General features: G+C 48.3%; 94 protein-coding genes (2 of these 94 cut by a window edge). 38 read left to right on the forward strand and 56 right to left on the reverse strand.

The window, feature by feature from the left end:
* Positions 1–1,885 carry the 5' portion of a TIM-barrel domain-containing protein gene (locus ACJJI6_RS19325; protein ID WP_475711771.1) on the reverse strand. It extends 557 nt beyond the left edge of the window, so only the first 1,885 of its 2,442 coding nucleotides appear in the window; it begins with the start codon at positions 1,883–1,885; the stop codon falls past the left edge of the window.
* Between the two features lie 186 nt (positions 1,886–2,071).
* Between ACJJI6_RS19325 and ACJJI6_RS19330 the strand changes: the two genes are divergently transcribed.
* Both ACJJI6_RS19330 and ACJJI6_RS19335 read left to right on the forward strand, forming a co-directional pair.
* Positions 2,072–3,589: an MFS transporter gene (locus ACJJI6_RS19330; RefSeq protein WP_475711772.1), complete on the forward strand. Its 1,518-nt coding sequence runs from the start codon at positions 2,072–2,074 to the stop codon at positions 3,587–3,589.
* Between the two features lie 177 nt (positions 3,590–3,766).
* Entirely contained in the window at positions 3,767–5,170 is a 1,404-nt protein-coding gene (locus tag ACJJI6_RS19335; protein ID WP_444907135.1) for an alanine/glycine:cation symporter family protein, read from the forward strand.
* A gap of 67 nt (positions 5,171–5,237) precedes the next feature.
* Here ACJJI6_RS19335 and ACJJI6_RS19340 read toward each other — a convergent pair whose 3' ends face one another.
* Both ACJJI6_RS19340 and ACJJI6_RS19345 read right to left on the reverse strand, forming a co-directional pair.
* Positions 5,238–5,684 carry a L,D-transpeptidase family protein gene (locus ACJJI6_RS19340; RefSeq protein ID WP_238152069.1) on the reverse strand — a complete coding sequence of 149 codons (447 nt, stop codon included), beginning with the start codon at positions 5,682–5,684 and terminating at the stop codon, positions 5,238–5,240.
* A gap of 877 nt (positions 5,685–6,561) precedes the next feature.
* Positions 6,562–6,801, reverse strand: coding sequence for a hypothetical protein (locus ACJJI6_RS19345; RefSeq protein WP_444895949.1), 240 nt, complete (start codon positions 6,799–6,801; stop codon positions 6,562–6,564).
* A gap of 43 nt (positions 6,802–6,844) precedes the next feature.
* Between ACJJI6_RS19345 and ACJJI6_RS19350 the strand changes: the two genes are divergently transcribed.
* Positions 6,845–8,245 (forward strand): aryl-sulfate sulfotransferase, encoded by a 1,401-nt coding sequence (locus tag ACJJI6_RS19350; protein ID WP_475711774.1) that lies wholly within the window; start codon positions 6,845–6,847, stop codon positions 8,243–8,245.
* Between the two features lie 80 nt (positions 8,246–8,325).
* Here the strand turns inward: ACJJI6_RS19350 and ACJJI6_RS19355 are convergent, their stop codons facing one another.
* Positions 8,326–9,384, reverse strand: coding sequence for a hypothetical protein (locus tag ACJJI6_RS19355; RefSeq protein ID WP_444895951.1), 1,059 nt, complete (start codon positions 9,382–9,384; stop codon positions 8,326–8,328).
* A gap of 294 nt (positions 9,385–9,678) precedes the next feature.
* On the opposite strand from ACJJI6_RS19355, the gene ACJJI6_RS19360 reads away from it, so the two are divergent.
* Positions 9,679–9,993, forward strand: a complete 315-nt coding sequence (locus ACJJI6_RS19360) for a cupin domain-containing protein (RefSeq protein ID WP_444895952.1) — start codon at positions 9,679–9,681, stop codon at positions 9,991–9,993.
* A 901-nt stretch (positions 9,994–10,894) separates the two neighbouring features.
* A complete protein-coding gene (locus ACJJI6_RS19365) occupies positions 10,895–12,700 on the forward strand; it encodes an Ig-like domain-containing protein (protein WP_475711776.1) in 1,806 nt (601 codons plus the stop codon).
* 91 nt (positions 12,701–12,791) lie between these two features.
* Here the strand turns inward: ACJJI6_RS19365 and ACJJI6_RS19370 are convergent, their stop codons facing one another.
* From ACJJI6_RS19370 to malT, 22 genes are all read right to left on the reverse strand, one after another.
* Positions 12,792–13,625 carry a polyphosphate kinase 2 family protein gene (locus ACJJI6_RS19370; protein ID WP_444895954.1) on the reverse strand — a complete coding sequence of 278 codons (834 nt, stop codon included), beginning with the start codon at positions 13,623–13,625 and terminating at the stop codon, positions 12,792–12,794.
* 39 nt (positions 13,626–13,664) lie between these two features.
* Positions 13,665–16,190, reverse strand: a complete 2,526-nt coding sequence (locus ACJJI6_RS19375) for a plasma-membrane proton-efflux P-type ATPase (RefSeq protein WP_444895955.1) — start codon at positions 16,188–16,190, stop codon at positions 13,665–13,667.
* Between the two features lie 1,325 nt (positions 16,191–17,515).
* Complete coding sequence (locus ACJJI6_RS19380) at positions 17,516–18,163, reverse strand: outer membrane beta-barrel protein (RefSeq protein WP_475711778.1); 648 nt, start codon at positions 18,161–18,163, stop codon at positions 17,516–17,518.
* A gap of 1,380 nt (positions 18,164–19,543) precedes the next feature.
* Positions 19,544–19,807: a hypothetical protein gene (locus ACJJI6_RS19385; protein WP_475711780.1), complete on the reverse strand. Its 264-nt coding sequence runs from the start codon at positions 19,805–19,807 to the stop codon at positions 19,544–19,546.
* 109 nt (positions 19,808–19,916) lie between these two features.
* Complete coding sequence (locus ACJJI6_RS19390; protein ID WP_475711782.1) at positions 19,917–20,234, reverse strand: hypothetical protein; 318 nt, start codon at positions 20,232–20,234, stop codon at positions 19,917–19,919.
* Positions 20,235–20,324: 90 nt separating this feature from the next.
* On the reverse strand, positions 20,325–20,693 hold the full coding sequence (locus ACJJI6_RS19395) for a hypothetical protein (RefSeq protein WP_475711784.1): 369 nt from the start codon (positions 20,691–20,693) through the stop codon (positions 20,325–20,327).
* Between the two features lie 46 nt (positions 20,694–20,739).
* Entirely contained in the window at positions 20,740–21,027 is a 288-nt protein-coding gene (locus tag ACJJI6_RS19400) for a hypothetical protein (RefSeq protein ID WP_444895960.1), read from the reverse strand.
* Between the two features lie 87 nt (positions 21,028–21,114).
* Positions 21,115–21,480 carry a hypothetical protein gene (locus ACJJI6_RS19405; RefSeq protein ID WP_444895961.1) on the reverse strand — a complete coding sequence of 122 codons (366 nt, stop codon included), beginning with the start codon at positions 21,478–21,480 and terminating at the stop codon, positions 21,115–21,117.
* 49 nt (positions 21,481–21,529) lie between these two features.
* A complete protein-coding gene (locus ACJJI6_RS19410; protein ID WP_444895962.1) occupies positions 21,530–21,901 on the reverse strand; it encodes a TonB family protein in 372 nt (123 codons plus the stop codon).
* A gap of 858 nt (positions 21,902–22,759) precedes the next feature.
* Complete coding sequence (locus tag ACJJI6_RS19415) at positions 22,760–23,113, reverse strand: hypothetical protein (protein WP_475711786.1); 354 nt, start codon at positions 23,111–23,113, stop codon at positions 22,760–22,762.
* Between the two features lie 93 nt (positions 23,114–23,206).
* Complete coding sequence (locus tag ACJJI6_RS19420) at positions 23,207–23,752, reverse strand: hypothetical protein (RefSeq protein ID WP_475711788.1); 546 nt, start codon at positions 23,750–23,752, stop codon at positions 23,207–23,209.
* 33 nt (positions 23,753–23,785) lie between these two features.
* On the reverse strand, positions 23,786–24,118 hold the full coding sequence (locus ACJJI6_RS19425) for a hypothetical protein (protein ID WP_475711789.1): 333 nt from the start codon (positions 24,116–24,118) through the stop codon (positions 23,786–23,788).
* A 146-nt stretch (positions 24,119–24,264) separates the two neighbouring features.
* Positions 24,265–24,693: a hypothetical protein gene (locus tag ACJJI6_RS19430; protein ID WP_475711791.1), complete on the reverse strand. Its 429-nt coding sequence runs from the start codon at positions 24,691–24,693 to the stop codon at positions 24,265–24,267.
* Positions 24,694–24,798: 105 nt separating this feature from the next.
* Positions 24,799–25,284, reverse strand: coding sequence for a hypothetical protein (locus ACJJI6_RS19435; protein ID WP_475711792.1), 486 nt, complete (start codon positions 25,282–25,284; stop codon positions 24,799–24,801).
* Positions 25,285–25,365: 81 nt separating this feature from the next.
* Complete coding sequence (locus ACJJI6_RS19440; protein ID WP_475711793.1) at positions 25,366–25,833, reverse strand: DUF6985 domain-containing protein; 468 nt, start codon at positions 25,831–25,833, stop codon at positions 25,366–25,368.
* 95 nt (positions 25,834–25,928) lie between these two features.
* Positions 25,929–26,351: a DUF6392 family protein gene (locus ACJJI6_RS19445; RefSeq protein WP_475711795.1), complete on the reverse strand. Its 423-nt coding sequence runs from the start codon at positions 26,349–26,351 to the stop codon at positions 25,929–25,931.
* Between the two features lie 103 nt (positions 26,352–26,454).
* Positions 26,455–26,847 (reverse strand): contact-dependent growth inhibition system immunity protein, encoded by a 393-nt coding sequence (locus ACJJI6_RS19450; protein ID WP_475711796.1) that lies wholly within the window; start codon positions 26,845–26,847, stop codon positions 26,455–26,457.
* A 452-nt stretch (positions 26,848–27,299) separates the two neighbouring features.
* Positions 27,300–27,554: a hypothetical protein gene (locus ACJJI6_RS19455; protein ID WP_444907568.1), complete on the reverse strand. Its 255-nt coding sequence runs from the start codon at positions 27,552–27,554 to the stop codon at positions 27,300–27,302.
* Between the two features lie 862 nt (positions 27,555–28,416).
* Positions 28,417–28,779: a hypothetical protein gene (locus ACJJI6_RS19460; RefSeq protein WP_475711798.1), complete on the reverse strand. Its 363-nt coding sequence runs from the start codon at positions 28,777–28,779 to the stop codon at positions 28,417–28,419.
* An 88-nt stretch (positions 28,780–28,867) separates the two neighbouring features.
* On the reverse strand, positions 28,868–29,263 hold the full coding sequence (locus ACJJI6_RS19465) for a toxin-antitoxin system YwqK family antitoxin (protein WP_475711799.1): 396 nt from the start codon (positions 29,261–29,263) through the stop codon (positions 28,868–28,870).
* A 1,294-nt stretch (positions 29,264–30,557) separates the two neighbouring features.
* Positions 30,558–32,201, reverse strand: coding sequence for an alpha-amylase family glycosyl hydrolase (locus tag ACJJI6_RS19470; RefSeq protein WP_475711801.1), 1,644 nt, complete (start codon positions 32,199–32,201; stop codon positions 30,558–30,560).
* 210 nt (positions 32,202–32,411) lie between these two features.
* Positions 32,412–35,126, reverse strand: coding sequence for an HTH-type transcriptional regulator MalT (malT, locus tag ACJJI6_RS19475; RefSeq protein ID WP_444915422.1), 2,715 nt, complete (start codon positions 35,124–35,126; stop codon positions 32,412–32,414).
* Between the two features lie 434 nt (positions 35,127–35,560).
* Here malT and ACJJI6_RS19480 point away from each other — a divergent pair, with 434 nt between their 5' ends.
* The 9 genes from ACJJI6_RS19480 to ACJJI6_RS19520 all read left to right on the forward strand — a co-directional run bounded on the left by ACJJI6_RS19480 (position 35,561) and on the right by ACJJI6_RS19520 (position 42,295).
* Positions 35,561–36,454 carry a hypothetical protein gene (locus ACJJI6_RS19480; protein ID WP_444926024.1) on the forward strand — a complete coding sequence of 298 codons (894 nt, stop codon included), beginning with the start codon at positions 35,561–35,563 and terminating at the stop codon, positions 36,452–36,454.
* 50 nt (positions 36,455–36,504) lie between these two features.
* Positions 36,505–37,155: an MBL fold metallo-hydrolase gene (locus ACJJI6_RS19485; protein WP_475711803.1), complete on the forward strand. Its 651-nt coding sequence runs from the start codon at positions 36,505–36,507 to the stop codon at positions 37,153–37,155.
* Between the two features lie 55 nt (positions 37,156–37,210).
* On the forward strand, positions 37,211–37,825 hold the full coding sequence (locus tag ACJJI6_RS19490) for a DUF2799 domain-containing protein (RefSeq protein ID WP_108734663.1): 615 nt from the start codon (positions 37,211–37,213) through the stop codon (positions 37,823–37,825).
* 82 nt (positions 37,826–37,907) lie between these two features.
* Positions 37,908–38,336 (forward strand): hotdog fold thioesterase, encoded by a 429-nt coding sequence (locus tag ACJJI6_RS19495; RefSeq protein ID WP_444892114.1) that lies wholly within the window; start codon positions 37,908–37,910, stop codon positions 38,334–38,336.
* Positions 38,337–38,369: 33 nt separating this feature from the next.
* Complete coding sequence (locus tag ACJJI6_RS19500; protein ID WP_445355579.1) at positions 38,370–39,077, forward strand: M48 family metallopeptidase; 708 nt, start codon at positions 38,370–38,372, stop codon at positions 39,075–39,077.
* A 43-nt stretch (positions 39,078–39,120) separates the two neighbouring features.
* A complete protein-coding gene (gene rlmD, locus ACJJI6_RS19505; RefSeq protein ID WP_444926021.1) occupies positions 39,121–40,482 on the forward strand; it encodes a 23S rRNA (uracil(1939)-C(5))-methyltransferase RlmD in 1,362 nt (453 codons plus the stop codon).
* 61 nt (positions 40,483–40,543) lie between these two features.
* Entirely contained in the window at positions 40,544–40,912 is a 369-nt protein-coding gene (locus tag ACJJI6_RS19510; protein ID WP_108734659.1) for a DUF2750 domain-containing protein, read from the forward strand.
* A gap of 55 nt (positions 40,913–40,967) precedes the next feature.
* Positions 40,968–41,342, forward strand: coding sequence for a VOC family protein (locus ACJJI6_RS19515; protein WP_108734658.1), 375 nt, complete (start codon positions 40,968–40,970; stop codon positions 41,340–41,342).
* Positions 41,343–41,365: 23 nt separating this feature from the next.
* Entirely contained in the window at positions 41,366–42,295 is a 930-nt protein-coding gene (locus ACJJI6_RS19520) for an SDR family oxidoreductase (protein WP_413663457.1), read from the forward strand.
* Between the two features lie 6 nt (positions 42,296–42,301).
* Here ACJJI6_RS19520 and mnmH read toward each other — a convergent pair whose 3' ends face one another.
* Positions 42,302–43,405, reverse strand: a complete 1,104-nt coding sequence (gene mnmH, locus ACJJI6_RS19525; RefSeq protein ID WP_444926020.1) for a tRNA 2-selenouridine(34) synthase MnmH — start codon at positions 43,403–43,405, stop codon at positions 42,302–42,304.
* Positions 43,406–43,756: 351 nt separating this feature from the next.
* Between mnmH and ACJJI6_RS19530 the strand changes: the two genes are divergently transcribed.
* Positions 43,757–44,347, forward strand: coding sequence for a hypothetical protein (locus tag ACJJI6_RS19530; protein ID WP_413663455.1), 591 nt, complete (start codon positions 43,757–43,759; stop codon positions 44,345–44,347).
* Between the two features lie 128 nt (positions 44,348–44,475).
* On the forward strand, positions 44,476–46,317 hold the full coding sequence (locus ACJJI6_RS19535) for an SLC13 family permease (RefSeq protein WP_445355580.1): 1,842 nt from the start codon (positions 44,476–44,478) through the stop codon (positions 46,315–46,317).
* A gap of 11 nt (positions 46,318–46,328) precedes the next feature.
* On the opposite strand, the gene ACJJI6_RS19540 is transcribed toward ACJJI6_RS19535, so the two are convergent.
* Positions 46,329–46,775 carry a CBS domain-containing protein gene (locus tag ACJJI6_RS19540; RefSeq protein WP_413663453.1) on the reverse strand — a complete coding sequence of 149 codons (447 nt, stop codon included), beginning with the start codon at positions 46,773–46,775 and terminating at the stop codon, positions 46,329–46,331.
* A 550-nt stretch (positions 46,776–47,325) separates the two neighbouring features.
* On the opposite strand from ACJJI6_RS19540, the gene ACJJI6_RS19545 reads away from it, so the two are divergent.
* The gene (locus ACJJI6_RS19545) at positions 47,326–47,802 is read left to right on the forward strand and encodes a DNA binding protein (RefSeq protein ID WP_282931121.1); all 477 of its coding nucleotides are present in this window, start codon (positions 47,326–47,328) and stop codon (positions 47,800–47,802) included.
* Positions 47,803–47,971: 169 nt separating this feature from the next.
* On the forward strand, positions 47,972–48,535 hold the full coding sequence (locus ACJJI6_RS19550) for a SixA phosphatase family protein (protein WP_475711805.1): 564 nt from the start codon (positions 47,972–47,974) through the stop codon (positions 48,533–48,535).
* Here the strand turns inward: ACJJI6_RS19550 and cobB are convergent.
* The 3 genes from cobB to ACJJI6_RS19565 all read right to left on the reverse strand — a co-directional run bounded on the left by cobB (position 48,532) and on the right by ACJJI6_RS19565 (position 53,235).
* Positions 48,532–49,242, reverse strand: a complete 711-nt coding sequence (gene cobB / locus ACJJI6_RS19555) for a Sir2 family NAD+-dependent deacetylase (protein WP_413663451.1) — start codon at positions 49,240–49,242, stop codon at positions 48,532–48,534. The two genes, ACJJI6_RS19550 and cobB, sit on opposite strands and share 4 nt — an antisense overlap.
* A 195-nt stretch (positions 49,243–49,437) precedes the next feature.
* The gene (locus tag ACJJI6_RS19560) at positions 49,438–50,745 is read right to left on the reverse strand and encodes an NAD(P)/FAD-dependent oxidoreductase (RefSeq protein ID WP_475711807.1); all 1,308 of its coding nucleotides are present in this window, start codon (positions 50,743–50,745) and stop codon (positions 49,438–49,440) included.
* Positions 50,746–50,952: 207 nt separating this feature from the next.
* The gene (locus tag ACJJI6_RS19565) at positions 50,953–53,235 is read right to left on the reverse strand and encodes a slr1591 family oxidoreductase (protein ID WP_475711809.1); all 2,283 of its coding nucleotides are present in this window, start codon (positions 53,233–53,235) and stop codon (positions 50,953–50,955) included.
* A gap of 258 nt (positions 53,236–53,493) precedes the next feature.
* Between ACJJI6_RS19565 and ACJJI6_RS19570 the strand changes: the two genes are divergently transcribed.
* From ACJJI6_RS19570 to ACJJI6_RS19580, 3 genes are all read left to right on the forward strand, one after another.
* Positions 53,494–58,692 carry a DUF748 domain-containing protein gene (locus tag ACJJI6_RS19570; protein WP_475711811.1) on the forward strand — a complete coding sequence of 1,733 codons (5,199 nt, stop codon included), beginning with the start codon at positions 53,494–53,496 and terminating at the stop codon, positions 58,690–58,692.
* Between the two features lie 391 nt (positions 58,693–59,083).
* Entirely contained in the window at positions 59,084–59,491 is a 408-nt protein-coding gene (locus ACJJI6_RS19575; RefSeq protein ID WP_413663447.1) for a GFA family protein, read from the forward strand.
* Between the two features lie 292 nt (positions 59,492–59,783).
* The gene (locus ACJJI6_RS19580; RefSeq protein WP_282931129.1) at positions 59,784–60,089 is read left to right on the forward strand and encodes a hypothetical protein; all 306 of its coding nucleotides are present in this window, start codon (positions 59,784–59,786) and stop codon (positions 60,087–60,089) included.
* A 72-nt stretch (positions 60,090–60,161) separates the two neighbouring features.
* On the opposite strand, the gene ACJJI6_RS19585 is transcribed toward ACJJI6_RS19580, so the two are convergent.
* Positions 60,162–60,962 carry an ABC transporter permease gene (locus ACJJI6_RS19585; protein ID WP_445361057.1) on the reverse strand — a complete coding sequence of 267 codons (801 nt, stop codon included), beginning with the start codon at positions 60,960–60,962 and terminating at the stop codon, positions 60,162–60,164.
* Positions 60,959–61,564: an ABC transporter ATP-binding protein gene (locus tag ACJJI6_RS19590; protein ID WP_445361058.1), complete on the reverse strand. Its 606-nt coding sequence runs from the start codon at positions 61,562–61,564 to the stop codon at positions 60,959–60,961. The genes ACJJI6_RS19585 and ACJJI6_RS19590 overlap by 4 nt, the downstream gene beginning before the upstream one ends.
* A gap of 632 nt (positions 61,565–62,196) precedes the next feature.
* Here ACJJI6_RS19590 and ACJJI6_RS19595 point away from each other — a divergent pair.
* The 4 genes from ACJJI6_RS19595 to ACJJI6_RS19610 all read left to right on the forward strand — a co-directional run bounded on the left by ACJJI6_RS19595 (position 62,197) and on the right by ACJJI6_RS19610 (position 69,472).
* Positions 62,197–65,259, forward strand: a complete 3,063-nt coding sequence (locus ACJJI6_RS19595) for a hypothetical protein (RefSeq protein ID WP_445361059.1) — start codon at positions 62,197–62,199, stop codon at positions 65,257–65,259.
* Between the two features lie 304 nt (positions 65,260–65,563).
* Positions 65,564–67,813 (forward strand): DNA topoisomerase IV subunit A, encoded by a 2,250-nt coding sequence (gene parC, locus ACJJI6_RS19600; protein WP_445361060.1) that lies wholly within the window; start codon positions 65,564–65,566, stop codon positions 67,811–67,813.
* 137 nt (positions 67,814–67,950) lie between these two features.
* Positions 67,951–68,400: a MarR family winged helix-turn-helix transcriptional regulator gene (locus ACJJI6_RS19605; protein ID WP_282931135.1), complete on the forward strand. Its 450-nt coding sequence runs from the start codon at positions 67,951–67,953 to the stop codon at positions 68,398–68,400.
* Positions 68,393–69,472 (forward strand): HlyD family secretion protein, encoded by a 1,080-nt coding sequence (locus tag ACJJI6_RS19610; RefSeq protein ID WP_282931136.1) that lies wholly within the window; start codon positions 68,393–68,395, stop codon positions 69,470–69,472. The genes ACJJI6_RS19605 and ACJJI6_RS19610 overlap by 8 nt, the downstream gene beginning before the upstream one ends.
* 64 nt (positions 69,473–69,536) lie before the next feature.
* On the opposite strand, the gene ACJJI6_RS19615 is transcribed toward ACJJI6_RS19610, so the two are convergent.
* From ACJJI6_RS19615 to ACJJI6_RS19625, 3 genes are all read right to left on the reverse strand, one after another.
* On the reverse strand, positions 69,537–69,956 hold the full coding sequence (locus tag ACJJI6_RS19615) for a DUF2147 domain-containing protein (RefSeq protein ID WP_445361061.1): 420 nt from the start codon (positions 69,954–69,956) through the stop codon (positions 69,537–69,539).
* 183 nt (positions 69,957–70,139) lie between these two features.
* The gene (locus ACJJI6_RS19620; protein WP_475711814.1) at positions 70,140–71,663 is read right to left on the reverse strand and encodes a protein adenylyltransferase SelO; all 1,524 of its coding nucleotides are present in this window, start codon (positions 71,661–71,663) and stop codon (positions 70,140–70,142) included.
* Between the two features lie 15 nt (positions 71,664–71,678).
* A complete protein-coding gene (locus tag ACJJI6_RS19625; protein ID WP_475711816.1) occupies positions 71,679–73,151 on the reverse strand; it encodes a Ppx/GppA phosphatase family protein in 1,473 nt (490 codons plus the stop codon).
* 385 nt (positions 73,152–73,536) lie between these two features.
* Between ACJJI6_RS19625 and ppk1 (ACJJI6_RS19630) the strand changes: the two genes are divergently transcribed.
* Positions 73,537–75,585, forward strand: coding sequence for a polyphosphate kinase 1 (gene ppk1 / locus ACJJI6_RS19630; protein ID WP_444911591.1), 2,049 nt, complete (start codon positions 73,537–73,539; stop codon positions 75,583–75,585).
* A 359-nt stretch (positions 75,586–75,944) separates the two neighbouring features.
* The gene (ppk1, locus tag ACJJI6_RS19635) at positions 75,945–77,996 is read left to right on the forward strand and encodes a polyphosphate kinase 1 (protein ID WP_475711818.1); all 2,052 of its coding nucleotides are present in this window, start codon (positions 75,945–75,947) and stop codon (positions 77,994–77,996) included.
* 123 nt (positions 77,997–78,119) lie between these two features.
* On the opposite strand, the gene ACJJI6_RS19640 is transcribed toward ppk1 (ACJJI6_RS19635), so the two are convergent.
* A complete protein-coding gene (locus ACJJI6_RS19640; RefSeq protein WP_475711819.1) occupies positions 78,120–78,629 on the reverse strand; it encodes a hypothetical protein in 510 nt (169 codons plus the stop codon).
* A gap of 56 nt (positions 78,630–78,685) precedes the next feature.
* Complete coding sequence (aceK, locus tag ACJJI6_RS19645) at positions 78,686–80,440, reverse strand: bifunctional isocitrate dehydrogenase kinase/phosphatase (protein WP_445361065.1); 1,755 nt, start codon at positions 80,438–80,440, stop codon at positions 78,686–78,688.
* Positions 80,441–80,596: 156 nt separating this feature from the next.
* Here aceK and ACJJI6_RS19650 point away from each other — a divergent pair, with 156 nt between their 5' ends.
* Together ACJJI6_RS19650 and ACJJI6_RS19655 are read left to right on the forward strand one after the other, a co-directional pair.
* A complete protein-coding gene (locus tag ACJJI6_RS19650) occupies positions 80,597–81,205 on the forward strand; it encodes a MarC family protein (RefSeq protein WP_475711821.1) in 609 nt (202 codons plus the stop codon).
* Between the two features lie 149 nt (positions 81,206–81,354).
* Positions 81,355–82,089: a sulfite exporter TauE/SafE family protein gene (locus ACJJI6_RS19655; RefSeq protein ID WP_445355592.1), complete on the forward strand. Its 735-nt coding sequence runs from the start codon at positions 81,355–81,357 to the stop codon at positions 82,087–82,089.
* A 127-nt stretch (positions 82,090–82,216) separates the two neighbouring features.
* On the opposite strand, the gene ACJJI6_RS19660 is transcribed toward ACJJI6_RS19655, so the two are convergent.
* A complete protein-coding gene (locus tag ACJJI6_RS19660; RefSeq protein ID WP_475711823.1) occupies positions 82,217–82,576 on the reverse strand; it encodes a putative quinol monooxygenase in 360 nt (119 codons plus the stop codon).
* 929 nt (positions 82,577–83,505) lie between these two features.
* Between ACJJI6_RS19660 and ACJJI6_RS19665 the strand changes: the two genes are divergently transcribed.
* Positions 83,506–85,368, forward strand: a complete 1,863-nt coding sequence (locus tag ACJJI6_RS19665) for a sensor domain-containing diguanylate cyclase (protein WP_475711824.1) — start codon at positions 83,506–83,508, stop codon at positions 85,366–85,368.
* Between the two features lies 1 nt (position 85,369).
* Here the strand turns inward: ACJJI6_RS19665 and pstS are convergent, their stop codons facing one another.
* Together pstS and ACJJI6_RS19675 are read right to left on the reverse strand one after the other, a co-directional pair.
* On the reverse strand, positions 85,370–86,452 hold the full coding sequence (gene pstS, locus ACJJI6_RS19670) for a phosphate ABC transporter substrate-binding protein PstS (RefSeq protein WP_475711825.1): 1,083 nt from the start codon (positions 86,450–86,452) through the stop codon (positions 85,370–85,372).
* Between the two features lie 111 nt (positions 86,453–86,563).
* On the reverse strand, positions 86,564–88,486 hold the full coding sequence (locus tag ACJJI6_RS19675; RefSeq protein ID WP_475711826.1) for a PhoX family protein: 1,923 nt from the start codon (positions 88,484–88,486) through the stop codon (positions 86,564–86,566).
* Positions 88,487–88,715: 229 nt separating this feature from the next.
* Between ACJJI6_RS19675 and ACJJI6_RS19680 the strand changes: the two genes are divergently transcribed.
* Both ACJJI6_RS19680 and ACJJI6_RS19685 read left to right on the forward strand, forming a co-directional pair.
* The gene (locus ACJJI6_RS19680; RefSeq protein WP_475711827.1) at positions 88,716–91,319 is read left to right on the forward strand and encodes a TonB-dependent receptor; all 2,604 of its coding nucleotides are present in this window, start codon (positions 88,716–88,718) and stop codon (positions 91,317–91,319) included.
* A gap of 131 nt (positions 91,320–91,450) precedes the next feature.
* The gene (locus tag ACJJI6_RS19685; RefSeq protein WP_475711828.1) at positions 91,451–93,331 is read left to right on the forward strand and encodes a phytase; all 1,881 of its coding nucleotides are present in this window, start codon (positions 91,451–91,453) and stop codon (positions 93,329–93,331) included.
* Here the strand turns inward: ACJJI6_RS19685 and ACJJI6_RS19690 are convergent.
* The 5 genes from ACJJI6_RS19690 to ACJJI6_RS19710 form a co-directional block, all read right to left on the reverse strand.
* A complete protein-coding gene (locus ACJJI6_RS19690) occupies positions 93,309–93,746 on the reverse strand; it encodes a VanZ family protein (RefSeq protein ID WP_475711829.1) in 438 nt (145 codons plus the stop codon). The two genes, ACJJI6_RS19685 and ACJJI6_RS19690, sit on opposite strands and share 23 nt — an antisense overlap.
* A 591-nt stretch (positions 93,747–94,337) precedes the next feature.
* A complete protein-coding gene (locus ACJJI6_RS19695) occupies positions 94,338–95,048 on the reverse strand; it encodes an outer membrane beta-barrel protein (protein WP_475711830.1) in 711 nt (236 codons plus the stop codon).
* 217 nt (positions 95,049–95,265) lie between these two features.
* Positions 95,266–95,976, reverse strand: a complete 711-nt coding sequence (locus tag ACJJI6_RS19700) for an outer membrane beta-barrel protein (RefSeq protein WP_475711831.1) — start codon at positions 95,974–95,976, stop codon at positions 95,266–95,268.
* A gap of 142 nt (positions 95,977–96,118) precedes the next feature.
* Entirely contained in the window at positions 96,119–96,784 is a 666-nt protein-coding gene (locus ACJJI6_RS19705) for a replication protein P (RefSeq protein WP_108734620.1), read from the reverse strand.
* Positions 96,696–98,003, reverse strand: coding sequence for a DnaT-like ssDNA-binding domain-containing protein (locus tag ACJJI6_RS19710; RefSeq protein ID WP_108734619.1), 1,308 nt, complete (start codon positions 98,001–98,003; stop codon positions 96,696–96,698). The genes ACJJI6_RS19705 and ACJJI6_RS19710 overlap by 89 nt, the downstream gene beginning before the upstream one ends.
* A gap of 200 nt (positions 98,004–98,203) precedes the next feature.
* Between ACJJI6_RS19710 and ACJJI6_RS19715 the strand changes: the two genes are divergently transcribed.
* The 4 genes from ACJJI6_RS19715 (at position 98,204) to gbpA (ending at position 104,237) form a co-directional block, all read left to right on the forward strand.
* Positions 98,204–100,447: a heavy metal translocating P-type ATPase gene (locus ACJJI6_RS19715; protein WP_475711832.1), complete on the forward strand. Its 2,244-nt coding sequence runs from the start codon at positions 98,204–98,206 to the stop codon at positions 100,445–100,447.
* Positions 100,448–100,816 (forward strand): cupredoxin domain-containing protein, encoded by a 369-nt coding sequence (locus ACJJI6_RS19720; protein ID WP_475711833.1) that lies wholly within the window; start codon positions 100,448–100,450, stop codon positions 100,814–100,816. It begins immediately after the preceding gene.
* Positions 100,817–100,971: 155 nt separating this feature from the next.
* A complete protein-coding gene (locus tag ACJJI6_RS19725; RefSeq protein ID WP_475711834.1) occupies positions 100,972–101,799 on the forward strand; it encodes a DUF417 family protein in 828 nt (275 codons plus the stop codon).
* A 785-nt stretch (positions 101,800–102,584) separates the two neighbouring features.
* On the forward strand, positions 102,585–104,237 hold the full coding sequence (gbpA, locus tag ACJJI6_RS19730; protein WP_475711835.1) for an N-acetylglucosamine-binding protein GbpA: 1,653 nt from the start codon (positions 102,585–102,587) through the stop codon (positions 104,235–104,237).
* A 245-nt stretch (positions 104,238–104,482) separates the two neighbouring features.
* Here gbpA and ACJJI6_RS19735 read toward each other — a convergent pair whose 3' ends face one another.
* Together ACJJI6_RS19735 and ACJJI6_RS19740 are read right to left on the reverse strand one after the other, a co-directional pair.
* Positions 104,483–105,208, reverse strand: a complete 726-nt coding sequence (locus ACJJI6_RS19735; protein WP_475711836.1) for a L,D-transpeptidase family protein — start codon at positions 105,206–105,208, stop codon at positions 104,483–104,485.
* 306 nt (positions 105,209–105,514) lie between these two features.
* Complete coding sequence (locus tag ACJJI6_RS19740; protein WP_475711837.1) at positions 105,515–106,126, reverse strand: TetR/AcrR family transcriptional regulator; 612 nt, start codon at positions 106,124–106,126, stop codon at positions 105,515–105,517.
* A gap of 134 nt (positions 106,127–106,260) precedes the next feature.
* Here ACJJI6_RS19740 and ACJJI6_RS19745 point away from each other — a divergent pair, with 134 nt between their 5' ends.
* On the forward strand, positions 106,261–107,331 hold the full coding sequence (locus tag ACJJI6_RS19745) for an MBL fold metallo-hydrolase (RefSeq protein WP_475711838.1): 1,071 nt from the start codon (positions 106,261–106,263) through the stop codon (positions 107,329–107,331).
* A gap of 130 nt (positions 107,332–107,461) precedes the next feature.
* Here the strand turns inward: ACJJI6_RS19745 and ACJJI6_RS19750 are convergent, their stop codons facing one another.
* From ACJJI6_RS19750 to ACJJI6_RS19785, 8 genes are all read right to left on the reverse strand, one after another.
* Entirely contained in the window at positions 107,462–107,899 is a 438-nt protein-coding gene (locus ACJJI6_RS19750) for a hypothetical protein (RefSeq protein ID WP_475711839.1), read from the reverse strand.
* Positions 107,900–107,927: 28 nt separating this feature from the next.
* The gene (locus tag ACJJI6_RS19755; RefSeq protein ID WP_475711840.1) at positions 107,928–109,199 is read right to left on the reverse strand and encodes an alpha/beta hydrolase; all 1,272 of its coding nucleotides are present in this window, start codon (positions 109,197–109,199) and stop codon (positions 107,928–107,930) included.
* A 145-nt stretch (positions 109,200–109,344) separates the two neighbouring features.
* On the reverse strand, positions 109,345–110,091 hold the full coding sequence (locus ACJJI6_RS19760; RefSeq protein WP_475711841.1) for a copper resistance protein B: 747 nt from the start codon (positions 110,089–110,091) through the stop codon (positions 109,345–109,347).
* Entirely contained in the window at positions 110,084–111,874 is a 1,791-nt protein-coding gene (locus ACJJI6_RS19765; protein WP_475711842.1) for a copper resistance system multicopper oxidase, read from the reverse strand. The genes ACJJI6_RS19760 and ACJJI6_RS19765 overlap by 8 nt, the downstream gene beginning before the upstream one ends.
* 11 nt (positions 111,875–111,885) lie before the next feature.
* On the reverse strand, positions 111,886–112,374 hold the full coding sequence (locus tag ACJJI6_RS19770; protein ID WP_445362551.1) for a DUF411 domain-containing protein: 489 nt from the start codon (positions 112,372–112,374) through the stop codon (positions 111,886–111,888).
* 108 nt (positions 112,375–112,482) lie between these two features.
* Positions 112,483–112,830 (reverse strand): hypothetical protein, encoded by a 348-nt coding sequence (locus ACJJI6_RS19775; RefSeq protein WP_475711843.1) that lies wholly within the window; start codon positions 112,828–112,830, stop codon positions 112,483–112,485.
* Between the two features lie 82 nt (positions 112,831–112,912).
* On the reverse strand, positions 112,913–113,710 hold the full coding sequence (locus ACJJI6_RS19780; RefSeq protein ID WP_108734605.1) for an oxygen-binding di-iron domain-containing protein: 798 nt from the start codon (positions 113,708–113,710) through the stop codon (positions 112,913–112,915).
* A 13-nt stretch (positions 113,711–113,723) separates the two neighbouring features.
* Positions 113,724–114,167, reverse strand: coding sequence for a pseudoazurin (locus ACJJI6_RS19785; RefSeq protein ID WP_413663411.1), 444 nt, complete (start codon positions 114,165–114,167; stop codon positions 113,724–113,726).
* Between the two features lie 261 nt (positions 114,168–114,428).
* On the opposite strand from ACJJI6_RS19785, the gene radA reads away from it, so the two are divergent.
* Positions 114,429–115,343, forward strand: partial view of a DNA repair protein RadA gene (gene radA, locus ACJJI6_RS19790; RefSeq protein ID WP_444896030.1) — the 5' portion only. 480 nt of this gene lie beyond the right edge of the window; the window shows 915 of its 1,395 coding nt (coding positions 1–915); it begins with the start codon at positions 114,429–114,431; the stop codon falls past the right edge of the window.

A 115,343-nucleotide genomic window follows, 5' to 3' on the forward strand; every position in this document is an offset into this window, starting at 1 on the left:
CGGGCAGTTTTACCGCGACCTCATCCACATCTTCTTCCACGACTGGGGCAACGAGGAAATCCTGACCCCACAGGTAGGCATCCTTGTAGTCCAGTAGGGACAGATCACTTTCGTTTTCGAAAAACAGTGGGCGCATCAGTGGCATACCGGTCTGGCTGTTTTCGAAGGCGAGGGTGTAGTTGTAGGGCAGCAGGCGATAGCGCAGTTTTACATACTCGCGCAGGATATCGCGGGTGCGGCGATCGTGGAAAACCGGTTCAGAAGCAATATGCTCCTGGGCGTGCGGGCGATAAACTGGTTGGAATACGCCGTACTGTAACCAGCGGATGTAGAGTTCGCGGTCAAATTTCTCACCGCCGGCAAAGCCACCCAGGTCTGAATGGGTGTAGCCAAAGCCCAGTAAGCCCATACTCAAAGCCAATTCCACCTGGGGCTGTAAGCCACCCCATTCCCGAGCGACGTCGCCGGTCCAGGGGATCATGCCGTAGCGTTGAGAGCCGGCAAAACCGGCGCGCATCATAATAAAGGGGCGGCGTTCAGGGTGCTTTGCCGTTTGGCGTTCGTGCAGTAATTGCGCCCAGGCGTGGCCGAAGGCGTTGTGGATTTCATCGGCCATACCGATTGCGTGAACGGTATCGGAGGGGTGAACTTCCGGTTCACCCAAGTCGCCCCACCAGCCGGCTACGCCCTGTTCCAATAATCCGTCGTAAATATTCCAGAACCAGTCGCGGCCATCTTCGGAGAAGACGTCGATCAGGCCGGTATTGCCGAAGTAGAAATCAAAACGTTTGGGTTCTCCGGCCAGGTTTTTGGCCAGGGCATTATTTGCCACGGCTTCCTGCCAGCGTTCGGAGGTGGAGAGGACAAAAGGCTCGGTCACCAGGATGGTATTGATGCCGCGTTTTTTAAGGTCGGCCATCATCTTTTCTGGTTCGGGAAAGGCTTCCTTGTCCCAGGCAAGATTGCCCATATGACCTTTGATATCTGGGCCAAACCAGTAGAGGTCTAACACCAGGGCGTCCAGGGGGAAATCTTCTTCGGCAAACTTATCCACGGTTGCGCGGACTTCAGCTTCGCTGTGATAGCCAAAGCGGGAGGCGAAGTTACCCAGGGCCCAACGGGGTGGCAGGGGCTGTTTGCCAGTGGTAGATACATAATTTTCCAGCAAGTGTGGATAAGTCTCACCGGCTACCACGATGTAAGCGGTGCGCCCGGCGACGGCTTCAAATTGCAGGATATCTTCTTCGTTTGCGCCCAGATCCAGGGTGCCGGTGGCAGAGTTGTCGAACAGCAGAATGTATTTGTTGCTGGACAGTACTGCTGGCAGGGAAAAATACATCTGGTTGGATTCGGTGGTGTATCCGTAATGGGCACGGTTATACAGAGGCAGGCGTTGACCGCGACGGTCCATCCCCATAACCCGCTCTCCGCCGCCCAGCAGTTTTTCCTCTGGCGACAGTGCGAAACGGAATCCGCGTATCGTCTCGGTGGCAAAGAAACCACTCTCTTCACTCAGGATTTGTTCGCTACCGCGCAAGTACTCGATTCGGAAGGGAGACTTGTGGATGACTGCAGTAAGCGAGCCAGTGCGGTAAACGAGCTTGTCCCCTTGTTGCTCCAGCATCGCCTCGGATCGGCCAGCAGAATTGGTGGCCAACGCAAATGAGGGCAACTGCTTCAGGCCTTCGCGGCGATAGTGCACCGATAGCGCTGACGGACCAACCGGGGTGAGGGTGACCTCGCCCTCACTCGTCTGTACAGTTAGTGAGTCTTCGCTCATGGTGTGATCGCGGTAGTTGCGCTGTTCAGCGGCCAGGGATTGAGCGCTCAGGCAGAGTGTAGCTGCGAGGCACACCAGGCGCAGGAGTGGGAGTTTTAGGATCATCGCGCGGGACTTCAGTTGCTTGATTAGGATTCACAGTTTCGTGTTGGCCCGGCGTATACGCATGGGCCTGAGTTTATCCTAAAGCGAAGGATCTGGCCCGCATCCTCCCCTATGGGGGAGGATGGATGCTCCGGGAGTGCGTGTGAGAATGGCAGAATAAGCATAACTAGTGATGCGGTGACCTCTATGACCCAATCAGCAAGCAGCGCCGTTGCGCCGCAAGCCCAGCAACCGCGCTTGCCCTTTTGGCAGGTGTGGAATGTCAGTCTCGGTTTTCTCGGGGTGCAATTTGGCTTTTCTCTGCAAAATGCCAATGCCAGTAGAATCTTGTCTGATCTGGGGGCGGACCTTCATTCTCTATCCCTGTTCTGGATAGTAGCGCCGCTCATGGGACTTATCGTACAGCCGATCGTGGGTTCGGCCTCGGATCGAACCTGGAGTCGCTTCGGTCGCCGCAACCCCTTTATCCTTTTTGGTGCCATCGCCGCAGCCCTGGGGATGGCGTTTATGCCCAATGCCGGGATTGTGGTGGCGATAGTGGCCCCAATTATTTTCGGCGGCGTTATGTTGGCCCTGATGGACGCGGCCTTTAACGTGACCATGCAGCCTTTCCGCGCCCTGGTGTCCGACATGGTGCCATCAGAGCAGCGCACCCTGGGGTACTCGATACAGTCTTTGCTGATTAACATTGGCGCCATCTTCGGCTCCATGTTGCCATTCATCCTGACTAATGTGATCGGTCTGGAAAATACTGCCCGTGCGGGAGAGGTGGCGCCCTCCGTTATATGGGCTTTCTATATCGGCGCCACAGTGCTTCTGGGTAGTGTGTTATGGACTGTGCTGCGTACCAAGGAGTATCCGCCAGAGCAGTACAATGCCTATAAAGGTCTCGACTCCGCGCAACTGGAGCGGGAACGACAGCAAAAAGCCCCACTGGCAAAGCGCTTGATCGGTTTTTTCCAACTGCTAATTAAAATGCCGCGCACTATGCGCCAGCTGGCCCTGGTGCAATTCTTCTCCTGGTTTGCCCTGTTTATTATGTGGGTTTACACCACGCCAGCAATCACTCAACACGTTTGGGGAGTGGAAGCCAAGTGGTTTGATCCCGCCTATCTGGAAAGTGTCAAAGAAATTCCCGCACATATCGCTGCTGCCAAGGGTGCTGCCGGTGACTGGGTAGGAATTATTTTTGCTGCTTACTCTCTGTTCGCGGCGATCTTCTCTATTGTCCTGGCCCGTTTGTCTCAGGTGTTGGGTCGTAAGCTCACTTATTCCCTATCGTTGGCACTGGGCGGTTTTGGATACATCAGCTTCCTGTTCTTCCAGGGGGGCGATCCCACACAGGTGAATCTGTTGATTACAGAAGTTTCCGTACCCAGTGGCGCCCTGGGATTATTGCTACCGATGATGGGTGTGGGCATTGCCTGGGCCGCTATTCTGGCGATGCCCTATGCGATCCTCTCCGACTCGCTGCCGGCGGATAAGACCGGTGTTTATATGGGGATTTTTAATTTCACTATCGCCGCACCGCAGATTGTTTCCGCCCTGGTAGCTGGCTTGATATTGAAAACAGTTTTCGAAAACCAGGCAATTTACATCATTGTTTTGGCGGGGGTGTGTATGTTGCTTGGCGCTATGTCGGTGGCGCTGGTGAGGGAGAGTTCAGAACCCGAGCCCGCATTAAAGGCAACTACTACAGCTTGATAAAAAGTTGTAAAAGATTGTTAGAAAAGCCCCTGTTAGGGGCTTTTTTATTGCCGGGATTTCAGGTTTTCCCAAATTTTTCGCATTTATGGGGCTGCGGAGTTTTATGGCAGCATTTTGACAGTCTGGTGTGAGCGTACCTAGACTGGGCGGATCTCACCGGAAATGAATTAAATTATGTCGATATTCCCTGCTATTGATCAGGCATTAGAGGCTTTTGCCAGTTTTGTCTGGGGTCCCCCCTTATTGGTGCTACTCGTTGGTGGCGGCCTCGCGCTATTAATCTATTCTCGTGGCCGTCCCTACCGCCATCTTGGGCACAGTATTGGGCTTTTAAGTGGCCGATATGATGATCCCAATGACCCTGGCCAAGTGAATCACAGTCAAGCGCTATCCACAGCGCTTTCGGGAACCCTGGGACTTGGCAATATTTCTGGGGTTGCCATCGCAATTACGATTGGTGGGCCTGGGGCGATTTTCTGGATGTGGGTAACCGCCCTGGTGGGGGTGGCTACCAAGTTTTATACAGCGACGCTGGCGGTGATGTTTCGCGGTCGCGATGCCTCCGGGGAACTGCAAGGTGGCCCCATGTATGTTATTCGCGAGGGGTTGGGCCGACGCTGGATGCCGCTCGCGGTACTATTTGCCGTGGCGGGACTCTGCGGTATGTTGCCGGTGTTTCAGTCCAATCAAACCACGCAGCTATTGCGCGAGTCTTTTGCTGAGCCCTTGGGTTGGGTAGCACCCGGAGGTTCACTCACTTTTGATTTTGTTATTGGCTTATTAATTGCTGTTGCATCGGCCTACGTTATTGCCGGTCGTATCCAGCGTATCGGTAAATTCTCCGCAAGAGTAGTGCCGGGCATGGTACTGTTTTATCTGGGTATGACCCTTGTGGTGATTGCCAGCTTCTGGGAGCAGGTACCGGCAGCATTTGCGCTGATCTTCTCGGATGCTTTCAGCGGTCAAGCTATTGCTGGAGGTACTCTGGGTTCGGTCATCACAGTAGGGGTAAGCCGGGGCGCATTTTCTAATGAAGCGGGTATAGGCACAGAGTCTTTGGCCCATGGTGCAGCTAAAACCCGTGAGCCCGTTCGAGAAGGCGTGGTTGCCATGCTGGGCCCCATTGTAGACACACTGGTTATCTGCACTTGTACTGCCCTGGTGATACTACTGACTGGCGCTTGGCAGCAGGAAGGGGATATTGCCGGCGTTACCCTGACTGCACAGGCATTTTCTCAGGTGTTTGGGCAGTTCGGCCCAATTTTGCTACTGCTAATGGTCCTTCCGCTGGCTTTCAGCACTATCGTTACCTGCTGGTATTACGGCATGAAATGCTATGTTTTTCTTTTCGGTGGCCGCTGGCAGGGTCTTTATACCGGACTCTACATGGTCCTGATTATATTGGGTGCGGTGGCTTCTTTAAGTGCCGTAAACAGCATCATCATCGGGATGTATGCAGTAATGGCGATTCCAACAATGGTGTCTACTTTATTACTGGCGAGGCATGTTAATCGAGCGGCTCACGATTATTTTACCCGTATGGATTTAACAAAGAGAAAAGAGGCCGAGGCTTCCTAATTAAAAAAGGCGGACTAAATAGTCCGCCTTTTTTATGGTTGGTAAAAATTTACCTGTTACTTCCAATTCAAGGCACCACGGACACTTTGGTACCAACCTTGGCGTGGGCATAAAAAATCTTAGCCATATGCCAGGGGATACGAATACAGCCATGAGAGGCGGGATATCCCGGGACGTGACCAGCATGCATGGTAACGGGGCCATTGATACGCATCATGTAATCCATAGATGCCCCGCGGAATCGAGAACCTGCAGGTTTGCGGTGGCGGCGCACATCCACATTGCTGCGCATTACATAGCCCCGTGGGCTGATGTAGTGACCGTACAGATTTGATCGATGGCTGTATTTCTTCTGTGAAATACGGAAGTTACCGGTAGGTGTGCGGTGTCCGGGTTTGCCGGTAGATACCGGGGACATACCGGCCAGGCGCCCGCCCTTATAGAAGTATGCCATTTGATCACTGAGGTCGATCACAATACGCGGTGTTCCCTGAATATTGGATTTAAACCACATATGGCGGCTATGCCGTGGATTCGCCGCGTATCTGGAATGTGTTCCGTATCTGGAGTGAGCCCGATAATTCCTATTGTAACGGGAATGCGCCCTGTAATTTCTGTTGTATCGGGGGTGTGCTCTGTAGTCCCGGTTGTGCCTTGAGTGCGATCTGTAATTCCTGCTATGCCGTGAATTTGCTCGGTAGTCCCTGCTATACCTGGAGTGTGCTCCGTAGTTTCCATGTCCATGTTGAGCGCTGTATCGTGAGTTATAGCGGGAATTGGAATAATCCACGGCATAGGTTAGTGGGGCAAGAATTGCTGATCCCACAATCACTACGGCAGCGGCGAATGATGATTTTTTGCGTAGAGATCCCTTCTGTTTCGTGGAAATGGATTGATGATTTTGCAGCGAAGATCGGCTATGCATTACACACCTCTCTACTACCAGTGGGCCGTGTAAACAACCGTGGATTTTGAATCCAGCTACAGTTTGTCTTAGGGCAAGTATTTCTGCCCTTCTACAGGGACAAGTCCATAGCTGGTGATTTCCCCAAAGCAGATAACCGTATACTCGGCCTCGGCTGCGGGTTGGTACTGCGGCGGTATGAACCACTACAAGTCCAAGGGATGGTAAGGTGGGTCTTAAGGGCTGGTGACAACAAAAAGGAATATACTGAGGTTCTCTTAGAGGATGCTCTTCTAGTTGTTAGTGATTTTGAGGAATTTTGTCTTAGTTGCTAAGGTTTTATGAGTTATCTACCGTAACTTGCAAGTCAATTTCCAGCGTTCTTGAATCACACCAGAATAATAGAAATAGCTTTCAAAAGTTATTGTTATTTATTTCATCTTAGTAAGTGTCGCAACTATACCGTTATCCACATTTATCCCATTTCTCATATTTGTTGTGCAGGCCTTTGCGCATTAGAAAATTTAATAAAGAAATTTTCTTTTCGGGATCGCTCAAAATATTTCTTTCTGGTTTGAAAACCAAGTAAACGAATCCACTCTTTTTGCGTTATGTGATAGCTGATTATTGGAAGCTCCCCTGAAAATGAAATACCAGGGTAGAGATGATTATTTTTATTATTTATTAAATAGGATTTGGCTATGACTGGAAGATCGACGTTACCCATATCTTTTCTAGTATTTTTTGTAATGCTTTACAGCAATCCGGGCGTGAGTGTTGAGGTAGAGCAAGCGAATGAAGCTCTGCTTGCTTTGGATGACGAAGTAGAATTAACCCTTTCGATGCATCCACTAAATAGTTTAATGGTTAATGCACAAGTATCGACTAGCAGTGAATCGCGAGTGGCGATCAGGATCAATTCGGCAGTAACTGACCGTCGGCGAACAAATTATACCGATTGGGGCACAGAGCATGATATGACCCTAGTAGGTTTAAGGTCCGATACCACTTACCGTTTTACTGCACTGGCAATGCTGGAAAGTGGAGACGTTGTGCAGAGCTCGACTATTTCTTTCAAGACTGGTTCGTTACCTGAAGGCGCTCCCCCAGTTGAGGTAACTACATTTACAGAGCAAAGCGAAGGAGGTGTAACTATTTTTGCACCTTCAGGTGACAGGGATAATACCTTTTGGGGATTCGATGAAGAGGGTGAGGTTGTTTGGTACCTCCACGGAGACATTCCTCTCACCGGAGCACCGGTAGTGCGCAATTTACAGGATGGTAATTTAATGTTGCTGTTGGATCAGGAAGCAAGGATTATCTCCTTTGCTGGTGAAACGCTGCAATCATTTGAGCTGCCAGCCTATCACCACGATGCAATTCTTCTTGAAAATGGAAACCTACTGGTATTAACAAACGCCTATGAAACAATTGATGGTCAATTGATAAAAGGAGATGCGATTCTTGAAGTGGATGGGCAGGGCAATACTGTATGGGAATGGTCTGCATTCGATCATCTCGATACTCAGCGTTTCCCCGGTGAGTTAGCCAGTCGAGAAGCGAGCAATGGTGCGCTGGATTGGACTCACTCTAACTCATTACACTATATTTCTTATGATAATTCGATTTTACTGTCAAGTCGCTCTCAAAGCTGGGTGGTCAATATTGATCATAATAGTGGCGAAGTAAACTGGATTATGGGTAGGGATTTGGATGCTTCCGAGGGATTTCTTGAGAAATTATTTTCATTGCAAGCTGGCACCTGGATGGCTTCTCAGCATGCAGCTATGCTTGCGTCAGACGGAGACATTCTGATTTACGATAATAGGAATGAGTCCGAATACAGTGGTGAGATCTATAATAGCCGCGCAGTGAAATTCTCTTTGAACACAGAGGAAATGGTGGCAGTGCAAACTTGGGAGTACGTTGCACCAAAGTACACCAATTCTTTAGGGGATGTAGATGAACTTCCTGGTGGGAATATTCTACTTTGCGCGGGCGGTCCATCCAGTGCTAGTACCGGCAACAATAGAGATGCATATATTGTTGAAGTCGTCGGCGATCAGACTGCAGAGACGGTTTGGGAGATGAAAGTCAATGATACGAGTGTATATCGTGCTGAGCGTTTTTCTTGGAATGACATATCAGTGGTAAGTGATTCATCACTTTAGATCCTCTAAATAGTTAGGCGCCAGTAGCATACTTTGTTGCTGGCGATTTTCATTAAAGGGCTTCTAAGCAGATTTGGCAATCAGTGCTCTATAGCATTGATTATTTTTCTAAAGCGGTATTCCCCCAGTAACTGTTGAATATCACTAGAAAGGGCTTGAAGTGTTTTAATTAAATATGGTTTTAGCGTGATAATGTTAGGCTTTTTTGGGGGAAGTGTATGATTTGATGGAAAAAGTTCTTCACCTCCTTCGAGGAACTCATCATTTATTTTTTTATTTTCCTGTGAATATCGATCTAAAAAATTAGCTCTATCTTCATCAGAGTTCCATAGGTGTGGTGATCTTGGTAGTGTTCGCTTGATTATGTTTTGTGTATTGCTAGATTTTATCCATTTTAATAGTTTTGCGTTTTCAGATTTTGAGTGTATTTGCTGGTTTAATATCTGCTTTAAAGCGGCCTCTTCATTTGAAAGGCTCTCCCTTATAATTTTGTTTGAGTTTGGTAGGCCAGAGATTCCTAAAGTGCGAAAAAAATTAACTGGTAGATCTCCATTACATAACTGTTCGTAAATAATTATTTTGATATCGGGAAAAAAATTTTTGAATGCTGCTATATTTTTATAAAAATTCAGGTTTCTACCCTCTATCTTTGATAGGAACTCTTTGAATGACAGTTTCGCTAGTGGAGATACTCCTTTCATAATATGTTCTTTGTAGAGAGACTGGGCAAAATTATCTTGTCTGCGCAAGGTTAAGATGATTTTGGTTTGCTCTGGGGGTATTGTATTGGAGAGTAGTTCTAAATAATGGTGCCGAGCCTCAATCCAGGAGCAATCTTTTGTTTTGTAAGTATGTCGACAAATAGGCTCTGCGCTAATTAATAGATCAAGGTTATTTTTCTTCGACTTTGACTTCCAATCATATGCTAGCAATTTTCCTCTTGATATAGGCGGGCTCTCAGGGTGATCGGAAAATGAGTGTGCAAAAAGATGGTGACCCTTATCTATGCTAATTAAATTTCGATGAATAATGGGATATAAAATACCTTTACTTCTTAATAGCTTTCTATATTTATAGGCGTAACATTGTATTGCTGTAGTGCCGGTTTTATGTAGCCCTGAATGTAAATATATAGTCATTATATGTTCTTTGTATTTTATAGATCGTGATCTGGTATCTATTATTGTTTAATAGGTGCTCATATTTGTTTCGAATGATTTATTTTGTATTTCATGTGAGATTTGTGTTTTTGGGGCGTCAAAGAGCCAATGTTGATGGTTTAGCAAAAAATATTCTATTTTCTGGTCTCGGGCTCATTTTGATTTCATTTGGCGTATTTTTTCTATATTAATCCCAATTGTGGAGCCCGTTAGTCCTAGTATAGTTGTATTTTTATGAATTTCTTCATACCGATTTAATGTTAGGGGAGACTTATGGGTAATTTTTTCACTCAACTACCAGGTGATCACTCTAGGGAGCATTTTGAGAGTTTGCTGGAGGGGAAAAGCTGCAGGGTTGAGCGGATTATATCTTACGGGCAGTCCTCGCCTGAAACAGGGTGGTATGATCAAGATGAGCATGAGTGGGTGTTAGTACTTTCCGGTTATGGTGTTATAGAAATGGAAAATGGTGAGAGGCACCACCTGGGGAAGGGGGATAACTTGTTGATTAGGGCAAATCAGAGGCATCGGGTGGTGGAGACAGCTAAAGATGAAGCCACTATATGGTTGGCAGTTTTCTTTCTGTGAGGCAGTTATCTTTTAAGATATAAATCTTTAAACATTGAGTTGTGAACTCCTATCGAGGGTTCTTTATCTATAAATGTAAGTCGGATCTAAAGTCCACAGACTACTTAGTGGATTTAATTATAAGGGTAGATAGTTTTCTGACTGACAGGTCAGCCTGTGCTTATCTCCATATACCGTAGAGGCCTGTTAAAATTTTCGATGCTTTGCTTAAATTGCACAGCTTTAATTTGGTCTGATCGTTTGATACCAAGTCAAATCCTTCTCTGCCAGGTAGTGTATGCTGCCTGGTTTTTTCTTTTAGTATTATCTCAATTAACACTGACCGAAAAAATCATATAGAACTTCCAGATTTCTATAGCCAGATCAGCGACTAGGTTATTAAGTGGTTATCCCCCATATACTTCTATTCTACAGATCTTTCTTTTATAGCTCAGGTTTCGGGAAAAGTCAGTGTGTAAGAGACACGTTGTGTATGAAAAATAGCTTCCTTTCTTGCTTGGCAGTGATAAATGTAATTTAAAATATCTTCTCTGTCGGTAAGGCAAACTCTAGATCTGTTATTTGAAGTGATAGATCTGTAGTAGATAATGCTGCTCTCATTTTAATAGTGGCGAAATCAAGCGCTAACAATTGTCTTGAGTTGATCACGCTTAGATTGACATCAGTGAGCTGAAATTAATTCCTTTTCACTCTGGGAGAAATCCTTTCACCAAAAGCCAAATATGGTTGTGAGGCACTGGTACTAATTAGAAATATTTACTTAAGGTTTTGCGCCAATTTCCGCCATAAAACGCGTTACTTCTGACAATCGATATAAATTGCTTGTTCACGTGTCATTTCTTCGTGAGAAATAAATTAGCATGTTCCTGTGTTGATAAGTAAATATTTTCTTGGGGAAGAAATGAAAGTTCAGTTTTTAAAAGCAACTCTCTGCCTTGCTATTGTCTCATCACTATACGGTTGTAACGGAGGATCAAGTGGAGGCAAATCTCCTGAAGAGACAGGTGATATTACTGCACCAACTTTAACCCTTATTCCTGCAGGTGGCAGTACTATCGAAGAAGGTGACAGGGTGTTACTGAATTTTGATGAACCTGTAGAGCTAGGTGATATCTCACTGTCTGGTTCTATGCAGGAATTTGGGGAACTATACCAAGTTAGTGAAGATTCACTTGAATTGAGGCCGAACGATGTTTGGGGGGAAGGGGAAGAGCTATCCCTAGTAATCAATGCCCAGGACGGCGCTGGTAATCAAATGACGGAGATTGCTGTCAAGTATCAAGTTGAGAGCATTGCCCCTACTGTAAATAGTATACTTCCGCAGAATATTCGCTTGGAAAAGAATGATTCTTTCGAAGTGCAATTTTCTGAGACTATGGATATAGATAGTCTTCAATTAGGTGGGATATTACTTGAAGATGACTATAAGGTTGTTTGGTCGGCTACCGCCGTTGAAAATGATACGCTAACTATTACTCCAAAAGAATACTGGATCGCCGGGCAGAAACGCACAATCAATGTAGATGTAATGGATTTAGTAGGAAATCCCATTCCTACAGTAAATAGTAGTTTTACTGTGCCGATGTATTTCGAGAACTTTGCTCCGGCGTCAGTGGTGATTGGCCAGGATAATTTTTCAGATATAGACGCAGGGCTAAGTGCTAAAGATATTGGAGACTTTCCTATTGGTAGTCCTGCCGTTAGTTCTGATGGAAAACTATTTATAACGGATCGAGAAAACAATCGTGTCTTGGTCTTTAATGAAATACCTTCCTCGAACGGGGCTTCTGCTGATTTTGCTCTAGGTGTCGATAGCCTGGATAGCTCCGATTCATCTAATGATAGAAAGACGCTTCAATGGCCAGTTCAAGCTAGTATTAATGACGGTAAGTTAGTTGTTTCTCAGATAAAGGGGGAAAGACGGATTTCGCTTTATAATCAAATCCCTATGGAGGGGGCGGCAGCCCCTGAAGTGGTTTTAGGACCATGGGGCGAGGGAGACGATGGGTGTAATAGCTTTAATACACCAGTATCTGCCATTTTAGTTGACGGGAAAATTATAGCGGTAGATGAAGTTAACTCTCGCGCGTTGGTTTGGAATAGTATTCCTACAGAAGATAATACAATTGCAAGCTTAGTTATTGGTCAGCCTACAATGGAGAGCTGCTCTGCTAATACCAGTTTGGATGGTAATAGTGGGGGGCCAACAGCTCAAACTCTTGCTTACCCTAGTGCAGTTTGGAGTGATGGAGATAAGCTTGCAATTTTAGACTCTGAAAACAATCGAATTTTGCTCTGGAATGAATTCCCCACAGAAAACTATGTTGCGGCAGATGTTGTACTCGGGCAGGAAAATTTTGGTGCTGAGGAATGGCCGGATGATGCAACGGAGAAAGATTTACGTTATCCATGGTTTGGAATTTGGTCAAATGGAATTCAGCTATTCGTAACTGATACGGAGAATAACCGAGTGTTAATTTGGAATCAGTGGCCTGAAGAAAATTATGCTGCTGCGGATTCTGTCTTGGGGCAAAGTGATTTTGTGAAATCTGCTTATAATGATTCTAACCAAAATGGAGTTAATGATACCGATGAACTACCCAGTGCGTCTACTTTAGGTTCTCCAACAGGAATCTTTGGTTATAAAGATAATCTGTTTATTACTGACTCAAGGAACAATAGGGTGTTGGTATTTAAGTCGCACTAGTGCTTTCTAGATTGACTTGACTAGATTGAAACTATAGCTAAGGGAGATGGTAAATAAATTTATCATCTCCCTTGCTTTTTAGGGTTTTAGTTTATTGCGAATTCTTAAGTTGATGATACTTGGTTTTTATCTCTTCCAGGTTAACAGTGGGGGCAGGAAACTGGGGGTTTAATTTCTTTAATGCTTCAGAAATAATTGAAGCTACAGCCAAGTCCCGGAACCATTTGTGGTTTGCGGGGATAACAAACCAGGGTGCGGATTTGGTGCTGCATTGATTTAGCATATCTTCAAAAGCACAGATATACTCATCCCAATATTTTGCCTCAGTATAATCACTTTCGCTGATTTTCCACTGTTTGGCGGGATCGTCAATACGCTGCTTGAATCTCTCTAACTGCTCATCCTGGCTGATATAAAGGAAAAATTTCAGTATTATTGTGTTGCTTTCAGAGAGTAATTTTTCAAAGTTGTTAATTTGTTCATAGCGTTCACTCCAAATCTCCATTGGAACCAGGCTATGCACTCGTTCAATCAGTACGCCCTCATACTGAGAGCGGTTAAAGATTGATATATGCCCTCGCGCAGGGGTTACTTTGTGATATCGCCATAAGAAATCATGCTCGCTCTCTTCTTTTGAAGGTTCCTTAAAGGAAATCGCTCTACACATTTGTGGATTTGTTGCGCCTAATACATGCTTGATGGTGCCATCTTTCCCCGAGGCATCTATTCCCTGCAAGCAGATAAGTAGAGATGTTTTACGCTCAGCGTAAAGCTTGTAAGTGAATGAACGTATCTGCTCATCTATACGCTGGGTATCTGGGAGTGCCTCTTCACGACTTTCGTAACAATGTTTGAAGCCCGGATCTATTTCGGAGAGCTTTATCTTGCTGTCAGGCTTTACCCTGAAATCTTCGAAACAATTCATAGTTCGACTGCCTACCTTTTTTAGGCTTTTGTAGATGGCTCAGATATCACTTAATCTTCGATAAAGAAGTTTCTTGACCAGGTCCAGGAAAAACATCCAGATAATCATGTATAGCCATACCAGACCGATTATGGTCCAGGGTATTGCCGGTACCAGCCAGCCGAATCCGCACATCAGTACGGTAAATGCTTGGGTACCAACAATTGCGATAAACAGAGGGAATGCGGGTAGTGGTTTGGAAAAGAAAGCTGTACGAGAGCGCACAACGAATAACAGTAGATGTCCACCCGCTACGATCTGTAAAAATACGATAGTTTGAATTTGCTCTTTATTTAATGCGATCCAGGATTGCCAGTTGGTGTTATTGAGCCATTCCATTCCAATAAAGAGAATACCCATTGTTTGAGCAATAGAAAAAAGGCCGATAATGCTGGAGCCCAGTAATAGGTCTCGCATTTGCCAATGCACAGGTTCCTTGGGAAGCAGAGTATTATCGTAGGCAATGGTCATAATGGGGATGTCATCAAGAAGAGCCACTAGTACGATCATAACCGGGGTTAGGGGCGAGAAGCCGAACATTATGGTAGCAAAGACAACCACCACCATAATATCTAGAGTCATGGATACCCGGAAAAGTACGTAGTTAATAATGCGTTCAAATATTTTTCGGGCTTCATCGATGGCATCGACGATGGTAGATAGTCCGGGAGAGGTCAGGATAATGGCTGCAGCCGCGCGTGCGGCGTCGGTAGCTCCGCTAACGGCGATACCACAGTCAGCTTGCTTAAGGGCCGGCGCATCGTTCACACCATCACCAGTCATGGCAACCTGGTGACCCCTGCCCTGCAATGCTTTCACAATGGCATATTTATGTTCGGGAAACACTCGCCCAAATCCATCTGCACGCTCAACGGTATCGACGATAGTAGATGGCAGGTGGTCCATATCCTGGGACTTTGTAAACACACTACTGGCAGCGAAAATATTTGTTCCAATACCGACTTGAGTGGCGATTTCCTTGCCGATAGCCACATCGTCGCCCGTAATCATTTTTACTTGAAGCCCGTGTTCCCGTGCGCGCTGAATAGTGTCTTTGGAGTCATCCCGAGGTGGGTCTTCAAGAGACAGAATACCCAGGAATTGCCACGGTGAGCCGTTTGCCTTCTGCGCAACACCCAGGGAGCGTAGCCCCCTGGAGGCCTGTTGTTGCACACAAGCAGTGGCTTTGTCGGCCTCGGCACCACTCAAGCTACATAAGTCGACAATAGCCTGGGGGGCCCCTTTGCTGAAATATAGGGTTTGCCCATCCTGATTCTGTACCTTGACTTCAGTGCGTTTGCTCACCGGATCAAAGGGAGTGAATTCATCAACCTTATATTTCTTCAGTTCTTCCTTATTTTTCAGGCCGGTAAAAATTGCTTGATCAATTGGATCACTGGCGCCTGCTTCAGATGCGATAGCGGCGGCAAGGATCAACTGGCCGTTGTTTTCCGCACTGAATAAGGTAGGTTCTTCGAGGCACAATTGGTTCTTGGTGAGGGTGCCAGTTTTATCTGAGCAGAGGATATCAACACCAGCCAACTCTTCGATGGACTCCAGCCGCGAGACGATCGCTTTTTTACGGGATAGCGCCAGGGCACCGAGAGCATTGGTCACAGTGATGACCGAAGGCATGGCAACGGGAATCGATGCGATCAGCAACACCAGTACAGTGCGAAGAATATTGATGATATCTGACCAGTGCCATGTTTCGGCGACCACGATATCGCGGTATAGCTCTGTGCCTACCAGAATAACGGCCAACACCAAACACAGCACGATGAGGAAGTCACCGATATGGGTGACGGCTTTCTGCGAATGTGAGGCATTTTGCCCTGCGCCGGCAACAAGTTGGGCGGTGCGCCCAAAGAATGTATTGTGCCCGGTACCGATGACAACAGCGGTCATCTCCCCCCGTTTGGCGATACTGCTGGAATAGCCAATATCACCGATGCTCTTACTGACGGGTAGAGATTCTCCGGTAAGGGCGGCTTGATCAATACTGATGGACTTCCCTTCAGTAAAGCGCACGTCAGCGGGCACGACTTGCCCTAGCTTGATTCGCACTATATCCCCTGGGACCACCATCGCGGCATCGATGGATTGATACTCCCCATCCCTTAACACATTGGCTTTGGGCGCCATACTGGCCTTCAGTGCTGCCAGCGCATTGGCAGCTTTGTGTTCCTGCCAAAACCCGGCAATCGCGTTGTACAACAGCAGGGCCATAATGATGGCGAAATCGGGCCAGTGGCCAATTAATGCAGAGAGCAATGCGGCCGCTTCAATCATCCAGGGAATGGGGCCCCAGAAAAATCGCAAAAACTTAGTGAGTGCGCTTTGCTCCTTCTCCTGAATGGCATTGGGACCATATTTTTGCAGGCGGGCGCTGGCTTCATTTTTGGTGAGGCCGGCGGGTGATGTGTTTAGTTCAGTGTAAACTGCATCAATATCAGCGTTCTGCAAATCCAGCGATTGCTGGTCGCTGTTGTTTTGATTATTTGGCGATGATTCTTGACCTTGCACTTTGGGTTTCCCAATGACAAAGGTTTACCTGTGGAGTCTGTTCCAGCACTAGATAACTCAATCTAGCAGTTTGCGCCATTCGCTATGTGGACATTGGTGACGGTGGTAAGAGAAATTTGAAGGTGTAGAGTTAAAGGTAAAATAGCCGGCATTAAGCTGGCGTGAAAAACCATTATTCCTGCGGGCTATTGAAAGGGATATATCCGTGACAACTGATTAAGCTGCAGGGGCAGCCTATATTGATAACGTCGCGATTTTTCTACGGGGTTTCGAATAGCAATCCGTGCTGTAGCCCTTGGCCAACAGGCCTAAGGTATAGACTACATGAGGGTGCTTTCCGGATATTCCTTAGTTCTCGTTAGCTTATAGTGGATTTTATAACTATATAGGGTACCTACTAAACGTGAATAGGTCTTGGGTATAACGCCCGCGGTATGGACTAAATTGAAGCGCAACGGACATTTAGTCCTGCGTACCTGCGTTTGTTAAAAAGATCCATCGAGATATGACTGAAACCAGAAATGGGACAACAAGTATAGCTATCATGGTAGATATTTGATTTAGCGCAAGAATCCAAACCGTCACGATAGGTAGATAATAAAAAGTTACTACGAAGACAATAGCGAGCGAATAAATAAGAGATAGACACCAGTTCCTCATATTCATTTTGCAGTTAAGTGTATATGTCAACAATGAAGCAATTAAAACGCAACTTAAAAAGGCAGTTAAGTCAAGAATCTTGCTCCATTCTGAGAAATTTAAACCCATAGGGAATTGATGATTCATTAAGATCTCTAGGTGCCTGGGAACACGTGGATCATACAACTTTCCATCGATTATTAACGAATTAAATAAGTCGATGTAGGAAGAGAGTCCAAGAAGTAATGAAAGAACCGCTGGGTAAATAAATCCGACCCCTATAGAGAATATAAGTTGGGAATGAAAGTCTTTGAATTTACCGATTTTCATGATTAATAATATTTTTTATGACCGGATCTGCGAAGTAGTGACGGCCCGATGAAACCCTAGTGCTGAGATGAATAGCATTAATTTGCTAAATACCTACCTCTTAAGAGAAACATTAAACCAATGATACCACGCACCAATCTCTGCTGCTTGAGCTACTGGCCGTTAAGTGAGGACTCATAGCGATGACGGTGAACACTTAGATTGTCACGTAGCGCCTAATTTTTCTAGAGTTGTTATCATACCACTTGGTCTATCCGTGAGAATTGATCTAGATAGAGATGTATCAAGGGTCTGATACTATTTTAATAACGGCGCGGCCCTCCATGAGGCCGCCTTTGAATCTGCAAACCGATGATTCAGAAATTGTAGCTAAGGGCTAATGCAGCGAAAGAAGGGGTTTCGTTATCCATCTTATAGATTGTGTGTTCCAGGCTTATTGCCCAACTCTGATAATTCCAACCTGCTGATATCCCATAGTACCAATCGTAACCATCGTTACGCCATTTACTTGATTCTGAGTATTCAACAGGTCCCCCACTACCTGGAGCACCAATAACAGTTGGGGCCGCAAGGTACTCCAAATACTCCCCTTTGAATTTATATTTAACATCCCAGCGCTGATATCCAAATCGAAGCCCTGTATATAATGCCTTTTTCGTATCAGTAGAAATAGATAAGCCTAGTGTTTTTAACTTAATCTCTGAGCTGAGGTTTTCTGTAATGCTAAAGTTAGTATCTGTGCTTGGAAAGTGGTACATTCCACTAGATTCCCCTAAATCGCTAAATCCACCTTCCAAAGCGAGGTATCTATTGATCCGGTAACCGGCAGAAAAGCTCCAGCCTTCTGAATCTGATAGTGAAAAATTATAACTATCTATAACTTCTTGGGCTTCAATATCAGTGTCAACGCTGCCATAAGATATTCTTAAGTAATAATCGTCTTCCTGGGCGATGGTATTGCTTGTGACAAATATAATGAATAAAAATAAGATTGTTTTTTTCAAGAGTTCCTCCGTAAGTAACGCCAAGATAACGGGCAGCTTGCTGGCGTTCGTTGACCGCTTTGTTATCTATTTGGTTGATGGCACATACTTTATGGCTAATGTGTACGATAACATAACATGTTGCGACTCAGTGACACCAAAGCCTGATGGTTTATATGTATGAAGACCATTAGCTGAAGATAGGTGAAAATATGTTTCACCATTGATTCTAATGTTCTGCGGAGGTTTGACTTTCTCTCGCTTTACAAGCTCGTTACAAAGGGGAAGTGGAATTTCAACCTTGCCCAATTTCGAGTCTTGAACCTGAATAGTATGCTCCTGGTATTGGCTATCCCTTCCTACCTCTCTCCAAGTTCTATAATTTCCCCTTGTACTACACTGCGCATCAAAGTATGACTCGCATTGAATATTTCTTTCAATTTTGGGCTGATCGGAGTATTTAAATTCGATTGAATGAACCCCTTCATCCTGATAGATCGGACGTGGAATCTTTGAGTCAATACACATTGCAGTGTGTATTCCGGGAATACAGCCTGCAACAAGCAATGTAGATGTAGATAGGGTTATAAATAGTCTCATAGTTTCGTACAGCTAACGCCAAAACAATGTATGCCGTAGGTGTCATATTGATTTACTTGTTATATTTACAAGCTAGTCTATAACGATTTGATTAAGTTGGCGAGCCAGTCAAAGGTGAAAATGGTTGTATAAAATTTTAAGCAAATTATGCCAATAAATATTACGATTAAACCGGCTTTAAATCTACGGCTTTTTATATTATTCCAGAATAAAATTTTTGAACTGATCTCACTTTTAATTTTTTCAACTCCTTCTTTCATGAACAATTTCCCTTTGTTGATAAAAAATAAAGACTGAATAAAAAATATAACGCTCCACTTAGCGGGAGCAGACTGCCCGGCTAAAATTGCGAGGCACGAGCAGAGCCGGGCTGGCTGAAATCCGCCTACAGTGCCTTGTTATCTTTCTCCTGCGCTGGGTAAGAAGAACTCAACTTTGCCGCAGGATTCACAAGCAAACATATCGAGCACTTGTTTATCTACAAACAACTCCCCGAGATTTCCAATTGCGCCCCATCGAGTGCCCTCGTGAAACTCTTTGGAACCTAGCTCTAGCATCGCCGAATCACAGCGAAGGCATTTAAGGGCCTGGGTCTTCGATTTAGGTGGCTTTGCTTGCCCTCTCTCACAGCCGCAGTTCCAGCAAACTTCAAAGCTGGATTCTTCGATCTCTGTACTACAGTTTTGGCATTTCTAAGCCACAGAACCTCCTAGAAAGATAACGCCCGTAGCATAAGCAAAATTGAGGCGCAGCGCCAATTTTGTCGGTGTACCAACACTTGTTAAGTATTTAGCGCATTGTTTAGTCACTACCGCCATCGCCGCCACAATCGTCTGATGAACACTCACTGGACTCTTTGCCTGCATAAGCATCATTTTCGGTACTAAACATTTCAGGAAACGAGAATAGAACGAGTGGTATACCGGCACCAAATCCTAAGAAAATTATAGGTACTCGCCACCTGACTTCTTCTCCTGCTTTGATTTGCTCTGCAACGTCTATTACTCCAAAGATAAAGAGAATAAATGCCAATATGAAAAATATTCCTCTAGTTACAGATTGCATGTTCATCTCCTTTGAACGCCCACATAAGGCGCCCATTAGACGCTTGCTAGTCTTTTTCGGCCTTGTGCCGCCTCAGCAAGCGTGTAATGGGTCGGCTTTAATGCGTTTATTATGCACTTTGTCCTGTAAAATAGATGTAAATAATGACAACTAAAACGCCAAAAATGACCGGGTAAACCTTAGTGAATACCGATTTAGGTTGAGGTCTTAGGTATTCAAATTCTGGCATCCCCTTAACTGCTAGATCGTCAAAGGTATACCTAAGCTCTGATAGCTTCCGCTCATCGGCCTTTGTGAAAGGCTTTTTATCTGCGAGATTTCTCATTTCTGCTAGAGATGATTGCAGGGTCTTAATCTCTTCCTCGGATAGTAAGCCGCTATTTATGGTTTTACTTGCGGCCTCATCGAAACTCATTTCAGGGTTCATTCTAATCGCCTGACTGTGCATAACGCCCCGTACAGGGGCAGACAAATAAGCGTAGTCCCAGCAACCAACGGGAGCGATTGTTGAGGCTTGTTACATACTGACACTGACTGCAATTTTGGGATCACAGATTCCTTCCCCATAATAAGCAACAATTTCAACACTTTCCCAGTTTCCAGAGATATCAAACTCCCCTTCAGCCTTGCCTCCTTGAACAGTGAATTTCATCGGGATCGAAGCACCAGGATTTTTATTGCCTGCATCAAGGAAAATAATCACTTCCTTTATTTTAAAGCCCTTGTATTGGCTTACGGCATAGAACTTATGGCCAAGGCCTCCATATAACTTCCATGAATGTAGAGTTTCTTTACTTCCATGAATGGGATCTGGACACCTTACAGAACCAAGCGCTATCTGCGTAAAAGTTAGAAAAATAATAAATAGCAATAACTTCATAGACATGTAAAACCAGTCCAGTAACATGCGCTTGTTAGGCATTTGGTACAAGCTAGTGAACAAGGTGTGCCCCAGCTATTTCTAGCATCTCAATATCGATAGCCAGACCAGATTCCGAACCAACTACAACGCCTGTCATTCCGCAGCGCGGACAACAGGCAGTAGCTCCATCATCCCACCATCTGGTAATTTCAGATGGTGGATATATTTCACCACAGCCAATACAACCTAAAATATCACTTCCTACTATCTGCTCTCTATTATTGTCAGTAGCACCCTGATAAGAAAATGGATCAACACTAGGATCCCAATAACGGCCACTTTTTAAACGTATACTCATTATGTGCCTAACGTCAAGGTAATGGGCCGACTGGAGCGTAGCGTAAGGAGGTCCAGCCGCAGGCGCCATTGACCGCCTTGTTAGGCATTACTGAGCGAGTGGATTTGGACCCGCTGCTATGCATTGCCTTGACCTTTTTATTGTGTATTGTTTATTTAGATAAATACAGTGCTCGCCATCCATCGCCACACTATGCCCACCACTTTTTTCACGATAAAGCATGATGATTGAAACTACATAGCCACCATCTGTTTCATAAGCATGAAACTCATAATCGATAGGTTGGCTGACGCTAGTTACATTTTCTACAAAATACTCCTGAGCGATATCGAAGGCCTTGATGACTTTATCCGATGCATAATAGTTCTTATGCGGATACCATTTGGGGTGCTCCAAGTCAGTACCCACTGCTAATGGCGAAAATAAAACCATAAAAAGTACGATTGTTCTCATTGGGCGTCCCGTGGAGGCCCTAAGGGCCGTAGCATCTTGCTTGCGTTTGTTATGCATTGCGGTGGCACGTTTGTTTTGGCTTGAACTCAAGGATCTTATTGTAAGTGCTACCTACCACGAAAGTACCCTCTTTGAACCTATATTTCATTAATGTTTTTATGGCAGCACGATTGAATATTTCCGTTTCTGCCTCTATCACATTTATTTTATGAGGTACTCCATGCTCATCAATTTCAAAGGCTACTTTCACAACCCCTGAAAGATCTCTACAAACTGGCGACATAGGATAGATAGGCTCTATTTCTTCGGCCGGCTCTTGAGCAGCAGCTGTCGCCGAGCATAAAACTAAAATAAACCAGAGTAGAAATTTACTTATTACTGATGCATAACGCCCGCAATAGGGGCGACCAATGCTATGCACGCTTTGTGCGAAACTGCGAGCGCAGCGACCTGCGCAAAACGTGCATGGCGTTGGGCGTCCCGCGGAGGCCCGAAGGTCTGTAGCAAACTGCTTGTGCTTGTTATGTATTTTTATTTCTGTGGTTCTATAAGCCACTGTGAAAAACTACCTTCTTCGCTTGTACGGCACGAATAGACAAAACCAAATTCATATGATTTTGGCATGTTTTTCAGGTATGCCCCCGATTTTGACATATGGCGATGAAATGGTTCTACGCTATTTTCTTTTTCAAAGAAGACAGAATAATTAGAGTTCTCAGTTATACAACAACCATTACCCTCGCAAGCAACTCCCTTAGAGATAGAAGCCTCGACTGCTACTTCAGAAGTACTAATTACGGTCGCATCGCCTTTACAAACACATGCGCCAGATGCCATGACGTTACTAGAAATTATAAATAGAAGTAGAACTATCGATCTCATAACGGCCTACACATAACGCCTTGCTTAGCGGCAGCCGAAACACAGTGCAGGCTGCCCGATGGAGGCCACGTCTTTTGTGGCCGAAACGTACTACAGCAACTGGTTATGTGTACCCGCCGAACCGTCTAATTCAAGCTTTAAATCCATAGTACACCTCCATTTTTGAGGTCCTTTAACTTCTCTAATATTTCTTCAGCATGACTACGATCTCTGCATGGAATCATAACCTTTCCTTTACCTTTTTTCCGATTCCATATCATTGGATTACCAGATTTAGATTCAAGAATCTCAAATTCTCCGGCTGACCTTGGGATTTGATATTTTGACAAAGCTCAGTCCCTTCTTAAAACACATAGCGCCTTGCACACGGGCTTAAGCTGCGTTGTGCTGCAACTGGTTATGTGTGTACAGCATAAGCGCTTTGCTTAGTTTTAAGCCAGATGTAAATAGGCAGTGATAAGCAGAAAACGCCTAACTGAATTGCAATGAGGAAGAATAAAAGAAAACCTTCATGCGGTGCATAAAATATAAGTGTTGCAATAGCCATGATTAAAAAAATAGCAGCCTGAAAGTATGGTTCAATGCTATGTGACCTAATCCATAGAATATAAAAGATGAAATAAGGCGCTATGGCTAGTAAAGCAAACCCATAGGTAAGCAAATCTTCAGAGGTGTAAGCCAAACTGCGAAACGGATAAAGCCAAATGAATATTGGCAGCAATATGGCTATATGATTTTTAGTTTTACGCATTCATCCTCCTATACACATAACGCCGTGATATGCAGCGGACCGCGCGTAGCGTGGGCCGTCCGGTGGAGGCCCAAGGGGCCGGAACGAACATCATCACCTTGTCTGCCATAAGACTAAGTCTAACTTTTTGATATCGGTAATATCCGCTGTAGGATACATATCATCAAATGCACCTACCAAATACTTTCCTTCTTGAGTGTCTAGTATCTTATTTAACATCTCATCCAATGCGTTAAAAACCCCAACTATTCGTTTTCTTCGATTCTTAGCAGGTGAGTAGGGTAGCTTTAGCCCCAAATTTTTTAGAACAATTGAATCTAGTACTGCTTTATCAGGATTAGAGGTCGCTAGTAGCTTTGATGAAAAAGACGCTTCTAGCCTACCTGTAGAATTACTTAATTTTTCCAGTATTTCAGAAAACGAATAATCATATTCTTTTGCATCCTCAAGTAATTCATAGAACGGTTCCTGCCAGGCAAAGCCTCTCCGCACCTTATAGAAATGATTAAACTTTCGCTGAAAGTTTCTATCTTCGGTCACCATCGTAGTTCTGTATAAACTTTGAATATCTAAATATTTGTCTAAACCAACATCTATTTTAGGTAGGGCTAGATCTATACTTTCTATCGATAACTCCATGTTTTGAAATACTCTCTCAGGGGCTTAACGCCGTCAGCAGGGGCTGGAGCACGCAGTGCGGAAGTCCCTCTTGCTGGCCTTGTATGGTTGTTCTTGTGCCATTGCCTGTCTTAGTTTCTCTATAGTAGGAACTACATCTGGATGTTTTTCAACCCATTCGAATCCAAGATACTCTTGAAGAGATAACCCATTTAGAATTTTTTCCATTCCTTTAGATGTTCTTGCTTGCAAGAGGTTGTGCGCTAGGTCCATAACATCTTCGCTTGCGCCAGATCCAGGCTCACCAATCTCAGCGCCCCACTCTTTTTGAATGGCAGAGATTAACTTTCCTGCTGCCTTCTCGGATTCTGATTTTATCCTTGTCATTTTCTATTGCTTAACGCCCACAGCAGGGGCGGCTTACTTTATACACGTTCTGCGCGAAACAGGGAGCGAAGCGACCCCACAAAATGTGTATAAAGTAAGACGTCCCGCGCAGGCCCGAAAGGCCGGAGCTTCGCTGCCTGTGATTGTTAAATACATTGAACCACCCCACTTTCCGTAAGCCACTTGAACTTCCTCAGATTGAACGAGGCGGCATAAGTGTGAGTGGACTTTGGTGCTTCGGTAAGCTCTTTAAGATCTTCTAACTCTGTTTTCTCCCATGTGACATCACCCGAACGAAGGTAAATTCTTAGCGAGGCCACTTGCTTTAGACATTTATTGTATTTTTCAAAACCTATGCCCGGAACCCTTCTACCGCCATCATCAAAGCCATAAGCCTCAGCCAGAAAATCAAACTGTCCTAATTCCATCTCTCTTTGAGCATCCATTTCAGCAGAAGCAGATACTTCCATTAGAAGCTGATCAAGATTTCTGCCGCCTTGCTGAATGTTGACGACACTGAATGCCAAAACTAGAAATACCATCACGGCACTAAGTATTACTATGGATTTACTCATATCTCTATAGGTACTTAACGTTATCATTTGCGGCAGACAAAAGTGGAGCGAAGCGTAGCTTTTGGCTGTCCGGCCCAGCTTCGCTGGGCGTACAACATGGCCTTATTAAGCATTTTTTAGCTCCAGCCTTGAATAAAACTCTTCATTGACTTCGCGGATGTAGTTAACAACACCCTCAATAGGCGCTAATTCAAATTCTTTACTTAATGCAAGCAAAGCCTTTGATTCTGCTTCCCTACTGCTCGCCTCCTCAATACCTTGTGCAGTTGATTCAAAATTATAAGACAGCTGCTCTAGCTCGAAGAATCCGTAGCGGCTACCTAATCTCAGAAAATCTTGCATACTGCGAGCAACAACCAAATTTTCTTCTCCGAAGTTTATTGGAACAGTCATGACAATCGGGGATTCTTCTAGCGCTAGCTCTTTAAAGACACTAAAATGCACACCGTCACCACCCGTTGTAGCAAATACTACACAATTAACTGGTGAACATTCATACCACCCTTCCACTAGCCCATCAGTCAATTGAAGACCTTCTTTTTTGATATCTTCACGTGATGAAAATTTTTTCAATTTCTCGATGATGTCCATAGGTATGCTTAACGCCCAAAGCACAGGAAACCCAACCAACGGTTGGGGTTTTCTGTGCCTTTGCTGGTTATGCGATTTTTATTAGAGTACGATATCTTGTACATCAATTTCACGAACTCTATTTTTGATAAGTTTTACACCGACACCTAATTCAATATCCCAATCGCAATCTATGATAAGGCCAATATAACTGCTCCAATCTTCTTCATAGTAACAAACGCCAATGGAGCGGAACCTTAGATATTGCTCTAACTCTTTAGGTGAATTTACCTCTGGAAAGCACTCTTCAAAATAATCCTCTCCTTCATTTTCTTCTCTTTGCTCTTTGTAGTATGAGAAGAGTTGATCTTCTAATTTAGAAAATATCTTTGACGCTTGTTCTAGCAATTCTTTGAAGGCATGAAGTTGTTTTGGGGTTGGGTCAGCCTCTTTGTCATCATTATCAAAACGAACATAAACATCTCTATTTTTTCCATACCATGGAATAGATACGATGCCATGATAGAAATCATCGTCGGATTCTTTTACTCCAAGATCTTTAAGATTCAAGATACTCTCCGTTCGCATAACGCCGCCAACAAAGGCCGAGCGGTAGCGAGGTCCAGGCAGCACGCCTTCTGCGCTGCCGATCTTGCTTGGCTTTGTTATGCAACTTTCTCTACCATGATGGTAATTTGTTTAATATTTCGATCTTTACTCTCATGCTCTACATGCACGTAAACATTATCATGCATATATTTCTCCCACGCACCATACTCGCCTAGCATTGAGTCAACATGAGGTTCTCCTGTGGAAATAGGTTCCCCCAGCAACTCCAATACATTTGATTTACTCATGGAGTAATCCAAACCCAAAACTCCATCACAACCTTTATTTAGATAGAGAAATATCGTTTTGATAATATTATTTTGATCAAGAGATGCTTCCCACTTTCCAGTTTGTGATACTACCGAGTATTCTTGCTGCTCACCTTCTTCAAGCGAATCATAGACCGGTTCAACAGAAGCAACTCCAAGTATGTTCTGAACCGAACTTAATGGCTTTCCAATTGCTGAGAATGGATCCATTTCTCTATCCTGCATAACGCCAAGCGAATGGGCTGGCGCTGCGTAGCAGTGACAGTCCAGGCCAACTGGTTGGCAGAGCATTGCGCGCCTTGTTATGGCTCATTTATTGGCAAGCCCGAGAGCTCAAAGGTGGAATAAGCTCTTCTGTGATTGTACCCATTATTATTTCTAATTCGCTTTTGATTTCTACGAGTTGGTTGTTGAACTCTGGATACTGCTGCCAAAAGTTATCAGGAACTGCAGCAATATTTGCCAGTAAATCTCCTTTGTACATGTCACCTTCGGCCAATGGGTTTAAAGCAAGAATATAAAGAGCAACGGGAACCAGAAACCTTAAACCAATTTTTTGACCAATTAGTATGCGTAGGTTTTCGACCGAAAGTTCCGCTAAAGGAACTGACCATAAACGGCGACATTCAGCGGCTAGACTTGAGCCAAAGTCAGGTCTGCCCCATTTTTCTTTGTGTAGTTCTTCGAGAGATTTTGATAGATCCACGATAATCCTATAAGGGCCATAACGCCTTGCTTAGCGGCAGCCGAAACACAGTGCAGGCTGTCCGGTGGAGACCACGTCTTTTGTGGCCGGAACGTACTACAGCAACTGGTTATGTGTACCCGCCGAACCGTCTAATTCAAGCTTTAAATCCATAGTTCACCTCTATTTTTGAGATCCTTTAACTTCCCTAATATTTCTTCAGCATGATTACGATCTCTGCATGGAATCATAACCTTTCCTTTACCTTTTTTCCGATTCCATATCATTGGATTACCAGATTTAGATTCAAGAATCTCAAATTCTCCGGCTGACCTGGGGATTTGATATTTTGGCAAAGCTCAGTCCCTTCTTAAAACACATAACGCCCTGCACACGGGCGGCCGAAACAGAGCGAAACGGCGTGTAGGACGTCCAGCCCGGCCTTTTTTGCCGGGCGTTCGTGCTGCTGCTTGTTATGTGTTTGATTTAGCGGCAATAACCTTACCTAAAACAACTAAGCCAGCCCCTAAAATTAATGTAGCCAATACATAGTTTTGGCCACCCTCTGTAGCTACAACTTTATAGTAAGTGTGACTATCCTCGCCGGTAAAGAAATTACTTATTGTTATCCAAAAATCTACCGGCAAGAAATTGCTCATAAAAGCCAACCCTGAATATGCAATAAATATCCAACCAAACCTTACAAACCACTTAGAGATCTTTTTCATGGATCACACATAACGCCGCTAGCAAGGGCAGCCGAAGCAACGCGTAGGCTGTCCAGCCCAGCCCCGAAGGGGTTGGGCGAGCTTGACTAGCCTGGTTATGGCTGGCGCGCACTGAACCACCTATTTGCTCTCTACCAGCCAACTTTGGCTGGCCACTGCCCGATAAATTTAAAGGGAAAAATACCATACTTTCCCAACCGGTTAACTATCTGATTGGCACTCCATGATGGCGTAGCTGGCTTGCAGGGCTTGCTGACTTAAAACGATGGCACTGGAGCGAAACTGCGGTACCAAATTTCAGGAAAAATCTCAGAAAAAAGTGCTCAGATAGAGATTGATGCTTGCAGCAGCTACAGAACATCTAAAAATCGACCGCCACAATAACGCCCCGCTAAACGGCGAGCGAAACGCAGTGTAGCGAGTCCAGTGGAGGCCGTGTTTTTCGCGGCCGGAACGATGTTTGAGCGGCTTGTTATGAGCATTATTCTTTGACAGTGCACTTTGTGAATTTTTCACACCAATAGAGATTATTCTCTACTCTCCAGCGGACCATTGGATTTTTCATTGCCTCATCACCTCTAGCCCATCCATTTACCCGATAATCATAGTATCCAATAGTCCAATCAACATAGTACGGTGCTAACCGATACTCTATTGAAGCCATCTTTATTGCTGGGCCCCACATAAATATAAAACCATGCAGACTTAGCATAAGAATGGAGATTCTAATGGCTAGTTTCATGTGAACTCATAACGCCCAGCGCAGGAGCAGCCAGCGCGGAGCGCCTTTTGTGTTAATGTTTGAGCGCCAGCGAGTAACACAAAAGGTGCGTAGCGTTGGCTGTCGCTCTGCCGCTGCTTGTTAGCAGTTGGTCGTTACCTCATGAAAGAGCTGCTGCTCAAGAGTTAGGGGGGCCATGAAATCACGAACAAAGCTTTCCCTTAGCTCTATATTTGAGCTGACCCACCAATTTGAATCTGCAATGTGCTTCTTTAGCAATTGAGTTTCAATGCGGCTTTCATCTGCTAATTGCCACTCCAACCATTCTTTACGTTGTTTCTCATTGCAGTTTGCAAGCAATAAATCAAAAATTCTGAAAGCCAATCTACCCGTATAAGGACTACCCTGAGCTTCTTTCAAGCATGAATTTTTATCAAATTTTACGGCCATCATGCTTTTATGGAGAGCTAGAAGCTCCCAATAGTTATCAATTTCTAGTTTCATGACTAAGACTGCTAACGCCCGCATTTGCGGCTGGTTTGGAGCGCAGCGGAAAACCAGTCCGACAACATGCGCTTGTTATAGCTTTCTCTCAATTTCGATTACTTCTTCTTAGCTGCAGGAGCTCATATCCAGGATCAGTTTCAAGAAGCACATACTTCTTTATCAGATCTCCAGTACTGTTCCAGTCGTTCTTTTGTACTACTATCCCATGTTCGTACTTGGCTTCAGATTTGATTTTTCCATTCTCAAACCATTCTTTCTTTATTCCATGAAGCCCGCCATTTTCATAGTACTCTTCAGATAATGGAGAACCACACGGATACCAGGATTTCGACGCTCCATGAAGAACTCCTTCTTTATAGGAAATCTCACTAACTAGCACGTCATTATCTAACTCATAGCTGATGCCAGTAAACGGTTTACTCTCATATAGGTAAACCATTTCATCAGTTACATCGACCTGATCTTCTTCAACTCTAATCATTGGACTAAACTCGAATTCCTAGAGGCTATAACGCCGCGCTCAGGGACGGCTTGGTTTGTGTGACTTTTGCGCGAACATGGAGCGCAGCGACTGCGCAAAAGATACACAAACTAAGACGTCCCCTGCAGTGCCTTGTTAGGGTTGACCCTCAGACAAACGATTTATGCCAAAAACTACTGAAGGAATGCCAATTAATGCACAAAGAAATGACATTCCGAGATAAGGCAGAACCTCAATAGTAAACTCCATGTCTTCATAGTCGAAACCCCTTACGAATTCATGGAGCAGGAATACAAATGCAACTGTAAAAATATGCCTACAGTAAACGGTAAGCACTTAAGGAAAAACTTGCTCATGATCTGGGAGCTCCTCTATAAAAACGCCCTGACAAACCCCAATGCTTCGACTCAATATCTCTACAGACACCGCGAAGCATATAATTGACGAAAACAAGATATATAATTGCTTTCTTGGCATAAATTCTACTTAAACCCTAACAGTTAATTCAAAAGAAGCGTCTTTATATCACCCTTCTATATATTTCTGCTGCAGTCATCCAAGATTAACCAAAAAATATAACAATATCAGTAGGTTAGAGGCTTTGGCGCAATCCTCAACAGGTAGATATATAGCAGCGGCTATATATCTATCTGCTTTTCTTGCTCGCGACAATAGTGTCACCCCATTTAAAGTCAATGACTTAGCTAGCTCTCTCCAGAAATAGGAGAAGCTTCTCTTGAATTCTGATATTGAAAGTAGGACAAGATATGAAATGCTGTATATAAGACAGTTTGATTAGCAATGTTATGGAAGATATTCGCGGTTAAGTACCAAGTAAGACTGAATGCTTCACGGGAGTCTCCTGTTAGCATATTTGAAATTAAGTACGGTTGTATTAGGAAGGAGAGGTAAACTTATACTCACTGGGAGAAGTAGTTCATGTATTTTGTTAAGGAAAATAGTCTCATTGATAGGGTGGGGAGGTTGCGAGAGGCCTCTCTCACCTTGTACTTCAAGGAAGGACTGTCCCATTTCGAAATAGCTAAAATACAAGTCCTATTATCGGTTTTATATAAACGTTCTGCATTTTTCAATTTGTTATTTGAAAAATTATCTGGTTTTTTATATTGCAGGCTATAGATGATGAAGTGCTGGAGTTAAGCAGAAAAAAGCCGGCATTGTGCCGGCGGGAAAGCAGACGTCGAAAGGAAGAGACGTTGCAGAGAGACTGTAATTCTTACTCGATGCCCAGGCTCGAATATGAGCTGGGCATCTTTTAAATATTGCTAATCAATCAGGCTTTTTTACGCAGTAGCACACAGGCATCTGCGGCAGCTAGCTCTAAGCTATTTCCTTCTGCATTGCCAGCAAACAGTGCAGGGGTAATATTGTGTGCACCGGAGAACTCGGCAGGTAATTTCAGGGTGCCACTGCTTTGCCCAAGGTTGAGAACAACCAGCATTTCTTCGCTGTCGCTGCGCCTTACAAAAGTAAACAAATCATTGCCGGTGTCGATCACTTCCTGCTCTGCTGTCGCCAACGATTGGGGTAGCTCCCGGTGCCATTCGATCAGTGCGCGGAAGCGGTTGAGCATGGAGCGTTGGGCGTCCTGCTGAACCTCTACCGCCCGTTGCTGGTGTTCCCCAGAGACGGGTAGCCAAGGTTTTGCTGTGGAAAAGCCCGCGTTGTCTTCGCTGGTATTGGTCCAGGGCATCGGTGTGCGGCAGCCATCGCGGCCTTTGAATTCCGGCCACAGATTAATGCCGTAGGGGTCTACCAGGTCTTCATAGGCAATTTCAGCTTCCGGCAGGCCCAGTTCTTCCCCTTGGTAGAGGCAGACACTGCCGCGAAGTGCCAATTGCATGAGCAGGAATAATGGGGCCCTGGCATCGGCTTGGTCATCGCTAAAGCCTTTGTTCCAACGGGTTATTGAGCGGGGTACATCGTGATTGCTGATCGACCAGCAGGGCCAGCCCTTCTCGATTACGTCGCGGTTTTTTTCCAGGGTTTCGCGCAGGAAGTCGGCACTGCAATCCTCGGTCAACAGGTCGAAGGAATAGGCCATGTGCAGGCGTTTTTCCGTGGTGTACTCGGCCATGATTTTATGGGTATTGTCGTCGCCAACTTCGCCCACGGTCACAGTGCCTGGATATTGATCCATTAACTGTCTTACCCGCTGGAGAAACACCAGGTTTTCAGGCTGGGATTTATCATTCTGGTGCCACTGGTAGTCGTAGTGATTGACTGGTGGCAGGCCTTTCTCGTCGAGCTTGAGCGGGCGCGCCGGGTTATTACCCAGGGCCTGCTGGTGGAAAATAAAGTTGACCGCATCCAGTCGGAAACCATCTACACCCCGATCGAGCCAGAACTTCATATCGGCGAGCAACTGCTCCTGGACTTCAGGGTTGTGCACATTCAGGTCCGGCTGCTCTTTGAGGAAGTTGGCCAAATAGTACTGGCGGCGGCGGGTACACCAGCGCCAGGAGCCTCCTCCGAATACGGAGACCCAATTGTTGGGAGGGGTGCCATCTTCTTGGGGATCAACCCATACATACCAGTCCGCTTTGGGGTTGTCGCGGTTGGCGCGGCTCTCCTGGAACCAGGGGTGCTGGTCTGAGGTGTGGCTGAGGATTTGGTCGATAATCACTTTCAGGCCGCGTTCATGGGCCGCTTTGATCATCTGGTCGAAATCTTCCAGGTTGCCAAAAATAGGGTCTACATCGCGGTAGTCGGCAACGTCATAGCCAAAATCCACCATCGGCGATTTAAAAAAGGGTGAGATCCAGATGGCGTCTACGCCGAGGGATTTTACATAATCCAGTTTTTGCGTAATTCCGGGAATATCACCGATGCCATCTCCGTTGGCGTCGCAGAAGCTGCGTGGGTAAATCTGATAAATAACGCTATTGCGCCACCACTCATAGCTGTTGCCGCTCATGGATTACTGCCTTGTTTCATTATTTGAAATGTGGAGATAGTCCACCTTTAAAGGATAGGGCGAGTATGGAGCAGTCATTGGCGGGCTTCCTCCTCCCCGGCGAGGGGGGAGAGGGGGATAAAGGGCGACTGGCCTGGGGTGGTTTGGTATCGGCGGGCGGGGGATGAGGAGCATAGTGGGCACGTCCTTGTGCCGCTGGAGCAGGACGGTTTAGGGCTTGTCCTGGACCGAGCGAAGCATTTGCTCGGCCAGGGCGATGGCCTCCTGGCGATCCTTGACGTCCAGCTTTTGATAGAGGCTGCGGATATGGGTCTTGATGGTGCTCGGTGCCACCTTAAAGTGACGGGCGATTTTCTCGTTCGACAGCCCCGAGTGAATCGCATTGAGTACCTGCCATTCCCTCGGGGTGAGCGGGGAGTGGCGCAGGAAGTCCGGCACGGCATCGCTGGCCAGTATCTCGCGGATAATGGTGTCATCCAGTTCGATGCGAATACCACCGTCCAGCTCTGGCTGCTGTTGTGCCGCTTTGATCAGTAGTTGAGCTTTGCTGGACTCCGCATCTCCCAGGCCATTTTCCAGGGCGGCTTTCAGGATAACGATTAAAGGTTTGCCGATCTGCAGGAAGCTGGCGCGAAAATCCCGTTCGTGGGAGAGAAGCAGGGCTTCACTAATAGCCTCCACAGATTGGGGGTATTGCTCCCGCAGCCACAGCAGGTGGGATTCCAGCACCCGGTTGCGCAGGCGATCTGTTTCCAGGCCGCACTCGTTGGCGACTTGCTTCAGGCGGCTCAACAGGCGATTGGCATCGGACCAGTGGTGCAGTTCAATCATCGCGCGCACATGGTTGCGCCCGTGGCACTGTTCAAAGTGATTGCTGGGCCTGTCGGCGACGGGAGTAGCCTGTTCCAACCAGCTGGCGATGGCCTGCTGATTGCCCAGGGCGCGCCAGGTGCGGATGCGGGTGGCATCGGCGTTGGCGATCCAGTCCCGGTGGTAGCGCCCGTCTGTGAGCAGCCGCTCGATACGCTCCAGCCACTCCAGGGACTCCTCTTTCTCCCCCCTAGCCTGGGCGATTTTTAACAGCAGGGTGTACTCCGGCAGCAACCAGTGCTCGCCGACCCGGCGGTTGATTTGCATACCTCGGCGAGCGGATTGCTCGGCACCTTCCAGATCGCCGGACTCCCATTGCAGCTGGCCGCGCAGCCGGCACACAAATTCCGAGATGGGCAGTGTGGACAGGTGATTTTTCTGCACCAGGGTCTGCACCTTTTCCTGCAGCGTGGACGCTTTCTTCAGCAGGCCCTGGGCAAAGGCGATCTCAGTCTGTTGGCAAATGGCCCAGGCGGCGCTGGGGATATCCCGTTCGGCGATCGCCAGGGCTTCAACTTCCTGCATATAGCGGTTGGCCTCTTGCAGGGCACCCAGGCAGAAGCTGGTCTCACCGGTGACTAGCAGAGCGGAGATTCTTTCGCCCAGCTGGTCTGCGCGGAGTAGGGCCAGGGCTTCTTCAGCATACTCCTTGGCTTGCAGTGTCTGTCCTCGGGCAATGGCCACCTGGGCGCGCATGGTGGCAAAGGCGCCTTCAAAGTCGCGCCACTGTGCCGGGTCTTCCCGCTGCAGCCAGCTTTCCGAGGCCGCCAGGTTTTTCTCGCACAGGTCGTATTCAAAATTCTCCCGTGCCATTTTGGCGGACAGGAGAGTAAAGCGGGCGCTGTGTTGCAGGGCTTCGTCACCGAGCCAGTCGAGGCAGTCCCGCAGCAGGCGTGACTGCCCTGCGCGCAGAAGCTGTTCCCCTCGATCGTTGAGCAGTTGTTTTAACCGCTCGCGGTCGCCGCCGGCCAGGGCGTGGCGCAGGGCCTCCACTGGCTGGTCTAATTCTTGCCAGGTATCACAGGCAGTGCTGTGCAGTTGCAGTAAGTGTTCGCGGTCATTAATTTGCCGCTGCAGGAAGCGGGCGAAGACCGGGTGGAAGCGGAACCACTGGCGACTTGAATCCTGCGCCTGCAGGAATAACCCGCGGCGCGCGGCCTCTTCCAGCAACTGCTGACCATCTTGCCGACCGGTAAGGCGCTCCGCCAGTTGGGCATTCACCCGGGTGAGGATGGATGTGCAGGAGAGGAGCTGACGCAGTTGGGGCTCCAGCCGTTCCAGCACTTCCTCAGCCAGGTAATCGAGAATATGACTGTGGCCCTGCTCCAGCTCTGCCAGATAGCGATCCACTTCGTTGCTGTCGCGCACCGATAAAGTGAATAGCTGTACGGCGGGGGGCCAGCCCTCACTGAGATGATGCAGTTGGGCTGCGCGGTCGCCGTCGAGATTAAACGGCAGGCGCTGCTTGAGCAGGGTGGCGATTTCCTCAATGTTGAGGGCCAGCTCATTACTGCCCAATTCCAGTAATCGCCCTTGAACCCGCAGGGTGGCCAGGCCCAAAGGCGGTTGGCTGCGACTGGTGAGAACAATACCGACACCGGCGGGGGCGTGGCGCAACAAAAAGCGGGTAGTGTCGTGCACCTGCTGGTTGTCGATCTGGTGGTAGTCGTCCAGTACGATGCGCAGTTCGCTGGGCAGGCCTCGCAGTTCCGACAGCAGGTGGCTTACCAGGGTTGAGGGGTCCGGGCGCTGGGGCGCGGACAATAACTGGTGAGTCTGGGGGACACCATTGCCGGTCGCCCTGTGCACGCTTTCCACCAGGTAGCGGCAGAACTGGCTCGGTTCATTATCACTGGCATCCAGCGTATACCAGGCGACCGGGTTGTCCTGCTGTGAGGCCCAGGAGGTAACCAGCGTGGTCTTGCCGTATCCCGCAGGAGCCGTCACCAACAGCAGTTGATCGCTGTGGCATTGGTTCAGAACCGACAGCAGGCGCGGGCGCGATAGGGCGTGCTCGGGGCAATCCGGCAGGCTGTATTTGGAAGTTAAAAGCATCGCTGCGGGAGGGATTGTTATAAATGTTTGATTTTTGTACAGCCACTATTATGCACCAGGACCCGGGTATTGTTACAGCACTGTAATAGGCCAGCTTTCTGGTGATTCCGCCTCTTGGGTGGCAAATTGGAGTGGCGCCGGTTTAGCTTTGGGCAGTATATTACTATTCGGGTTAAATCGGTCATCTCAACCCGTCGCAATGCAGTTTCTGCGGCTCACTAGTGGGTACGTTAGTTCATATTTACTGTGATGTATCCACACCGGCTCGTAAAGGGATGCATGACTGTGCAGCTTCCCCTCGCGCCATTTTCAGTATTTTTTCGATTTTTCTTTGGCAGTGAGAATGCCCCTTGTGCGGGTTTTCATCAATGTTCATTCATTTAAAAAAGCCGAGCGCTGCGAAGGCGCCGATAGAATAATAAGAAGAGGAAGCCATGGCGGATATCGTAATCCTTGCTGCTGCGGGTATGGGGGCTGTGGATAACACGTTTGCAAAGCCACTGTTTTCGGCATTGGAAACCGAGCTTGGGGAGGAGTGGTCGCGTCTCTACTGCGCTGAATTACCCGGCCTGGAGCACTTCCAGAGCAATATCGAACGCACCTTTGAGAGTATGCAGAAGCGCGAGCTGGACTTCCTGCGTGCACGAAAATATTTACTCCTGGGAATGTCGCAGACGGCGGCGCAGTCCGGCAATGTGGATCGCCGGGATAGCAACTACGAAAAGACCCAGCGCGAGATCTATGCGGCGCTGGCCAAGGCCGCTGATCAAGTTGATGAGCGGGCCCCGGTGATATTGATCAGCCATTCGGTGGGTTGTATCAACCTATCTAATTACCTCTGGGATGCCCAACGCCCCAATGTCAGTTGCGGTGTTTGGCGTGATGGTGGTCCGGCAGGGGTACACAAAGGGTCGGCGCGTGAGAGGTTTTTGCGCCTCAAGACCCTGAGCCATTGGTACACCCTGGGGCCGACAATGCCCCTGTGGTGTTCCGATCGACCCCGGGAGCAAATTCAGGCGGTCACCTCCAATACCCGGGGATACAATTTTCGCTGGAAGAATTTTTATCACCCCAATGACCTGTTTGGCTGGCCCCTCAAACCCCTGAGCCCCTCCTATAACCAGGCGGTGTGCCGTGATTATGAGACTTGTTCGCTGAGTGATCACGGCGCTTTGAGTTCAGTGGCTTTTCCCTCGCCCCCTGAGGATTACTGGCGGAACCCGATAGTTGTTGAGCAGCTGATAGAGGATGTGCGCTCCCTGCTCAAGACGGTGAATAAGCCCGCTCATCGGCACCCACAACCCTCTCAGCAGGCTCTCGCGGTATAATCCCCAATTACCTCAACAGTCTCCTGTAAAAGATGAAGGGCCGCTTTCTTATGTCGCTGCAATATCACCTGGTTCCGGTTACTCCTTTCCAGCAAAACTGCTCGCTGCTGTGGTGTGAAGACAGTAAGTGCGCGGCTGTTGTCGACCCCGGTGGCGATCTCGATAAGATTCTGGCGGCGGTGGAGGAGCGCGGTCTCAAGCTGGAGAAAATCTTGCTGACCCACGGCCACCTGGACCATGTAGGCGGCACTGCGGCGTTGTCCAAGCAGCTCCAGCTGCCGATAGAAGGGCCGCATAAAGGCGATGATTTCTGGATTCAGCAGTTGCCCATGCAGGCGCAGATGTTTGGTTTCCCCGCTGTCGAAGTATTTACTCCAGACCGCTGGTTGGAGCAGGGAGATACGGTTACTGTAGGGGATCAGGAACTGGAGGTGCACCACTGCCCGGGCCATACCCCCGGCCATGTGATTTTCTTCCACCGCCCCAGCCAGTTGGCTCTGGTGGGAGATGTTTTGTTTGCCGGTTCGATCGGACGTACGGACTTCCCCCAGGGAGATCACGATACCCTAATTCGCTCTATCAAAGAGCGCCTATGGCCGCTGGGTGATGATGTTCAATTTGTACCGGGGCATGGCCCCATGTCCACTTTTGGCCAGGAGCGCCAAACCAATCCTTTTGTCGCCGACAAGCGCTTTGGTTAAGTGATACCTGGATTCCAATAACAGGCGGGAAGTACAGCGCCGGGAGTCCCATTTTATGTTTGCAGGAAAAATACGTCTTTTTCTCGTTTTGCTGGTGCTGGGGTTAAGCGGCTGCGCAGTAATTTCCGAAGAGGAGTGCCGCGCGGGGCTCTGGTATGAGCGGGGCCTGCAAGACGGCGCTCGCGGTCGCTCACAGTCGCTGGTGTACGATATTGCCCAAGAGTGTGACAGCTACGACATGCATGTGGATAGCGATGCATGGCTGCAGGGCCATGAAGAGGGTATAGAGACTTACTGCACTGCGGAAAATGGCTATCACCAGGGGCGTAGGGGACGTAATTACCAAGGAGTTTGCACTGGCCCTACTGCTGATTTGTTTTTACAGAATTACGAGCGCGGTCTCGCCGAATACCGCATAGAGCAGCATTACCAGCGCCTTTTGTGGCGCCGGGATAATTTAGAGCGCGAGTTGCTCTCCCTGCATTACGCCTATCGGAACACTGATAGTGAAGCCCAGGCCCAGGCATTGTACTTGCAGCGCAGCCGCCTTCGCTGGGAGCTGCGGATGTTGGATATGGAGTTGTTTCGTTATGGCTTGTTTGGCCCCACTCATTTAACGCCCGGCTATTATCCCCCCGGATTTTTTTCTGCCAGATTATTTTATTGGTAAGTAAAAAATTTATTGGTCCTAGATTGAAGTAAAGAAGTCCGGGTTAATGCCCCGGTATCACACGCACAAGAGATTTATTGTAATGGCAATTTGGCATTTAGATCCTTCACTGGAAGAACTGAACCAGGGAATATCCCAATGCATGCCCGGCTACCTGGGAATGGAAATTACGGAAATTGGCGATGATTACCTGGAAGGGACCTTGCCCGTAGACCATCGCACTCGCCAGCCCTTCGGTATTTTGCATGGTGGTGCCAATGTCGTATTGTCGGAGACGCTGGGTTCCATAGGTGCCAACCTATTAGTGGATACCGATAAATTTTATTGTGTCGGTCAGGAGGTTAACGCCAATCACCTGCGCCCTGTCCCTGAGGGAGAGGTTCGCGGTCGTGCGAAACCCGTGCATATTGGGCGCAGCAGCCAGGTGTGGGAAATTCTGATCTATGCGCCCAATGGTAAACTCAGTTGTATTTCTCGCATTACCATGGCTGTTGTAGCTCATGGTGCCTAGTATTAGCTCCTGGGTTGCGAGTGGAGATCCCGCTTGAAACAGGCCCAGGATTTTATTTTTGAAGATATTCCCTATCGCTTGGTGCGTTCGAACCGGCGCAAGCGTCTGGGACTGGTACTGTCTTCCGGTGGTGTGGAAGTGCGAATTCCACAGCGTTGTGCAGCCCGTTATGGGCATGAATTCCTGCAGGAAAATATCCAGTGGGTGAGAGCGCAGTTACTCGCAGCCGACCGGCGCGCTGCGCAGGTGCCGCAATATCAGTACGCTTTTGGTGAGAGTTTTCCCTGGCTGGGACAGCAGCTTCCCTTACAGCGTGCGACAAGCAGTAAAAGTGCCGGTATTGGCGATGGTGCTATCGGGCTTTATACCCGCTATCTCCAGCCCGATGACACGCAGCTGCAAACTGCTTTACAACGCCTTTACCAGCGGGAAGCATTGGCATTGTTAACGCAAAAATCCCATGTGTTGGCCGAGCAGCTGGGGTTAAGTATTTCATCAGTAAAAGTTCGTCGTACCAAAAGCAAGTGGGGTCACTGTAGTATTCGCGGTGAGCTGCAGTTTAACTGGCTTGTTTGTCTCGCTCCTGAGCCGGTGGTGGATTACCTGGTGGCCCATGAGGTCTGCCATTTGCAACACCATAACCACAGCCGCGCTTTTTGGGATTTAGTCCAAAGTGTGTGCCCCAGATTTAAAGAATTGCGCCGCTGGTTGCGTGATAACGGTCACCGCCTGACCCTGTAACTTTTTTCTATTCTTTAGTTGTACTGAATTCTCCCAATTAATTATGAGTAAGAAGCCCCGTTTTATTACTGGCCGCAAGCCGGTTAAAAAAAACTTGCCGAGCCGCGCTGAAGCGACAATAGAAAAATTTAGTCACGATATGCGCGGTATTGCCCGGGTAGGTGGCAAGACGGTGTTTATTGATAGTGCCTTACCGGGAGAGCAGGTTAAATTCCTCTATACCGCACGGCGCGGCCGCTTTGATGAGGGAATTGTTGAGGACGTCATATCGCCTTCAACGGATCGGTGCGCACCGCAGTGCGCCTATGTGGATTCATGCGGAGGCTGTTCGGTACAGCACCTGGAGCCATCGGCACAAATTATTGAAAAGCAAAAAATTCTTTTGGATCAGTTGTCGCGCTTCGGTGGAATTGAACCCGAAGAAATACTGCCGCCGTTAACCGCTGATCCCTATGGTTATCGGCGCAAGGCCCGTATCGGCATTCGCAAATTAAAAAAGTCCCAGGGTGGTGAGCTGCTTTTTGGTTTTCGAAAAAAGCACAGCAATGATTTGGTAGATATTGATGAGTGCCCGGTACTGCATACAAAAATTGCCGAACATTTAGGGTCGCTTAAAAAACTTGTTGGTGAAAGTGAAGGCCGGGCAAACTTTTCTCATCTGGAAGTGGCGGTTGGAGATGATGTGACAGCTCTGGTGCTCCGCCATTTAAAGCCCCTGTCAGATAAGGACTTGGCGCTCTGGTTAGCATTTGCTAAAAGCACTGGTATACACCTGTATATACAAGGTGGCAGTGATGCTTCACTGGAGAGAATCTGGCCGATAGAAGGGGCCGCTTATCTAAGTTATCAGTTGCCGGAATTTGACCTGACGCTGAGATTTAAACCGCAGGATTTTGTGCAGGTTAATTTTGCGATAAATCGGCAGATGGTGAGTCGAGCCGTTGAGTTGCTCGATCCGCAACCCTCTGAGCGCGTATTGGATTTATTTTGTGGGCTGGGGAATTTTACCCTGCCATTGGCGCGTCGTGCAGCGGAAGTGATCGGAGTCGAAGGTGTCGGTGCTTTAACTCAACGGGGCGAAGATAATGCCGCTTTGAACCAATTACACAATGTGCACTTTTATTCTGCCGACCTAAACGAAAAAATGGCAGGTGCGCCTTGGGCTGAAGCAGGTTTCGATAAAATCCTGTTGGACCCACCGAGGGACGGCGCTCTGGAGGCTGTGCGCGGATTGGCGCGATTTTCTGCCAGCAGGATCGTCTACGTCTCCTGTAACCCGGCCACCCTGGCCCGGGATGCCGGTGAATTGGTGAAGTTGGGGTACCGCTTGAGTAAGGCGGGTGTCATGGATATGTTTCCCCATACCGATCATGTTGAGTCGATGGCAGTATTCGACAGAATTTAGGGCCTATTGAGACCGGGAAAACTAACGTAAACTGCGGTAAAACCGTTTAAGCGAAGTTGTTATGCAAAGCGAAACCCTAACCGATAATTTTGAAGATAATTGCGCGCGCTTTTTGCCTGAAGCTGTAGGCCAGGGCTGCGTCTGGGCCCTGCAGGGTGAGGAGGGCTTTGCACTTTGTGAGTCTGAAAAGCGGGCCGATACCGAGGTTATGCCCTTTTGGTCGCAAAGAGAATTTGCACAAGACCACTGCGAAGGAGACTGGGCTGACTATGAGGCAGTGGCAATTGACCTGGAAGAATTTATGGATGACTGGCTCACCGGCATGCATGAAGATGTCTTATTGGTGGGGATAAACTGGAACGCCGAACTGGAAGGGGTTGAGGTGGAGCCCCTGGACCTACTGGAGCAGTTGGAGCAAGAGCTGCAATAAACTGCGCCATAGTGCCCCACCCAGTGGATAAAAATTACTCAACGGGGTGTCTCAAATGGGGCAGATTCTTGGCTTGCGCAAAACAGTCTACGGAGTTGCCAACATTACCGAGGCTGTGGCTTGGTATACGCAGGTACTCGAACAGAAACCCAGCTATGAAAGCGATAGCTATGCGGCATTTAGTATTGGTGATTGCGAGCTCGGATTAAATGCCGATGCGCGCAGTGCGATCAGCCGGGCCGATGGTGTAGTTGCTTACTGGCAGGTTTTGGATTTGGCCGCGCAGATTGAGCGACTCGGTACTATGGGGGTGCGGCAGCACACGGATATAGAGGAAGTTTCTGGACGTGTGCTGATGGCGAGCTTTCTCGACCCCTATGGCAATGTTTTCGGATTGATTGAGTACCTGCAAACGCCCATTGAGAGATAGGACCATTAAACGGAGCAGTTCCTGTGGATAAGCCGCCCATTTCCAGATTTCGTTCCCCCAATCGAAGTTTTGCTGCGGAAAGCCTTGCGCAAATTGGGCGGGGTTATGTGGTTCCGGATCGAGTGGCTTTAATTACCGGCTGCTCAAGCGGTATTGGGCGGGAGCTGGCTTTGGCGCTACATCGCCGGGGAACCATAGTGATTGCCACGGCGCGCCGCCCGGAAAGTTTACAAGAGCTGGCGGACCTGGGAATTGCCACAGAGGCCTTGGATGTGAATTCCCAGGCGGATATCAATCGAGTGGTTCACGCAGTAAAAGCGGCATACGGGCGGCTCGATATTTTGGTCAATAACGCCGGTTACGGTCAGATGGGGCCGCTGCTGGAACTGGACACGCGAGCACTGGAAAAGCAGTTCCGAACCAATGTATTTGCCCCTCTCGCTTTGATTAGAGCCTGTGTACCTTTAATGCGTTCGGAGCAGGGCGGAATTGTGTGTAATATCGGCTCGGTTTCCGGGGTAATGCCTACACCTTTCTCCGGTGCCTATTGTGCTTCTAAAGCGGCCCTACACTCCATTTCTGATGTTTTGCGACTTGAACTAAAACCCTTTGGCATTCGGGTAATGACGGTGCAACCCGGTGCGATCGCATCGGAATTTGGTCGCCACGCTGAGACATCCCTGCGCGGTCTTTTGCCGCCGGACTCCCTGTATAAACGTCAGGAAGAGGCGGTTAGGGCCCGAGCCCAGGAGTCCCAACAGAATGCTACATTGGCAAGCACGCTGGCTAAAAAATTGGTGCGTGAGCTGCTGCGAAAACGCGCTCGTCCTTTGGTGCGTATTGGCAACCGCAGCAGCCTGTTGCCCTGGATGGCCCGCTGGCTGCCGCGCAGTTTTAGGGACTGGTTTTTAATGCGGAGATTTAAATTAAATCGCCTCGCTCACAAAAGCTGAGAATTGTTATTCTGGTTTTTGCAGTGAGTGGTTGGACTCCTTCAACCACTGTTGTACTTCGTTGTAGTTGCCTCGATACAGAACTTTCTGTTCCGATTTCTTCATAAGATGGTCGTAGCTGCCGTCATAGTATTCCCGCAACAGTGACACCACGATAGGGATGTACACATCACTATTATTCGTTCTCAGTAATTCTTGGTTAGCTGAAGCTAAGGCTTCGTTGAGCTGCTTGTAGCGCAGCCCTCCCAGGCGTTTACTGATTTTATTGAGATTGAGATGTAATTCTTCCCCCAAAGATTCAGCTGCTGATTTTTCTCTGCTTTTAAAGCGCTCTAAGCCCTCGTGAACATAATTTTGCACAATGCGCTGTGCCCGTGTTTCCAATGGCTCCTCGACAAGAACCCGGGGAGCGGCCTTCATGGCGGTTTGCAATACTGGAGGAAGTGCGCATCGTCCAATTAGACGGCTTTCATCTTCAATAGCAATAGCACCTGTCTGCTGGGAAAGCTTCAGCAGGTCGATACTGATCTGATTTTCAAAATCGACTTGTGAAGGTTGGCTACTACTGGTGCGGCCAAAGCTAGAACCTCGATGTTTTGCGATCCCCTCAAGGTCGATATACCGCCGCGCAGCCTGGATTAATTCCGTTTTGCCACTGCCGGTGTGACCAGCAACAACGATAAAAGGCAGTTGGGTACAATGCTTTTCCAGCTCGTTTAACAGGAACTGCCGCATGGCTTTATAGCCACCCTCTACTATCGGGTATTCAATATTATTCGAGCGCAGCAGTTTTTGTGTCATTCGGGAGCGTAAACCGCCTCGGAAACAGTAGAGGTAACCTTGGGGTTGTTTACGTATAAATGCGCTCCATTGTGAAAGACATAAGCTTCGCACTTCATCTGTTGCTAAACGCCAGCCAAGGTCAATTGCTGCTTGCTGGCCTTTGTTCTTGTACTCAGTCCCGATCAGTTCACGTTGGTGATTGTCAAGCAGGGGGTGATTTCTTGCGGAAGGGAAAGCGCCGCGAACAAACTCAACTGGGGCGCGTACGTCCATCAGCGGAATATCATTCAGGAAGATGTCCGTGTAATTTGCAGTATCGGTCCGCAAGGTAGCACTCCTGCTTATTTAGGAAATAGGTGGTATTTGATTGTATCTCCATTTTCTTTCCAGGCCTATGGCAACTGAAGAAGCTACTTGTATATGCAATATATGATGTGCTTAGCGTTAGATGACAGTTTGATATTTACACCGGAAATTAATGCTCAGTATGAGAGAATACATTTTTAATTTATTGCTCGATAGCTCAGTGTTTACATTTACTTTTTGAACCTAATGCGATTCCAGGTCACAGAAGGTAAATCTTAGCTTCCCTGAATTATTGCAGCTGATTTAAAAATCCTGGAAGCATTTGGATTACATAATGGGCGGGTTGCTCCTGCATGTATAGAGGATAAAAACGTGGCTAAAAAATATATCTATATCCCGATAAATAGTGATGAAATGCAGGAATATGCGGAGGGGTTGGCGAAAGCCTGGGGCATACCGGTGAATCAAATCCTGGCCAATAAAGTAACCTCCGGTTTTGGAAAAGCCATGTATCGGTGGGTGAACCAGTGTTTGAGTAAGCTGAACCCTGCCGATACCCTTTACATCGTAACCCATGGCACGGGTGCCGGGGATGGACAATTTATTGGTGCTGAGCGCTCCACGAGTAACAACAAGCAGAAAAAAGTATATGTAAACGGCATGCCTAACTGGCAAGGAGGAGAGTGGAAAACCTACACGCCTCGACAGCTAGCAGATACCTTGGTTAAAGAGGGGCTTCCTGCTAATTTCGTTAATTTACATGTTTGTGCCTGTGGTTCCGGCTACGATGGAGAAAAGTTAAGACCTTGGGCTCAACGCTTGCGCCAGGCGATGGTTGGCACCTATAGAAATATTCAGGTCACTGGATATAGAGGTTGGTTCTCCTGCAGTACTGCCAGAGTTTGTATTAAAGTAGGTACTCAGTTTTATCCATTGGAAGAGCGGGCAGTTACTTTCTCCTGAATTTTGTACCCCTAATGTAGCTGGGGTTATGGCGTAGAAGTGCGCTCCATGTAGTTTCCCGGGTATACCCTGAATAGATAGCTGAACAGAAATCTGAGCAGCTTTTATATTCAGGGATATCTTTCTCCATGACTGTTGACCAGTTACTAATCCTGATTATTTTAAGTGTCACTATAACCCTGTTTATATGGGGGCGGTGGCGCCACGATATGGTTGCTATAGCAGCCTTATTGACTTGTGTCTTTACCGGTCTGATTCCCCCGGAAAATGCTTTTATTGGTTTTGGCCATCCAGCGGTCGTGACTGTAGCTTGTGTGTTAATCCTGAGTCGCGGCTTACAAAATACCGGCGCAATGGATGCACTTGCACAACGAGTTGTCCGCAAAAGCGGGAGTATCTCAGTATCCATATTGTTACTCATTGGGCTCGGCGCGTTTTTATCGAGCTTTATGAATAATGTCGGCGCGTTGGCTTTATTAATGCCCGTGGCTGTGGATATGGCCGAGAAACAGAAAGTGGCACTGGGGAGGGTTTTAATGCCCCTGTCTTTTGCAACGATTCTGGGGGGAATGACCACACTGATAGGTACACCGCCAAACTTGGTCGTTTCCGGTTTTCGGGCGGATTCTGGCGCCGGTAGCTACGGTATGTTTGATTTCACCCCGGTGGGTCTGGCAGTTGCGATAGCCGGAGTTTTGTTTATTGCATTTGTTGGGTGGCGCTTGGTGCCTACACGCAACCGAACGGGGGCCTCCTCCTTTGAAACTGGCACATATTTAACAGAAGCACTTGTTGAGGAAAAAAGTGTAGCTGCCGGTAAGAATCTACGTGAAATTTCCAAGATGCTGGGAACAGAAGATGCCCAAGTTGTGGGTGTCGTACACAATGACGCCAGGGTCTCTCCCGCGACTCCCTGGCATAAAGTAAATAGCGGTGACATTTTGGTCATTGAGGCGGAGCCAGAGAGCCTTGCTACCTGCTTGTCCAATCTCAGTTTGAAAACAGTGGGAGCCCTTGGGGCAGATTCATCGGGTAAGGCTCGACAATCGGGTAGCAATAACACCGAGAGTGATTCTCAGAATAAGACCCCAATAAAAGCACTGGCGGATCGTACCGAAATGCAGCTGCGGGAGTTGGTTGTCATGCCTGATTCCCCCTTAGTGGGACGCCCTATGAGGTTTTCACGCCTCGCAGCGAGATACCAGATTCACTTGCTAGCACTCTCGCGCCAGGGGCGCCGCTCGGTGCGCCGGTTGCGTTCAACACCATTACTGGCCGGTGATGCTCTGTTAATGATGGGGGCCGATGAAAACCTAAACAGCTTTGCTAGGGAAAAGGGCTGTGTGCCTTTGGCCTCAAGGGATATTAGCATCCCCAACAAGGAAAAGGCGGCTATTGCCCTATTGGCTATGGTGCTTGGTGTCGCCGGTGCAGCGTTCGGCCTATTGCCGGCAGCAATCTCGTTCGCCACTTGTGTATTGGCTTTTATGGCGTTGAAGATAGTGCCGTTGCGAAATGTTTATGACTCTATCGACGGGTCCGTAGTCGTGCTATTGGGGACTTTGATTGCTGTTGCTGATGTGATGGAGTCAACGGGAGCTGCAGACTTGGTCGCTCAGGTTCTGTTGGATGTCCTGGCTCAGGGCAGCGCTGTTTTGGCCCTGGGGCTGATCCTGGTAGTTACCATGACGCTGTCTGATTTCATGAATAATGTCGCCACTGCGGCTGTGATGTGTTCAATTGCCATGAGCACTGCAGAACAACTGGCGGTGAATCCAGACAGCTTCCTGATGGCTGTCGCAATTGGAGCCTCTTGCGCATTTCTAACACCAGTTGGGCACCAAAATAACACCTTAATTTTGGGGCCGGGAGGGTTTGAATTTGGAGATTACTGGAAAATGGGGCTGCCACTAGAATTGTTGGTACTGGTTGTGAGTATCCCCATGTTGCTTTGGGTTTGGCCCCTGTAATCGCAGTGAGCTCAAGCAATAGAATCGTCTACCGGCTGGGCCAACTCCGCCATAAACCTGCTACAAAAGCGCAAAATATCAGTCACAGTTACAATTCCAACCAGCTCGCCTTCCCGCATAACCAGTACCGAGCCAATGCCTGTATCCGCCATAGCTAAGAGAATTTTATCTAACGGGTCGTGGATATCTGCAATAAAGGGACGTCTGGCACATAGGTCATGTACATAAAGTTGCTGCTCTTCTAAACGGTGTCCCGGTGCATTGGCTCTTTCGATATCCCCTCGGGAAATGACCGTCTCCAAGTCGCCTGCACGAGTTACCGGCAGGTGGCGTACTTTGTGCTCCTCCATCATTGCCAGAGCATCCTCTACCGTGGCATTGATATCGATATGGTAGGGAAATGGCGTCATCAGAGCGGCCAAAGTCGGTATATGGTGGATATTATTGTGAGTGGACATAGTATGATCTGGGTATCCAATTGTATTTGGCAATATGCTCGATTACCGTTACACAGCGACTAATTTGCAATTGACGACTGCAGCTACAATATAGCTAATTGCGCTCCCTAGGGATATCCTTTTAAGATTGCAGATATGGCCGCCTTTGTTACACTTTTTAGCCCTTATTTTGAATTATTCCTATTATATTCAAAGGTAGGGACACAAATGGTTGATATTTGCCGGTGAAAGATTATTATTCGCGACCTCAGTCGAAAAATATAATCAGTGATTCGGAGTGTTTGCCGAACCGAGCTGAAATCGGCTAGTTTTTAATAATGTATTTGCCGAATATACCTAACACCAGAACTACACGATGTGTAGTGGTATCTACTCATGTATATCGGGCAATTCATAATATGCCGGACTAAACATCACTAAATTGCTTGCCATTGGCCAGCCATGATGTTTGTTGATTTTTTACACGGTATATCCGAAATAACAATCTGTGTCGCCCAGCGCCACAGATATATCTCTGTGTTTTTTAATAACCGTCGTTGAGGTTTATTGAATGTTTCAGGAATACGAACAACTTGAACAACAAATCGCCGAACATCAGGCAAGAATCGAAGAGTTACAAGAGCAAATGGCTCAGGCTGAACGCAAGAAAGATGGCGTAATTGCCTATGATAAAGCACTGGTAAACCTTGCTGCTGAATACCACATGGATGAAGAGGAATTCTTCGTTGCCCGTGGCCAGCAAATCGTTGAGTGGTTGGTAGCACAGCTGGGTGATGAAGATCCTGCAGACTATGTACAAACCCTGAAGGCTCGCGTTGCCCGTCACCTCAAGAAGGAAGGTGACAGCCCCCGTCGCGGTCGTCGTGCAGCACCGGCAGCAAAGGCAGCAGAGCCCAAGCTGGAAACTGGTCACTATCGCAACCCGTATACCGGCGCTACTGTTGAAAAGAAAAAGCGTAATCCTAAGGCCCTGAGCCAGTGGATTGATGAGTACGGTCTGGACACCGTAAAAGAGTGGAAAATCTAATTCTGGATGACCACTAATTTGATGCCGGATATCCGGCATCAAATATTTTTTCAAAAATCGTTCGATTTTAATTCATCGCATTGTTTGGCATTTTCGCCGCATCCTCTCTTTACTTACCTTATTATATTCAGCATATGTCTGCCCCGTTATTTACCTGGGAGTTTATACTGTGCTTTCAAGACTTAAGTCGTTTATTTTCTGTACACTTTTTGTTCTGGTTGGGGCTTCAAATTGGGTTTTAGCCGACTCTTCTGAGTCTCAGGTTATTTACTTAATACGCCATGCAGAAAAAGAGAAAGGGCCCGGGGTGGGTCGCGACCCTCATTTGACTGAGGCGGGCCAGCAGCGTGCTCGGCAACTCGCCTATATTCTTGGGGGAGTGGGTATAGATGCTATCTATAGCACTGACTACAACCGCACCCGGGAAACGGTTGAGCCTCTGTCAAAAGAGCTGGGGCTTGAAGTGGAAATTTACAACCCCAGAGATTTAAAAGAATTTGCTAACTCTTTGCAGCAGGCGGGAAATTGGATTTTAGTGGTTGGGCACAGCAATACCACTCCAAAACTGGCGGAATTGCTTGGCGGTGAAAAAGGGCGACCCATTCGAGAGGCCAGTGAGTTTGACCGACTCTATATCCTGGTGCGTGATAATGAGGGGGTAACCACTTTGATACAGCGCTATGGCCCGATGAAATCCTCGCAGACTGAAAATGCAGTTTCAGAGTCATCTTAATTAATAATTTCTTTTATAAAAGTATCGACTACCTGTGACGCCAGTCCGTGGCGGTGTTCCTTGAAGGCATCGCCGACACTACTGCGCTCCAGGTTCAACTCTATGGTGTGAGCTCCAGCCTGATTGGCACATTCGACAAATCCCGCTGCTGGGTAGACGTTTCCAGATGTGCCAATGCTGATAAATAGGTCGCAATCGGACAACGCCTGATAGATAGTCTCCATTTCCAGAGGCATTTCTCCAAACCAGACCACATGGGGGCGAAGGTTTCCCGCCTGCTGACAGCAACTACAGGTATCAGTTATCGAAAGGTCCGAATCGAGGGGATATAGTTTTCCGCTCCTACGGCATCGTGCTTTTAGTAGCTCTCCATGCATATGAATCAACTGCTCACTGCCCGCGCGCTCATGCAGGTTGTCAATATTTTGAGTAACCAGTAAGTAATCCCCTTGGAATTTCTGTTCCAGTTCGGCCAGGGCGAGATGGGCGGGGTTGGGATGGATATCTGCAGATAGCAGCTGCTGGCGGCGTTCATTGTAAAATCTATGTACCAGTGCCGGATTGCGATCAAATGCCTCTGGCGTTGCGACATCTTCCAGGCGATGGTTTTCCCACAGGCCATCGGCACCGCGAAAAGTACCTATGCCAGATTCAGCTGAAATTCCTGCGCCGGTAAGTACAACAATTTTTTGATACTGTTTTTTCATTTTATATTTTCACACAAGGGCTTTGCCTGGATCTACAAAGGAGCTCGCATTCAGCTCAGAGGTCTTAATTGATGGGCTGGTCTGATTCATAATGTTACCGCCCTGGCACTTCCATGTGCAGGGTTTATTGGTAGTGCTATTAGTTAGTTTTGCACTAACTGTCTAATATCCCCTTAGCTCCATGGGATCGATACTTTAGTGCATCTTGAGCTTCGGCTTCACAAACCGGTTCGCCTGCCCGATTAGGTAGAGCAGCATAGCTCTCGGCCAGCCGTGGATTGCCGCCAAGTGCATACGGTAGAGTGAGCGATAGGCAAGGCCAGCAAGGCGTCCTTCTACGGTAAGACTGCCTTTAACCAACGCGCCCATCAGGTTGCCAACGGCAGTGTATTGACTGAGGGATACCAGAGAGCCTCGATCGCGATAATAAAAATGGTGCAAAGGTCTATCTTCAAATAGGGCAATAATATTATCGCCAACCAGGGTAGCCATTTGCTGTGCTGCCTGGGCGCGCGGAGGCACTCGCTGGTGATTGCCGTCAATGCAACTGGCGCAGTCCCCCATGGCAAAAATCTTTGCGTCAGTTTGGGTCTGCAAGGTAGTTTCCACTTCGATTTGATTGAGTCGGTTGGTACTGAGGCCATCCAGTTGAGCGAGAAATTTCGGAGCCTTGACGCCGGCAGCCCACACTCGGATAGCGGCTGGAACTTCCTTGCCACAAGACGTGGTGAGTCCGCTCTCTGTTGCAGCTGAAATATGATGGCCGGTAAGAATATTAACCCCCATCTTGGCCAGCTCGCGTTCAGCATTATTTCCAATTCGTTTTGGTAGTGCGGGGAGTAGGTGCTCACCCCCTTCTATCAGGGTGATTTCCATTGCATTGGGACGAATGCGTCCATAGTTGCCAACCAACTTTACAGCATCCACTAGTTCTGCCGAGAGTTCTACACCCGTTGCCCCGCCACCAACGATCGCCACTTGCAATTTATCGTCAACACGGGTTTCTAAACGCAGGAAACGGTTGAGAAGGTTTTGGTGAAATTTTTGTGCTTCATAACTGCTATCCAGGAAAATACAATTTTCCCTGACGCCGGGAATATGAAAGTCGTTACTATGCCCGCCGATACACAGCACCAAATAATCGTATTCCAATTCCCTCGCGGGTACTAACTCGCTACCGTCTTCATCATTAACGGGTCCGAGCTCAACTACCTGTCGTTCACGATCCAGAGATTGCAGGCTACCCAACTGAAATTCATAGCCGTGAATGCGGGCGTGCACCTGATAATTCAGTGCATCCATATTGGCATCCAATGCGCCGGAGGCAACCTGGTGTAGCAGTGGTTTCCAGAGGTGGGTGCGATTTCGATCGACCAGAGTAACTTGTGCAGCGGGGGACTTGCGGCGGCGCTTAAAGAAAGGGGTAAAAGAAAAATATTGACCGAGCCGCGTAGCCAAATGCAGGCCGCTGGCACCGCCGCCAATAATGACGATCTTTTTCATAGGGGTCTTCCTGTCGATTGCTAAAAGCCGACTCCCCAATCTGTGAAGACCTTTTTTGGTATCGGGAAATATGTCACCGATGTTTTTTCTAACGCCAGTATGTCGCGCTGAAAGACAGATGACAAGTTAATAAAGTCGGTGAAGGCCTCTCTCAATAGAAATCATACAAAGCTCATATCCGGCTGTTGTTCCGGTTTCGCAAAATCCTTAAACCTGGCCTGGTACTGTCTCGTTGTCCTGTGAAATTAGCGCTCGCCAGTCTGCAGACTTGCGCAAGTGTACGCTTACTTCTGGATTCTGTGAGTCTGTTACTACACCGATTATTGACGCCTGGGTGTAACCGCGTTCTAGCAGTGCGCCCACGCAGGCTTCAGCTTGGTCAATAGGAACAGCAGCGAGGAGCCCCCCGCAAGTCTGTGGATCGGTAATCAATGACCACTGTGGCAATGGCTGCCACTCCTGGGGGTTTTCTACAAAGGCGTAGGCATTGGCATTTTGCGGTTGCAGGCTGGATAGCCATCCGCGCTCGATACAAGTGGCGGCGCCGGAGATTAGCGGTAGATTCTCAGCGATCAGTGTCGCGCTTAATCCTTCAGGGCCGAGCATTTCCAATAGGTGGCCCAGCAGCCCAAAGCCCGTGACATCCGTCAGCGCATTGGCGTTATGGCGGGCAAATATCTCTGCGGCGTCGGCATTGCTATGCAACATGGTTTCCAGCGCCTGCTGCAACCATAGGCCTTTAGCCTCTCCCGCGCCCTCTGCTGCCAGGATAGTGCCTACTCCCAATGGCTTGCTCAGGATCAAGCAGTCTCCCCCGCGGGCACCTGTTTTTTCCAGGAGTTGCTCCCGCTCGGAAAATCCATTGACGGTTAAGCCCATTAGCATTTCAGAACCTTCGGCGGTATGCCCGCCAGATAGGACACAGTGGTGTCGGTTCAGCTCGTGGATGGCTCCCGCAAGCAACTGCTGTAGGTCTCGCCGGGTAATTTCCTCTGCAGCCGTAGGCAGGGTTGCAAGGATTTGTGCGGTGGCGGGTCGAGCATTCATAGCAAATAGGTCGGATAGGGCGTGCAGGGCCGCCAGGCGACCAAATATCCAGGGATCATCTACAGGTGCGCGCAATTGGTCGGAGCTCTGCACTAATAAATGATTAGCCGGTAGATCCATAACTGCGGCATCATCACCGACGCCCTTTAACAGGTATTCCGAATGCTGATCCGGAAGGGTCGCCAGCGTGCGGCGCAGGATGTCGGCTCCAACTTTTGCGCCACAGCCATTACAGCGCATAGGAGATAGAGAAGAGCCTGAGCGCTGGTCGACGATGTCTTTGGTTTTGGCAGTGTGATCAGCCATGTCCATTGGCAGCTCACTGAAGCGTCGCATAAATGTGCGGTCGATAGAGTCTTTCCATCGCCACATCAGACCGCTTGCAGCGGCGAAGCCATTTCTTACTGCCACAGCCCGCTTGCCACCACAGGAGAGCAGGCTGAGAAAATCTTTTTGTGGCCGGTATTGTTTTAAGCGGCGTTCGGTCAGGGAGGCGCGCAGATTGTGAAATAGAACTGGCCCCTGGCGAACGGCGTAAACTCCGGCCTTGGGTAGAGGCTCTGGGGCGAAACTGGCCACATCACCAGCTGCAAAAACGTCTTCCCGCCCCTGGGCGCGAAGTGTTTGATCCACCACCACAAAGCCTTTGTCATCGAGGGACAGGCCCGAGTTGGCCAGCCAGGGGGGAGCACAGGCATTGGTGGTGAGTATTAGCTGATCGAGGGGCAGGCAGTCACCGCTCTCATTAACGACACCCTGTTCGGTAATTTCATTAACGGTCCAGTTATGGTGTAACTGAACCCCTAGCTCTTGCATCTCCTTTGAGACTAATTTGCGTGCTCTGACTGGATAGCCCTGGGGAATTGCTGCGGCACCATGAATCAGGTGAACCTCTACCTGCTTTTTCTTAACGGCACCTTGTAAAGCGTGAGCCATTGCCATCGACAGCTCGCAACCTCCGGCACCGCCGCCGACAACTCCTAAGCGGAAAGGTGAGGTGTTTTCACCAACCTGTTTTTGCAGCTTTTGCCAGAAACGGTAGAAATGCCCGATAGGTTTTACCGGGATTGCCAATTCGGAGCCCGGTAACTCGCGGGCGGGAGTCGCGCCGACATCCAAAGAGAGCAGGTCGTACTCTATGGGAGGTCTACCCAATAGGGATACGGTGCGATTATCGATGTCAATTTCGTGTGCACAGGCCTGTATAAAGCGGGCACCAGCGGCCCGGCAGAGCCTGGCAAGATCTATATGAGTGTCTTCCAGGGAGTAATGGCCCGCAACCATTCCGGGCAACATACCGGAGTAGGCGGTTTGCACTTGGGGAGAGACTAGGGTCAGACGCGCGCCTGGCAGAGGGTTCATGGCCCACATTTGCAGCACAATAGCATGGCTATGGCCGCCGCCGACCAAAAGGATGTCCTGGTAGTTTGGATGCTCCTGCATGTCTACTCACTGGCTGGGTAACAGAAAAAATGAGAGGCGGTAAGGATACTGGCTTCCCAAACTTCCGCGCCGCGCAAATACACCCCTGGATAAATAGTAGACAGTTCGCATTTGACTGCGAGCGAATGGACGACGCAGCTGCTTATTATCGCGAATAGCAGCGCCAAGGCAAAAAAATCCCCAGGTGCTGGTCTTTACTGTATGGGCCTAATTGCAGTTGTAATCTGCATAAAATTCATTTTCTGGCGCTTAATTCTAATGCCCCCAGAGCCCGCTTCTCAGAGTGCCTTTTTCCGCCGCTTAATCTGGTGGCTGCTAGCTGGGCTATTGCTGGTGGAAGTTCTTCACTGGTGGGCAGCAAACTGGGTGCGGGTAAAAGCTGGCGACTGGATGGAGGAGCGAGGCCTTGAATTCCATGTGGATCATTTGCGCGTATCGCTGCTGGACCTAAGTGTTATAGCGATTGATGTTAAAGCTGAGAATCGCGAAGGGCGGGGATTCTCTGCTCATGAGGTAATGCTCGATTACAGCTGGTGGCAATTGTTATGGGGGCGAGCTCATTTACCCAAGGCATCGGTGAGCGGTGCCTATATGGACTTGCAATCTTACCCGGGTGAACTGTACCGGGAGTGGGAGGTGGGTGGCTGGAATCTTGGAGGCGGAGCGCGACAGGATCGCGATTTCAGGCTGCTTATCGGTCGCGCCCAGATACGAGACAGCGAACTTTGCTACCTGCACAAGCCTATTTGGAGCCAAGCCACCTGCGCAGCCATCGGCAAACTCCAAACCGATAAATTCACGCTGGCATTATGGCGTAAAGGTGATGTTCCCCTGAACGTAGATATTGCTATTGGGGATTTACAGGTCGGTGATTTATTGGTCTGGGAGAGAGGTAAATCACGATACAACACGGTGATAGGCAGCTTGAAAGGAACTCAGGTCAATTTTTCCTGGCCGAGCCTCAATACAGATCTTAACAAGTTTACTGCGGAATACTTTATAGGATGCCCGCCACAGCGTTGGGCCGATGCAATAACAGGGCTGCAAAGCCTGATTGGACATTGCGCCTCCGCCCGCCGGCTTGCCGCAGAAGGCGATATGAAATTCGGGTTTGGCCGCAAGGCTCGTGCCCAGTGGCGGCAGCTCAATGGTGAGAGTGTTGTACTGAGGCACAGTGATCGCCTTTGGCAGGATTGGCGGGCCGGGGTTATTAGCATCAGTGAGTTTAATTTTGAACGCCCGAAAAAGCGCTTGGGATGGAGGCGAGGCTTTGCCCAGGCATTTGATTGGTGTCCACGACATCTGCGTAACGCCAATTCCCACCTGTGTCTGCGAGCGGCTAATTTAGACCTGCCGGAAAAAACGGTTTTCGACTGGAACGATCGCTTAAAAATAAATACAGGGGCCAGTTCAATTAATCGGGGCTACCTCTTGGATATGGCTCGATCTACCAGCCATCCCATCAGGGCTAATAATGGTGTATTTGGTCCTCTTCAGTTTTATGCCAAAACGCGAATATTATCTTTTGCCCATCTTGCGATAGAAACAGCCAATGGGTGTGTACCGGGCGGTCTGTGGAAGAAGCCCGATCACTGTGTCTCTATGGTTGGTCTCAAAAGTACAGAGGAATTTGCCTTTCAGTTCGGCTCTGCTGAACACAATATTGATTGGGGGCTTTCTAGCGGTCCTCTGCAATTGGCTCAATTTTCAATAGGTGCCAGAGGCCGTCCCAGAGCTAAACTACAGGACCTACGCTGGCGGGCCATTGATACAATAGGTCGTAACGGCCCGCTATCTGCTCAGGACTTTTTTATCCAGTCACTATCAGGGTGTTTGCCGCAGGACTTTCTCCCCTCGGATTGGCAGCCTTTGTGCGCACGTTTGAACAGCTTTTCAGGGCAGGGACATTTTGCCTGGCAGGGAGGTGAAGATGGCTATGCCATTTTGGGAAAACTGCGCCTTCACCGATTACTTCTAAATGATTCCGCTGGTGCAGGAAGTGGCTTACTGATACAGCAGTTTGAAAGTGGCGATAGCTTATTTAAAAGAAAGGTTACAAATAATCCTTGGGTGGCGACCAGTCAGTTACCGGGTATTCCTCAAGGAGTTGGTGATGATAATTACGGCACCGAAAAAGGAAGACTGGATCAACAAAATATTGATGCGGATAAAAATCCTGACGACTTAGGGCTGGCCACCATAGAAAACCCAAACCTGGAAATAAAAAACCTTGTTTTGAAGAAACTGGCTGGCTGTCTCAATGAAGGTTGGAAAAGGTTATTTTATCGCGCCAATAAAAACCACGAAAACCTGCCAGTTTGCTTTGATATCCACTCATTAGAGCAAAGGGAGCCGCTCTTTATATCTTGGCAGCAGGGGATAGATCTCTCTGTAAAAAAAATTTCCGTGGTTAGTGCTGAAGCGAAGACAAAAGGAGGCAGGAAATTATTTGACTTAAAAAAGATAGAGCTACCCCTTGTCAGGCTAAGGCATAGACGTACACCAGACTCTGAATCTTATATCGCTTTGCCCGGTGCAAATGCTGAGCAGTTGAGTGGCTGCTTTCCCGGCGGTAGGCAAGTGAGTTCACTAAATATTCACTGTGTAGATGTTGAGCGCCTTTTACTGGGAGATTACTCCTTCGTTTATTTCAGCCAACGCAATCTAATTGCCAATATGGATGACTCAGCAATTCAATCCGTGCAGTTGAAAAACCTGTCTGGCGAGAATGTTTTTGACCTTGGGGGTGTACTTATACCAAAGCTAGAGTTGCTATGGTCCCGGGAAAAGCCTACCCAGTCAAAAATTGCATTGCAGGATGTTGCTGCTGACAGAGTAACCTTGTGTCTTCCCTGGCTAGCAGAGGCGTATAAATCGATACCGACCTGTGTATTTGGGCAAGATATCCATTCGGTAGGGAAAAGCGGTTGGTCGATCGAAGAAGTGGAATTAAAGGAGGACTTTGAAACTGTACCCATGTTGCAACTGGGGCGAGTATTCACGAAGAGAACGTCTTTTTCCTCCAATACTCTCGATTTTTATGGGCTCAATATCGATGATGTTCTGCTTTGTGGGTTGAGATCTTATTCTTCTGAAAATAATGAAGATATGGGTCTTGCTGATTGCATTGAGACCCCACAAATAAGCTTTAGTGATTCCTGGGCAAAATTGGGTATAGATTCCGACGCCCCCCGCTTGGATTTAGGACCGTTAAAGAGTAAGCCTATCGCGTTTTGGCAAAAGGGTAGCGGCTATTTAGAAGCCGGTGTCCAGAGCTTGAGTTGGAGTCGATTTATCTGGGATAGCGGTGCAGAGTTCTCAGTGTCGAATCTAAGCTTGCAGAATATCCGGGTGTGTACGCGGGATACGGGGCTTGCAGTAACTGTGGATAAGCTGAGTCGGGCCAGGGCAGGTGACTCCCACCATTGTTTTGGGGTTGATAAATTATCCATGCCGGGATTACAGAAAATCAAATTGTCACACCCCTGGTCACTTCAAGGTTCTGTAGAATTGGTTGGGTTATCAATACCCAGGAAAAATTTGGGCCCGCTGAAAATACCAAAATTTGAAATTGATAATATCTCCTTGCAAGGGGAATCTTTGGCGAAAGCCTCTGGTGCGAGGGGATGTATGCCAGGGGGACTATTAAAAGACGAAAAGATTGCGCCCTGTTATGAATTTGGGGCCTTTAGTATTGGCAAGGCAGAAGGTATTAATGGCTCTAGCGGTAGGCAGCTTATCCTTTCTGGGATAAAAATAAGTAATGTACAGTTGCATGAGCAAAATTTTCCACAGGAATTGCCACTTAAACTTTTATCCGTATCCGGTATGGGGGCCGGGCACTTAAATATCAGTCGGCAGGGAGTTGACTTCAAGGATTTACAGTTTAAGGAAATTGCAGGATGTTTTCCCAGTGGTTATCTGGATCAGGGAGATCATTGCTTCAGCTTCTCGAGTTTAATGCTGGAGGGAAACTACCGCCGTGGTCAGGGGGCAGAACTTGCTGTTGTGAGGGTCAATGGCATCACTTTACTTTCACCCTCTGGGGAAGAGTTAGTGCACGGTGAGAGCATAACCTTGTCGCATTTGCTCTTTACCGATACCGAGTGGCGCTTTGCCAGTGGTGAGGCAATTCACTTTCATTTTTTTGAGAGAAACCCGGATAGTTTGGATTTTGATCGCCATAGATGGATGGCTGATTTTAAGTCCCTGTGGGTTGAAGGTTTGAGCTACTACCGCCCTAAGAAAACACTCACTGTTGGTTTTATCGACTTTCTGCGCCCTCGATTTATTCTCTTAAGGGATTTATCGGGGAAGTTTCCGGTAGCCCGAAAAATTAATGAACTGCGAGGATTTGGTGGTATTGACACATTTGCTTTCAGGGAGAATGGCAGCCCACCGCTACTATATCATCTCGGTGACCTATATCTAAAACACGGCACTTTTAGTTGGGTAGACTATCAAGATGAATTCAGGGCCCGCTTACCGGTCCGGGATATCAACTTTAATCTCAGTGATTTAAGTAACTTAGCCGAACACCCCCCTGCGGTGATTGTTGTTAATGGAAGGCCTGGCGGATTTGGTGAGGTTCAGATAGGGGGAACTGTAGATTACTTGGGAGATAAAAAGTGGAATGCTGATCTTACCGGATATCTCACCAGCGTAAATTTGATACCTGCTACGCCTTATATGGCCAAGTTGTTAGGTTACAAAATCCTTCAGGGGCAGGGAGATGCGGTAGTTAATATTCGGGTATTTGAAAATGAACTCGATGGCTTTGCCGATATACGACTGGAAAAACTAAAAGTTCGCCGGGTGCGGAAAGATGATCAGCTACCGGTGAAGTCCACTCTGATTCCCTTGAATATTGCTCTATGGTTGCTAAAAGACGGGCGGGGGGATATCAAGTTTGGCATGCCTGTTAGCGGCAATATTCGCGATCCCAAGTTCTCCTTTAGTTTTGTATTTAGTGAGTTGCTACAAAAGGCAATTATAGATGCCTTGATAAGCTATTTGACTCCCTATGGCGTATATTTGTTGGCACGTTATGCCTGGGGGCGTTTCAGGGCGAAATCATTTGCGTCTATTGACTTTGAGCCTGGAAGTGCAAAATTAACTAATTTAGCACTGACACAACTACAGCGTATGGTCTTTGTTTTACTTAAGAACCCTGACGCACGGCCAGGAGTATGCGGCATCTCTAATGCCCGGGACTGGCAAGCCTTGTACCCCTATTCCATGGCAGGTATGAGCAGAAGCGGAAGAGCTCAAGTTGCTTTTTACCAAAACCCATCTCTGGAACTTCGTGAGGAACTTGAAAATTTGGCAATGGAGCGAAGCCGAAATGTCGAAAAGTATTTGATTGATGCGGGAATAGAGGCTTCAGAATTAATCCCTTGCGCACCTGACTATATTGGTAAGGATTTTGGTGATCCAAGGGTGGAATTTTCGAATTAGAGTTTATTTAAAATAATTCAAATAATGTCTGATTGCTGAGTGGGTTCTCTCGGGGAATATATAAGTTGGCCTGAATCCCCGTAAATAAGCGTTAATGTTGCTTGATAAGGTGCACATGTTTGGCTGGCTTGAAAAAATCTTAGGACTTTCATTAACTTTTTAGATGTTAGGATGAGTTTAGTGTGGTGAGCTGAATGAGCAGTGATTTATTGTTTATTGGCTGTTTATTGCGGAGTGATTATTTCTTGGGAGGTTTGTGCACTATTTCACATTGCGATGTGAAGCTTACGATATTGCTGATTTTGATCAATGGCTGATTAGTTTTCTATGGTAGATTCCACTCCCGATTTTGATATTGATTTTCTGAAGTAAGAAATACTTAGGTAAAAAAATGACTCAAGTACACGGAAGTTGCCTCTGTGGTTCAGTGACAATTAGCGCATCTTTACCCTCTTCAAATTTGGGGGTTTGTCACTGTGGTATGTGCAAAAAATGGGGCGGTGGTCCTCTGTTGGCGGTGGATTGTCAAACCAGTGTTGAGATTACCGGTGAGGAACATGTCAGTGTATTTGATTCATCAATTTGGGCTGAACGGGGTTTTTGTTCAAAGTGCGGTTCGCACCTCTTTTATCGCTTAAAGGAAACTTCCCAATACTCAGTGCCAGCGGGGATCTTTGATCTTCCGGCCGAGACAACAATGACCCATCAAATCTTTATCGATGAAAAGCCGGATTACTACGAATTTGCCAACGACACCCAGAAGATCACGGGGCTGGAGATAGTTACTGAGTACTCATGATAGTGAGTGCTCGCTATCTCTATGGGTATCTTTTAGTCAAGACGGAATATACGCCCGGGATTCACTTTAGGGTTACTATAGCGTCCTAGGGCTGTATCGCCGCTCCCATCACTGGTGATTTCAGCTTAGAAGGGTACCAAAAGGGTCATCTGCATGGGGTTCGCTCACTGCGGCGGCTCTTTTAGCATCTTTGCGTTGGTATCCGGATGTCTCGTTCTGGAAGCACCTAATCTTTTAAGGTGCCGAGAGCATTAAGATGTAATCGGAAGGTAATACGGACTGGCTAAATTCCATGACTGAAACCCAAATTGTAGAAATTTTCCTGGCCAATCAATGGTGGTCCATCCTGGCGTTGGTGGTAATTGTAATTGGCGTAACTTTATGCTGGTTTGGTGGCCTGATGGCTGCGTTGACGGCCTTGGGTAACAAGCGCTGGGTTTGGGGGATTGTAACGATCGTCCTCGGGCCGATTACCGGCATTCCCTATGCATTGCGTTACAAAGAGGCGGAATATGCCCGATCGCTGATGCTGCGGGGAGTATGGGCCTTGCTGGTAGGTCTGATTATCGCCGGGGCTATCTTATTCTTTGGCCGTTAAAGGTTAATAGAGCGCTGGTTCTCAGGTGTCCAGTGCTCTCCTTCCTTCGATCGAATCATCTCTCCACAGACTTTAGACATTTTTAATCAGGCGATCAGTGCGCAGGCGCTCCCGCTTATCAAAGAGCTGCCTTGAGGCCAGGGCAACGGCGAGAGAAGTGCCGAAACCGGTGCCTGATGCAATCGCAAAAAGAATCAGGATTTGATATTTGACGGCAATTGTAGGGGAGGTGCCTGAGAGAATCTGCCCTGTCATCATTCCCGGCAAAAATACTATCCCAGCGGCAGCCATGGAATTAATTGTCGGCATCAATCCTGCACGCATCGCATCCCGCCGAAACTCCAGGCTGGCTTGTTGCCAGGTATGCCCCAGCATCAAGCGATTCTCAATAATATCCCTGGAGCGGTGCATACTTTCTGTTAGACGGTCCAGGCTTAGGGCAACACCAGTCATTGTATTCCCCAGCAACATACCTAAAAGTGGAATGGAATACTGGGGTTGGTACCAGGGAGTAGGGCCAATCAGTACGGCCAAACTCAATATGGTGATACTGAAAGCGGACACCAGCATTGATAAAGTGCCTACGGCAAAACTCCAGCCACCGAGCAGGCGATACTTTTGTCGGGCTGCCACTTGCTGCCCAGCAAATAGCAGCATTGCCAAAGCCAGAAGTCCCACCCAAAGTAGGGTGCCAACTGCAAAAAGGGTTTCCAGTACCAATCCTACCAGAGTGAGCTGAATAGCCGTGCGTAGAGCGGCAACAATTAACGATCTACTTAGTTTTAGTCGCGCTACATGAGTGCATACGGCTAGAGCCAATACCAACCCTGCTGCCAAAGACAACTGCCACCAGGATAGGTCGATTACATTCATCGACGGATCTCCTGTTCTTTCAGTTGATTATCAACAATGGCCAAGTGGCGGTGAGCTACCCTTCGAATCTGCTCCTGGCTATGAGCTACCCAAATCGTAGGCAGCTTGTGCTCCTCAATAAGCCCTGTCAGCCATTGCTCTACCTCCTGGGCAGATCTGGCGTCTAGATTGGCCGTAGGCTCATCTAGAAGAAGCGCTTGGGGTTTGTAGGATATTGCGCGAATAAGAGCCAAGCGCTGCTTTTCTCCCGAAGACAGTCGATTTATTTGCCACTTTACTGCATCTTCAGGAAAGCCGAGAAGTTTAAGTGCATCATTCATGGGGGTTGCGAAGTGATCGCCGACAGTTTCTTCCCACCAGGCAGTCTGCGCGGGAACCAACATCACTTGGCTTCTCCATTTGTGTGCCGGGTAAGAATTTTGAGATTTACCACCCAGGAATATATCACCTTTGTGAGATTCCAGATCTGCTATGGCTCTAAGCAATCGGCTTTTGCCTGAACCAGATGATCCAGATATGCAGGTAATTAGGCCGGGTTCCAGGGTAAAACTTGCGCCCTGTAAGGTGCCGATAGAAAGATCTTTGATTTTAAGGTCCGGCATGGATAGCCCTATAGATATTGGATACCAATAATTATCTCCGCATTGGTGCTCTGAGTGAAGTATTTATAGCTTTATTGAACATTTATAATTTCCGCGTGGATAAGAACTCCTCATTTGGTTCTATCGTTTAAAAATATCAATATAAGAAATTGTGTTTCCTGCTTAATAAGAAGCCATGTTGAGAAAATTAATTATTTTTCTGATGTTTGCCTATAGGGTTGTGACCAAAATATGATTATTTCTTATAGGCATTACTTTGAGTTGTTTAATATTGCTGAGTCGATAATTTTATGTTCTACGACTATCCATTATGGACCCTGTGAGAATCATGTTTATAGTCAAGATAATGTAGATTTTTAATTTTTCTTAATGATGTTTTTCGGGGTATACGAGAGCCCTTCTGTAAATATATTTAACATGAATATTTGCCCCTGCTATATGCGAATTTATTTAATTAATTAAATTTGGTGGTAATGCGGGTTGGTGGAAAATTTTTGTTGTTGAATTAAATTAATTGCCATGTTAGAAAGCGTGCGAATTTTATCCTGTTGTATTGTTTTATTGCGGTGAACGTATGTGGATGGATGTAGCAGGCTAAAGGGATAAATTATAAGAATATAGGAAGGGAATAAATGAAATACTCGTCGAAATCGACAGCTGTTATGGGACTGGCACTAGTTGCTGGGCTGTCGTTGCACTCCCCTGCTAGAGGCGAATCTGGAGTCACAGATAAGTTGTCTGGCAATGAATTGATAGTTGCATCAAAACTAGATGGAGCTAGTGCACTGGATTTTTCTACTGGAATTGGTACTCAAGTAGAAGGTCAGCTGCTAGTAGATGCTATTCGTAAGCAGCTTTATTATAACGAAGCTGATTCAGTAAGTGCTGAGGCAGAGGATCCGCAAGGTGGGGTTTATTCTCGCGATAATGCAGCATTCCGTTATTTAGATTTAATGTATAGCTTGGATGGTACATCTGAAGAAGTCATCAATAGCTATCTTAGCAGTGTCTCTCCCAAAGAGTTTTCTGATTTATATGGCGATCCGGAGCGTGCACGTACTTCTGTTGCTGAAATTCTGATTTATGAACAATTAGAGTTATACCCCACGAATTTAGACCTGCAACAGTCGTTGCTGGATCTCTATTACGATCGAGCGGTCGCAGAAATTGTTCACGCCAATATTGCTCTAGATAAGGCGCTGTCCAGTCGTTTGAATGGAGAGCTGGCTGCTATTGAAATTGAGCATGTCGGGAATGCCTTTACCCTGCTCAATAGTGCTTTCGTTGAGTATGTGGCTCTTGTAGAGAATACGCCCACTTATCTGCAGCAATTGACCAGTTCTCGGGGGCAAGTTAGCCCTCGATATTATGATTCCGTAACAAATACCCAAAACGATGTCGCCCCAGCCGGTGTTTTGCCTGGCGAGTACAAAGATATCACCTTGCTGTACCAGTTAATGGGTAATCTCGCTGCTGTAAAAGTACAGCAGGCAGGTTTATTGATAGAGTCAGACCAGCTTAACTCTTCCTTGTCTACTCAAATGATCGATGAGATTTTATCTTTGCGGAATACTCTGGTAGCCAAGGAAGCTGAGTTACGCACTCTATTCTCCGGTACTGATTTTACTGAAGTATCTTCGCATTCCGGTTTACCTCAGGCGGTAGAGCAGTGGCATTTTCAACTTGATCAGCTGGAAAATGCTATGTCCTGGCTTACCGGTGATACCAATTTCCTCGGTATGTCGAAGTTAGCTGTGCCACATGGTTTTAGCAGCGATACACATTTTGATGCTTTCAATATATTGAGTGAGTTCCTCGATGGGGAAGACACAGGTTTTATTGTGCAGGCGGACAGTAGTCTTGCTACTGCCAAGTTGGATTATGATAACTACCTCCATAATGCCCAGGCATTAACGGACGCCTATATTGGGCGCCATGAACTGTCGTCTAATAAATTATACAGTTTGTTAGGTGCCAGATTCCCAAGTAGTTGCTATGAAAAAAGCTGTGTAGATATCACCAGTGAGGCTCGAGACAATAGTGAAGTAGCTGCTTGGTCGCGGAATGTAGAAAGTGTTCAAAATTCTATCACCCTAAGTCTTCAGCGGCTTGATAATCGCCTGGCAAAAATCGAGTTGGAAGTGGAGCGCTTAGCGCAAGATGCTGGTGTTGCAGATGGTTTTGAGAAGATTGTTGTGGATTATCATTCGCAGCAGAGCTCACTTGGCCAACAGATTAATCGCATTCGCCAGAAGCAAGAAGTGTTCAACTCCCACTCGGTATTATTCGAATCTCTATCTATAGCAGCTCAAACTTACATGAGTAGTAGCTGGGATGCCGTTGGTGAACTTTCAGATCGTTTGGTTGCAGTTAACAACTCTATTGACACCCTTGATGATTTTACTTTGCCCGAAGCTGCGAACGTGACTCTTGCAGCTGAGCACCGTGCGTCTCTGTATGATAGCAGCGGTAAAATTCTGCAAGCTGGTAGTCAGTACCGCCTGGAAAGCTTATGGCTCGAAGTGAATGCCATTGTTTTGGAACTCGCCCAGAGTGAAGCGACACTGGTGCAGGAAGCAAAACGTCTCTCTGTTATTTTGAATCAGGCCAAAAGCTTGGTCGCGGTTGCAACCAGTGACGCCCCAATGGCCGCTCAGCGCTATTTTGCAGACTTGATTTATTCTCGTCGAATTACAGAGACGGCCTTAAAAGCGACCAGTGATTTTGATCGGGCACAACAGTGGCTTTTCTATACTGCCGAGGCCCTGGAGTACAAATGGCAAAAACCTTTCGCTATTCGTGATGTAGATATCAGCAAAGGCTCTGTATTCCATCTGCGCAGTGCTGGGGATATGTGGGATTTTTACGGCAAAATGATGGATTTTGACTCGCCGGGTATAGCTACTTCTCATCAGGAGAGAGATGTCTTTTCCATCAAAGAGGATGTATTCGGATACAGGGATAGTATTAACGGTAGAGAGCAAACCTATTTACACCCAGATCCGAATCAGCAAAACGGGCCCCGCTTAAGCGCCCGAGAGGCCTTCCAAGAACAGCTGAAATTACTGGCGCGCACTTTCGGGTCAGACACCTGGGTTACAATCGAGTTTAGTACGGTTAAAGAACCTGTTAGGAGTGACCTTTTCACTGGACCGATTATCAGTGAAGTGGATGGGGAGAGCTGTATCGCGGTTGCTGGTGCCTATGGGGATAAGATTGAAACAGTAGAGCTTAATATCCCCATTCTCTATAGCACTAGTGGTGAAGTTCAAACCCCGGCTTACCTTACCTATGGTGGTGCCAGTGTTGTGCGGGATTCTCTCCCTGGAAATGAAGTTATCACTGATGAAGGTGCTGCTGGGGTTGAGGGAGAGTTCAACACTTACAGTGCGCTGTTCTGGGATGCCGCAGGACTTTCTCAGCTGGCTGCTGTTCGCAATAGTTATCGTGTACCTATGAGTGCGGCTCTGGATGTATTTGGATCTGGAGCGGGTTCTATCAATACGGTTACGAATAAATTTAAAGAACGCAGTGTGGCAGCGACAGGTTGGCGTTTATCCTTCTTATTGGAGGATATCTACGGTTCAGTGGTGGATGTTGAAGCAATTAGGGATGTAGAGCTGATTTTTGAGCATCGCTTTAAGGCCAGTAACTACTCCTCATGTGCTGGTGGCGACCCCTCTGGCCCTCTGTAATAAGTAACAATGCTTTTGGTGATACATAACTTCAAAAAGGGATTGCGCAATTGCCGCAATCCCTTTTTTGCTTTAGTCACTGCGTTCCCGGCAGGAAAGGGGAGCCGGCACAAGGCCTTTTATTTACCTATTCCTTCCTAATGCAATAACTGTGTAGTACCATTTTGCATAGAACTAAAGCAGTTCGAGATTGAGGACTATGCCAATCCCCTTTGTCAGATAGTGCTTCATTACCAGCTCCCTTTGAACCTCCCGCCTCAGTCCGCCATAATCCGCCCCTTCCGAACAAAATAACGAGTGCTGTATGACCGACACCTCTGTTTATGAGGCCACAGAGCGCCTGCCGTTAAAGGAGTACACCGAAAAGGCGTACCTGGATTACTCCATGTATGTGATCCTGGACCGCGCCCTGCCGAATATCGGTGACGGCCTTAAGCCTGTACAGCGGCGTATCGTGTACGCCATGAGTGAGCTGGGCCTGAAGAATACTGCCAAGTATAAGAAGTCCGCGCGCACCGTTGGTGATGTGATCGGTAAGTACCACCCCCACGGCGATAGTGCCGTGTACGAGGCGATGGTACTGATGGCACAGCCGTTTAGTTATCGCTACCCCCTGATTGATGGCCAGGGCAACTGGGGCTCGCCGGATGATCCCAAGTCCTTTGCCGCAATGCGTTACACCGAGTCGCGCATGGGTAAATATTCGGAAGTGCTGCTGTCGGAGCTGGGTCAGGGCACTGTGGACTGGCAGCCCAACTTTGACGGCACCATGGATGAGCCCTGCGTACTGCCTGCGCGGGTGCCCAATATTCTATTGAACGGTACCACCGGTATTGCCGTGGGTATGGCTACGGATATTCCCCCGCATAACTTGCGCGAAGTGGTCAACGCGACTGTAGAGCTGCTGGAAAATCCCAAGGCCACAGTAGAAGAGTTGTGTGAGCATATTCTCGGCCCGGATATGCCCACTGAGGCAGAGATTATTACGCCGCGGGATGATATCCGTAAGATTTACACCTCCGGTCGCGGTTCTATCAAGATGCGCGCCCTGTGGAGCAAGGAAGACGGCGATATTGTCATTACCGCGTTGCCCCATCAGGTGAGCGGTGCCAAGATACTGGAGCAGATCGCCCAGCAGATGCAGGCGAAGAAGCTGCCCATGGTGAGCGACCTGCGCGATGAGTCGGATCACGAAAACCCGACGCGCCTGGTAATTGTGCCGAAATCCAATCGGGTGGATATGGAATCGGTGATGAATCACCTGTTTGCTACTACCGATCTTGAGCGCAACTACCGCGTCAATATGAATATGATCGGTATCGACGGGCGCCCGCAGGTGAAGTCCCTCGATAAAATCCTGCGGGAGTGGCTGACTTTCCGCGCCACTACCACCCGCCGTCGTCTGCAGTTCCGTTTGGATAAAGTTGAGAAGCGCCTGCACCTGTTGGCAGGTTTGCTGGTTGCCTTCCTCAATATTGATGAAGTGATCGAAATTATCCGTACCTGTGACGAGCCCAAGCAGGAGCTGATGGATCGCTTTGAGCTCACGGATATCCAAGCGGACTACATTCTCGATACCAAGCTGCGCCAGTTGGCACGCCTGGAAGAAATGAAGATTCGCGGCGAGCAGGCGGAGCTGGAAAAAGAGCGAGATACCCTCACCAAGACCCTGAATAGCGAGCGTCGCCTTAAGACCCTGATCAAGAAAGAGCTTCTGGCCGCAGCCAAAGAGTTTGGCGACGATCGCCGTTCCCCGATTGTGGCTCGTGAAGAGGCCAAGGCGTTTAGTGAATCCGAGCTGCTGTCTTCAGATCCCATCACCGTTATCGTTTCTGAAAAAGGTTGGATTCGCGCGGCCAAGGGCCATGAAATTGATGCGGCAGCACTCAGTTATAAGGCGGGGGACAGTCTCGGTTTTGCCGCGCGGGGCAAGAGTAACCAGCCCGCGTTATTACTCGATAGCACCGGTCGCAGTTACTCCATTGCCTCCCATACTTTGCCTTCAGCACGGGGGCAGGGCGAACCCCTCAGCGGGCGTATCAATCCCCCTTCCGGTGCTACCTTTGAGGGCTTGTTGATGGGCCCTGATGAGCAGCGAGTATTACTGGCTTCCGATGCGGGCTATGGCTTTATCGCCAAGCTCTCGGATTTGCAGTCGCGCAACAAGGCGGGTAAAGCCATGCTGACCCTGCCCAAGGGGGCCCAGGTACTCCCACCTCAATTGCTGGAGAGTCTCGATGACGTCTTGCTGGCAGCGGTGACCACTGAAGGGCGCATGTTGGTATTCCCTGTGACTGAGTTGCCGGAATTGTCCAAAGGCAAGGGCAATAAGATTATCAATATCACTTCGGCCCGAGCTGCGGCCCGCGAAGAGGTGGTCATTGGTGTTGCTGTATTGAAGGGCAGGGACCAGCTGGTCGTTCACGCCGGTAAGCGCCATACCAAGATCAAGATCTCGGAGATGGATCACTATCGCGGCGAGCGTGGCCGGCGTGGCAACAAGCTGCCCCGGGGCTTCCAGAAGGTTGATAAGATCGAGGTTCTGGAGAAATAGACCCATCCCGGATGCAGGTCGAAAGGGCGGTCCTAGTGACCGCCTTTTTTAATGGGGTTTTGGGATATTGATAACTCACACATTGATGAAATAATAAGCAGGCTTATAATGAGCGGCCTTAGACAGGGAGAGCAGATATGTCCAGGGAAGATGCCGTTACTGAAATGAGTTTTGAACTACACAGTGCAGCACGGCTGCTGCGGCGAAACTTTGACCGCAGAGCCAAGGACCACGGGCTGAGTGGATCCCGCTGGCAGGTGCTTTGGCATCTATTGCGTGAGGAGGGCCTCAAGCAGGCAGAGTTGGCCGAGCGCCTGGACCTAGCGCCGATCAGTCTGGCGCGCCAGCTGGATAACCTCCAGCAGGAGGGGCTGGTGGAGCGGAGGCCCGATCCCGAGGACCGGCGCTGTTTCCGTATTTATCTGACGGAGCAGGCAATGCCGGCCCTTGAGTTATTGGGCGGTGTAGCCCAGCAGACCCGCAGTGAGGCACTTGCGGGCTTTTCCGCCGCAGAGGTGGATCAATTGCAGTCGCTGCTATTGCGGTTGCGCAAGAATTTGACACGTGAAGAGATTGAATGTGACTGAAAAGCTGTCCATTAAGCTAGACCGCGCCGGACAACGAGAGTTCGCACTCTCCTTTTTCCTGGTACTGGCCGTCCTGATAGGGGGATGGAACCTGTTGCGCGGCAGCGATATTGTCGAGACAGAGAACGCTTACGTGAAAGCGGACAAGATTTCCCTGGCGCCCGAAGTTAGTGGTGTTGTCACCCAGGTGCTGGTGAGTGCCAACCAGGTAGTGGAGAAAGGGCAATTATTGATTCAGATCGACCGCACGGCCTTCGAACTGGCGGTGACTGAGGCGGAGGCGCGCCTGGCCCAGGTGCGCAACGAATTGCTCGCTCGCCGTTCAGAATATGCTGAAGCAGACGCAGCGTTGCAGCAGGCACGCAAAGATGCGGACTTTTACCGCCGCCAATTGGAGCGCAATGAAAAACTGAGCAAGGTGGCGTTTTCCGAGGCGGAGCTGGACAGCGCCCGTCAGCAGCTGGAGCGCGCCCGCGCCCAGATCACCATTAATGCTGAGAAGCTCTCCAGCTTGCGCGCTGAACTGGGAGGTGACCCCAGTATTGCCCTGGAAGAGCAGGCAGATTTAAAAGTGGCTCAGGCGCAACTGGATACCGCCCGCTACCAATTATCGCGCACGCGCATTATTGCTCCAGTGGATGGCACTATCGCCAATACCGTACCCAAGGTGGGGGAGATGGCCACCCTGGGCATTAATCTGCTGCAAATGATTGGTTCCACTGGCCTTTGGGTGGAGGCCAATCTGAAAGAGACCGAGCTGGGTCGCGTGCGCACGGGCCAGCAGGCGGAAGTGACCCTGGATGCCTACCCGGATTTTGAGTGGCAGGCTCAGGTGGACAGTATGAGTCCCGCCAGTGGCAGTGAGTTTGCTTCCACACCGCCGCAGAATGCCAGTGGCAAGTGGGAGAAAGTAGTGCAGCGGGTGCCAGTGCGCCTGCGTCTATACCCTCTCAAGGATTCTCCGCCTCTGCGCGCAGGTATGAGTGCCAAGGTACGAATTGATACCAGTGAAGACGATAAAGTGGTGTCGGCTCGTGCAACGAGCGGTGAAAGCGGCAGGGTGGTGCTTTAACTGGGTTTGAGAGAGAGGGTTCTGGGCCCGATAGAACTCGGGCCCGAGAGCTGCACCTAGTTGCTTATTGAACTCGGTGCCAAGTTTGGGTGCGGTAGAGGAAGCCCAGGTAGCCGCGCAGCTTAAGGGTGTTGTCATCCTCCAGCCAGACTTTAAGGTCGTAAATCTTGCCTTTTACCGGGTCGAGAATTTCCCCGTCCTCGTATTTTTTCCCTTTCTTTTCCAGCCCGCTGATGACATCCATGCCGACAATGGGCTTACCTTTCAGGTCGCCTGGGCACTTGTCGCAAACGGTGTCGTTAGGCTTCATCAGAAGATCCACTACCTTGCCGTAATACTTCCCATCCTTTTCATAGATGTTGACGATGGACTTTGTCTCTCCGGTCTCGTCATCGATAGTGCGCCAGTTGCCCAGGATATCTGCAGCACTGGCCTGCAGGGCGAACAGCAGGCCAAAGGTGGCCAGAAGCAGGTTTCTAATCATCACTTATTTTCCTATGTAAAGTAGGGTGACCCGGATATTACATCAAGTCACCTGTGAGGGCAGTGGGCTAGTCGTCATCAGGTAAAATCTAACAGTCAAAAAGTAGCATTTGGCCACATATCCCTGCCTTTTCTCTCTATTTGTTCCAATTTCGGGACCTTTGTGAGTTACCCAAAGGCACCTTTAAGAGGAACAGCTCAAGGGGATACGCTTGCCGGATTCTGGCGGTGCACTGGCCCAGACTTCCCGCTCCGGGTGCTCGGCGAAAGGGGATTGCAGTAACTGGCGCAGAGTCCGCAAAGGATGATAGTCGCCATCTTCAGCAGCCTCGATGACCTTCTGAGCCAAATAGTTGCGCAGAATGTATTTCGGGTTGACTGACAGCATGGCTAGATTGCGCTCCCGGGAGTTATTTGTCTCCCGGGTGAGGCGGCGATCATAGTGCTCCAGCCATTGATCCAGGGCGCTGTGGTGAGTGGGTTTGAGTAACTCGTGCAAAGCGCTGGCCGGACGCTCCCCCCGGTAGTGGGCCAGGGCGCGGAAAAACAGGCTGTAGTCGGCCTGGCCGTGTTGAAGCAACTTCAGCAGTTCCGAGCAGAGGGCCTGGTCGCCATCCTCTTCTTTTTCCAGGCCCAGTTTGGCCCGCATACGCTGCGCATAGGCCTCGCTTACCACGGGCTGGAATTGCTCCAGGCATTCGCGCAGGGCGTCTACACCGACAAAGGCCGACAGTGCATGGGCGAGAGCATTCAGGTTCCACAGTACGACTCCAGGCTGTTGCTCAAAGGCATAGCGGCCGGTGTGGTCGGAGTGATTGCAGATAAAAGTGGGGTCGTAGTCGTCCAGGAAGGCGTAGGGCCCGTAGTCAAAGGTGTCGCCAATAATCGACATGTTATCGGTGTTGAGCACGCCGTGGGCAAAGCCTACGGACTGCCAGGCTGCAACTAGCTCTGCACTGCGGCGGGTGGTAAAGCGCAGCAGTGCTTCAGCTTGGTCGCCCACTGCCATACCCTCTGTACCCGGTATAAAGCGTCGGCAAATAACCCCGATCAACTCCTGTAGGGCCTCCAGTTGCTTGGTGTAAAACAGGTATTCAAAGTGACCGAAACGCACGTGGCTCTCCGCTACTCGGATCAGCATGGCCCCGGTTTCGATTTTCTCACGGGTGACAGGTTCGTCGCTTCCGACAATGCACAGTGCCCGGGTGCTGGGAATACCGAGGCCGTAGAGTGCCTCACTGGCGAGGTACTCCCGTATGGTGGAGCGCAATACTGCGCGGCCATCACCAAAGCGGGAGTAGGGCGTTTTTCCTGCACCCTTTAAATGCAGTTCCCAGCGCCGGCCTTCACTCTCGATTTCACCCAACAGCAGTGCTCGCCCATCCCCCAGGTCCGGGTTGTAGACCCCGAACTGGTGACCGGTGTATTTCATCGCAAATGGGCGGCTTCCCTTAAACAGGCGGGCGCCGCAGCCCAGCTCGGCCCAGGCGGGGTCAGATTTCTCGTTGGGATCTATTCCCAATAGTTGCAGCACAGAAGGGTTGGTATCGATTACCTTGGGGTGGCGGAAAGGAGTGGGTGCTATGGGGGTGCCAAAGGCTTCCCCCATATCCGCATAGTGGTGTTCGAGAGTGACTTCGCTCAGTTTCATAGCTTTTGATTGTAGGGTGAATATTTGCGTAAAACGCCAGTGTTCAGAGTGGCTCACAAGGGCCCCTGGCTCTTATACCGCCGTTATCTGTAGGGGCCGATTCTGTGAGCGCCAGTGTTGCTCTTCCTGCTCCAACAATTCTGCAATTGCCGGGCTATCCTCCAGCCACTGTTGATCGGCTTCCAGGTGATAGGCGTCTCCCTGGTCATATAGCTTTAAGCCGTCTAGGCTGCGTTCGGTGCGGTCCCGGTGAATAATACATCCGAGGCGCAGGCATAACAGAAGGTCTGGGCTGGGGTGGAAGCCATAGTGCTCCCGTGGCGGTTTGATTCTTCCCCGTTGGTTGTGCACCAGATAGGCCAGGTGCTCCTGTTCACTTTTGGCAAATCCGGCCATATCGGCGTGTTTAACCATATAGGCCCCCAGCTTGCGGAAGCTACTGTGGGTTAGGGCCAGGCCGGTTTCGTGCAACTGGATAGCCCAGTGCAGTCGCACCTTGCCTTCTGGTGGGTACTGGGGGCGCAACTGCTGCAGGAGCTTGAGTGAGGTGGAACTGACACGTTTAGCCTGGTTGGTATCTACCTGCCAGCGCTCTACCATGGCGGCAATCGTATCTGCACGTCGATCCCCGCCGTGCAAGCGCCCGGCCAAGTCGTGCACTATGCCCTCGCGGATTGCATAGGGAGAGACTTCCATACGCATAATGTCAAGTTCGCAGAATATTGCATGCAGTATCGCCAGGCCGGCAGCGAATACCGGGCGACGCTCTTCATCCAGATAGGGCAAATCCAGGTCCGCGATATGTTTGGCGGAGGAAACCCGGTGCGCAAGCTGATCGATATCCCCGCGCTTGATCGCCTTTACTTCACCATCATTGCAAATCCTGGCAACCGCTTTGATAGTCCCGGAGCAACCGGTAACTTCCGCGCCTTCGGCAATATGCTGTAGCTCCTGCAATTCGGCCCGAGCCGCTCGCCGCGCGCGCTGGAAGTGGTTTACAGTGTTGCGGCTGATCAGGCCATCGGCAAAGAAACGTTTACTGTAGGAAACACAGCCTATATCCAGGCTTTCCAGTTGCTGTGGAGTATCACCACCGCGAACCAGCTCCGTAGAGCCACCGCCAATATCAATAATGCAGCGCAAGCGAGGGGGGCCATTGGCGGCGGCGAGAACCCCGGTGAAGATCAGGCGGGCCTCCTCGATGCCGCTGATAATTTCCACCGGCACCCCGAGTATTGATTCCACTTCTTCCAAAAAGCCATCGGCATTGGCCGCAGCCATACGCAGTGTATTTGTACCCACAACACGTACATGGTCGAGGGGCAGTTTATCCATCACAGGTTGAAAGCGCTGCAGAGCGGCCAGGGCCCGTTCGGTTACTGTCGGGTCCAAGTGGTGGTTAATATCCAGCCCCTCGGCCAGGCGCACCATGGCTCTGTCTGTGTGCAGGCGTACCATGCGCTGATCACGAAATTCTGCCAGGAGCAGATGAAAACTGTTTGAGCCCAAATCTAGGGCGGCATAGCGTTCGTTTGGAGTTTGCATCAATATCCCGTTGAAAGCGCTAATGTATGGAGCCGGACGCTCTATTATTCATTTTGCCACTTTTCAGTCCAATTGTGAGTGCAGTCAATTTACAGCGCACCAAAAAGGCGCCATTCATAGAAATATGACAAAATTATTAAATATCTTTTATAAATAAAAGATATTTTTTATTTATTTGTGCCTATTTATGGACTGAAACAGTGTGGCAGAAAACTGTGAAGCCATACTAGATCGTTATATTGCTATAGGCGCTTGCTCACAGCCACATTTCAGTGGCATATTTCTTTACTTAATCTTGACCCTCAGCCCCGTGTTAAGGCTGCTTCCAGAATAATCTGGATTTTTAAACTGCCGTCAGATACTGGGTGCGTTTTATGGTTTTGCAATGTCTAACGATGTGCCTCTATTTCCCAAAGAGTTGAGCTGGCTTTCATTTAACGAGCGTGTTTTACAGGAGGTGGAAGATGAAAGTGTACCTGTTATTGAGCGCGTACATTTTTTGGGAATCTTCTCTAATAACCTGGATGAGTTTTTCCGTGTGCACGTTGCAGCGGTACGTCGTTTAGCAGCCTTTTCCGTTGGCGGAGAAAAGAAGGAATATTACAGTAATCTATTGCAATCGATTAATAATCGAGTGTTGAGGTTACAGTTGCGCTATGCGAAGGCCTATAACAAAGCTTTAAAGGATCTGGCAAAGCATGATATCCATGTGGTTAGGGAGACTTCGCTTAGCGATAACCAGCGCCAGTTTGTAGAAAGTTACTTTCACCGGGAAGTGCTGCCGGAGTTGGAGCCATTCTTTATCGATGGGCGCAAGCCCATGCCATTGATTAATGAAACTAGTATCTATTTTGCGATAGCACTTGAGTTGGATGATGGTACCGAGCGCTATGTGGCAATGGAGATTCCTACGGATACACTTCCCCGCTTTGTGGAGATTCCTCCACGGGAGGGGAAGCGGGAGAAAGTCTACATCGTTCTCGATAATATTATCCGAGGATGCCTTAAAGAAATATTTCGCCATGTGGTGCCTATCGCTAAAGCCAGCGCCTATACCTTTAAGATCAGTCGCGATGCTGAGTTGGAGTTAAGTGAAGAGGTAACCCAGAATATTCTCGACCGAATGGAGCGCTCTCTAAAAAAGAGAAAGCGCGCAGATCCGGTGCGTATGGCATACGATGGTGATATGCCTGAGGCTTTACTGGAGTTGGTGAAGAAGAAACTGAAAATGGGGCGTTATGATACCTATACCCCCGGTGGGCGTTATCACAACTCCAAAGATCTGATGAAATTCCCGGGAGAATCCGCCCGACTTCGCTATAAGCGCCTCACACCACTGCCAGCCTTACCGAAAAATGAAAGTGTATTTTCACAGCTATGCGCAGGGGATCGGCTTTATTATTATCCCTATTATGACTTCCATGCGATTGTCAATTTCCTGGCCTCTGCCGCACTAGACCCTCAAGTTAAAGAAATTCGGATTAATCTCTACCGGGTAGCAAAGAACTCCCGTGTAGTTGCGGCTCTGGTTAATGCGGTTCGCAATAACAAAAAAGTGACTGCGGTGGTGGAGTTGCGGGCGCGCTTTGATGAAAAGGCCAATATCCATTGGTCCCATGAGTTGAGCGATGCCGGGGTGAATGTAGTGTATGGCATGCCCAACCTCAAAGTACATTGCAAGTTAATTTCTGTGCTTCGCCGCGAGGATGGCAAAGACCGTTTCTACAGCCATCTAGGCACCGGTAACTTTAATGAGAATACAGCGAAGGTCTATTGTGATTTTAGCTTATTGACCAATAACCAGGAGCTGGGTAGGGACGTGTACAATGTATTTGAGTTTATGCAGGCACCGCGTAAGCGCCCTTCTTTTAAACGTATTATCACTTCACCTTTTTTCTATCGGGATGCGATTACTGCAGCGATAGATCGTGAAATTGATGCCGCCCAGGCGGGGAAGGAAGCGGCGCTATTTTTCAAGTGTAATAACCTTGTGGATAGTCAGATTATTGAGCAGCTGTATCGTGCCAGTGCCGCAGGTGTAAAAATTCGTATTATCGTTCGTGGGATGTGTGCATTGGTTTGTGAAACTCCGGGCGTATCAGACAACATTCGTATTATCAGTTTGGTAGATAAGTACCTGGAGCATGCCCGGGTCTATATTTTTCACAATGGTGGTGATGAGCTGATGTGGTTGTCTTCGGCGGACCTGATGAAACGAAACCTGGATCAGCGAGTTGAAGTCACTTTCCCGCTTATGAATCCGGAGCACCAGGCTACAGTTCGCAAAATTATGGAATTGCAGTGGAGTGATAATCAGAAGGCGCGGCTGATTGATGCCAAGCAAACAAATTCCAAGTTGGCTAATGAGGGACGAAAAGGTTGTCGATCCCAGGATGCCATCTATCGCTTTTTAAAGCAGCGTGAGGCGGAGTAGTATAGATCGCCAATAATGGGCTGCAGACCTTCCTTAGATTAAATGGTGACCCTTCAGTTTGTCTGTGGGGTCACAAATACCATTTGCACTGCTAACATCATTATTCTACCCAGTTTAGGCTTCACTCTTGATAGAGTGCATCTTTTCTCTATTTATTGATCCCGCTACCAAGATAGAAACTCTACTGTTGGTTTTATAGCCGATATCACAAGGAGTTAATCCAAAAATACGCTGTCACCTTGTTCTATTATTTTATAGTTAGCCAGATTTTAAGCTCTGTACCAGTAGGGCGGATTTGGGGAGGCTGGTATTTGGATTTTGGTGATCAATAGTAGAAGCGTTGGTGAAGTGCTCTATCTATGCTAAATGATATTCCTCTATTTCCCAGCGAATTAAGCTGGCTATCTTTTAATGAGCGAGTACTACAGGAAGCTGAGGATGAAACAGTCCCGGCTATCGAACGGGTACACTTTCTTGGAATTTTCTCCCAGAATATGGATGAGTTTTTCCGCATTAAGGTGGCTGGTGTACGGAGGTTGGCGAGTATTGATTCTGGTGTGGGGCAGAGGGAGCACTTTTCCCAGCTATTGAAAACTATTAATGATCGTATTTTGACACTTGAAAAGCGCTATGCCGAAGCTTATGTCAAAGTGTTATCGGGATTGAAAAAACATAGTATTTATCTTGTTCAAGAAGATAGCTTAAATAGCCATCAGTTGGGATTTGTAAAAAATTATTTCCATAGCCTGGTTTTACCGGAGTTAGAGCCTTTTTTTATCGATGGCAGATCAGCAATGCCATTGCTGAGTGACAATAATATCTATTTCGCTATCACTTTGAATTTAAAAGGGGAGCCAAGCAGATATGCAGTTATGGAGATTCCCACTGCTATTCTTCCCCGGTTCCTGGAAATCCCATCGCGCCAAGGCAGGAAAGAAAAAGTTTACATCGTTCTGGATAATATTATTCGAGTGTGCCTGGAAGAAGTCTTCCGCAATGTTCTGCCTATTCTTTCAGCCAAGGCCTATATGTTCAAGATAAGTCGGGATGCAGATATTGAGCTGGGGGAGTATGTCAACCGGGATATTCTCGAACGTGTTGAACGGTCGCTCAAACAGCGTAAGCGTGCAGAGCCGGTACGTCTTGCTTACGACATGGAAATGCCTAATACACTGTTGGAGCTGATTAAGAAAAAGTTGAAGATGGGGTCCAGGGATAGTTATACCCCTGGTGGGCGTTATCACAACTCCAAAGATCTTATGGGCTTTGCCCCGGACTCCAAAAGTTGTCGATATAGAAGGCCGGCGCCACTTTTGGCTTTATCTACCAGTGAAAATATTTTTGATCAACTGCAAGCCGATGATGGGTTGTTTTGTTATCCGTACCATGATTTTTGGGCAATAACAAATTTCCTTGCCTCGGCCTCTATTGACCCGCAGGTAAAAGAGATACGTATCACTTTGTATCGAATGGCGAAAAACTCAAGAGTGATCGCGGCGTTAATTAATGCGGCTAGAAATAATAAAAAAGTAATTGCGGTTGTTGAATTGCGGGCGAGTTTTGATGAAAAAGCCAATATTTATTGGTCCCGTAAATTAATAGAAGCAGGAGTGTTGGTTGTTTACGGCGTTCCTGAAATGGAGGTTCATGCGAAGTTAATTTCTGTAGTTCGCCGTGAGCAGGGAAAGAATTGTTTTTATACCCAGTTGGGAACAGGAAATTTTAACGAGAGTACTGCTCGTGTCTACTGTGATTTCAGTGTGTTGACTAATGATCAGGGCGTGGGTCGCGACATCTATAACTTGTTTGAATTTATGCGATTCCCCAATACAAAACAGGTTTTCAAGCATATTATTGTCTCTCCTTTCTCATTGAGAAGTTCCTTTGAGCAGGCCATAGACCGGGAAATAGAGGCGGCCCTCGCTGGGCGTAAGGCTGGCATATTCTTTAAGTGCAACAGCCTGATAGACAGCAAACTGATTGCCCACCTTTATCGGGCGAGCGCTGCGGGAGTAGAGATTCGATTGCTCGTTCGCGGTGAGTGCTCTTTGGTATGTGACACCCCTGGATTATCCGACAATATTAAGGTGATCAGTTTGGTGGATAAGTTTCTGGAGCACGCAAGGATTTATGTGTTTCATAATGGTGGCGATGAACTGATGTGGATGTCCTCTGCAAACCTGAAAAACCGCTGTCTGGATCAGCGGATCGAAGTCACTTATCCGGTAACCAATTCTCGACACCTCCGAACCATTAAGAAGATCATGGAATTACAGTGGCATGATAATCAGAAGGCCCGCTTAATTGATGCCGGTCAAACCAACACCAGGTTGGCAAATGAAGGGAGTAGGGGCTGTCGGGCTCAGGACGCTATCTACCGCTACTTGAAGAAGCATTCCCAGAGGTACTAAAAAGGCAGAAGGGAATTGTACGGTGCCCAAGAGTGTATGGGCATAGATGCTTTACAGGCCTAACCGGGTAACTTCACCGCATGTCTCAAATACTGTCTATCACGCTAGAGGCAACTCTTTTCTTTAGTTGGGGCTAAATCCCACCAGTTGTCCATCACTAAATGAAAAACGATAGCCCTGCCCCACCTTCAGCCGCTGGCCGCAGGGGGATTGAATCGTAATACGGGGATATTGTGGTGTTGAGATCCAGGTCGCAAAGTCGCCTCTGGGTCCACGCCCCAGCAGCTGGTAATAATCTCCATAGTTACAGAAGGCTGCTGGCGTACACCTTTCCGCGCCCCAGACATAGGCAATCACGTCGAACTGTTGGGGGAGGCCGTATGACTCTACGAATGGTTGTCGCGGATTTTCGGTAAAAGTAAACACTTCATCAAAGGACAGGGTTGGAAACCCCCGGGCGGGGGTTGCGCAGCTAACTACGTGGGGTTTTCCTGTGATTCGTGCGTAAGGTGGTGGGCGCTTTGCCGGCGGAAGCTTACCGGGGATGGACATCTCGCTGGGGAAATAGCCGCAACCGCTGGTCGTCAGCAGGGAATAAGTTGCGGCAACTAGAGCCCAGCGAAAAATATGCACGGATTATCCGCTCCCTTGGAAAAGTCCTCCTACCAATATAGTCATAGATTGGTCGTCTACTTTTGTTGTGCACGGTTATGGGAGCGGCGCGGGAAACGCCACTTGCGTCGATAGGGGAAAGCACTCTCCACATGTCCGGCGCGAATACGATCTTGTAAGAGTTTCCAGAAGCGATAGTTGTATAAATCGCCGTGCTGTTTTTCGAATGCAGCGCGTGCGGTGGGATTGCCAGAGAAGAACAGGCGGAATTCTTCCGGGAAGACGTCGGCTTCTGCGACGGTATACCAGGGCTTGTCGGCCAGCTCCTGCTCAGAGGTGTGAGCTTCGGGAATCTTGCGGAAGTTACATTCCGTCAATGGGCAGAGCTCATCGTAATCGTAGAAGACTACCCGCCCGTGACGGGTAACCCCAAAGTTTTTCAGCAACATATCACCAGGGAAGATATTTGCGGCTGCCAGTTGTTTGATCGCATTGCCATACTCTTCCATGGCCTCCTTGGTTTGCTCTTCATTGGCGTGTTGTAGGTAGAGGTTAAGTGGTTCCATACGCCGCTCTACATACAGGTGTTTGATGATGACCCGCTTCTCATCAATGATCAGTTTCGATGGCGCCACTTCTTGCAGTTCTTTGATCAGTTCTTCACTGAAGCGATTGCGGTAGAAAATAAAGTAAGAGTACTCCTGGGTGTCAGCCATACGGCCGACCCGGTCAGAGCGGGATACGAACTTGTACTTTTCCTTTACGATCTTCTCGGTGACAGTTTTCGGCTGGTCGAACTCATCTTTAATGACTTTAAATACCACCGGGTAGGAGGGCAATGTGAATACACTCATCACCATCCCTTTAATGCCCGGTGCAATAACAAACTTGTCGTTACTGACCTTCATATGGGCGAGGATATGGCGGTAGAACTCGGTCTTACCGTGTTTGTGGAAGCCGATAGAGTTGTAAAGCTCAGACTTCTCCTTGAGCGGCATAATGGTGGACAGGAAGCGCACAAAGCGGGAGGGGATTGGCGCATCCACCATAAAGTAGGAACGGGTAAAGCTGAAAATGATACTGGCGGAGTCGTTGTTGTAGATCAGGGTGTCCACAAAAATACCGCCGCGCCCGTTGTTTAGGCAGGGCAGGATCATGGGGATAACTTCGCCGTTCAGGATTATGCGCCCCACCAGATAGGCCGCTTTGTTACGGTAGAAAACCGACTCCAGCATGTCCACTCGCAAGTGTTTCTCGTTGTCCACATTGGCCAGAGGTGCACTGCGCAGGGATTCGCAGATATGGGCAATGTCGCGCTCCATATTCTCCCAGGGCGTGGAGAAGCTGAAATCCTTGAGAATATCTTCGATCATACACTCGAGGCCGTGGCGGCCGCTGTAACTGATATAGATGCTGTAATCCCGTAGCGGTTTGTCTTCCGGTGCTCGGGACGGCTTGACGAAGATATTGCTGTCGTGAATGTTGGTGTGGTGAAACTGGCTGCAAAACACCGAGTTAAAAAAGGTCTCGGCGATCTCATAATTGCTGTGATTGGCAATCAGCTGTGCATAAGTGGCGCGGGCATCACGCCACAGTTCCAGCTGGCTGGTGTCCTTGCTGGTTACCGAATGGACCAGGTCCACCACTTGGGTGACCTTGGTTTTGTACAGATCGATCCGGGCTTTATTGGCCTCATGTGCCGCTTGCCAGGAGGCGGTTTCAAAACGGGCCTTGGCGCCCAAAGTGATGTTCTGATAGTCTGCGAAATAGGCGTCAAAACCATTGAGGATGGTTTTAGCGATGCGTCGGGCGGTCGGTGAGTGATTCGTCATGCACTAGACTTTTTTTCTAAGTTACAAGTTACGCTTGCGCCAGCAGTTACCGTAGATAACGGCGTTGGACCCCCTAAGCACACCTCGCTCCGGTCCTGCCCATACTGCCTGGGGCTCTAATTAAGCGGATAGTAGCACGGCACGTCGGAGTCCCAATTGGACGATTGGATCAGTAGCTTTGTCTTTTTCTTTGCTGTGATTGACCCGGTGGGTACTCTGCCAGTGTTTATCGCAGTCACTTCACGACATGCAGAGTGGCAAAAGCGCAGGATAGCCTGGCTGGCAGTACTCGTCGCAACCGGGATCTTGTTGTTCTTTTTGGTCGCAGGGCAATTCTTCCTCGAGGCGATTGGCGTGCCCCTTTCTGCATTTCAGGTAGCCGGAGGCGTCGTCCTGTTCCTGTTTGCCTTAACCATGATATTTGGTGAGAGCAAGCCAGAGCAGGAGATAGAAATCATCCGTGAGGGGCATGAGACAGCGATTTTCCCTCTTGCGGTGCCCTCCATTGCCTCACCCGGAGCCATGCTCGCGGCTGTGGTACTCACAGATAACCATCGATTTGATGTGGTCCATCAGCTGAGTACAGCATCTGCCATGGTAGCGGTGTTGGCGATAGTGATATTGCTGCTGCTAACTGCCAACTGGATATATCGATTTATTGGTGATGCCGGGGCCAGTATCGTGAGTCGAGTTATGGGGCTGATCCTGGCCTCAGTGGCAACAACCAATGTACTTGTTGGGATTCAGCAGTTCTTTTCAATTTAGCTACTGGCATTTGGTTTTGTACTGGTTGAGCTAAGGCTGCGTTTCTTCTAGTGAAGAGAGTATTGGATTACCGGTTAGTGTTGGAATTGCGCCCAAGCCTGAATTTCTACTTTATTCACTGTGATTTTGGTGACTTCTGAAGCGGTAAAATGATAGAGCTATTGCTGCTGATTTTTGGCGTCTTGATTTGGTATATCAGCACGCTTGCGGCCGGGGGCGGAGCACTGCTTCTTGTTCCAGTGATTAGTTTTATCGTTGGTCCACACCTGGTTGCACCAACGGTAACCATTGCCAAGTGCCTGGCTTCGCCCTACCGGGCCTTGGTTTTTTGGTCCTATATTGATTGGCGGGTAGTACGCTGGCTTACTCCAGGCAGCTTAGTCGGGGCATTGCTAGGTGCATATTCCTATACGCAGATGTCCCCAGAGTGGATACAAATAGTGGTTGGGCTTTTTTTAATGTCCACGATACTGCAGTATCGCTTTGGCCATAGGGAAAGGTCTTTTCCCATGTCACTTCCCTATTTTTTACCTCTGGGATTGGTGACCGCTTTTGCTTCCGGTCTTATTGGGGCAATGGGTCCCCTTAAGAACCCTTTCTTGCTGAATTATGGCCTCGAGAAAGAATCCCTGATAGCTACTAAGGCCTTTAATGGGCTATTAATGCAGCTTGTAAAGCTGGGAACTTATATTACATTCTCGGCGGTATCCCTAGAGTTGGCATTCTATGGTGTGGCAGCTGGGCTTGGGGGGATTATTGGTGTAACCCTCGCTAAAAGGAGATTGAATCAGGTCAGCTTTAAAAAATTTAGGAAATACACTCTATTAGTAATGTTTTTGTGTGGCTTGGTATTAGTGATAAAAGCGCTTTATGACATGGTTTAGATTTATAGGGATAGTATTTATAATTTATTGCTAGAATTAACCGTTTGGAAAGCAAAGAATTAAAATTTGCTCTCCTAATTACAATACTATCATCATAAGAATTAGTATAATTTTTATATCCAGTTTATTAATGACTGCGTTCGAATCCTGCATAGGTGTGATACTGCTGGGGGGGTAGGCCTGCATGGCGTGCCTGAAGATCCTTGGGAAGATCGCCTAAATAGATGACGCGAGTGGGTTCTGCCGTCTTGAGCCAGCGCTCTGAATAATTCTCCCAGGTGTCCACATGTTTATGCGCGGCACTTACATCCTTGAAATGCTCGTATACAATAATTTCTCCACTATCAGAAATATAGTACTGATAATTCAGTGTCCCCGTTTCTTGCTGCGAGATTATCTCTACCATTTCATCAACAATTGACTTAAAGGCCTGCTCCTGTCCGTTCTTTATTTTCGCTTCCACAATCCAGCCAACATTATTAAACATAAGTATCTCCAATACGTTTTAAGAGGCTTTGACATAAGTAGTAGAGCAACAACTTTTAGACCCTGGGAGCATGCTGACTGATAAGCAACCCGCCGCTAAATACTAGAGGGGGAGTAACTGCTCTACTCAGGAAGAAGATCAAGCGATGGTCCTAGATATTGTAGACGACATCGTGGCGTCTAGTTTGGTAAGGCTAGCTATTTGATAGCTCTCCAGTTGCACGGAACTTCACCGGGCTCCTTATATCAGAAACCTACTTCAGGAATGACTAGTAGTTCATTGTTTGGTCTAAGGGAGGGTTCAATGCTTGTATTGTGAGATAAGCCCAATTGTATTCAGCTGTTCTTTAGAGGCTCCTTAATATCTAAGAGTGGCATATTTTCTATATGTACTGATTGGTAAACAACGATGAGATCCCCGGATCAGCAACAATTTCTAAATTTAGCGTTTTAGAGACAATATTTAAATTTGATGTGGGTAGTCAAATGTAATCGTTAACAGGAATTTTCTCTTTGGCGCATTTAAGATTTTGTATTCTTTGTCTCTCCTAATTAATACTTGATTTTAAGGATTAGTCCCAAGGTGTAAGACGGCGTAACAGCCTGTGTACCCTTATTTCAAGCTAAAAGGCATAAAACACATTACTTAAGCGCTTGATAAATGAAGAGTGAAAATGCCAAATAGGGGGGAGTAGAAAAAAGTTGTACCTGATAATTTAAAGCCCTTGCTAGTGTGTTTTTTGTACAGGTGCAGGCTTGTAGAATTCATACATAGCTATTTTATGTAAGTATGAATTGATGACTTTCTTGTATGGAAGCTATTTCTCTGAAATACAACAAGCATCATCAATTTACTTTGGAAGTCAGTATCCATTATGGCTGATTTGATCTTTATGAAGACGGAAATTGTTGCACATCTACATAGTAAGAATGAAAAAAACAATTGGTGAATTTGAACTGTGGACTCAAAAGGGTGGCCCTAAATGGCACTACCGTTTGGTTTGTTGTGCAGTGCTGATGTTTGTCATACTTCTTTCTATGCCCAGCTACCCCCATACGGTTGTGGATGTCACCTCGTTGGAGGGAGGAAGTAAACCGAGTGGCCTAAATGCAATTTGGCATGATCCATCGGGGTTTGGAAACATTGTTGAAGCTGAAAAATCTTACAAAAATAAACTTTTTCTTCCCCTGGGAACTGCCGGATCTACCGGACTTAAATCCGGAGCCTTCTGGTCTCACTTCATATTAAAAAACTCCAGTAGTGAAACAGTTTATGTCTCAATTGAATATGTGGATAACCAGCTCGATGGGCTGACGGCCTTTTCTAGGGTTCAGGGCGGCAGTCAGCCTTACACTGAGCTGGCAAGTCTGTCTGCGAACCAGCCTTTTTCCAGTCGAGAAATCAAGCATCATCGTTTTGCGTTCCCACTTAAAATCCCCCCCTTCGCATCAAAGGAAATGATGGTTAAATTTGATGTTGGAGTTTTGGGTGTTGCTTTTCCCAGTATGCGTGTTTGGCGACCTGAACAACTTGAAGAGAGGAGTAAGGCTGAGGCCATTTTAACGTCATTTCTTTTTGGTGGTTATTTTTTGATGGCCATTCTTGCGCTGATTGGTGCTATTACTGCGCGTAAGAATATCCTATATCTATACTCGTTATATTCCGTAACGAAAATTTGGGTGTGGGGATCTTTACTGGGATATACCCATCAATATTTGCTCCAAGAACAATTTGATTGGCGCTATCAATCGATTAGTAGTGCTGTGGCGATTCTGACCGGAATTCTTTTTGCCCGATACTTTCTTGAAACGAAAAAGTACACCCCAAGACTGGATTATTTTTTAAAATTAATTTTACTCAATGGTTTATTCCTGGTTATTTGCGTTGTTCTGCAGTGGGAAGCTCTGGCGCACATTTCCATGGTGCTTGCTCTGTTTTTCTATCCTGGTGTTGTTGTTGTCGCATTGGTGCGTTGGCGACAGGGGGATACTTCTGCGGCCGTTTTTGCTTTAGCCTGGAGCGTTTTGGTGTTGGGGCTTTTGGTGCAGGCGATGAGGGATCTCGGTTATGTGGTGCACAATCCAATTAATTATTATTGGCCCCCAGTTGCCTCTTTTGTTGAGATGTTGGCAATAATGATAGCTATCGGATTACTGGTAAAACGTTTACGGCAACAAAAAGAGACTGCAGAAAAAAGGTATCTACTACACCTGGAAGCCTCGAGAACCGAGCTGGAGCAACAGGTAAAACTTCGCACACAGGAATTGGAGTACGCTAAAGCCAAGGCTGAAGAGGAGGCGCGCACAGACCCGCTAACAGGTATTTTTAATCGCCGCTGCTTTTTCGAAGAGGCCAGTAATCTGGTGGCTGTGGCAATTAATAACCAAATGCCACTGTGTGTATTAATGCTGGATATCGACAATTTTAAATCTGTTAATGATATTCATGGCCACTTAATCGGCGATCAGGCACTCTGTGCGACTGCTCGAGTAATTTCTCAACACGTGCGGGATGTGGATATCTTCGGGCGTATTGGTGGTGAGGAATTCGCGCTAGTACTCAGCTCCAATGTCGAAGGAGCTATGAAGGTTGCCAATCGTATACACCGGGATATCGCTAAAATCGTGATTAAAAGTGCAGTTGGGCAAGCCCAGTTTACCGCAAGTATTGGCATCGCCCGCCTGCAGGGGCGAGAAGATATCCTGGAGCTAATGCGACGGGCAGACTCTGCGTTGTATCAGGCCAAACGCGCTGGACGTAATCGTATTGTGGAGTGCGCTGAAGCTACGTAAATTAGCGTACGTAGGTAACTGCATTGAGTACTTTTTGACGTATATTCTCCGGAAGGGGCACCAGGCCCAAGCTTCCGGCCTGGCTTTGGGATGCGTTGCTCAACATAAAGACTAGCATTTGCCGCAATGCTTGTGCTTTTTGATCATCCTGGTCTGCGTAGAGCAACAGCCAGGAAAAACTGGTAATGGGATAGGCGGTTTCTCCCTTGGGGTCCCAAATCCAGGCGATTAGGTTGGGAGCACCACTAATTGGCAGTGATGCTTTTGGAAACTCAACCTCCGATAGTGCCTCTGCTCCGCTCTTGGGGCCGGCAGCAATATAATTGCCCGCTCGGTTTTCCAGTAAAGCCACGGGCAGGTTTACCAGTTGGGCAAACCCGTGCTCGACATAGCCAATGGCCCCAACTTTCTTTCTTACTTTAGCGGCTACGCCTTGATTGCCCGGCGCTCTTTTAAATCTGGGCAGCTTTGGCCAACTGGGTGTTCTGTCCAAACCAATTTTTTCGCGGAATTTTGGGCTCACGCTACTCATATGCCCAGAAAAGATATATGAGGTCCCCGAGCTTTCAGAGCGGGTGACAACGGTAATCTCATCTCTGGGCAACTTGATATCGGGGTTTGCGGCCGCGATCTTGGGATCATCCCAGTGGGTGATCTCTCCCAGGAAAATCCCCACATATGCTTCCCTGGACAGTTTTAGCTTGTCGATTCCTGGGAGGTTAAATACCAGTACCACTTCCCCAGCAGTAACCGGTAGTACCACGCCACCGCCTTTCAGGTTGCGTAACTCATCGATCTCAATAGCGGCATCTGAGGCGGCAAAATCAACTGTATGACCGAGGAAGTCCCTGATGCCGTCACCGCTACTGCTCATCTCGTAGAAAATAAATATGTTGTTTTCCCGATGGGTAAACTGCCGAAACCACTCCACATAGATTGGGTAGGGGAAACTGGCGCCGCTGCCGCGGAGATTTACAGGATTTTCTGGTACCTGGGCAGTTCCCGGTGTGGCCGCAAGGATAAAACTGGCGATTGCCAGCACAGCGGTAAGGCGGCGTATAAGGGTTGCACACCTCGATATCATAGGGACCTCGGCTTATAAGCCTCCGACAACCTGCCTATAGGCGGGGTGAGAGGCCAAAAACTGCTTTAGATTAAAATTTTAGCAGGGTCCCTGGTTTGTCATATCCATTGCCTAGCTACCGACTATTTGGTCGTCCTCACGGTAAATGGCCAGTACTGATGGCCGAGGTGGTAACAGGGGATTATTATCTGGCCAGCGGTGCAGGGGTTGGTCATAAGTGGAGTTGCGCGAATCGGCCGGGTGTTGCACGGCAATAAACAGGGTTTTTCCATCGGGAGTAAATTCCGGCCCGCATACTTCAGCCCCTTGCGGGCAGCCAAAAAAATGCTTGGGTGCCGCCCGCAAAGGCCCCTCAGTAGCCATTGCCCAAAGTCCATCGTGGAAGCCAAAGCGCTCACAGCCATCGGTAGCAATCCACATATTGCCCCTGGGATCGAAAGCGACGTTATCGGGATTGGCAAACCAGCCGTGCTCAGAGATATCGTAAGGGGACTGTTGTCCATAGGCGCCCCTTTCAGCAGGGTCTTCAGCATTGGGGTTTCCACCAAGTAGAAATTGCTGCCACTGAAATTGGGCGCTGGTGTGGTCGCGGTCTCCCTTCTCCCCGGGGGGCGCTATTTCCAATACATGGCCGGCAGTATTGCGGGCGCGGGGGTTGGCGGCATCGGTATCGCTGCGCTTCTTGTTTTTGGTCAGCATTACATAGGTGCAATCATTGTGGGGGTTAGTCTCCACGTCCTCCGGCCGATCCATCGGCGTGGCTCCCAGTAGCGCGGCTGCGCGGCGCGCATCAATCATTACATCTGCTTGATTGCGAAAACCATTCTCTGCGGTCAGTGGGCCCTGGCCATATATCAGCGGGAGCCATTCGCCACTGCCATCGTCGGCAAATCGCGCGGCATAGAGCGTGCCATTAACGAGTAGCTTTCGGTTTGTATCGGGATCTTCGGGCTGATAGTTATCTTGGGATACATAGCGATAGACAAATTGATGTTCATCATCATCGCCGCCGTAAGCAACGATCGGTTGTCCCGGTTTACAGACCAGGGTAAAGCCTTCGTGCTCAAAACGCCCCAAACTGGTCAGCTTGCGCGGTTTTGATTGGGGGTTATAGGGGTCAAACTCCACCATCCAGCCGAATCGGTTGGGCTCTTTGGGTTCTACCTGAATATCAAATCGACGGTCGTGGTCACCCCAGTTGCGATTTTCTGGTTTTATACCAAAAAGTTGATGGTTTTCGATCTCCCGGGAATCTTCGAGCTTTTTTGGGTCTCCCTGAAAAGCGCCGCCAAACCCCTCTTCGGCAATTAATACAGTTCCCCATGGAGTTTTCCCTCCTGCACAGTTGCCTATGGTGCCGAGGACCTGGGTTCCACTGGGGTCTTGGCGGGTCTTCAAACGTTCGTCGCCTGCGGCCGGGCCAGTGATTTTCATTGGCGTCGTAGAAGTTATCCGCCGGTTATAGGGACTGTCAGCCACTACTTTCCAGCCCTGTTTACTTCTTCGAATTTCCACGATGGAGTGTCCGCAGGCGGCCTGTTCAATGGCCACGTGCTCGGCACTCACTCCTCGGGTGGCACTGTATTCGTCGTTATAACCGGGGAACATTAGATGGGGCTGGGTGTATTCGTGGTTGACACATAAAAGCCCGCGATCACTATTTTTGCTTTGTATATGCAGGTACCCCTGGGTAGAACTGGTCCCCACTGCCAAGGGCATAAAAGCAATAAAATCGTTGTTGTAACCGAATCGCTGTTCCTGGCCGCTGGCGCTAAGTTCTTCAGGCTGAAAAGGTGTTCCCTCTCTATTTAAGGGATCTCCCCACCTCAATAGAACCGTGGATTTATAACCCTCTGGTAGATGGTGTTGGTAATCCAGGCCATGGGGAATTTCTTTAAAGGTGAGGGAGTTGTGTGTGGGCTTTTCACTTTCACTACAGCCGGGTAGTAAGCTGCTTACAGCACCGGTGGCGGTTATACCACCCAGGACTTTAAATAGAGATCTGCGTGCTGGGTTTTTGGGGCTTTCGTTCATGACTGCTCCATATTTGGCTTCAGTATATGACGCTTTTTACTGTTAATTGCCTTGATGGTTCTTTTTAAGGCGATTGATATCTGTGTAAATAGCAGGGCTTACATCTATCGTCGCAGTACTAATTGACTATGTGATGACAAGCTTAAAAAAAATGTCACGTAAAGTTCATAGCGGCCTTCTAGTCTGCGTCCAATTCAAATAACCACCGGTAATGTGGGAGTGGGACGCAATGAAATACAGAACTTCAGGCTTGCGGTTACTGGGAATGCCATTGGCGGCTCTGGCGACTGCCATCATTAGTGCAAATGCTGTCGCAGAAAATGAGCAGGTAATGGAAACTGTGACGGTTACCGCCCAGGCAAGTAATGCGCGCAGCGACTTGGATCGACAGCGGGACGCCAATAAGGTCGTAGCGGTGCAAACTTCTGATGCGATTGGTGAACTCCCCGATGCCAATGTCACAGAAGCGCTACAGCGGATGCCCGGTGTATTTATTGCGAGAGATCAGGGTGAGGGGCGTTTCGTTGGTGTGCGGGGTATAGACCCAAATTTGAATGCGGCGACAATTAATGGTGTGAGCTTGCCGGCACCGGAAACTAACTCCCGGGCGGTAGCCCTGGATGTTATTCCATCGGACTTATTGGCGAGTTTGGAGGTATTTAAAACTCTTACGCCGGATATGAGCGCAGACTCTATTGGTGGTGCTATTGAGATCAACAGTCTGAATGCCCTGGATTATGACAGCAATCGCTACAAGTTCAGCGTAGAGAATAGTTACAGCGAGCTTCAGGAAGAGTACAGCCCCAAAGTGGCTGCGACCATGACCAATATTTTTGAATTTGATGGAGAGCGCCGTCTCGGGGTGGCCTTGGCGCTAAGTCATCAGGAGCGGGATTTTGGCTCAGATAATATTGAGACTGACGGTAGCTGGGAAGAACTGACCGCTGAAGATGGCTCTGTAGCTAAGGGCGCGACCGAAATAGAACATCGCGATTACAGTATTACCCGGGAGCGCACAGGTCTTGCTGCCAACTTCGACCTGGAACTGGGCAGTGACTCAAGCATCTATCTCCACAGCTTGTACTCAGATTTTTCTGATCAGGAAATCCGCCAGCGCAATTCCTGGAAGCTCGATGATGAGCGCGATGAGCCGGAGACTATTTCGGCCAACTCGGCAGAATGGGAAGAGGCCGCGTTGGAGAAGTCCCTGAAGGACCGCCTGGAAGAACAGGAAATTATTTCTGCGGTATTTGGTGGCGAGCATATTTTTGAGCAATGGGGATTGTCCTATGCCTTGGGATATTCCCACGCAGAGGAATCTGAACCCAATCGACGCGATACCGATTTTGTCTTGGACTCCCTGCGTTTGGGGTATGTTGAAGCTGGTGATACTCCCCGTATGGCGGTGGGAAGTGAGGATGTTGAAGCAGTATTGGACCCGGCCAGTTATCAACTCGATGAGTTGGTCATTGAAGATAACTTTACTGAAGATGAAGAAATCAGCTTCCGTATTGATCTCAGTAGAGAAATTGATTGGGCTGGCAATCCTTCAGTAGTTAAATTCGGATTACATGAGCGTCAGCGAGAAAAGGCTGGTGACTTAAATGCGACTGTATATGAAGGGTTTGATGGGGATTACACTCTGGCGGACTTTTCTCACAATAGTATCGATTATGGTTTGGATGCATTTGGACCTGGCGTCAATGTTGGAAGCCTGAATAGTTTTATCAATGCTAACCTCAGTGATTTTGACATAGATGAGACGGAGACCGCTTTGGCATCCACCCGTGACTACGCAATGAATGAAGACATCACGGCCTTGTATGTGATGAATTCTATTGAGTTGGATCGCTCCCAGCTGGTTTTTGGGGTTCGCTATGAGCGCACCGAATTTACTGCTGAAGGAGTGAATGTGGCAGAGTCGGAAGAGCCCCTGCCGGGTGCCGATTTAATTTCAGAAGGGGTTTATGCCACTGAGGTTAACTACGAGCGGGACTACGACAATTTCTTCCCCAGTATTAATTACAAGTTTGATTACAACGATAATGTTGTTCTCCGTGCAGCTTATTCGGAGTCCTTATCGCGTCCATCATTTGGCTATTTGAACCCCTCTCCGGCCAAAATTGAATACGATGATGGGGAACTGGAGGTTGAATCTGGAAATCCAGAGTTAGACCCCTATGAATCCCGCAATATCGACCTGTCTGCCGAATACTATGCGGACGACCTGGGTATGTTCTCTGTGGGACTTTTCCATAAGAGTATCGATAACTTTATTGTTATGTCTGAGGTTACCAGTAATACCGATTTTACCCGTTTTGTAGGTGATTTAGCGGTTGATGATGCTGAAGTATGGCAACCGATTAACGGAGACAACGCCCGTATCAGTGGTGCCGAACTGGCCTGGACTCAAGGTTTTGAAAATGGGTTCTTACTCAGGGCCAATGCAACATTTACCGATTCAGAAGCTGATCTGGGTCTCAATAGCAGTGATCGCAGTGACAAAATATCTATGCCTTCCCAGGCGGATTTTGTCGGCAACTTTACTGTAGGCTATGAGCGCGATGCCTTTAGTATGCGTCTGTCAGCAGCTTTTCGCAGTGAACGCCTGCTGGAAGTAGATCTTGAAAATGAGGCTAATGACCGCTACGAAGAAGACCATTTGCAATTGGATTTGTCGGCCCGCTACCGCTTTGATAATGGCCTTCAACTTACTTTTACTGGGGTTAACCTCACGGATGAACCTTACTATGTTCACATGTCTGGGTTTAATGGTCAGTACGAAGAATACGGTCCGACCTATGCGATTGGGCTGAGCTATAGCACTTTCTAGAATTTACACTGGAATTTTTGGATTAGTGCAATTTTTTACCCTGATAAAGCCCCTGCAATATTGTGGGGGCTTTGTTTTTGTAAAAATAATATTTTCTGTCAGTTACCGGTAAGTCCTAAGCAGGTTTTATTATGCGTTTTTCAATAGTGGGTGTTTTGTCCTGCCTTATATTACTCGGATGTGATCTTGAAAAGGATAGTCAAAGATTATCTTCACAAAAGATCATCTCTTTAAAGGGGCTGATAGCTGAACAGATTCAGATGGTCAGTTTCCCTAAGCAACAATACTTGTTGCTATCCAGTAAAGATAAGGGGCTAGTGCTTGTAGATGAGTCCGCAGAAATACAAGTTCAAAAGGATGGCAGAGTAGAGGCACTTGCCATTCAGCCAAGGGAAGATGGTAGCTACCTGGTGGCCGCTTACGAAGAGCAGGAAGCGCAATTACAGCTATATCAATTATTTACTGATCTAAATGATGATTTGCAGCTTCAACTTTTAGGAAAGCTTGAGAGTGTCAAGCCTGTGAGCGCACTCTGTTTTTCACTACAAGAAGGAAGAGACCACCTGTTTGTCATTGAAGAGGATGGGTTGGGAGTTGAGTACCTGCTTTCTCCCAGCGGTGGGCACTGGGACTTTACCGGGATCCGCCCAATATATTTAGGGGAGGAAGTTAATAGGTGTAGCGTGGATAACCGTCGGGGACGATTATTGGTATCACAGCCACCTGTTGGGATATTGGCATTGAATGCCGATGCAGAGCGAGATGAGGAGCGTGAGCTTTTAATCTCGGCGGAACAGCTCGGTGATTATTTCGGCAGCTTGCAACTGGATTATCAGCAGGACCAAATCTGGATTGCTGTGGAACAGGGAGTACAGGCTTTCGACTTGTCAGGAAGTGGTATGCCCGACCACTCTTGGACATTGCCTGCAGAAAGTCCTGCCTCTATAGCAGTTTTTGGTGATAGGTTGGCCGTGTTAAATGATAATCAGAGTGAAATAACCTATTTCCCGATAAATACCAAGCTGACCAGCGTAACAGATAGTCCGCTTGAGATTGTTCCCACTGTTGCCGCCAGGGGACAAACTGACCCCGTTCACTCTTATGGGGATGCTGCCGATGATCCCGCCATTTGGGTGAACTCTCATTCGCCGGCAAACAGCCTGATTTTTGCTACAGATAAAAAAAAGGGGCTCAATATCTATCATCTATCAGGCGGCTTAAAACAGCACTTTCCGGTAGGCAGGGTTAATAATGTTGATATCCGTAAAATTTCCCACCCTAATATTGATGCGATTGCCGTTGCCTCTAATCGTACTAACCCCGGTTTGGATCTATTTACTATTAGTACAACGGGCGAGGTGGGGTATCTTGGATACCGGGGTATAGGGCTTCGTGATCCCTATGGCTTGTGCCTGCAACAGGACGATAGTGGACTTTATGCCTGGGTTTCTGACAAGGAGGCCAGCTTGCATCAGCTCAAAATCAATGTCTCTGAGTCCTCCAATGAGTTTGAGATTGAGCAGGGTATCCAGTTTGATGACTATGGACAGGTTGAAGGCTGTGTTGTGGATGACCAGTTCGGAACCCTGTTTTTTGCTGAGGAAGACCGGGGGATTTGGCGGCTGGACCTAAAGTCCTTATCAGAGGCCTCTCCAGAGTTGGTGGCAGAAGTGGATGGTGAAAAGCTGGTGGCAGATATAGAGGGATTGGCACTTTATCAGGATGGCGATAAGGGCTATCTAGTGATATCCAGTCAAGGTAATGATAGCTATGCACTATTCAGCCGTAGTGGGAATGAATTTATTACCCATTTTCGGGTTGGTATGAATCCCCAGCTAGGTGTGGATGGCAGTTCGGAGACCGATGGTTTGGCCGTTACCAGTTCAGCTTTGGGTGCGGAATATCCGCAAGGTTTGTTAGTTGTCCAGGATGGGCGCAACCGAATGCCCAGCGCAGCCCAGAATTTTAAATTGGTTGATTGGAGAGAGATCAATCGTCTGTTGTCTCACTAGCGGTATCGGGGTTTTCAGGCTGGCTTAAATTGTTAATATTGCGGGCTCTCTGAACCAGGTAAACCAGAGAGCTCGCAAGTATCACTCCAACGATATCGGCGGCAAGATCAAGTAAGTCAAAAGTCCTTGAGCGAACAAATGCCTGGCTTATCTCTTCAATCAGGGCAAAGCCAAGCACTGCGATAGCACCATAGTAAACTCTAATAAAGCCGAGCTTAAAATAAGTGGCGCGGGTGGCAGTTATCAGGATAAGACCAAAAGTACCAAACAAGGCGATATGGCCTAGTTTATCGCCATAGGGGATAGCACGGACAAGGTCAAAAAATATACTACTCGATCCGGTATTGGCTAGATAGATAATCCAAAGAATAAAGAGAAAAAACAGTAGGGCTGAAGCCTTGAGAAATCTTGACATAATACTTATTGATACTGTTTCGTCTAATCTTGTGAAGCTTGACTATTGATTTTATAGATATCTAATTGGATCGGAAAGATAGGCCATTTGGCTATGTGAATTAGCCAGAATGTGATGGCTCAGTATCAATTATTTTCGACTTACAGTCCCTACATAGGTAGGCGATACCATTAATATCTAGTGATTTACTTTTAGATCGAAACTCATAGGGCTCCATGTTTTTCTTACAGTCGGTGCAAATAGGTGGGTTTTCAAGTTTTTCTTGCTCTAGCTGTTTTTTTGTTCCGAATATTAACAGCACAAACACTATAAGAATGGTCCATTGAAAATTGTCTGGCTGCCTAGAGCTTCTCGAAACGAAGATTGAATAAATTAATAGTATAGAAACTATTGTAATGTATATAATTGAATGAGTTTTTTTGGTTTCTTTTAGCGTGTTTTTATAATCTATTTTCGCTCGATAGTCTTCTTGGTATTCCTCCAGATCTTTTTCATTCAGTATTTTATTCTTTTTGTTGTTCATTTTGGAATGTATTAGTTAATGGCGGTTTATGGAGAGGAGTTCTATCAGTATTTAACAGGGTTTTATCATTAAAAATGCATACTCCACCCCATGGTGATAGTTTCACTATCTATTTCATCCAGAAACGTATCGCCCCCAATTTTTGAAAACTGTTCCCACTCTATCCGTAGGCTCCACTTGCCCCTGTAGCTATAGTTAACACCAGCACCATATGCCCAGTGGAATCCATTGCTGCTATCGGTTAATTCACCTCTGACAGGAGTTAATTGTTCTATTAAACTGCCATTTTCAAGCTGGTATAGGATAAAAACTTCACCCTTCTGAATCTCATTGGTTTCCGCGTACCAGATGCCGGTGCCAAGTTTCCCGAATAAGCTAAATGACTCTCCTAGGGGAAGATGCGCCAGGGAAAATATATTGAAAAGCTGGCTATCAAAATCAGAGAAATAGTTTAAATATTCACCATCCCCATATGAGATATGGGTATCCAGCTGGTACTTATTGAAATTTTGATAGCTGGCTTCAATTGCCAGGTAAGGTGTCCATCGAATTCCTGCAAATAGTTTCCAGGCGTTATTTTTATCATCACACCGATTGAGATCCACTTGATCTAAGCTGGCGCTAATTTGTTGAACTCGCTTCTCTGCTTCGCTACACAAGTTATTGGCATGCTGGTTACCAAAAGAGATACCAGCATATTTGTGTGAGTAGAAATCGGCGCAAGTAAGGGCGGGAAAGGAAAGTAGAAAAACAATGAATAGGGGGCTAAAGCGGTTCATGGCTTGACCTTGTTTGGCTTATATGGGGGACCGCTGAAGCTGATTTTAGAGTGAAATTTGATTAAGGCAACCACCAAAATAGTAACGTCTTTTAGATTGGTCGAAGGCAGGTTCTACTCTATTAACTGAATTTGGCGCCTAAAGGTAGAGTTCCCAGTAATAGTTCGGGGGAACTCTATTTAATTTATATAAAGTTATAGGTGTCAATTAACAAAATTCAAAAAAGCCGCCCTAAACCCAGTGATAGTGTTTCTGCATTGAAGTCTACTCCAGCGGGCTCCAGTTTTTCCCACTCCAGTCTCCAAACCCAATGATTCCTATAGGCATAATTCATCCCGACCCCAATTCCCCAGTGAGGGCCTTTGTGGTTTTGGGACTTGTCTTTATCGAGCGTCTGAAGTTGTGTTGTGAATTGTCCATTGGATAATTGCTGGGGGAGATAAAATTGAGCGGATTGTTGCTCTGATAATTTCCCTCTCCAAGCTCCGCCCCCGACTCTGGCAAACATATTTATGTTGGAGTTAATAGGATAAAACCCCAATAAAAAGGCGGTCAATAAATGTGTTTTAACCTGGTATGCAGCCTTTGCATACTCTCCATTTTCATTATTGGTATAAAAGCTGCTTTGCGCAGCTGAAGGTTTTAGATAGCTGATTTCAAGGGCGAGGTATCTGTTCCAGCGCAAGCCGCCATAAAGCTTAATCGTACTGCCGCTACTATTGCAATGAAAGCGTCCGTCTGTAGATCCTTGAGGAATCTGTGATTTTATCCGGGGGTTTGCAGATGAGCAAAATTGAGGATAAGAGGTTTCACCGAGGGTAGCCCCAATATATTTCCTGTTGGCAAAGTCAGCGCTGGTATTTGTAGCGAAAGTGAATATAAGGCTGGAAAACAAGCTTGTTTTTAAGGTGGTCTTAAAATTATTCATGATCTGTCCTGTGCTTTGTTTATTTTTATTTCAAGCACAGTAAAGCTAGATCAGGGCTTTTACTTAACAAGTCATTGGCGTGAGGGCCTTTAGGTATAAGGCCCTGTATTCAAAGTCAGAGTAAGCAGTTGGCTGTTAATTTCTAAATGCCAAGCTTTGCTCGCATCTCCGAGAGTCTTTTCGAATTTTCTTCCTTGGAAAGTGGTGAGCCGGGGTTTTCCTCCAGCTTTAATTGCTCTGGAGCGGTTAGTTTTTCTCCCCCCAGGACTCGCTCACATATTTTTCGATAGTGCTCGGCAAAGACCGGGTAGGCGATAGACTCGGGGTTATTGGCAAGAAAAAACCAGTTGGATTCCCGCCCAGCGTGATAGATCGCTAAGTGGCTCCAGTTGTAATTGGTTTTGGGGCTTGGGGCATTGCAGGCCTCACGATAGGCGGCGCGAGCTTCCGGTAAACCATTCTCCCCAGCAGCGCACAGCTGCAGCATTTTATGTACGGTGGGCAGGTACTCGCTTTGCAGGATCGCTCGCTTGGCACCCTGCATAATATCCTGGGGAGCGAAAGCAAGCAGGGCTTCCAGCCAGAGGCGCTTGGCGTGGTGAAGGGTTTCAGTGTCTGGAAACGCTGCGCTGAACTGATTGTGATAATTCAGTTTAAACAGCGCAAATACTTCATTGATTGCGCGCTTCTTTTCGTTCAGCAGTTCCTGGCCCTGTTCACTACCAGTTTGTGTCTGTGAGTATGTCGCCGATTGACCGGTCGCGGGTGCGCTGGTTGGTGTTGTTGTGGGAGTCTTGTGGATTGCCATAAGAGTTTCCTATTGCCAGTTTGTTGCGCTCCGCCCACTGGTGGCGCGCGTGACGCACAAATACGGCGTCCCAGCTTTTACGTGCGGCATTTTGACCGCGCCAGTAAATAATAAATTCCGGAACCAGGGATAGAGCAAAGTCGCGATCTATCTCGCATTGGTTCATCAAATGACTCAGGCAGTCACCACTGGGCTGCCAGTTGCGGGAGATAGGTTTGGCCACCGGGTTTTTCTCAATACCCTGGCAGTAATAGGCCCACTCTTCCCGCGCATACTCGATAAACAGTTCACCCCAGCGGGCACTGTGGCCACCGCGCTCGGTCCATTTATAAATAAATTCCGGTAGCAATTCGGCGGCAAAGCGCGGATTGATGGCCAGGCGCTGCAACTGCTCCCAGGTGTGCTCGCTGGGCTGCCAGTCGCGGGACATAGCAGTGGGCTTGCGCTTTTCAATAAATGGCGTGTCCTGCTTTTCCCAGTCTTCCATAATCCAGTCATTGAATTCCAAATCCCAGGAAATGGACTGCTTGCCACTGGAGCGGTGGTAATCGAGAAAGCGCTGTAGGCCGCGGCCGACAAAAGTGCTGGGGACTCCTTCGTCTGCCAGCTTGCGCAGGGTCTCATCGCTGGGTTGCCAGCCGTTGGGCAGAGGCTGTTTGCGCTGAGCAGTTGCTCGAAAAGCCTCCCATTTGCTTTTAACCTGGCGCAGGAACAGGGAGCCAAAGGAGTGGCGGGGCTCGGCGCGCTCGCGCCAGTAAGTGACAAACTCCGGCAATTGCTCCCTTACAAAGTGCTCGGGAATACCCAGTTGGGCGATACGTGCCATGGTTTCACTATCCGGCTGCCAACTGGGGGCAATAGTGTTGGCATTGCGGTTGGACGGGGTAGGGGGTGTTGCCACCGGGCGCTTGTACTCACCGGGCAGGGCGAACTTCAGAATCTCGCTACTGCCGAATGGTGCCGCCCCCAGCAGAAGGGCACCCTGGTTGCGCAAGCTGGTGGCTACCCGCTGGATATCCGCCGCCTGCCAGAAGGGCAGCAGCAGATATAGCTGCTCCCCCTCGGCGGTATACCAATCCCGGCCTCCGTAGGGCTCCAGGGGAAGGAATGGAGCCAGGTCGCCAAGTGCAGTGAGCAGCACAGCTTCCTCCAGGCCGACAGTGGCAGCCAGAGAAGGAGAGATACTCAGGGGTCTTTCGGGGAGCAGGGGATGTGTCATGGCGCGATAATAACATTCCGGCGCATCGCATGCGCGATCATTGGCGAATCCTCAGCCTTTTCCCGCCCCTGGTGCCAGCCACTAAGCTGAAGGATGAATTGACTGCGAAATTTCGGTAGGCGGTGCGCTGCCAACTGTTGCCTTCCCCTAGCGGTAAGGTTGTAACTTTGTCGCTGTAATTGGTGTTGCGGGAGAGCAAGATGACGAAGGAGCAACAATCTGCGCCAACGGTGTTCCGTTTGAGTGGAGTCAATTGTGCCGGTTGTATCAACAAAATTGAGACTGCGGTTAAGACCGTAGCCGGGGTGACTGATGCCCGGGTAAACCTGTCCGATAAAACCCTGTCAGTATACGGCCCGACAGAGGCTGAATCCTGTATCGAAGCCGTCCGAGGCGCGGGCTACGGCGCTGAACTCCTGCGAAGTAGTGAACGAGAGCAGCGCGCGGAACAGCGGGAGCAGACACAGAGGCACTATCGCCAGCAATTGTGGCGCTCGGCATTTGCTCTGGGCGTGGGCGTGCCAATGATGGCCTGGGGGCTGATCACCGACAAAGTATCGGTGAATACCCCGGCAGAGCAGCTGGCCTGGGGTGTTATGGGACTGATTACCCTGGCGGTGCTGGTCTTCTGTGGCGGCAATTTCTTCAGTGGCGCCTGGAAGGCACTGCGTCACCATAATGCCACTATGGATACGCTGGTGGCCCTGGGCACGGGAACGGCCTGGTTATTCTCTATGATCGTGGTATTGGTCCCCCATCTCTTACCGGAAGCGGCACGACATGTGTACTTCGAGGCCAGTGCCATGATTATTGGCCTGATCAGCCTCGGCCAGGCACTGGAGATTCGGGCGCGCGGGCGCACCAGTGCCGCAGTGGAGAAGCTGCTGGAACTCCAGGATACGTCTGCGCGGGTATTGAGAGACGGCCGAGAGGTGGACCTGCCTATCGAGCAGGTGCAGCAGGGAGACCAGCTGCGCGTCCGCCCCGGCGAGAAAATTCCGGTGGATGGCACTGTGCTTGAAGGGCGCAGCCTGGTAGATGAATCCATGCTCACCGGGGAACCAGTGCCGGTGAAAAAGGCGGAGGGTGACAGCCTCGCCGCCGGCACCCTGAATAAAAATGGCAGCCTGTTGTTTCGCGCAGATAAAGTGGGTTCCGACACCCGTCTCGCGCAGATTATCGAGATGGTAAAGAATGCCCAGAGCTCCCGGGTACCTATCGCGCGTTTGGCGGACAAGATTTCCGGCATCTTTGTGCCAGTGGTGATGATTATTGCCCTGGTGGCCGCACTGGTTTGGTTCAACTTGGGACCCGATCCTCGGGTTGCCCATATGCTGGTGGTACTGACTTCGGTGCTGATTATCGCCTGCCCCTGTGCCTTGGGTCTGGCGACTCCCATGTCCGTTATGGTGGGGGTGGGCAAAGGTGCCGAGTACGGTGTACTGGTGCGCAACGGCAAGGCCCTGCAACAATCCTGCACCCTGGATGTCCTGGTTGTAGATAAAACCGGGACTCTCACCGAGGGTTCTCCGCGTCTAACGGATATTGATAGTGATGGCGACAGCGATGAACTGCTGCGTTTAGTGGCGAGCCTGGAGCAGGGCTCAGAGCACCCCTTGGCCGAAGCCATAGTGACGGCCGCTCACGATAAAAACCTTGAATTGCAGTCTCCAGCCAACTTTGAAGCCATCACAGCTCACGGTGTGAGTGGTGATATCGGTGGCAGTCGCGTGCTGTTGGGGAATACCAAGTTAATGCAAAAGGAGGCTGTTTCCCTCGATGCCTGGAGTGAGCGGGCAGCCAAATTGGCCGAGGTGGGGCGCACGGTGATGTACGCCGCCGTGGACGGCAAGTTGCGGGGGATTATTGCCGTAGCCGATCCGATTCGCGCTGATGCGCAAGCTGCAATCGAGCGACTGAACAAACTGGGTTTACGCATTGAAATGCTTACCGGGGACAATCACGGCAGTGCCGAAGCGGTTGCCCGGCAACTGGGCATCGACCGAGTTCACGCAGAACTATTGCCGGAAGATAAAGAGGGGATCGTCGCTGAATTGCAAAAAAAAGGCGAGCGAGTGGGTATGGTGGGTGACGGGATTAACGATGCCCCGGCCCTGGCGCGGGCCGATGTGGGCTTTGCGATAGGTGCCGGTACCGATGTTGCTATTGAGAGCGCCGATGTCACCCTAATGCGTTCCTCTCTACACGGGGTTGCCAATGCAGTGGAGTTGTCCCGGGCCACTTTGCACAATATAAAGCAAAACCTGTTTGGCGCATTTATTTATAACACTCTGGGTATTCCCATCGCCGCCGGTGTCCTCTACCCGATTACGGGCATGTTACTGAGCCCCATTGTTGCCGGTGGTGCTATGGCGCTTTCCTCCCTGACGGTGGTCAGTAATGCCAACCGCCTGCGCTTCTTTAAACCATCGGAGGCTCGCTAAATGGCTCAAGTTCTCGTAAATATCGTCGGTGTGCTGATGATTCTGGCTGTTATCTGGTGGTTTTGGTTGGGGCCAAAAAGAAGTGCCAGTAAGGCGACGCCGAGCACGGATAATTTACAGATTCTGGTTAAGGATGGAGTTTACGAACCGGATCTTATCCGCCTGCCCGCTGGTCGCACAGCGACTTTGCATTTTCACCGGGAGGACCCCAGTCCCTGCTCCGAGTGGGTATTGTTTCCAGACTTAGAAGTCAGCGCTCAGCTTGCCCTGAACCAGGATACCTTGGTGGAAATACCAAAAGCCGAGCCGGGTGAATACCCGTTCAACTGCCAGATGCAAATGTATCGGGGCACATTGATACTGGAGTAACAGTAAATGTGATTCTCTATGGGGGTGTAATAATTCCCCGGGCCAAGACGACATAGATTTAACCAATACCCCAGAGCCGCCTTTCACCTGTATGGAGAGAGGGGCTCTGGTCAGGCTGGTGACTAAGCTCTAATTTGTTAAGAGGTCGTCAACAAATGTCTTTTCTTCTTCGAAAACTTCCCTTCGCCCTGGTGGCCATCGCCTTTGCGCTTATTGCGGTGGCGCTTTTTTCCGGCCAATGGGGTGGTATCAAGCGCGTATTTGAATTCTACGGTGTCACTAATGAGGAAGTGCTTTCCTCTATACGTTTACTGACCGCCATTATTTTTTCAGTCGCCGCTATTTTGGGGGCACTCGCCTTTCGCTTTGAGCGGGTTATTAAGCCCCTGGCAATCCTTCTGATTTTAATATCGCTAGTGCCCCCACTGAGTCTTCTTGGCAGCGGCCATTGGATCGACTCCCTGGGCGGCTTTCCGGCAATTGGCTCAGGACAGGGGATAATTAAGTACTTTGCCCTGTTAACCTTGGGTATTACCTGGTTGTATCGGGATTCGTTGAGCCCACTAAAGCTGATATGGCTCAATTATTTCCCTGTTGGCTTGGTATTACTCTGGATTGGTGGGATGAAATTCACAGCGCTTGAGGCTGAGGGGATTGAAGGCCTGGTAAGCACTTCGCCACTGATGTCGTGGTTATACAGTGTATTTAGCGTGCAGGTGGCCTCAAATCTTATCGGTATATATGACTTGATTGCGCTGGCTATCCTCGCCTTGGGTATTTATATCCGACAGCTGTTTTGGCCAGGATTATTGCTTTGTGCCGCAGTATTTATAACAACCCAGACCTTCCTCTACTCCTACCCGGGTAGTTGGGTAGCTCCTTGGCAACTTAGCTCCAGCGGTATTTTTATTATTAAAGACCTGTGGTTTATCGCAAATCTGATATTAATCTTGGGCTTTAGAAGCTCCATGATTAAATCTTAAAACTGACGGGGTCAAAGAGTTGCTCTGAGGCCCCAAAATATCGGTTTTGATTCATCGGGGATACTATTTGTAAGTTATCGAAATGTGGCATTTTCTGTGGGCTCAGGGATATCTGGCCGGCGTGAATTTAGTAAAGTGAAAGCTTTAAAAAAACTAATATTTTTAATTTTCATTGGGAAGCCCTCTGCCCGATTATTTATAGAGGAGGTATTGGCCGTTGTTTTCTAGGTTTTTTCTGTTTCTATTTTGTCGTGGGTGCACCGTGTTTTTTTGCCGGTAAGCGATAGGTGGAGTTAGTTAGGGTTTCATATTGAGTTTCGGGAGGACTTAAGTGTGAAATTCATAGTTCTTCCATATTTTGTTTTTATATTTTTACAAACGGTATATTCGGATTTATACCTGACTGCCCTTGCTGGAATAAAATACCACTAAATGTCGCCTTTATTGATATTATGTTGCATTAACTGCCCGAAATTATGGTCTTATTTTTTGTTTTAGGTCGTCATTTTTCTATTTTGTAAGAAATTATTTTGTCGTTATTTATGTTTTTATTTTTGTGTTTGTATGGAACTTTTAATGGGATGGTATTTATTAAAAATTAGACTTATCTTTCGGTGACACGCTGAAAGTTGTTTGTTTAAATTATAAAAATAATAGGAACCGTGCCAATTAGTGGTGGTCCATAACTCTGTCGCTAGCGTTGCAGGATTTACATCCTCTAAAAGTAAAAATTTGTGTTCAGCTGGGGAAGGAAGTTGAGCGCAAAGTAATAAATGGGCAGAGATATGATTCTACGTAAGAAAAAATTAGCATCCATATTTAAACAACCGATAGTCAATCGCACATTAATGGCAGTGGTATTAGCCGGTGCCAGTTCTAATGCTTTCAGTCATGGTTATGTTGAGGCCGCTGACGGTGGTGTAGCTTCTGCGCGTGGTACCCTGTGTAAATACGCATTAGATACCGGTGAAATGAATTTGAATTGCGGCGCAGTTCAGTGGGAGCCACAGAGTATTGAAGGTCCTGAAGGCTTTCCCGATAGCGGCCCTGCCGATGGGCAAATTGCCAGTGGAGGAAGCAGTGCCTGGTCTGAGCTTAATGAACAGACATCTGATCGCTGGGTAAAAAATTATATTAGCTCCGGTTGGCAAACCTTCAAATGGTACTTCACCGCCAACCATGTAACTCGTGATTGGAAATACTATATTACTAAAGAAGATTGGAATCCGAATTCAGTCTTGACTCGCGATCAATTTGATCTCGACCCATTCTGTGAGATAGATGGCAATTATGAACAACCAAATGTAAATACAACTCATGAGTGTCAGGTGCCAGATCGCGAGGGCTATCATGTAATTCTGGCTGTTTGGGATGTGGGTGATACGGTTAACGCTTTCTACAATGTTATCGATGTGGAGTTCGATGGCGATAATGTCACTAATACCGAGTGGAGCGCTGCGGGTACCATCAATCCGACGCAGGACTTGAACGTTGGCGATAAAGTGTATACCCGTGTATTTGATGGCTCAGGTGAAAACTCATCTTACAGCACTGTTTTGGAAATTGCCTCCGAAGAGCAGGGCATCGCTGAAAACTGGTCACACGATTTGGCTGAGTTGATTAATGCAGAGCAGACCGATATCCGAGCCGGTGATTTCGATGGTGATAACAGCTTTGAGCCTCTGTACGGTATCAACCGCATTTATCTAAAAGATGGCAGTGGCCTGGAAAATGTCGAGATCGGTTACGAGTTGAGCGAAGAAGAGCCCAACTATGAAGTAACGGTAAGTGGCCTTGAAAGTGAATACACAATTACAGGCGGTGCTATTTCTCTAGACTTGGCTCTCAGTGCTACGGGAGATGTCAGCGTTGAGGTTACAGTGGTAAATCATGGCGGTGATACTCTAGCAAGCTATAGCAATAACATTGATGATGGTGATACTGCCAGTACTAGCTTGACTCTCTCAGAGACTGTAGCAGGGCACCATATGGTTGTAGTGGTGGTAAAAGACCGCGATGGCAACATGGTTGATCAAAACACTCTGAACTTCTACCTGGTTGAAGACACCTCTGGTGATGATGACTCCTCGAATGGGGATGACGATACTTCCAATGGTGATGATGACTCCTCGAGCGGCGACGACGATAGCTCCAACGGCGATGATGACGCTTCTAATGGAGACGATGATACTTCGAACGGAGATGATGATAGCTCCAATGACGATGACCAATCCTCGAGTGATCAGGATTATGATTATGTCTTCCCTAGAGGCCATAGAAACTATGCTGCAGGCACCAAAGTCCTGGGCCGTGACGGTAATGTCTACGAGTGTAAGGACTCTGCTTACTCCCACTACTGTAAGGAAGTAAAAAGAGGTGCAATACAGTTCGAGCCAGGTGTTGGAGGGAACTGGGAGATACTCTGGGAAAGACTGTAATTTATTCCCGATAAAATAAAAAAGGCCCCTTTTGGGGCCTTTTTTTATCTTGAACTGAAAATATCGATTAACTATATAGGAGTAGAACTATGCACTTTTATGACTCATAGTTATATTGCGGGGTTTTTGGGGCGCTATGTATCAAATCATTTGATGAGTATCAGGCAGTGATTTTTTAGCTGCTAGTAGCTTTCTGCCTACTCGTTGGTTTATTGCCATAATTGGCAACTTTGATACTTTAAATGTTAACTTTCATTAAAGGTATACAGGCCTTCGACAACTTCTACATTGGGAGGGCGCCTATATTTGTTGAAGTAATCGTATCCTTCTTTTAGGTTCAGCCAAAAAGAATGCCATTGATTATCTTTGTATTGAGATAAGACCTCATCCTCAAGTGGAAATGGGAAGGAGTGAACCCTGACAACTCTTTGTCCAGATTCTATCGCTGAAGCAGTAAGTGCATATATTTCATTGATAAATGGATTTGTCATTGCAAAGCAGCCAATAGATACACAGTCTCCATGTATCATAAGAGCACTACCTGTTCTGCCATGGTGCCGATCATATTGATTGGGATACCCTAGATTAAATGAAAGATGATATTGGCTCCAAGGGTTTAACCGGCTAGCATTTACAAAGTAAAAACCTTCCGGGCTTTGTAGATCACCTTCTCTCAATTTTGGCCCCAGCTCTCCTGAGAAAGTGCAAATATCGTAGCTTTTAAACTTAGAATATAAATTATTATCCGACTCTATCCAGACCTCTAAGATACCGGGGTTTTTAAATATGCGAATAAAAATAGGGGCGCCATACTTAAGCCCTTTTTCAGAAAGCTCCTGTTTAAGCTCCTCTTCAACACTAGATATAGATGTTTTTGCTCTAACACTTGTGGGGATGACTTCCGCTTGTAAACAAGAGCTTACTACACAGAGTAAGAATATAAATGTAGAGGCTACTTTAGGATTTCTCATGCTGGTATTTTTTTGGGTTGGCCTTCTCTTAAAGCAGTCGAGGGTATTTAGGCATATAGGATGTTGGCGGTTTTCTCTTGTTAACAATTGTTATGGGTATTAATTTATATTAATAATTAAATTTTGAAAAGCTGGTTGCGTTTGTTTTCTGGATGTTAATTTAGTGGTGATAAAAGCCAGTAGCCAGATGGGACTATGGCTTCAATTTCTGAGAGGTGTTTTTCTCGTTGGGATTTAGTAGGTCATTTGTCGGAAGCCATGAATGTAGATAGAGTGGCCAAGAAGGATTCGGCCACTATGGTAGGTCTATGCTTGGTAATAACTTAAAAACATCGCAGCGGTGCGCTCGGCCAGTGCCTCTTGCTCGGCGGAGCTCGGTGGGCCAGAGAGTTGAAGTAACTGAGGCCAGTAGCAACCGCCCTTAATCAGGTTGTGAATCTGCCCACTGGCGACCTCTATGTCGAGAGACTTTAGTCGCCCATCAGCTACGGCAGATTTGATCCAGCGCTGCACCCCGGTTTCATGGGCCTTATATTTTTCCATTTCCTTCTGTAGTGCTTCCGGCTGGTGGAAGAAGTAGTCGAAGGCCATGCGGTTAAGCTCAATATACTGCGGGTTGCAGATCGTTTTTATTTCCTGCTCTAACAGTGTGCGGAGTTGTGATTGCATATCACTATCCGGGTAGTAGTCACAATCGGAGGGCTGGGTGGCCTGCTGCCAGAGTTCACCGATCAAATACATCACCAGGGCTTCTTTACTGGAGAAGTGGTTGTACACGGTGCGTTTTGATACCTGTGCTCGGGCTGCCAGCTCGTCCATACTCGTGCCCTGCACTCCCAGCTCCTGAAAAGCCTGCTTGGCGGCATCAATAATAGCTTGGCGTTTCAGCTCACTTCTGGTTGGTTTCTTTTCAGTCATGGGTATCTCTGTGAAATCTGGGCCGGGGGATTCCATTGCCGGCGAGTTACTTCTTACGCAAATTTTACACTATATAGTTTACTTTTATATAGTTACTTTATACACTGCACTGTATAGTTTACATGGTAAGTGAAATGAAGAAGCGCTGGTGGATTCTGGCAGGAGTGATTGTTATGTCGGTAGGTCTCTTTGGTAGCTGTACAAATCAACCCGAGAAGTTCCGCAACAGTGATGCGGACTACAAAGTCAGTAGTGGCGGTATAGTTGAGATGATCGGCGCCTACATTAAGGCGGATCGTGCAGCCCCCGCACCGGTGAAGCCTATTCCATTGCGACAGATTCCCGCTGCGGAGCTGGCTGCCCCAGTCGCTGAGAGTGCCGTATATCGCCTCGGGCACTCCACGGTACTGATTCGAATGGATGATCAGTATGTTTTGACAGATCCGGTATTTAGCAAGCGGGCATCCCCGGTTCAGTGGATGGGCCCGAAGCGCTTTCATCCATTGCCCATAGAGATTCGAGACTTGCCTTCGATTAAAGCGGTCGTTATCAGCCATGACCACTACGATCATTTGGACAAAAATAGTATTCGCGCACTCAAGGATAAAGTAGAGCAATTTATCGTTCCTACCGGGGTGGGAAGTCGTTTGCGTAACTGGGGAATTCCGGCCGAAAAAATTGAGGAGTTGGCCTGGTGGGAATCGTTTGCCTTGGGCAGTTTGCACTTTACCGCGACCCCGGCTCAACATTTTTCCGGGCGTGGACTAACGGATAAAGACTCAACATTGTGGGCCAGCTGGGTAATTGAAGGGCGCGAGGGCCGTATATTCTTTAGCGGTGACAGTGGCTATTTTAGTGGCTTTCGTGAAATTGGTGAGCGATTTGGTCCGTTCGACCTGACACTGATGGAAACGGGTGCTTACAACAAGCTTTGGAGTTCGGTTCATATGATGCCCGAAGAGAGTGTACAGGCACATCTCGATCTCAGAGGGCGAGCAATGTTACCTGTCCACAACAGTACTTTTGATCTTGCCCTACACGATTGGTATGAACCTCTGGAGCGCGCACAGACGGCAGCCAAAGATCAGGGTGTCACTTTGGTAACGCCTATCATTGGAGAGGCTGTTCGCCTGCAATCTCCCACCACAACAAAAGCCTGGTGGAAAGATGAGATGGCTACAGATTTACGCCTGGTGAGTGAGTAGAGAGGTTCTGTGAATTTGCTATTAGTAGCTGGGTGCTGCTGGATTTAGATATCGATATGTTTTCTGTGGGCGAGCTGGAGGTAAATGCCAGCTCGTTTTTTAGTTTTCCACCTTACTAAGTGCCCTTGGCCTAAGGTTCTGAAGAGCAATTATCATCCTCTGTGATCATATGTAAAAGATAACCTGTACTCCTAACAGATATACGTCCTTCTCTAACGCAGCTTGGAAATCCGTAATTAAAAGCAGCAGTGATTACTGTGTCAGGGGTTCCTGTTGCATCACTATAATAGCTGGTAGATAAAGTGAAGCTTCCGGGATCTATTCCTTTGAAGTTGTCTATAACGTCTTTTGGTATTTCAATTGGTGTGTTATTCAGGACAAAAACAAGATTTTTGACGGTTTTTGTAGTATTCGAAAACTCAGGTTTTAAATATACATCAAGTATAAGAGTCCCGATTTCTGTCCGGAAAGTTTTGTAATAACTTATCCTGTCCCACCATCTTGGATTTTCCTGTGAGGTGAATGCCAACGGGGAAAAGAAAATTAGTGTGATAACTATATTTTTCATCTTTAGTGAATAAAAATTTAACTGTATGCTAATTGAGCTTGAGTTCTGCTAGTTGCCGATTTATCGCCGCCGTTTTACTTTTATCCTGATTGCGAGAAATTTCTAGTGCTTTCTTCAAAACATCAGAAGCCTCTGAAATTTCATCATTCTGTTGTAACGCCTGGGCCAAACTTTGGTGGGCATCAATAGAGTTTGGCCGATATTCCACCCATCGCCTTGCAACACTGATAGCTTCTTGGATGCGACCATCCTTTAGTAACAAACTGGTGATATAGCTTAATTTGTTAACATTTCTCCAACGTGTAGCCCTGGGTAAAATAGGAAAGCCATATTTCTGTGAGAGTGATTGGTAGAAATGATCGATATTTTGTAAGGCGTCACCAGGCTGGGATATCAATTCTCGATAATTTGCGGACCATTCTTCGTGGGGATAATTAAGCTCGATAGCCGATAACGCGGCTTTTATAAAGGCACCGTAATGGTTTTCATTGTTAATAATTTCTATTTTTAGTTTGAGGTTCTCTTTTGCGTAAGGAGAAAGTTTGGTGTTAATTTGACTTAAGATTTTTTCATAGCGCTTATCTTTACGCATATCACTGTCAGCCATCGCGAAATAAAAAGCATTGATCTTGTTTGATGAGGTCTGCATACTTGTGGTTATTTCATTAATAAAAGTACTCTCTGAAGTGGGCCCCATACCAAATATGTCAGCTGCAGATAAAAAGAAGTAAGACTGAAACAATCCAGGTTTGTTAGTTAGGGCGTAGAGAGGAAAGATACTGCTAGTTGAGACACCAATAATCATTCTATTGTTGAGTGCGCGGTAATTGCTTTCTAAATATGGGAATAGTTCTTCAGTTAGAAATTTACTATAGGTCTCAGGGTTTCCCAGGGCGCTAAACTTCTCCTCAGTGGTATGCTTCCACATTCCATGTAGGTAGGTTTCCGGTTCATCACCGCCATCATTAAGGCTGATTACAATACTTTCCGGCATACGTTCTACGCTACTTAGATGCTTTACTACCCCGGTTAAGGCGTGGAAAAATTCTTTGCCGTGAGTGCCATTAATAAAGATAACCGGGTATCTATGCTGCTTTGATGCTTGATGGAACGTTTGCGGTAAATATATGTTGATTGGTATTTCACGACTCAAGATTCTGGATGAGAAAAGAATTTCATCACCATAACTCAGGTGTTTGGTCGTGCTAACAGAAGAGTGGCTCTGTGGGCTTTCAGGTTCTGCTGATAGTCCCACACACAGTAAAGAAACTGCGATTAACAGTATTCGGGGAAAAATCATATCACCGGCATCCTTGCTGAATTTAAATTTTTTTAAAAAGGCGATTAAGATCTATTAGATGCTATGACAGATTGAGGGGGTGGTAAAGTTGGTTACAGCTGATGCGAAGTGGTACAACTTGTATAGATATAAAAGTTGGATTTTTTCAAAACCAAGCTCTAAACCCCAGTACCCATACGGTTGAGTCCACATCCTCACCTTCTTCACGGGCGAAATCAGCGGCATTGCCCACTTCCCGTTCATAGTGGACGCCAATATAGGGTGAGAATTTCCTGGTGACTTCATACATTAGCCGAAAGCCGACTTCCGCTTCCGATAAGCCGGAGCCGCTACCTCGGGCCTCATCGTTCTGCCCAAAAAAGTTCAGCTCGATACGTGGTACCAGGTTCCAGTCCTGTGCTAACTTTATTTCATACTCGCCTTCCAGGCGAAATGCAGTACTGCCATGTTCTCCATAGAAAAATACCGCATCCATTTCGAATTTGTAGGGAGACTCTCCAGTAATACCCACAGCAGCCCAATTCCGGCTGGTAGTTTCCAGATTAAAATCGTGGCGAATTCCAATTAGAAAATTCCAGTTTGCCGAAATTGCCCGGCTATAGAGCGCCCAGAGTTCATTTTTTTCGATTTCCCCACTGCTTCGCTCGTAGTCAACTTCGGCAACAAACTTATTTTGCTCTCCGCCATAGCTGAGGTCTCCCTCGATTTCCCCGCCGTTATCACCTCGCAGTTCCACATAGTCGAGGCTGACTTCAGCCATGGGTTCTTCTTCGTTATCCTCGCCAGAGGACTGGTAGCTGTGGTGTTGATGCTGAGGTTCTGCCTGCCCATAGCTGGCCTGGGCAGCAAGTATCCATAGTGTTGCTGCTATCCCTGAAATATTTTTAAACAATGCGCACCTCCCGATACATACCGGGCCTCTGGTAAAGCATTTGACTGTGTAGAGCCCAGCGGCCATAGGTGTCGGCGCTGATTAAGTAACTGATGCTTGATCCGGGTTGCGCGATCACCGTGTGCTTGCGAGGTAAATACTCTCCGTCACCGGTTTCCAGCTCACTCCAAAAACCGTGTAAGTGCATGGGCTGGGGAAGCGTGGTGTCATTGACCAGGGTAATACGCAGGCGCTCCTGGTGCCGAAATAATAATGGGCTGGCATCGCGAAATTTCTCACCATTTATTGACCAGAGATAGCGCTCATAATTGCCGGTCAGGTGTAACTGTAATTCCCGCTGTGGCTCCCGTTCATCCTGGGTGGGTTCATTGCTGCGCAAATCGCTGTAAGTCAGTACACGGCGGTTATAGCGATGTTTATGGTTTCTGAGTCCTACACCGGGGTCGGCGATGCCGTTTGCTGGCGTCAGCGCGCGGTGATCCACCCTGAATCCGGATTCACTTGGCTGGTGAATGATAGGGCTATTGCTACCGAGCCCCGCTGCAGTGATGTTTCCGTAAAACCATCCCCCCTCAGTTGCATCGGGCAAATCGGAATGTTTTTCGGTGTGAGCAGTCTGGGTTGTTTTAAAGTGTGTGCCTGTCTCTTCGGTTTTTCTCGCCAGTCCCAGATCTTGTAGGGTGAGCACTGGGCGATGATCCATCGCGGGAATTTCTGTGCTCAGACGTATATCACTTGTCAGTGTGCCTCGCGCATAGCCACTGCGGTCCATGGACTGCGCAAATATACTGTAGGCTTGTTCACTCTCTGGCTCGACAATTACGTCATAGGTTTCGCCGCTGCCAATACGAATTTCATCGACGCTAACGGGCTCGACATTTTGTCCATCGGCCGCCACCACCTTCATTTTCAGGCCGGGGATACGTAGGTCGAATAAGGTCATCGAAGCTGCGTTAATTAATCGCAGGCGAACCTTCTCGCCAGGTTTAAATAATGCAGTCCAATTGGTATCGGGTGTATGCCCGTTCATCAGGTAGGTGTAAGTCTCGCCTGTGACCTGGGAGATGTTGCGGTCGGAAAGCTGTTTCCAGTTCCATTGATGCCGGTCCCGCCAGGTTCGTGCGACACCTTTTGTGCGCACCTCACGCCATACATCTGTAGCCGTGCGCTGTTGCCGGTTGTAGTAGTCCGGGTCTTTTTTTAGATGGGTATAAATAGTTTGGGGGGATTCATCGCTCCAATCAGATAGGACAACAATATAATCCCGCTCGTAAGAAAATGGTTCTGGAGATATCGGATCAATGACTATTGCCCCAATTAGCCCCCGCTGTTGTTGAAACCCGGATTGGCTGTGATACCAATAAGTGCCACTTTGGCGCACAGGGAATCGGTAGCGAAATGTTTGCCCAGGTCGAATGCCGCTAAAGCTCAACCCCGGTTCGCCGTCCATATCGCTGGGTACCCTAACACCGTGCCAGTGTAGGGAGGATTTGTCGGGTAATTGGTTATGGACATTCAGGGTGACAGTTTCCCCTTCCCGCCAGCGCAAAATGGGGCCCGGTAGACTGCCATTAATGGTCAGGGCTTGTCGTTCGCGCCCGGTAAGATTTACCTGGCGGTAACCGATGGATAAATCAAAGTGGTTACCGCGCAGGGTTGTTGCCGAAGCTGTAGGCGAGTTTGGGCGCGAACTGTGGGGTAACCCCAGCAGCAGGGCTCCCGCTCCGAGACCTGTGACGAAAGTACGCCTCGATACGGCGTCGGTGCGGAAGCTCTCTGTCATCGATGTCCCTTCTAAAACTGCTCCTGTGCCGTATTGATTTCGGCGTAAATTTCGCTGCTGCCGTCTTTGTTAAGCAGCATTACCTGATAGGGCGTAAAACGGTCGCCCACTTCCATACCGGGGCTGCCCAGGGGCATACCTGGCACTGCGAGACCAATGGCATCTTGCGGTGGATTCTGCAAGAAACGCTGTATCAGCTTTGCCGGTACATGCCCTTCAAAAACATAGCCCTGTTCTGACACTGTGGTGTGGCAGGATTGGTAGCGCGGAGAGATATGGTGCTGCTTTTTCACGCCGTTAAGGTCTTCGACATCCTTTGCTACGACGTCAAAGCCACTTTGTTGGGCATGCTCAACCCAAATTTTGCAGCAGCCGCAGGTGGCGGATTTGTAAGTGGTCAGGCTCACAGATTCCTTTTTGGGGTCTGGAGATTCGGCACAGGCACTTAATGCCAGGGTTGTGAGTAGCGCAGCAATAGCGATCAAAATTGAACGGTTCATATGAATTCCGATGATGAGATTAAGGGCGCACACGGGCGCGTGAGTATTTATAAAAAATATTTGGAGTAAAACTGGGGAGTACGCGTATGCCTAGGCATACGGGGCCCGTTAAGTGCGGAATATGGGTGGGCGCAGTGCCATTTCCGGATCTGGAGAGGAATTAAATTCCCGGTAGGCAGTTACAAGTAGATCGCGGTTGTATACAAGGATTTTATATTGAGCGTTTACCGCAGAGCTGGTGCCTGGCCCTGCACAGCAGCTGCATTCAGCAGTGCAACTGGAGGGATGGCAGTCGCTGCAGTTCTCAAGGGTTGCCCCGTCGCAGTGGGCTTTTTCTTCTGCAGCGATAGATACCGCTGGGGATTCGTGTGTTTCCGCACAAGATGACGCAACTGCCTGGCCGCCGAAGGCCAGTAGTAGTATGAGCAAAAATAGGCGGAAGATCCCGGTGTGCATGGCGGTATTCAGAAAACAAGCCAGCCCGCAGTGTATGGGCTGGCCTCTGCCGGTGCAACTTTCCCGCTTGCGGGATGGCGGGTTAAGAGCGGCCCAGGGGTAGGCGGAAGTCCTGGTGTCGCAACAGGTCCGGCCCACATTCGAGGCGCTCGAGCCAGCCCAGGAAGCGCTCTTTGACATCGCCTGAGGCAAAGTAACCGCCGTGCTGGGGCACAATCATTGCGGGGTTGAGTTCCCGAATCATCTTGGCCCAGAGACGACAGGTCCAGTTCCCGCCCATATAGCGGCGGTGGAACCCTTCCATCGACGGCAGATGCTCGTCGAAATCTTTGACTTCACCCTCCTCACCACCGAGTGAGGCACCGATATCGCCGGAAAATAATATGCGGCTGACCGGATCATAAAAACTGAAGTTGCCACAGGAGTGCATAAAGTGCGCTGGCAGCGCCCAGATCTCGCTGTCGCTGAAGGGGATAATTTCTCCCTTATCGTCCAGAGGCATGATGCGTTCCTGCCAGCGTTCAGCACCGGCACGCGAAGCGACAAAGCCGGAAACCAGGTGTGGCAAAAACCGCGACCACAGTTTCGACACCGCCACCTTACAGCGCGAATGCAGCATCCAACGCGGCAGCGAGGCGATAATATCCGGGTCCTGGTGAGAGGCCAGGATCAGGTCCAGTTCGCTCAGGTTCAAATGGCGGCTGAGCTCAATGGTGAGGTGTGTGTAGGTCAGATCGCCGCCGGGATCGATAAGCGCCCCTTTGGTGCCGCGGCGAATAACAAATTGATTGGCCTGTACCCCATCGCTGCCATTCTGCTCTTTAACCAAATCGCCGAACCGCGCAACCAGGTGGTGACCTTTTTCAAATAGGATGTCCACGCCGCGACTCCTCTTATTGGACTTGGCCGAGGTATTGAGTGAGCCTCTCCTTATTCATAGCAATACCGGCATTCATGCCTTCGGCATGCTTCTTGGCTTCTTCCAAGTTGGTTGCCTTACCTACCTGAATTACCCCAACCATACCCAGCGGCAGATGTGGGTCGCACTGGTATACGTAGACACCTTCCTGGTTCAAAGTGACAGTCACCTTTTCTCCCATGCTGCCATTCCAGGTAGCGCCCTCGGCAGGGGACAAAACTGAGTGAGTGTTGTGGGCCGCATCAGTGGGCAGGAAGGTGACAGAATCGCCCGGTGCTACTGCGAGAAATGCCGGTTCAAAAGTCATCATGCCGTCCTTGCCCTGGTTCAGCATCTTAACTTCGTGATCCGCAGCCAGGGCGGAGGTCGAGGCCATGGCGAGCGCCAGAATCGCGCCGCGAAGAGTAATAGACGACATACTTACTTCCTGTTCGATGGTTAGTCAGTGTTGTTCAGCGCCTCCCCATTAGTGGGTAGAGGCAGCGGCGGATGTTATCTCGGAGGGGGCTGGGTGAATTGATCTAGATCAATCGCGTAGATAGACCAATTAGAAGGAGAAGATGCCAATAGAAGGGATCCGTGTAGGAGAGTCATTTTAGACTGCTGAGCACCACCCGCCTCGGCCGGATAAGGGGTAAACTGTGCGCCGATCAATTCTGTGACTTTTCGGGAGAGTGCTTTGGCCACAAAACGTAAAACTGCCTACGTGTGTAATGAATGCGGCGCTGACTACACCAAATGGGCAGGGCAGTGTAGTGCTTGTGGCACTTGGAATAGCCTATCGGAAGTACGCCTGGGACCGGATCACAAGGACAGTCGCGCCGCGAATTTTACCGATGCACAAAGTGGTTACGCCGGTTCCGCTGGTGCTGGCAAAGTACAAAAACTATCGGAAATCGACCTCAGTGAATTGCCGCGTATTCCCACTACGGCCTCGGAACTGGATCGAGTGCTAGGCGGCGGGCTGGTGCCGGGCTCCGTTGTATTGATCGGCGGCCATCCCGGTGCGGGTAAATCCACTGTTTTACTCCAGACCTTGTGCCATCTCGCCACTTCAATGCCGGCGCTATATATCACCGGCGAGGAATCTCTCCAGCAGGTTGCTATGCGCGCTAAGCGCTTGGGGCTGCCCACGGATTCTCTGCAATTGCTCAGTGAAACCGATGTGGAGCGTATTTGCCTGGCGGCCAAGGAAGTGAATCCTCGGGTTATGGTAGTGGACTCGATTCAGGTGATGCACATGAGCGATGTTCAATCGGCACCGGGCTCTGTGGCACAGGTGCGCGAGAGTGCGGCCTACCTGACCCGCTTTGCCAAGCAGACCGGCACGGCGCTCATTCTGGTGGGGCATGTCACCAAAGATGGCAGCCTCGCAGGCCCCAAGGTGCTGGAACATATTATCGACTGCTCCATTCTCCTCGAAGGCACCCACGACTCCCGCTTCCGCACATTGCGTGCCCATAAAAATCGCTTTGGGGCCGTCAATGAACTCGGCGTGTTTGCCATGACAGAGCAGGGCCTGAAAGAGGTATCCAATCCCTCAGCCATTTTCCTGCAAAGGGCCGAGGAGATCGCAGCCGGTTCTGTGGTGACC

This window comes from Microbulbifer maximicatervae (SeqCode) (assembly GCF_056232625.1).

What these genes read in the sequence shown, in the direction of transcription:
- ACJJI6_RS19330 (WP_475711772.1), top strand. Translation starts at nt 2,072, where the DNA reads ATGACCCAATCAGCAAGCAGCGCCGTTGCGCCGCAAGCCCAGCAACCG.
- ACJJI6_RS19335 (WP_444907135.1), top strand. Translation starts at nt 3,767, where the DNA reads ATGTCGATATTCCCTGCTATTGATCAGGCATTAGAGGCTTTTGCCAGT.
- ACJJI6_RS19340 (WP_238152069.1), bottom strand. Translation starts at nt 5,684, where the DNA reads ATGTGGTTTAAATCCAATATTCAGGGAACACCGCGTATTGTGATCGAC.
- ACJJI6_RS19345 (WP_444895949.1), bottom strand. Translation starts at nt 6,801, where the DNA reads ATGGGTAACGTCGATCTTCCAGTCATAGCCAAATCCTATTTAATAAAT.
- ACJJI6_RS19355 (WP_444895951.1), bottom strand. Translation starts at nt 9,384, where the DNA reads ATGACTATATATTTACATTCAGGGCTACATAAAACCGGCACTACAGCA.
- ACJJI6_RS19360 (WP_444895952.1), top strand. Translation starts at nt 9,679, where the DNA reads ATGGGTAATTTTTTCACTCAACTACCAGGTGATCACTCTAGGGAGCAT.
- ACJJI6_RS19365 (WP_475711776.1), top strand. Translation starts at nt 10,895, where the DNA reads ATGAAAGTTCAGTTTTTAAAAGCAACTCTCTGCCTTGCTATTGTCTCA.
- ACJJI6_RS19370 (WP_444895954.1), bottom strand. Translation starts at nt 13,625, where the DNA reads ATGAATTGTTTCGAAGATTTCAGGGTAAAGCCTGACAGCAAGATAAAG.
- ACJJI6_RS19385 (WP_475711780.1), bottom strand. Translation starts at nt 19,807, where the DNA reads ATGCAATCTGTAACTAGAGGAATATTTTTCATATTGGCATTTATTCTC.
- ACJJI6_RS19390 (WP_475711782.1), bottom strand. Translation starts at nt 20,234, where the DNA reads ATGAACCCTGAAATGAGTTTCGATGAGGCCGCAAGTAAAACCATAAAT.
- ACJJI6_RS19395 (WP_475711784.1), bottom strand. Translation starts at nt 20,693, where the DNA reads ATGTCTATGAAGTTATTGCTATTTATTATTTTTCTAACTTTTACGCAG.
- ACJJI6_RS19400 (WP_444895960.1), bottom strand. Translation starts at nt 21,027, where the DNA reads ATGAGTATACGTTTAAAAAGTGGCCGTTATTGGGATCCTAGTGTTGAT.
- ACJJI6_RS19405 (WP_444895961.1), bottom strand. Translation starts at nt 21,480, where the DNA reads ATGAGAACAATCGTACTTTTTATGGTTTTATTTTCGCCATTAGCAGTG.
- ACJJI6_RS19415 (WP_475711786.1), bottom strand. Translation starts at nt 23,113, where the DNA reads ATGCGTAAAACTAAAAATCATATAGCCATATTGCTGCCAATATTCATT.
- ACJJI6_RS19420 (WP_475711788.1), bottom strand. Translation starts at nt 23,752, where the DNA reads ATGGAGTTATCGATAGAAAGTATAGATCTAGCCCTACCTAAAATAGAT.
- ACJJI6_RS19425 (WP_475711789.1), bottom strand. Translation starts at nt 24,118, where the DNA reads ATGACAAGGATAAAATCAGAATCCGAGAAGGCAGCAGGAAAGTTAATC.
- ACJJI6_RS19430 (WP_475711791.1), bottom strand. Translation starts at nt 24,693, where the DNA reads ATGAGTAAATCCATAGTAATACTTAGTGCCGTGATGGTATTTCTAGTT.
- ACJJI6_RS19435 (WP_475711792.1), bottom strand. Translation starts at nt 25,284, where the DNA reads ATGGACATCATCGAGAAATTGAAAAAATTTTCATCACGTGAAGATATC.
- ACJJI6_RS19445 (WP_475711795.1), bottom strand. Translation starts at nt 26,351, where the DNA reads ATGGATCCATTCTCAGCAATTGGAAAGCCATTAAGTTCGGTTCAGAAC.
- ACJJI6_RS19455 (WP_444907568.1), bottom strand. Translation starts at nt 27,554, where the DNA reads ATGAAAAAGATCTCTAAGTGGTTTGTAAGGTTTGGTTGGATATTTATT.
- ACJJI6_RS19460 (WP_475711798.1), bottom strand. Translation starts at nt 28,779, where the DNA reads ATGAAACTAGAAATTGATAACTATTGGGAGCTTCTAGCTCTCCATAAA.
- ACJJI6_RS19465 (WP_475711799.1), bottom strand. Translation starts at nt 29,263, where the DNA reads ATGATTAGAGTTGAAGAAGATCAGGTCGATGTAACTGATGAAATGGTT.
- ACJJI6_RS19470 (WP_475711801.1), bottom strand. Translation starts at nt 32,201, where the DNA reads ATGAGCGGCAACAGCTATGAGTGGTGGCGCAATAGCGTTATTTATCAG.
- malT (WP_444915422.1), bottom strand. Translation starts at nt 35,126, where the DNA reads ATGCTTTTAACTTCCAAATACAGCCTGCCGGATTGCCCCGAGCACGCC.
- ACJJI6_RS19480 (WP_444926024.1), top strand. Translation starts at nt 35,561, where the DNA reads ATGGCGGATATCGTAATCCTTGCTGCTGCGGGTATGGGGGCTGTGGAT.
- ACJJI6_RS19485 (WP_475711803.1), top strand. Translation starts at nt 36,505, where the DNA reads ATGTCGCTGCAATATCACCTGGTTCCGGTTACTCCTTTCCAGCAAAAC.
- ACJJI6_RS19490 (WP_108734663.1), top strand. Translation starts at nt 37,211, where the DNA reads ATGTTTGCAGGAAAAATACGTCTTTTTCTCGTTTTGCTGGTGCTGGGG.
- ACJJI6_RS19495 (WP_444892114.1), top strand. Translation starts at nt 37,908, where the DNA reads ATGGCAATTTGGCATTTAGATCCTTCACTGGAAGAACTGAACCAGGGA.
- rlmD (WP_444926021.1), top strand. Translation starts at nt 39,121, where the DNA reads ATGAGTAAGAAGCCCCGTTTTATTACTGGCCGCAAGCCGGTTAAAAAA.
- ACJJI6_RS19510 (WP_108734659.1), top strand. Translation starts at nt 40,544, where the DNA reads ATGCAAAGCGAAACCCTAACCGATAATTTTGAAGATAATTGCGCGCGC.
- ACJJI6_RS19515 (WP_108734658.1), top strand. Translation starts at nt 40,968, where the DNA reads ATGGGGCAGATTCTTGGCTTGCGCAAAACAGTCTACGGAGTTGCCAAC.
- ACJJI6_RS19535 (WP_445355580.1), top strand. Translation starts at nt 44,476, where the DNA reads ATGACTGTTGACCAGTTACTAATCCTGATTATTTTAAGTGTCACTATA.
- ACJJI6_RS19540 (WP_413663453.1), bottom strand. Translation starts at nt 46,775, where the DNA reads ATGTCCACTCACAATAATATCCACCATATACCGACTTTGGCCGCTCTG.
- ACJJI6_RS19545 (WP_282931121.1), top strand. Translation starts at nt 47,326, where the DNA reads ATGTTTCAGGAATACGAACAACTTGAACAACAAATCGCCGAACATCAG.
- cobB (WP_413663451.1), bottom strand. Translation starts at nt 49,242, where the DNA reads ATGAAAAAACAGTATCAAAAAATTGTTGTACTTACCGGCGCAGGAATT.
- ACJJI6_RS19560 (WP_475711807.1), bottom strand. Translation starts at nt 50,745, where the DNA reads ATGAAAAAGATCGTCATTATTGGCGGCGGTGCCAGCGGCCTGCATTTG.
- ACJJI6_RS19565 (WP_475711809.1), bottom strand. Translation starts at nt 53,235, where the DNA reads ATGCAGGAGCATCCAAACTACCAGGACATCCTTTTGGTCGGCGGCGGC.
- ACJJI6_RS19570 (WP_475711811.1), top strand. Translation starts at nt 53,494, where the DNA reads ATGCCCCCAGAGCCCGCTTCTCAGAGTGCCTTTTTCCGCCGCTTAATC.
- ACJJI6_RS19575 (WP_413663447.1), top strand. Translation starts at nt 59,084, where the DNA reads ATGACTCAAGTACACGGAAGTTGCCTCTGTGGTTCAGTGACAATTAGC.
- ACJJI6_RS19580 (WP_282931129.1), top strand. Translation starts at nt 59,784, where the DNA reads ATGACTGAAACCCAAATTGTAGAAATTTTCCTGGCCAATCAATGGTGG.
- ACJJI6_RS19585 (WP_445361057.1), bottom strand. Translation starts at nt 60,962, where the DNA reads ATGAATGTAATCGACCTATCCTGGTGGCAGTTGTCTTTGGCAGCAGGG.
- ACJJI6_RS19590 (WP_445361058.1), bottom strand. Translation starts at nt 61,564, where the DNA reads ATGCCGGACCTTAAAATCAAAGATCTTTCTATCGGCACCTTACAGGGC.
- ACJJI6_RS19595 (WP_445361059.1), top strand. Translation starts at nt 62,197, where the DNA reads ATGAAATACTCGTCGAAATCGACAGCTGTTATGGGACTGGCACTAGTT.
- parC (WP_445361060.1), top strand. Translation starts at nt 65,564, where the DNA reads ATGACCGACACCTCTGTTTATGAGGCCACAGAGCGCCTGCCGTTAAAG.
- ACJJI6_RS19605 (WP_282931135.1), top strand. Translation starts at nt 67,951, where the DNA reads ATGTCCAGGGAAGATGCCGTTACTGAAATGAGTTTTGAACTACACAGT.
- ACJJI6_RS19615 (WP_445361061.1), bottom strand. Translation starts at nt 69,956, where the DNA reads ATGATTAGAAACCTGCTTCTGGCCACCTTTGGCCTGCTGTTCGCCCTG.
- ACJJI6_RS19625 (WP_475711816.1), bottom strand. Translation starts at nt 73,151, where the DNA reads ATGCAAACTCCAAACGAACGCTATGCCGCCCTAGATTTGGGCTCAAAC.
- ppk1 (WP_444911591.1), top strand. Translation starts at nt 73,537, where the DNA reads ATGTCTAACGATGTGCCTCTATTTCCCAAAGAGTTGAGCTGGCTTTCA.
- ppk1 (WP_475711818.1), top strand. Translation starts at nt 75,945, where the DNA reads ATGCTAAATGATATTCCTCTATTTCCCAGCGAATTAAGCTGGCTATCT.
- aceK (WP_445361065.1), bottom strand. Translation starts at nt 80,440, where the DNA reads ATGACGAATCACTCACCGACCGCCCGACGCATCGCTAAAACCATCCTC.
- ACJJI6_RS19655 (WP_445355592.1), top strand. Translation starts at nt 81,355, where the DNA reads ATGATAGAGCTATTGCTGCTGATTTTTGGCGTCTTGATTTGGTATATC.
- ACJJI6_RS19660 (WP_475711823.1), bottom strand. Translation starts at nt 82,576, where the DNA reads ATGTTTAATAATGTTGGCTGGATTGTGGAAGCGAAAATAAAGAACGGA.
- ACJJI6_RS19665 (WP_475711824.1), top strand. Translation starts at nt 83,506, where the DNA reads ATGAAAAAAACAATTGGTGAATTTGAACTGTGGACTCAAAAGGGTGGC.
- pstS (WP_475711825.1), bottom strand. Translation starts at nt 86,452, where the DNA reads ATGATATCGAGGTGTGCAACCCTTATACGCCGCCTTACCGCTGTGCTG.
- ACJJI6_RS19675 (WP_475711826.1), bottom strand. Translation starts at nt 88,486, where the DNA reads ATGAACGAAAGCCCCAAAAACCCAGCACGCAGATCTCTATTTAAAGTC.
- ACJJI6_RS19680 (WP_475711827.1), top strand. Translation starts at nt 88,716, where the DNA reads ATGAAATACAGAACTTCAGGCTTGCGGTTACTGGGAATGCCATTGGCG.
- ACJJI6_RS19685 (WP_475711828.1), top strand. Translation starts at nt 91,451, where the DNA reads ATGCGTTTTTCAATAGTGGGTGTTTTGTCCTGCCTTATATTACTCGGA.
- ACJJI6_RS19690 (WP_475711829.1), bottom strand. Translation starts at nt 93,746, where the DNA reads ATGTCAAGATTTCTCAAGGCTTCAGCCCTACTGTTTTTTCTCTTTATT.
- ACJJI6_RS19695 (WP_475711830.1), bottom strand. Translation starts at nt 95,048, where the DNA reads ATGAACCGCTTTAGCCCCCTATTCATTGTTTTTCTACTTTCCTTTCCC.
- ACJJI6_RS19700 (WP_475711831.1), bottom strand. Translation starts at nt 95,976, where the DNA reads ATGAATAATTTTAAGACCACCTTAAAAACAAGCTTGTTTTCCAGCCTT.
- ACJJI6_RS19705 (WP_108734620.1), bottom strand. Translation starts at nt 96,784, where the DNA reads ATGGCAATCCACAAGACTCCCACAACAACACCAACCAGCGCACCCGCG.
- ACJJI6_RS19710 (WP_108734619.1), bottom strand. Translation starts at nt 98,003, where the DNA reads ATGACACATCCCCTGCTCCCCGAAAGACCCCTGAGTATCTCTCCTTCT.
- ACJJI6_RS19715 (WP_475711832.1), top strand. Translation starts at nt 98,204, where the DNA reads ATGACGAAGGAGCAACAATCTGCGCCAACGGTGTTCCGTTTGAGTGGA.
- ACJJI6_RS19720 (WP_475711833.1), top strand. Translation starts at nt 100,448, where the DNA reads ATGGCTCAAGTTCTCGTAAATATCGTCGGTGTGCTGATGATTCTGGCT.
- ACJJI6_RS19725 (WP_475711834.1), top strand. Translation starts at nt 100,972, where the DNA reads ATGTCTTTTCTTCTTCGAAAACTTCCCTTCGCCCTGGTGGCCATCGCC.
- gbpA (WP_475711835.1), top strand. Translation starts at nt 102,585, where the DNA reads ATGATTCTACGTAAGAAAAAATTAGCATCCATATTTAAACAACCGATA.
- ACJJI6_RS19735 (WP_475711836.1), bottom strand. Translation starts at nt 105,208, where the DNA reads ATGAGAAATCCTAAAGTAGCCTCTACATTTATATTCTTACTCTGTGTA.
- ACJJI6_RS19740 (WP_475711837.1), bottom strand. Translation starts at nt 106,126, where the DNA reads ATGACTGAAAAGAAACCAACCAGAAGTGAGCTGAAACGCCAAGCTATT.
- ACJJI6_RS19745 (WP_475711838.1), top strand. Translation starts at nt 106,261, where the DNA reads ATGAAGAAGCGCTGGTGGATTCTGGCAGGAGTGATTGTTATGTCGGTA.
- ACJJI6_RS19750 (WP_475711839.1), bottom strand. Translation starts at nt 107,899, where the DNA reads ATGAAAAATATAGTTATCACACTAATTTTCTTTTCCCCGTTGGCATTC.
- ACJJI6_RS19755 (WP_475711840.1), bottom strand. Translation starts at nt 109,199, where the DNA reads ATGATTTTTCCCCGAATACTGTTAATCGCAGTTTCTTTACTGTGTGTG.
- ACJJI6_RS19765 (WP_475711842.1), bottom strand. Translation starts at nt 111,874, where the DNA reads ATGACAGAGAGCTTCCGCACCGACGCCGTATCGAGGCGTACTTTCGTC.
- ACJJI6_RS19770 (WP_445362551.1), bottom strand. Translation starts at nt 112,374, where the DNA reads ATGAACCGTTCAATTTTGATCGCTATTGCTGCGCTACTCACAACCCTG.
- ACJJI6_RS19775 (WP_475711843.1), bottom strand. Translation starts at nt 112,830, where the DNA reads ATGCACACCGGGATCTTCCGCCTATTTTTGCTCATACTACTACTGGCC.
- ACJJI6_RS19785 (WP_413663411.1), bottom strand. Translation starts at nt 114,167, where the DNA reads ATGTCGTCTATTACTCTTCGCGGCGCGATTCTGGCGCTCGCCATGGCC.